The 114,700-nt window shown below is 73.9% G+C and carries 97 protein-coding genes and 1 riboswitch (1 of these 98 cut by a window edge); of the genes, 40 read left to right on the forward strand and 57 right to left on the reverse strand.

The window, feature by feature from the left end:
- A partial coding sequence (locus IEW03_RS14275) for an RHS repeat domain-containing protein (RefSeq protein WP_188524378.1) occupies positions 1-4,534 on the reverse strand: 4,534 nt, incomplete at its 3' end.
- 46 nt (positions 4,535-4,580) lie between these two features.
- Positions 4,581-7,712, reverse strand: coding sequence for a LamG domain-containing protein (locus IEW03_RS14280; RefSeq protein ID WP_229738131.1), 3,132 nt, complete (start codon positions 7,710-7,712; stop codon positions 4,581-4,583).
- Here IEW03_RS14280 and purU point away from each other — a divergent pair.
- On the forward strand, positions 7,702-8,550 hold the full coding sequence (gene purU / locus IEW03_RS14285) for a formyltetrahydrofolate deformylase (RefSeq protein WP_229738133.1): 849 nt from the start codon (positions 7,702-7,704) through the stop codon (positions 8,548-8,550). The two genes, IEW03_RS14280 and purU, sit on opposite strands and share 11 nt — an antisense overlap.
- 37 nt (positions 8,551-8,587) lie before the next feature.
- Here the strand turns inward: purU and IEW03_RS14290 are convergent, their stop codons facing one another.
- Together IEW03_RS14290 and IEW03_RS14295 are read right to left on the reverse strand one after the other, a co-directional pair.
- Positions 8,588-9,457 (reverse strand): VOC family protein, encoded by an 870-nt coding sequence (locus IEW03_RS14290; RefSeq protein WP_229738147.1) that lies wholly within the window; start codon positions 9,455-9,457, stop codon positions 8,588-8,590.
- 71 nt (positions 9,458-9,528) lie between these two features.
- Positions 9,529-10,143 (reverse strand): NAD(P)-binding domain-containing protein, encoded by a 615-nt coding sequence (locus IEW03_RS14295; protein ID WP_188524381.1) that lies wholly within the window; start codon positions 10,141-10,143, stop codon positions 9,529-9,531.
- Between the two features lie 103 nt (positions 10,144-10,246).
- Between IEW03_RS14295 and IEW03_RS14300 the strand changes: the two genes are divergently transcribed.
- Entirely contained in the window at positions 10,247-10,786 is a 540-nt protein-coding gene (locus tag IEW03_RS14300) for a MarR family winged helix-turn-helix transcriptional regulator (protein WP_229738148.1), read from the forward strand.
- A gap of 85 nt (positions 10,787-10,871) precedes the next feature.
- On the opposite strand, the gene IEW03_RS14305 is transcribed toward IEW03_RS14300, so the two are convergent.
- The 11 genes from IEW03_RS14305 to IEW03_RS14355 all read right to left on the reverse strand — a co-directional run bounded on the left by IEW03_RS14305 (position 10,872) and on the right by IEW03_RS14355 (position 29,264).
- Entirely contained in the window at positions 10,872-11,978 is a 1,107-nt protein-coding gene (locus IEW03_RS14305) for a substrate-binding domain-containing protein (RefSeq protein WP_188524382.1), read from the reverse strand.
- 79 nt (positions 11,979-12,057) lie between these two features.
- Positions 12,058-13,344, reverse strand: a complete 1,287-nt coding sequence (mmsB, locus tag IEW03_RS14310; RefSeq protein WP_188524383.1) for a multiple monosaccharide ABC transporter permease — start codon at positions 13,342-13,344, stop codon at positions 12,058-12,060.
- 76 nt (positions 13,345-13,420) lie between these two features.
- Positions 13,421-14,965 carry a multiple monosaccharide ABC transporter ATP-binding protein gene (gene mmsA / locus IEW03_RS14315; RefSeq protein WP_188524384.1) on the reverse strand — a complete coding sequence of 515 codons (1,545 nt, stop codon included), beginning with the start codon at positions 14,963-14,965 and terminating at the stop codon, positions 13,421-13,423.
- A 214-nt stretch (positions 14,966-15,179) separates the two neighbouring features.
- Positions 15,180-15,914: an ATP-binding cassette domain-containing protein gene (locus IEW03_RS14320; RefSeq protein WP_188524385.1), complete on the reverse strand. Its 735-nt coding sequence runs from the start codon at positions 15,912-15,914 to the stop codon at positions 15,180-15,182.
- A complete protein-coding gene (locus IEW03_RS14325) occupies positions 15,911-17,092 on the reverse strand; it encodes an ROK family transcriptional regulator (protein WP_188524561.1) in 1,182 nt (393 codons plus the stop codon). Before IEW03_RS14325 ends, IEW03_RS14320 begins: the two co-directional genes overlap by 4 nt.
- A 118-nt stretch (positions 17,093-17,210) precedes the next feature.
- Entirely contained in the window at positions 17,211-18,389 is a 1,179-nt protein-coding gene (gene mmsB / locus IEW03_RS14330) for a multiple monosaccharide ABC transporter permease (RefSeq protein ID WP_188524386.1), read from the reverse strand.
- Positions 18,386-19,945 (reverse strand): multiple monosaccharide ABC transporter ATP-binding protein, encoded by a 1,560-nt coding sequence (gene mmsA / locus IEW03_RS14335; protein WP_188524387.1) that lies wholly within the window; start codon positions 19,943-19,945, stop codon positions 18,386-18,388. The genes mmsB (IEW03_RS14330) and mmsA (IEW03_RS14335) overlap by 4 nt, the downstream gene beginning before the upstream one ends.
- 165 nt (positions 19,946-20,110) lie before the next feature.
- Entirely contained in the window at positions 20,111-21,265 is a 1,155-nt protein-coding gene (gene chvE, locus IEW03_RS14340) for a multiple monosaccharide ABC transporter substrate-binding protein (protein WP_188524388.1), read from the reverse strand.
- 338 nt (positions 21,266-21,603) lie between these two features.
- A complete protein-coding gene (pulA, locus tag IEW03_RS14345) occupies positions 21,604-24,489 on the reverse strand; it encodes a pullulanase-type alpha-1,6-glucosidase (protein WP_188524389.1) in 2,886 nt (961 codons plus the stop codon).
- 100 nt (positions 24,490-24,589) lie between these two features.
- Positions 24,590-28,177, reverse strand: a complete 3,588-nt coding sequence (locus tag IEW03_RS14350; RefSeq protein WP_188524390.1) for an ATP-binding cassette domain-containing protein — start codon at positions 28,175-28,177, stop codon at positions 24,590-24,592.
- A 100-nt stretch (positions 28,178-28,277) separates the two neighbouring features.
- Positions 28,278-29,264: a malate dehydrogenase gene (locus tag IEW03_RS14355; RefSeq protein ID WP_188524391.1), complete on the reverse strand. Its 987-nt coding sequence runs from the start codon at positions 29,262-29,264 to the stop codon at positions 28,278-28,280.
- Between the two features lie 253 nt (positions 29,265-29,517).
- Between IEW03_RS14355 and IEW03_RS14360 the strand changes: the two genes are divergently transcribed.
- Positions 29,518-30,549: an MIP/aquaporin family protein gene (locus IEW03_RS14360; protein ID WP_229738150.1), complete on the forward strand. Its 1,032-nt coding sequence runs from the start codon at positions 29,518-29,520 to the stop codon at positions 30,547-30,549.
- A gap of 91 nt (positions 30,550-30,640) precedes the next feature.
- Here IEW03_RS14360 and IEW03_RS20450 read toward each other — a convergent pair whose 3' ends face one another.
- Positions 30,641-31,006, reverse strand: a complete 366-nt coding sequence (locus IEW03_RS20450; protein ID WP_229738152.1) for a DUF3017 domain-containing protein — start codon at positions 31,004-31,006, stop codon at positions 30,641-30,643.
- A gap of 24 nt (positions 31,007-31,030) precedes the next feature.
- Here IEW03_RS20450 and IEW03_RS14370 point away from each other — a divergent pair, with 24 nt between their 5' ends.
- A complete protein-coding gene (locus IEW03_RS14370) occupies positions 31,031-32,413 on the forward strand; it encodes an NAD(P)/FAD-dependent oxidoreductase (protein WP_229738154.1) in 1,383 nt (460 codons plus the stop codon).
- A 37-nt stretch (positions 32,414-32,450) separates the two neighbouring features.
- Here IEW03_RS14370 and purH read toward each other — a convergent pair whose 3' ends face one another.
- Positions 32,451-34,073, reverse strand: coding sequence for a bifunctional phosphoribosylaminoimidazolecarboxamide formyltransferase/IMP cyclohydrolase (gene purH / locus IEW03_RS14375; RefSeq protein ID WP_188524393.1), 1,623 nt, complete (start codon positions 34,071-34,073; stop codon positions 32,451-32,453).
- A gap of 32 nt (positions 34,074-34,105) precedes the next feature.
- A riboswitch (ZMP/ZTP riboswitch) is annotated at positions 34,106-34,198 on the reverse strand.
- Positions 34,199-34,288: 90 nt separating this feature from the next.
- On the opposite strand from purH, the gene IEW03_RS14380 reads away from it, so the two are divergent.
- Positions 34,289-34,663, forward strand: a complete 375-nt coding sequence (locus tag IEW03_RS14380) for a nuclear transport factor 2 family protein (protein WP_188524394.1) — start codon at positions 34,289-34,291, stop codon at positions 34,661-34,663.
- 102 nt (positions 34,664-34,765) lie between these two features.
- On the opposite strand, the gene IEW03_RS20580 is transcribed toward IEW03_RS14380, so the two are convergent.
- Positions 34,766-35,305 (reverse strand): TetR family transcriptional regulator, encoded by a 540-nt coding sequence (locus IEW03_RS20580; RefSeq protein ID WP_268236095.1) that lies wholly within the window; start codon positions 35,303-35,305, stop codon positions 34,766-34,768.
- Between the two features lie 70 nt (positions 35,306-35,375).
- On the opposite strand from IEW03_RS20580, the gene IEW03_RS14390 reads away from it, so the two are divergent.
- Positions 35,376-36,392 carry an SDR family NAD(P)-dependent oxidoreductase gene (locus IEW03_RS14390; RefSeq protein WP_188524395.1) on the forward strand — a complete coding sequence of 339 codons (1,017 nt, stop codon included), beginning with the start codon at positions 35,376-35,378 and terminating at the stop codon, positions 36,390-36,392.
- Between the two features lie 55 nt (positions 36,393-36,447).
- On the opposite strand, the gene IEW03_RS14395 is transcribed toward IEW03_RS14390, so the two are convergent.
- Entirely contained in the window at positions 36,448-37,719 is a 1,272-nt protein-coding gene (locus IEW03_RS14395; protein WP_188524396.1) for an MFS transporter, read from the reverse strand.
- 81 nt (positions 37,720-37,800) lie between these two features.
- On the opposite strand from IEW03_RS14395, the gene IEW03_RS20460 reads away from it, so the two are divergent.
- Positions 37,801-38,475: a winged helix-turn-helix domain-containing protein gene (locus tag IEW03_RS20460; RefSeq protein ID WP_229738159.1), complete on the forward strand. Its 675-nt coding sequence runs from the start codon at positions 37,801-37,803 to the stop codon at positions 38,473-38,475.
- A 488-nt stretch (positions 38,476-38,963) separates the two neighbouring features.
- Positions 38,964-39,413, forward strand: coding sequence for a hypothetical protein (locus tag IEW03_RS14405; RefSeq protein ID WP_188524397.1), 450 nt, complete (start codon positions 38,964-38,966; stop codon positions 39,411-39,413).
- A 36-nt stretch (positions 39,414-39,449) separates the two neighbouring features.
- On the opposite strand, the gene purN is transcribed toward IEW03_RS14405, so the two are convergent.
- The 4 genes from purN to sucC form a co-directional block, all read right to left on the reverse strand.
- Positions 39,450-40,106: a phosphoribosylglycinamide formyltransferase gene (purN, locus tag IEW03_RS14410; RefSeq protein WP_188524398.1), complete on the reverse strand. Its 657-nt coding sequence runs from the start codon at positions 40,104-40,106 to the stop codon at positions 39,450-39,452.
- Positions 40,107-40,115: 9 nt separating this feature from the next.
- On the reverse strand, positions 40,116-41,348 hold the full coding sequence (locus tag IEW03_RS14415) for a cell division protein PerM (protein ID WP_188524399.1): 1,233 nt from the start codon (positions 41,346-41,348) through the stop codon (positions 40,116-40,118).
- Positions 41,349-41,480: 132 nt separating this feature from the next.
- Positions 41,481-42,377, reverse strand: coding sequence for a succinate--CoA ligase subunit alpha (gene sucD, locus IEW03_RS14420; protein ID WP_188524400.1), 897 nt, complete (start codon positions 42,375-42,377; stop codon positions 41,481-41,483).
- Between the two features lie 36 nt (positions 42,378-42,413).
- Entirely contained in the window at positions 42,414-43,583 is a 1,170-nt protein-coding gene (sucC, locus tag IEW03_RS14425) for an ADP-forming succinate--CoA ligase subunit beta (protein ID WP_188524401.1), read from the reverse strand.
- Positions 43,584-43,847: 264 nt separating this feature from the next.
- Here sucC and IEW03_RS14430 point away from each other — a divergent pair, with 264 nt between their 5' ends.
- The 7 genes from IEW03_RS14430 (at position 43,848) to IEW03_RS14460 (ending at position 52,750) form a co-directional block, all read left to right on the forward strand.
- Positions 43,848-44,057: a helix-turn-helix domain-containing protein gene (locus IEW03_RS14430; protein ID WP_188524402.1), complete on the forward strand. Its 210-nt coding sequence runs from the start codon at positions 43,848-43,850 to the stop codon at positions 44,055-44,057.
- Entirely contained in the window at positions 44,057-44,608 is a 552-nt protein-coding gene (locus IEW03_RS14435) for a Clp protease N-terminal domain-containing protein (RefSeq protein ID WP_188524403.1), read from the forward strand. The genes IEW03_RS14430 and IEW03_RS14435 overlap by 1 nt, the downstream gene beginning before the upstream one ends.
- 286 nt (positions 44,609-44,894) lie before the next feature.
- Positions 44,895-46,571, forward strand: coding sequence for a potassium-transporting ATPase subunit KdpA (gene kdpA, locus IEW03_RS14440; protein ID WP_188524404.1), 1,677 nt, complete (start codon positions 44,895-44,897; stop codon positions 46,569-46,571).
- Positions 46,568-48,802, forward strand: a complete 2,235-nt coding sequence (gene kdpB, locus IEW03_RS14445) for a potassium-transporting ATPase subunit KdpB (RefSeq protein WP_188524405.1) — start codon at positions 46,568-46,570, stop codon at positions 48,800-48,802. Before kdpA ends, kdpB begins: the two co-directional genes overlap by 4 nt.
- 122 nt (positions 48,803-48,924) lie before the next feature.
- Entirely contained in the window at positions 48,925-49,518 is a 594-nt protein-coding gene (gene kdpC, locus IEW03_RS14450) for a potassium-transporting ATPase subunit KdpC (protein ID WP_229738191.1), read from the forward strand.
- 14 nt (positions 49,519-49,532) lie between these two features.
- Positions 49,533-52,049, forward strand: coding sequence for a sensor histidine kinase (locus IEW03_RS14455; RefSeq protein ID WP_188524407.1), 2,517 nt, complete (start codon positions 49,533-49,535; stop codon positions 52,047-52,049).
- Entirely contained in the window at positions 52,046-52,750 is a 705-nt protein-coding gene (locus IEW03_RS14460; RefSeq protein WP_188524408.1) for a response regulator, read from the forward strand. The genes IEW03_RS14455 and IEW03_RS14460 overlap by 4 nt, the downstream gene beginning before the upstream one ends.
- 25 nt (positions 52,751-52,775) lie before the next feature.
- Here the strand turns inward: IEW03_RS14460 and IEW03_RS14465 are convergent, their stop codons facing one another.
- Together IEW03_RS14465 and IEW03_RS14470 are read right to left on the reverse strand one after the other, a co-directional pair.
- Positions 52,776-55,484, reverse strand: a complete 2,709-nt coding sequence (locus IEW03_RS14465) for a UvrD-helicase domain-containing protein (protein WP_188524409.1) — start codon at positions 55,482-55,484, stop codon at positions 52,776-52,778.
- A 57-nt stretch (positions 55,485-55,541) separates the two neighbouring features.
- Complete coding sequence (locus IEW03_RS14470) at positions 55,542-56,168, reverse strand: NAD(P)-dependent oxidoreductase (RefSeq protein WP_188524410.1); 627 nt, start codon at positions 56,166-56,168, stop codon at positions 55,542-55,544.
- Positions 56,169-56,300: 132 nt separating this feature from the next.
- Here IEW03_RS14470 and IEW03_RS14475 point away from each other — a divergent pair, with 132 nt between their 5' ends.
- Positions 56,301-56,864: a TetR/AcrR family transcriptional regulator gene (locus IEW03_RS14475; RefSeq protein WP_188524411.1), complete on the forward strand. Its 564-nt coding sequence runs from the start codon at positions 56,301-56,303 to the stop codon at positions 56,862-56,864.
- A gap of 4 nt (positions 56,865-56,868) precedes the next feature.
- Here IEW03_RS14475 and IEW03_RS14480 read toward each other — a convergent pair whose 3' ends face one another.
- Positions 56,869-57,681, reverse strand: a complete 813-nt coding sequence (locus IEW03_RS14480) for a class I SAM-dependent DNA methyltransferase (protein ID WP_188524412.1) — start codon at positions 57,679-57,681, stop codon at positions 56,869-56,871.
- A 74-nt stretch (positions 57,682-57,755) separates the two neighbouring features.
- Between IEW03_RS14480 and IEW03_RS14485 the strand changes: the two genes are divergently transcribed.
- Positions 57,756-58,451: a haloacid dehalogenase type II gene (locus IEW03_RS14485; RefSeq protein WP_188524413.1), complete on the forward strand. Its 696-nt coding sequence runs from the start codon at positions 57,756-57,758 to the stop codon at positions 58,449-58,451.
- Positions 58,452-58,466: 15 nt separating this feature from the next.
- Here IEW03_RS14485 and IEW03_RS14490 read toward each other — a convergent pair whose 3' ends face one another.
- From IEW03_RS14490 to IEW03_RS14500, 3 genes are all read right to left on the reverse strand, one after another.
- Complete coding sequence (locus tag IEW03_RS14490; protein ID WP_188524414.1) at positions 58,467-58,958, reverse strand: GNAT family N-acetyltransferase; 492 nt, start codon at positions 58,956-58,958, stop codon at positions 58,467-58,469.
- Between the two features lie 73 nt (positions 58,959-59,031).
- Positions 59,032-59,514 (reverse strand): DUF456 domain-containing protein, encoded by a 483-nt coding sequence (locus tag IEW03_RS14495; RefSeq protein ID WP_188524415.1) that lies wholly within the window; start codon positions 59,512-59,514, stop codon positions 59,032-59,034.
- Between the two features lie 37 nt (positions 59,515-59,551).
- Positions 59,552-59,926: a hypothetical protein gene (locus IEW03_RS14500; protein ID WP_188524416.1), complete on the reverse strand. Its 375-nt coding sequence runs from the start codon at positions 59,924-59,926 to the stop codon at positions 59,552-59,554.
- Between the two features lie 407 nt (positions 59,927-60,333).
- On the opposite strand from IEW03_RS14500, the gene IEW03_RS14505 reads away from it, so the two are divergent.
- From IEW03_RS14505 to IEW03_RS14520, 4 genes are read left to right on the forward strand one after another with little or no spacing between them, the layout of a single operon-like run.
- The gene (locus IEW03_RS14505) at positions 60,334-62,067 is read left to right on the forward strand and encodes a nitrite/sulfite reductase (RefSeq protein WP_188524417.1); all 1,734 of its coding nucleotides are present in this window, start codon (positions 60,334-60,336) and stop codon (positions 62,065-62,067) included.
- Entirely contained in the window at positions 62,064-62,918 is an 855-nt protein-coding gene (locus IEW03_RS14510; RefSeq protein WP_188524418.1) for a phosphoadenylyl-sulfate reductase, read from the forward strand. The genes IEW03_RS14505 and IEW03_RS14510 overlap by 4 nt, the downstream gene beginning before the upstream one ends.
- Positions 62,919-62,935: 17 nt before the next feature.
- Entirely contained in the window at positions 62,936-64,234 is a 1,299-nt protein-coding gene (gene cobA / locus IEW03_RS14515) for a uroporphyrinogen-III C-methyltransferase (RefSeq protein ID WP_188524419.1), read from the forward strand.
- Positions 64,235-64,290: 56 nt separating this feature from the next.
- A complete protein-coding gene (locus tag IEW03_RS14520) occupies positions 64,291-65,082 on the forward strand; it encodes a sirohydrochlorin chelatase (protein WP_188524420.1) in 792 nt (263 codons plus the stop codon).
- Between the two features lie 27 nt (positions 65,083-65,109).
- Here the strand turns inward: IEW03_RS14520 and IEW03_RS14525 are convergent, their stop codons facing one another.
- The 4 genes from IEW03_RS14525 to IEW03_RS14540 form a co-directional block, all read right to left on the reverse strand.
- Positions 65,110-66,309, reverse strand: a complete 1,200-nt coding sequence (locus tag IEW03_RS14525; protein WP_188524421.1) for an RNA polymerase sigma factor — start codon at positions 66,307-66,309, stop codon at positions 65,110-65,112.
- A 7-nt stretch (positions 66,310-66,316) separates the two neighbouring features.
- Positions 66,317-66,724, reverse strand: a complete 408-nt coding sequence (locus IEW03_RS14530) for a YciI family protein (protein WP_188524422.1) — start codon at positions 66,722-66,724, stop codon at positions 66,317-66,319.
- A gap of 123 nt (positions 66,725-66,847) precedes the next feature.
- A complete protein-coding gene (locus tag IEW03_RS14535; protein WP_229738193.1) occupies positions 66,848-67,462 on the reverse strand; it encodes a LuxR C-terminal-related transcriptional regulator in 615 nt (204 codons plus the stop codon).
- Between the two features lie 101 nt (positions 67,463-67,563).
- Positions 67,564-68,886, reverse strand: a complete 1,323-nt coding sequence (locus IEW03_RS14540) for an ATP-binding protein (protein ID WP_268236096.1) — start codon at positions 68,884-68,886, stop codon at positions 67,564-67,566.
- 137 nt (positions 68,887-69,023) lie between these two features.
- Here IEW03_RS14540 and IEW03_RS14545 point away from each other — a divergent pair, with 137 nt between their 5' ends.
- Both IEW03_RS14545 and IEW03_RS14550 read left to right on the forward strand, forming a co-directional pair.
- Positions 69,024-70,580, forward strand: coding sequence for a PspC domain-containing protein (locus IEW03_RS14545; RefSeq protein ID WP_188524424.1), 1,557 nt, complete (start codon positions 69,024-69,026; stop codon positions 70,578-70,580).
- Entirely contained in the window at positions 70,577-71,098 is a 522-nt protein-coding gene (locus IEW03_RS14550) for a hypothetical protein (protein WP_188524425.1), read from the forward strand. The genes IEW03_RS14545 and IEW03_RS14550 overlap by 4 nt, the downstream gene beginning before the upstream one ends.
- 74 nt (positions 71,099-71,172) lie before the next feature.
- On the opposite strand, the gene IEW03_RS14555 is transcribed toward IEW03_RS14550, so the two are convergent.
- Positions 71,173-71,892, reverse strand: coding sequence for a hypothetical protein (locus IEW03_RS14555; RefSeq protein WP_188524426.1), 720 nt, complete (start codon positions 71,890-71,892; stop codon positions 71,173-71,175).
- 146 nt (positions 71,893-72,038) lie between these two features.
- Between IEW03_RS14555 and IEW03_RS14560 the strand changes: the two genes are divergently transcribed.
- Together IEW03_RS14560 and IEW03_RS14565 are read left to right on the forward strand one after the other, a co-directional pair.
- Positions 72,039-73,211 (forward strand): glycosyltransferase family 4 protein, encoded by a 1,173-nt coding sequence (locus tag IEW03_RS14560; RefSeq protein ID WP_188524427.1) that lies wholly within the window; start codon positions 72,039-72,041, stop codon positions 73,209-73,211.
- Positions 73,212-73,352: 141 nt separating this feature from the next.
- Positions 73,353-73,910, forward strand: a complete 558-nt coding sequence (locus tag IEW03_RS14565) for a hypothetical protein (RefSeq protein ID WP_188524428.1) — start codon at positions 73,353-73,355, stop codon at positions 73,908-73,910.
- A gap of 96 nt (positions 73,911-74,006) precedes the next feature.
- Here the strand turns inward: IEW03_RS14565 and guaA are convergent, their stop codons facing one another.
- On the reverse strand, positions 74,007-75,614 hold the full coding sequence (gene guaA / locus IEW03_RS14570; protein ID WP_188524429.1) for a glutamine-hydrolyzing GMP synthase: 1,608 nt from the start codon (positions 75,612-75,614) through the stop codon (positions 74,007-74,009).
- Positions 75,615-75,701: 87 nt separating this feature from the next.
- Here guaA and IEW03_RS14575 point away from each other — a divergent pair, with 87 nt between their 5' ends.
- On the forward strand, positions 75,702-76,286 hold the full coding sequence (locus IEW03_RS14575; protein ID WP_188524430.1) for a GNAT family N-acetyltransferase: 585 nt from the start codon (positions 75,702-75,704) through the stop codon (positions 76,284-76,286).
- A 56-nt stretch (positions 76,287-76,342) separates the two neighbouring features.
- On the opposite strand, the gene IEW03_RS14580 is transcribed toward IEW03_RS14575, so the two are convergent.
- From IEW03_RS14580 to IEW03_RS14590, 3 genes are all read right to left on the reverse strand, one after another.
- Positions 76,343-77,014, reverse strand: coding sequence for an OmpA family protein (locus IEW03_RS14580; RefSeq protein WP_188524431.1), 672 nt, complete (start codon positions 77,012-77,014; stop codon positions 76,343-76,345).
- Entirely contained in the window at positions 77,011-77,682 is a 672-nt protein-coding gene (locus tag IEW03_RS14585) for a hypothetical protein (protein WP_188524432.1), read from the reverse strand. The genes IEW03_RS14580 and IEW03_RS14585 overlap by 4 nt, the downstream gene beginning before the upstream one ends.
- A gap of 123 nt (positions 77,683-77,805) precedes the next feature.
- Positions 77,806-78,231 carry a DUF3817 domain-containing protein gene (locus IEW03_RS14590; protein ID WP_371870631.1) on the reverse strand — a complete coding sequence of 142 codons (426 nt, stop codon included), beginning with the start codon at positions 78,229-78,231 and terminating at the stop codon, positions 77,806-77,808.
- Between the two features lie 89 nt (positions 78,232-78,320).
- On the opposite strand from IEW03_RS14590, the gene IEW03_RS14595 reads away from it, so the two are divergent.
- A complete protein-coding gene (locus IEW03_RS14595; protein ID WP_188524433.1) occupies positions 78,321-80,162 on the forward strand; it encodes an ABC transporter ATP-binding protein in 1,842 nt (613 codons plus the stop codon).
- The gene (locus IEW03_RS14600) at positions 80,159-81,901 is read left to right on the forward strand and encodes an ABC transporter ATP-binding protein (protein WP_188524434.1); all 1,743 of its coding nucleotides are present in this window, start codon (positions 80,159-80,161) and stop codon (positions 81,899-81,901) included. Before IEW03_RS14595 ends, IEW03_RS14600 begins: the two co-directional genes overlap by 4 nt.
- Positions 81,902-81,953: 52 nt before the next feature.
- Here IEW03_RS14600 and IEW03_RS14605 read toward each other — a convergent pair whose 3' ends face one another.
- From IEW03_RS14605 to IEW03_RS14615, 3 genes are all read right to left on the reverse strand, one after another.
- Entirely contained in the window at positions 81,954-82,844 is an 891-nt protein-coding gene (locus IEW03_RS14605) for a putative endonuclease domain-containing protein (protein ID WP_188524435.1), read from the reverse strand.
- Between the two features lie 260 nt (positions 82,845-83,104).
- Complete coding sequence (locus IEW03_RS14610) at positions 83,105-83,716, reverse strand: GyrI-like domain-containing protein (protein WP_188524436.1); 612 nt, start codon at positions 83,714-83,716, stop codon at positions 83,105-83,107.
- Positions 83,717-83,845: 129 nt separating this feature from the next.
- Positions 83,846-84,775, reverse strand: a complete 930-nt coding sequence (locus IEW03_RS14615) for an SURF1 family protein (protein WP_188524437.1) — start codon at positions 84,773-84,775, stop codon at positions 83,846-83,848.
- A 204-nt stretch (positions 84,776-84,979) separates the two neighbouring features.
- Here IEW03_RS14615 and IEW03_RS14620 point away from each other — a divergent pair, with 204 nt between their 5' ends.
- The 3 genes from IEW03_RS14620 to IEW03_RS14630 are packed head-to-tail and all read left to right on the forward strand — an operon-like array spanning position 84,980 to position 90,963.
- A complete protein-coding gene (locus tag IEW03_RS14620) occupies positions 84,980-87,475 on the forward strand; it encodes a phosphoketolase family protein (protein WP_188524438.1) in 2,496 nt (831 codons plus the stop codon).
- Positions 87,476-87,529: 54 nt separating this feature from the next.
- The gene (pta, locus tag IEW03_RS14625) at positions 87,530-89,692 is read left to right on the forward strand and encodes a phosphate acetyltransferase (protein WP_188524439.1); all 2,163 of its coding nucleotides are present in this window, start codon (positions 87,530-87,532) and stop codon (positions 89,690-89,692) included.
- The gene (locus IEW03_RS14630) at positions 89,689-90,963 is read left to right on the forward strand and encodes an acetate/propionate family kinase (protein WP_188524440.1); all 1,275 of its coding nucleotides are present in this window, start codon (positions 89,689-89,691) and stop codon (positions 90,961-90,963) included. The genes pta and IEW03_RS14630 overlap by 4 nt, the downstream gene beginning before the upstream one ends.
- Positions 90,964-91,066: 103 nt before the next feature.
- On the opposite strand, the gene IEW03_RS14635 is transcribed toward IEW03_RS14630, so the two are convergent.
- Together IEW03_RS14635 and IEW03_RS14640 are read right to left on the reverse strand one after the other, a co-directional pair.
- On the reverse strand, positions 91,067-92,446 hold the full coding sequence (locus IEW03_RS14635) for a GntP family permease (protein WP_188524441.1): 1,380 nt from the start codon (positions 92,444-92,446) through the stop codon (positions 91,067-91,069).
- Positions 92,447-92,495: 49 nt separating this feature from the next.
- Positions 92,496-93,062 carry a gluconokinase gene (locus IEW03_RS14640; protein ID WP_188524442.1) on the reverse strand — a complete coding sequence of 189 codons (567 nt, stop codon included), beginning with the start codon at positions 93,060-93,062 and terminating at the stop codon, positions 92,496-92,498.
- A gap of 171 nt (positions 93,063-93,233) precedes the next feature.
- Here IEW03_RS14640 and IEW03_RS14645 point away from each other — a divergent pair, with 171 nt between their 5' ends.
- The 3 genes from IEW03_RS14645 to IEW03_RS14655 are packed head-to-tail and all read left to right on the forward strand — an operon-like array spanning position 93,234 to position 95,706.
- Complete coding sequence (locus IEW03_RS14645; protein ID WP_188524443.1) at positions 93,234-93,944, forward strand: FadR/GntR family transcriptional regulator; 711 nt, start codon at positions 93,234-93,236, stop codon at positions 93,942-93,944.
- The gene (locus IEW03_RS14650; protein ID WP_188524444.1) at positions 93,941-94,900 is read left to right on the forward strand and encodes a DUF4031 domain-containing protein; all 960 of its coding nucleotides are present in this window, start codon (positions 93,941-93,943) and stop codon (positions 94,898-94,900) included. Before IEW03_RS14645 ends, IEW03_RS14650 begins: the two co-directional genes overlap by 4 nt.
- Positions 94,897-95,706: an enoyl-CoA hydratase gene (locus IEW03_RS14655; RefSeq protein ID WP_188524445.1), complete on the forward strand. Its 810-nt coding sequence runs from the start codon at positions 94,897-94,899 to the stop codon at positions 95,704-95,706. The genes IEW03_RS14650 and IEW03_RS14655 overlap by 4 nt, the downstream gene beginning before the upstream one ends.
- Here IEW03_RS14655 and IEW03_RS14660 read toward each other — a convergent pair.
- The 3 genes from IEW03_RS14660 to IEW03_RS14670 all read right to left on the reverse strand — a co-directional run bounded on the left by IEW03_RS14660 (position 95,663) and on the right by IEW03_RS14670 (position 99,002).
- A complete protein-coding gene (locus IEW03_RS14660) occupies positions 95,663-97,285 on the reverse strand; it encodes a succinic semialdehyde dehydrogenase (RefSeq protein ID WP_188524446.1) in 1,623 nt (540 codons plus the stop codon). The genes IEW03_RS14655 and IEW03_RS14660 overlap by 44 nt on opposite strands.
- A 122-nt stretch (positions 97,286-97,407) precedes the next feature.
- Positions 97,408-97,881, reverse strand: coding sequence for a GNAT family acetyltransferase (locus tag IEW03_RS14665; RefSeq protein ID WP_188524447.1), 474 nt, complete (start codon positions 97,879-97,881; stop codon positions 97,408-97,410).
- Complete coding sequence (locus tag IEW03_RS14670) at positions 97,878-99,002, reverse strand: GuaB3 family IMP dehydrogenase-related protein (protein WP_188524448.1); 1,125 nt, start codon at positions 99,000-99,002, stop codon at positions 97,878-97,880. Before IEW03_RS14670 ends, IEW03_RS14665 begins: the two co-directional genes overlap by 4 nt.
- A 149-nt stretch (positions 99,003-99,151) precedes the next feature.
- Between IEW03_RS14670 and IEW03_RS14675 the strand changes: the two genes are divergently transcribed.
- On the forward strand, positions 99,152-99,922 hold the full coding sequence (locus tag IEW03_RS14675; RefSeq protein WP_188524449.1) for an exonuclease domain-containing protein: 771 nt from the start codon (positions 99,152-99,154) through the stop codon (positions 99,920-99,922).
- A 21-nt stretch (positions 99,923-99,943) separates the two neighbouring features.
- Here IEW03_RS14675 and IEW03_RS14680 read toward each other — a convergent pair whose 3' ends face one another.
- A complete protein-coding gene (locus tag IEW03_RS14680) occupies positions 99,944-100,582 on the reverse strand; it encodes a Rid family hydrolase (protein WP_188524450.1) in 639 nt (212 codons plus the stop codon).
- Positions 100,583-100,819: 237 nt separating this feature from the next.
- Between IEW03_RS14680 and IEW03_RS14685 the strand changes: the two genes are divergently transcribed.
- On the forward strand, positions 100,820-102,448 hold the full coding sequence (locus IEW03_RS14685) for a flavin monoamine oxidase family protein (protein WP_188524451.1): 1,629 nt from the start codon (positions 100,820-100,822) through the stop codon (positions 102,446-102,448).
- Between the two features lie 93 nt (positions 102,449-102,541).
- Here IEW03_RS14685 and guaB read toward each other — a convergent pair whose 3' ends face one another.
- Positions 102,542-104,059 (reverse strand): IMP dehydrogenase, encoded by a 1,518-nt coding sequence (gene guaB / locus IEW03_RS14690; RefSeq protein WP_188524452.1) that lies wholly within the window; start codon positions 104,057-104,059, stop codon positions 102,542-102,544.
- 72 nt (positions 104,060-104,131) lie between these two features.
- Positions 104,132-105,256 (reverse strand): MerR family transcriptional regulator, encoded by a 1,125-nt coding sequence (locus tag IEW03_RS14695; protein WP_188524453.1) that lies wholly within the window; start codon positions 105,254-105,256, stop codon positions 104,132-104,134.
- 202 nt (positions 105,257-105,458) lie between these two features.
- On the opposite strand from IEW03_RS14695, the gene IEW03_RS14700 reads away from it, so the two are divergent.
- Positions 105,459-105,749: a WhiB family transcriptional regulator gene (locus IEW03_RS14700; RefSeq protein WP_188524454.1), complete on the forward strand. Its 291-nt coding sequence runs from the start codon at positions 105,459-105,461 to the stop codon at positions 105,747-105,749.
- 169 nt (positions 105,750-105,918) lie between these two features.
- On the opposite strand, the gene groES is transcribed toward IEW03_RS14700, so the two are convergent.
- On the reverse strand, positions 105,919-106,215 hold the full coding sequence (gene groES / locus IEW03_RS14705) for a co-chaperone GroES (RefSeq protein WP_188524455.1): 297 nt from the start codon (positions 106,213-106,215) through the stop codon (positions 105,919-105,921).
- A 234-nt stretch (positions 106,216-106,449) separates the two neighbouring features.
- On the opposite strand from groES, the gene IEW03_RS14710 reads away from it, so the two are divergent.
- Positions 106,450-107,688 (forward strand): class I SAM-dependent methyltransferase, encoded by a 1,239-nt coding sequence (locus IEW03_RS14710; protein ID WP_188524456.1) that lies wholly within the window; start codon positions 106,450-106,452, stop codon positions 107,686-107,688.
- Between the two features lie 69 nt (positions 107,689-107,757).
- Entirely contained in the window at positions 107,758-108,909 is a 1,152-nt protein-coding gene (locus IEW03_RS14715) for a glutamate--cysteine ligase (protein WP_188524457.1), read from the forward strand.
- On the opposite strand, the gene IEW03_RS14720 is transcribed toward IEW03_RS14715, so the two are convergent.
- Together IEW03_RS14720 and tsaD are read right to left on the reverse strand one after the other, a co-directional pair.
- A complete protein-coding gene (locus IEW03_RS14720) occupies positions 108,910-109,869 on the reverse strand; it encodes a class I SAM-dependent methyltransferase (RefSeq protein ID WP_229738160.1) in 960 nt (319 codons plus the stop codon).
- A 76-nt stretch (positions 109,870-109,945) separates the two neighbouring features.
- A complete protein-coding gene (gene tsaD, locus IEW03_RS14725; RefSeq protein ID WP_188524458.1) occupies positions 109,946-111,019 on the reverse strand; it encodes a tRNA (adenosine(37)-N6)-threonylcarbamoyltransferase complex transferase subunit TsaD in 1,074 nt (357 codons plus the stop codon).
- Between the two features lie 124 nt (positions 111,020-111,143).
- Between tsaD and IEW03_RS14730 the strand changes: the two genes are divergently transcribed.
- Complete coding sequence (locus tag IEW03_RS14730; protein WP_188524459.1) at positions 111,144-111,764, forward strand: malonic semialdehyde reductase; 621 nt, start codon at positions 111,144-111,146, stop codon at positions 111,762-111,764.
- Between the two features lie 111 nt (positions 111,765-111,875).
- Here the strand turns inward: IEW03_RS14730 and IEW03_RS14735 are convergent, their stop codons facing one another.
- The 5 genes in view from IEW03_RS14735 to tsaE are tightly spaced (at most 28 nt apart) and all read right to left on the reverse strand, a layout consistent with a single transcriptional unit that may run on beyond the window.
- Complete coding sequence (locus tag IEW03_RS14735) at positions 111,876-112,265, reverse strand: MmcQ/YjbR family DNA-binding protein (RefSeq protein WP_188524460.1); 390 nt, start codon at positions 112,263-112,265, stop codon at positions 111,876-111,878.
- Between the two features lie 20 nt (positions 112,266-112,285).
- Positions 112,286-113,167, reverse strand: coding sequence for a sulfurtransferase (locus IEW03_RS14740; RefSeq protein WP_188524461.1), 882 nt, complete (start codon positions 113,165-113,167; stop codon positions 112,286-112,288).
- Positions 113,164-113,721, reverse strand: a complete 558-nt coding sequence (rimI, locus tag IEW03_RS14745) for a ribosomal protein S18-alanine N-acetyltransferase (protein ID WP_188524462.1) — start codon at positions 113,719-113,721, stop codon at positions 113,164-113,166. Before rimI ends, IEW03_RS14740 begins: the two co-directional genes overlap by 4 nt.
- Complete coding sequence (tsaB, locus tag IEW03_RS14750) at positions 113,718-114,455, reverse strand: tRNA (adenosine(37)-N6)-threonylcarbamoyltransferase complex dimerization subunit type 1 TsaB (protein WP_188524463.1); 738 nt, start codon at positions 114,453-114,455, stop codon at positions 113,718-113,720. Before tsaB ends, rimI begins: the two co-directional genes overlap by 4 nt.
- A 28-nt stretch (positions 114,456-114,483) precedes the next feature.
- Positions 114,484-114,700: the end of a tRNA (adenosine(37)-N6)-threonylcarbamoyltransferase complex ATPase subunit type 1 TsaE gene (tsaE, locus tag IEW03_RS14755; RefSeq protein WP_188524464.1), read on the reverse strand. Its footprint extends 323 nt past the window's final position; the window shows 217 of its 540 coding nt (coding positions 324-540); its start codon lies off the right edge, out of view; it ends in the stop codon at positions 114,484-114,486.

The raw sequence follows: 114,700 nt of genomic DNA on the forward strand, positions 1-114,700 counted from the left end.
CCATGATCAGCTCACCGTACGGCGAGTGGTTCGACCCGGCGACGACGGCACCCCACGGGACGCCCAGGGCCTGGTTCACCGTGCCGACGGCCTCAGCCTGGTTCGCGTCGTCGAAGTACGTCGTGACCTTCTCCGCACCCAGGTTGCCGGCCTTCGGGTGCTCCACCGACCGCACCCGACCATCCACGGTGTAGGTGTACTTCGTGGTGTACGAACCGGCAAGCTCCCCCGCAGAGGCCGGCACCGTCACCTTCTGGCCCAGCGGACGGTAGTGGTCGTCGTACCCCGTCACCGCGAGCGTGTACGCACCCGAAGCGTCGTCGCGCACCGACTTGCTCAGCTGACCCTTGGCCAGCGTGTCGTACACCCACCGCGCCCGTGCCGCGCCGGTGGCCGTGTCGTCACGCATCGACGTCTTGCGGCCCAGCGCGTCGTAGGTGTACGCGAGGACCTCGCCGCGGGCGTCCGTCGTGGAGGCGACCTGCCCCGCCTTGTCGTAGGTCGTGGTCGTGGTGCCCTTGTCCGGGTCCTTCGCCGTGACCTGGCGGCCGCGCAGGTCGTAGGAATACGTCCAGTCGTTCCCGGCCGGGTCGCTCACGCCGATCAACCGGTCCGCTCCGTCATACCGATACGTGGTGTCCTGGGACGTCCCGGACGGGTCGTCGCCGAGGAACTGGCGCACCACCTTGGTGCGACCGCGCGCGTCCGTGATCGTGGTCGTCGCCGTCCCGCCCGTGGGCGGGTCGACGGTCACCCGATCGCCGCCGTAGCTCGTCGTCGTGGACCACCTCGGGGTCCCGGCGATCCGGAACTCCTCCTTCGTGGCTCGGCCTGCGCCGTCATAGGTGACCACGGTGGAACCGGGCTTGGCGTCCGTGGACGTCACGATTGTGGTCGAGACGGTCCCGGTGGTGAACCACGGCTCGTTGCGCATCGACACCAGGCCACGGGAGTCGTAGAACGTGTCCGTGATCAGCCTGCCCGGGTTGTCCTCGTCGGCCGACGGCGCCTGGGTCTGGCGTTGGCGCAGCAACCCGTCGTACAGCACCGTGCTGGTGACGTACGCCGACCCGTCGTGGTTCAACGTCCGGGTTCTCACCGCGTTCGTGCCCGAGCCGCGCACCGTGTACGCAAACTTCGTCGTCGGCGAGTCCGTGCCCTGCACGCGGCCAGGCTCCCACACCCGAGTCAGTCGTCCCAGTGCGTCGTAGGTGCCCGTGGTGACTTGCCCGTTCGCATCGGTCGTCTTCGTCGGCACACCCCAGGCCGGATCGAGATCGGTCACCGTCTTGTGCGCGGTCAACGAGCCGTCCCCGTCCGGATCCGGGCTCGTGACCGTCGTGCGTGTCACCAGGCCGGCCGTGTTCGTGTACGCCGTGGTGGTCGTGCGGCCCAGCGCATCGGTCACCGAGGTGGGACGCCCGAACCCGTCGTAGCTGGTGCGCTCCACGGTCACGTACTTCGGCGCCCCGGACGCGTAGGCGTCGACCTCCTGGCGGGCCGTGACCCGACCGGCGGCCGGGGCGGCCCCGACCGCTTTGCCGTCATAGGCGAACCGCTGGTCGGAGACCACGTCCTTCGGCCGCGTCGGGTCCTTGCCGCACCCGGTCGCGACCGTCTCGACACGCCGCACCGTGTCGAGGATGTTCTTGCTCGCGTTCCTCGAATAGGTCGTGCGCGTGCACCGATCATCGCCCGCGACCGCGACATCGCCCAGGTCGTCAACCCGCACCGGCGCCCCGTAGGAGTCGAACGCCGTCACCTGCCGCGTCGTGCGCGTGCCTCCCGCGGCCAACGTCGTCGTGGTGTCCGACTGCTTCACCCCCGTGCGGAAGGCCTTGTCGCCGTCAGCGTCCGTTGCCGTCGCCGACGAACGCCACGGCACGTGCGTCGTCGAGGTCACGCGCGCCGACCCGTCGTAGGCGATCTCCTCGCGCGCCATCCCGGCGAACTCGTCACGATCGGTGATGCCGTCCACCTCGACCGTCCTCGTGCCCCCGGACGGCGCCGACCGGTCGCCGTGCATCCCCCGGAAGTACCGGGTGCGCGTGCGCACCTGGGGCTCGTCGCTGCGCCCCGGGGCACCGACCTCGACATCCACCGCGCCGTACCCGCGCCACTGCGACCAGGTGCGGTACTTGGGCCGCACGAGCTCGTCGTCGTCATAGTGCCAGGCAGGGTTGCCGACATACGAGTAGTGCGTCTCGGTCGCTTCGGAGATCCCGTCGCGTGCGTTCTCGACCACCGAGGTCACGAGGTACTTGTGGAAGTACTCCAGCACCTGCTCCGTCGCACCCTCCGGCGTCCAGAACACCGGCATGCACCGCCTGGTGTTCGACTGCGGCTTGCCCGGCAGCGAGCTCGTCGTGCAGTCGGTGCCGGAATAGTTCACGCTCGTGACCCCGCCCGACTCCGATCTGATGCTCGAGATCCGGTACCGGTTCATCGGAAAGCGGCCGTCCAGCTGCGTGTTGACACGGTTGGGCATCTGCTGCCCGACGAACGTCGTGGACGGCAGCGTGACGTCCGACGACGCGCCGACGCCGACATGCGTCACCTTCGCCAGCCACAGTGCGGGGTCCGTGCCGTCCCCCGGGTCCGGGAACTGCTGTGCCAGGTCCCACCGGTCCACGGCCCGGTACCTTCCTGCAGAGGTCAGCACCTGCGTCGTCACCCTCGTGGTGCGGTGCCGGGAGAAGAACGTCGGCACCGTACGGCCCGCGCACGACGTGGACGACGTGCAGATCCGGTCGAACGGGACGTCCGGCCAGTGCGCCTTGTTCGCCGACGTCAGCTTCCCCGCCGCGCAGTCGAAGCCCGAGGACTTCACGCACCGCTGGGCCGCGGTGAGCACCACCCTCGCCGCCGCGTCCGCACCCTGCTCGTCACCGGCGCGGGTGCCGTACTCGATCGACAGCAGCGAACCACCCCGCACGTAGGATGCCGTCCCCGAATTGTTGTCGTACCCGTACCGGTTCGTCTCCCGCCTGTACGTGTACGTCATCGAGTTCCCGGACACGTCGACCACATAGTCCAGGTTCCATCGCCATGCCTGGTCACAGCGCGAGTCCGCAAAAGATGAGTCGTAGCACGGTTCGCCCGCATGATTGCCGTACACCGGCACCGTCCACGCGGAGTTCAACGCCTTGGTGTCCGATGCCGACCTCTTGTCACGGCCGAAGAAGTACCGGGTCCCGTCGCTCGTCGTGACCTTCCAGTACTCCTTGTCGTCGTCACCGTTCCACCCGCCGGTCAGCCGCTCGACCTTCGAGTTGTCATCGCTCTTCAGCCGCCACGTACCGGTCGACTCGTCCTTGACCAGCTCGGACGACCTGCCGCCGAGCATGAGAGTGGCGTTGTCGTCGCGCCAGCACAGGTCGCCGGTCTTGTGTCCCTTGTTGTTCGCCGGCTTGCCGTCTACCGCCGCGGTGTCATCGGCGCACGGGACGAACCTCCGCTCGACGTACCCGGCCGCGTTCAGGCTCCACCCGTCACCGACCTGCCCTGCCTGGTTGTTCGTCGATGCCACACGTCCGTCGATCGACCCCGAGTCATAGGTCAACGAGACTTCCGGCTCGAGCCCGCCCGGTGTCGTCGGCGTGCGCATCGGGTACGACCAGGCGAAACTGCCCGACTGCTGCGAGACCTGCCACGACGCCGACGGCGACAACGGCGTCGCCGACCAGTCGCCGCTCGCGCCGGCAGCGCCAGCCTCGACCGCGAGCACGGTGGCGGAACCACTGCCGAGGCTGACCACCCCGCTCACCGTCCCGGAGCCGACGTCGACGACGCTGCCCTTCACGGGCACCCGGGCCTGGCACTCCGCCGCATCGGGCCGGTCGGCCGCACAAGCGGGCAGCTCCACGAGGGACGCGCGCGCGAGCCAGTCGGTGGACCGGGCAGCCGGCAGGTCCGAGACGTCGATCTCGACCTCGACACGCTGGTCAGCGGCGCCACGAGCTTGCGACGCCATCGTGTCGTCCGGCACGCCTGCAGGCTCGAGAACAACCACGGCCCCCTCGACACCCAGCGCGCCGGCCGCTCGCCGGCCCTCGCCACGAACTCGCACCCGACGATCGTCGGCCCGCGGTGACTTCGCCGCCGTACCGGTCATCACCTGCTGCACAGTGACCGCAAGCCCACCGACCGTGGCATCCGCCGCACCTTCCGTCAGGTCGACGACAGCCTCGGAAGGCGCCTCATCGGCCTGCGCGAAGACCTCGGGGGCCGCATGGGCGAGCGCCCAGCTCGTCGTCCCCTCGACCTTCGCCAGGTCGCGGACCGGCGCGAGGGGGACGGGATCGGCCGCCAGCGGATCGACGTCGTCCTCCCGGTCCCCCCAGACCTCCTGCCCGTAGGCCGCACGCTCCTCCATCGTCCACGACTCCCGCTCGGCGAGCGACGGGCCGGTACCACCGTCATCGGCCACGGCGGGAATCCCCGTTCCGACCACGACGACGGCTGTCACGGCCGCCACCAGCTTCACCCGCGGTCGGAACTGCCCCACCATCGCCGGCCCTCGCGCCCGTCGCATGATCGCCCTCGTCCTCCAGCCCGTCGACACCGTCGTCCCGCCCATCTCAGAACTCGACCTGCGATCCCCAGCACACCCGCCGGATCTGGTCCTCTCCGAGTGCGACGTCGTACGCGCGCACGTCGTCGATCTGACCGGCCCAGCCCTGGGTCGCCTTCGCGCTGTACTGCGCCCGCCCGGCCTGCAGATCGCCACCCGCCGACCACCCCAGACCGTCCGGGTTCAGCGACACCATCGTCGCCAGCCGCGGCTCCCAGTCGGTCGCACCTCCGCAGACGTAGAGCTTCAACGTCGCGGAGGCCGAGTTGCTGCTCGTCGACGCCCCCGCGTCGTAGACACCGGTCAGATGTACCCACGTGTCCGTTACCGCGGGAACAGGCGATGTCGCCGCGAGACCACCGCCTCCGTCGCGGGCGTAGGCAAGGAACGCCCAGCAGCCTGCCGCACCGCCATCGCACCGCGACGAGTCACGCAGATACCCCAGCTTGAACGCGCTCGAGAACTGGCCGTCCTGACTCACCGCAAACCGATGCGTGTCCGTGGCCGCGAGGTCGACGAACGCGCTCACCGTGTACGACTTGCTCGTATCAAGGACCGGCCCGTCGGTGTGCGCTGCTTCACCCGCCCCGAAGGTCAGGGCAGAGCCTCCACCGTCCCAGCCGGCAGGCGCCCACATGGAGGCGTCCGAGAGCGTCAGGGGATGGGACGCCTCTTGCCCCGCGACCTCGGCCGGCGCAGCGTCCGATGCCTGCGTGCCGCTGCCCTCATCGAGGTGCCACAGCCCCGAGACCGTCGGGAACGCCACGCTGAAGCGGTAGACGTTGACCGGTGAGCCGCGACCGGCCTTGTCGAACGACTGCACGTACAGCACCTGCGAGCCGCCGGACTCCGGTGTGAACGACACCGAGGCCGAGCTGCCGGGCTTGTGCCGGTTCAGGGCGTCCGAGTTGAACGAGTACTTGTACTTCACGACGTCCTTCGACCCGTTCGGGCCGAACTTGAACGTGCCCGACGTCCCGACCTCCCCGTTCACCCGATTCTCGGGGTAGGCGTTCGACGTCACGGTCGGCTTGTTCGGCGGGGTCATGTCCGGACGGATGTAACACATGTCGTCCGACCAGCCCGACTTGCGGCCGCCCGGATCCTGGGACTCGGCCCGCCACCGGTACACGCGCTCGTCCTTCAACACCCCGGACGGCACCTTGACCGTGTGCTGCTGACCACTCGCCCGTGCCGTCGTCAACGACGACTGCCACACCTTGTCACCGGTCGCGACATCCGTAGCCTTGAACCGCAGCCGGACCTTCTGCCCGTCCGGGTCCACGCCATGTGCCCGCAACGTCGGCCTGGTCGTGCGAATACTGTCCGTACCGCTCTTCGAGGTCGAGCACGCAAGGTTCGACCCGCTCGCGGTGGTCTTCATCGACTTCGTCGTCGGCATCACCGGCGCCCGGTTGTACGACACCGACAGCTTCGCGGTGTTCTTGTACCGCTTCCACTTCGCCATCGTGGACTCGTCCGCGGCCCGCAACCCGATCGTGATGTACGCGTGGTTGTACGAGGCCGCCTCCTGCGCGGCCTGCTTGATGTCCCACGCGATGCGGCGCGGCTCGCCGTCACAGCCCGGCCGGTGGGCGACCGACCGCGTCGACTGCCGGTTACCCGCCGTCCAGCCCGAGTTCGAGCCCCACGTCGTTCCCGACACGATGCTCTCCACGTTGAACGCCTGGACCGCATACGCCGTGCAGTTGAACGAGTGCGTCCCGTACGCGGAGAACGTCGCCGACGTGATGTCCCCCGCAGCCACGTTCGACACCTTCGACAGCCCGTGGAACTCCCACACCAGACGGCTCGTGAAATCCCGCCCGCACGCCGACGTCACCGACACATCACAGAACCCCAGGCCCTGGTCGCCGGAGAACTTGTAGTCCGACGACATCCCCGAACGCAGCGCCGTCCACTCGTGCCGCGACCCGGACACCCCCGGATCGATGAACACCGGCCAGCTCGTGCCCGGATCCGCCAGCATGCCCGCGTCCGGCGTCAACGTCACCGACCCGCCGGATACCTCTACCGGCATCGGCATGACCGCACTGTCCAGCCCCGGGGCCACCACCAGATCGTCCGCCACCGGTTCCCCGGAGGTCTCGTCCACCCCGGCGACCAGCGCAGCACCCGTCGATGCCGACGTCCCGGACACGCCCGACCCACCATCGGGCGCCGACGCCGGTGCCGGTGCCGGGGCCGGTGCCGTCGCGGAGCCCGAGTCCCACATCAACGGCGTCGGGCTCGTGAACACCCGCACGCCCGCCGCGTCCGAGGCGACGAAGCCACCGTCAGCCTCCGAGACCGTCAACCCCTCAGAGACCTCGACCGGGAACCCCAGCTCGGCCAACGCAGGGTTCGCCGCCGCCTGCGCGGAGGCCACACGCAGCACCTCGGAGAACCCTGTCCCGTCCGGATCGATCGACGCGATCAGGTCCACCCCCGGCAGCACGTCCGGATACGTCACCCGGTCGCCGGACACCGACGGCGCCGTCAGCTCGAACGGCGCATGAAACTCCAGCACGTGCCCGCCCGACTCGATCCTCGCCAACGGCATCCCCGCCGACCCGTCCGAGAACACGATCGGCAACGCCGCAGCCGCCGCCTCGACCCCCGCCGCCCCCAACGCCAACGTGGTGTCGATCTCCTGCCACGACCCGTTCACCTCGGTACGCACCGCCGCAGCCGACGTCTCCACCCGCATGCCACCGGCAGGCGTCGCGAACACCGTGTCCCACGGCGAACGCTCCGAACGGATCTCGACCTCGCTGCCGCACTCCGCCGCCACCTGCGCAGCGGCCACCGCGTCGTCCACCACCGGCACGCACTCCACCGCCACCTCGTCCGCCCCAGCGGAAACCGGAACGATGCCCGACATGGCCAACGCCAGAAGACCACTTGACGCGACAACCCGCCCGAAACGCACCTGAAGGACCATCCCCATCATTCGACTTTGAACGAACCACAACCTAATGGCGACCATTGCTCCGGACACCCCGGACAGCGGGTGGAAAATGGTCACAAAACGATCACGACCGCGCGGTTGCCACATGCAGCGCACGACATGGCGCACCGTGCGGACACGCCACACGGGTCGTCCCGCGACGAGCCACAATGGGCAGGTGGCGACCACCGAATGGATCCTGACGCTCTCCTGCCCCGACCGGCCGGGCATCGTGCACGCCGTCGCGGGCGTGCTGGCCGACCTCGACGGCAACATCACCGAGTCGCAGCAGTTCGGTGACCCTGCCTCCGGGCTGTTCTTCATGCGCGTCCAGGTGGAGGCGGCCGCCGACCGGGCGCAGCTCGTGTCGGCGCTGGAGCCGGTGACGCAGCGGTTCGGCATGTCGTGGGGTCTCGACGTCGTCGGGCGCCGCCAGCGCACGCTCGTGCTGGTCAGCAAGGCCCCGCACTGCCTGGTGGACCTGCTCTACCGCGAGCGATACCAGGACATGCCCGTCGACGTCGTCGGCGTCGTGGGCAACCACCGCGACCTGGAGGAGATCGCCGAGTTCTACGGCAAGCCGTTCCACCACGTGCCGGTCACCCAGGACACGAAGGCGCAGGCGGAGGCCCGGCTGCGGGAGCTGGTGGCGGAGCTCGACGTCGAGCTCGTCGTCCTCGCCCGGTACATGCAGATCCTGTCGGACGAGCTGTGCCGCGACCTGTCCGGGCAGGTCATCAACATCCACCACTCCTTCCTGCCCTCGTTCAAGGGCGCACGCCCGTACGCCCAGGCGTACGACCGCGGGGTCAAGCTCATCGGCGCCACGTCGCACTACGTGACCGGCGACCTCGACGAAGGGCCGATCATCGAGCAGGACGTCGAGCGGGTCGACCACTCCCGCGCGGTCGCGGACCTGGTGGCCCTGGGCGAGGACGTCGAGCGGCGCACCCTGGCGCGCGCCGTGCGGTGGCACGCCGAGCACCGGGTGCTGCTCGACGACCACCGCACCGTCGTCTTCCACTGAGCGGCGCGGCCCTGCAGCCGGCCGTGCGGGCCCGCGCTCAGGCCACGGACACCTCGACGAGGGTGCGCCAGGGGTCCTCGAACCGCAGGGTCCGCCCGTCGTCGCGCGCCTCGACGCCGGCGTGCCGCAGCCGGTCGGCGAGCGCGCCGACCTCGTCGCGCGTGGGCACCGTGAGCGCCACCTGGCCGAGGCCGAGCGTGGCGGCGCGCGGCCCGGCCCCCGCGCTGTTCCAGGTGTTCATCGCCATGTGGTGGTGGTACCCGCCCGCGGCGACGAACAGCGCGCCGTGGAAGGTGGCCATGATCTCGAACCCGAGGGTGTCCACGTAGAACTTCTGCGCCGTCGGCACGTCGCCCACCTGCAGGTGGACGTGGCCCACCTGGGCGGCCTGGGCGGCGGTGCCGGCCAGCGCGTCCTCGGTGAGGTGGCGGCGCAGGAACTCCTGCGGGTCGAACCAGTCGGAGCCCATGGCGACGCGGCCGCCGTCGCGCTGCCAGGCGTCCCGCGGCCGGTCCCAGTAGAGCTCGATCCCGTTGTCCTCGGGGTCGGTGAAGTAGAACGCGCGCGAGACCCAGTGGTCGGAGTTGCCGGCGAACCGCGAGAGCGGGTGCTGCGCGGCGTGCGCGACGGCGGCCGCCAGCGCCTCCTCGGTGTCGAACAGAACGGCCGTGTGGAACAGGCCCGCCTGGTTGCGGGCCGTCGCGGGCAGGCCCGGCGTGTGCCGGAGCACGACGACCGCCTGCCCGCCGCGGCCGAGCACCACCCGGTCGGGACCGCCGAGCCCCGGGAGCTCCTCCAGCGCGATCGCCTCGCGGTAGTAGGCGCTCATCGCGCCGAGGTCCCCCACGTGCAGGGTGACGGCGCCCATCGCGGTCTCGGCCGCGAGCAGGTCGGCGGTTCGGGTCATGGTCGGCTCCTGGGCTGGTGATCGGACGGTGTTCTCGGACGGACGGGCGCCACGCGCCGGCGGGGTCCGGCTCAGAGCAGCGCGAACCCGGTGGTCCACTGCGTCTTGTCGCCGGCGGCCAGCGTGAGCTGCAGGAAGCCGAGGGCCTCGAGCTCGCGGGCGCGCTTGAGCGCTCCCGCGTCCACGACCCGCACCGCGGAGCCGTCGAACGCGGCGGCGAAGGCTGCCTTGGCGTCGGCGTCGTCGCCCGCGACGAGCACCGTGGTCGGCACGTCGCCGACGGTGCCGCTCGCGAGGGTCGCGGCGAAGGTGGTGTTGAAGGCCTTGAGCACCGTCGCGCCCGGGAGCGCGGCGGCGAGCCCGGCGGCGGCCGACGAGTCGGCGGGCACCACGAGCGAGTCGAAGGTGGCGAAGTCCAGCGGGTTGGTGATGTCGACGACGGTGCGCCCGTCCAGCTGGGCGCCGTAGGTGGCGACGACGTCATCGAGGGCGGGGTACGGGAGCGCGAGCACGACGACGTCGCCCACCAGCGGCTCGCCGAAGGTGGTCGCGGTGACGGCGGCGTCGACCGCCGCGGCCTTGGCCCGGTCGCGTGCGACGACCTGGACGTCGTTGCCCGCCGCGAGCGCGAGCCCGGCGATCGCGGTGCCCATGTTCCCTGCGCCGATGATGCTGATGGTGGCCATGGTGTCCTCCTCGGTCCGCGTCGACCTGATTGGTTGACGCTACAACCAACATAGGTCGCTATAGTTGTCACGTCAACCATGCAGGCGAAGAGAGGGGGCCACCGTGACGACGGACGCGGCGTCAGGCACGACGAGCGGACGGGCGGACGCACCGCGCTGGCTCGACGACGAGCAGATGCGCAGCTGGCTGCGGCTGCAGGCGGTCATCGAGCTGCTGCCCGCGGCGCTCGACCAGCAGCTGCGCCGGGAGGCCGACCTGACCCACTACGAGTACATGGTGCTCGCGATGCTGTCCGAGGCGCCCGACCGCGAGCTGCGCATGAGCGAGCTCGCCCAGCTCACCAGCGCCACGCTCCCCCGGCTGTCACACGTCGCCCGGCGCCTGGAGGCGCGCGGCTACATCGACCGCGCGGCGGCGCCCGACGACAGGCGCGCCACCGTCGCGAGGCTCACCGACGACGGCTGGCAGAAGGTCGTCGCGAGCGCCCCCGGCCACGCCCGCACCGTGCTGGAGAACGTCTACGACGACCTGGACGCCGACGAGGTCCGCACCCTGTCGACCACGCTCGGCAAGGTCCTCGCCCACCTCGACCCGCACGACAGGTTCTCGCTCGATCGCGGACGAGGCCCCCGCGGCCGGTAGCAGGGCGAAAGAACGGCGGTGGGCCGCGGCCCGCAGACCACGACCCACCGCCGACCGGTGCCCGGACGGGCGCCGGGTCAGACCCTCACTTGGTGAGCTCCTCCAGGTTCGGGTCGCCCGCGTACACCTCGGCCGCGTTGTCCTCGGTCACGATGACGGGCTCGAGCAGGTTGGCCGGGACGACCTTGACGCCGTTGTCGTACGACTCGGTGTCGGTCACCTCGGGCTCCTCGCCCGCCTTGTAGGCGTCGACCGCACCGATCGTGGCCTCCACGAGCTCGCGCGTGTCCTTGTAGATCGTGGAGTACTGCACGCCCGCCATGATCGACTTCACCGACTCGACCTCGGAGTCCTGGCCGGTGATGACCGGGACGTCCTTGCCGGCCTGCTTGGCCGACGTCAGCGCCGCCCGCGCCAGCGTGTCGTTCGGCGACAGCACGCCGTGCAGCTCCGCGTCCTTGTAGCTGCCGGACAGGATCGTGTCCATGCGGTTCTGGGCGTTCTCCGCCTCCCAGCCCTGCGTCGACGCCTGCTGCTGGGAGGTCTGGCCCGACTTCACCACGAGGGTGCCGTCGTCGATCTTCGGCTGCAGCACGTCCATCGCGCCCTCGAAGAACGGCGTCGAGTTCGCGTCGTCCGGCGAGCCGGCGATGAGCTCGACGTTGTACGGCCCCTCGCCCTTGCGGTCGGCGAGGCCCTCGAGCAGCGCCTGGCCCTGCAGCTGCCCGACCTTGAAGTTGTCGAACGCCTCGTACACGTCGACGGCGTCCGTGTTCTCCAGCAGCCGGTCGTAGGCGATGACCGGGATGCCCTGGTCCTTCGCCGCCTTGAGCTGCGACCCGAGCTGCGAGCCGTCGATGGCGCCCACCACGAGCACCTCGACGCCCTGCTGGATCATCGCCTGGATCTGGTTCTGCTGCTCGGAGACGCCGCCGTTGGCGAACTGCACGATCGGCTCGTAGCCGGCCTCGGTGAGCCCGTCGTTGAACAGGCTCTCGGCGAGCACCCAGTTCTCGGACGTCTTCTGCGGCAGCGCGACGCCGATCTTGGCGCCGTCCTCGAACCCGGCCGCCGCGGACTCACCGCCCTCGCCGCCGGCCTCGGCCCCGCGCTCGGAGGAGCCGCAGCCCGACAGCGCCAACGCGCTCGCCGCCGCCAGGGCGACGAGACCTGTGGAGAACTTCGTCTTCATGGGTCCAACTTTCTGCTCGAGATACCCCTCGTCGGGTACCGGGTGGGAAGGGGGGCCGACAGGAGTCGGCCGGTCTGGTTCAGCCGCGCGAGCTGGCTCCGTCCGCGACGGGGACCTCGGGCTTCGGCTCGTCGGCGCCCGGGGTGCCCCCGTCGCCCTTCCTCCCGAGCCACGGGAAGACCAGCCCGATGATCGACGGGCGCCCGGTGACCTTGCTGTGCACGTCGAACGCGACGGCCACCAGGAGCACGAGACCCTTGATGATCTGCGTGGTGTCCGAGCCGACGCCCATGAGCTGGAGCCCGTTGTTCAGCACCGCCATGACGAGGCCGCCGATGACGGAACCCACCACGGTGCCGACCCCTCCGGAGACGGCGGCGCCGCCGATGAAGACGGCCGCGATCGCGTCGAGCTCCCACATGTTGCCGTCGGCGGGCCCGGACGCGGTCGCCCGGCCGACGAAGACCATGCCCGCCACCGCCGCGAGGACGGACATGTTCATCATCACGAAGAAGTTGGTGCGGCGGATGTTCACGCCCGACAGGGCGGCGGCGGCGCGGTTGCCGCCCACCGCGTAGACGTGGCGCCCGCCGATCGTCCGCGACGCGACGAAGTTGTAGAGGATCACCAGCGCGGCCAGCACGACGCCCGGGATCGGGAACGACGTGCCGTAGCGCCCGGTGCCGAACAGGTAGGTGACGTACGCGATCACCGCGGCGACGACCACGACGCGGACGACGGCGACCCACGCCGGCGGGGCGTCCAGCCCCAGCCGGCCGGCGCGCGCCCGGCGGCGCAGCTCCGACCAGACCACCGCGGCGATCGCCACGACGCCGAGCACGAGGGTGGAGTTGTTCAGCCCGGTGTTCGGCCCCCACTCCGGCAGGTAACCCGCGCCGAGCTGCTGCAGCTCGGCCGGCACCGGCACCGTCGACGAGTGGCCGATGCGCTGGTTGAGGCCGCGGAACAGCATCATGCCGGCGAGCGTGGTGATGAAGCCGGGGATGCCGACGTAGGCGACCCAGAACCCCTGCCACGCCCCGATCGCCGCCCCCACGGCCAGGCCGAGCAGGATGCCTGCCCACCACGGGATGCCCCAGTCGCGCAGCGCGATGGCGACGATGATCCCGGTCACCGCGGCCACCGAGCCCACCGACAGGTCGATGTGCCCCGCGATGATCACCAGCACCATCCCGATCGCGAGGATCAGGATGTAGGAGTTGCCGATGATGATGTTCTGGGCGTTGGACGGCGTGAGGACCAGGCCGCCCGTGCCGATCTGGAAGAAGGCGATGAGCGCGAGGAGCGCGATCACCATGCCGTACTGGCGGACGCCTCCGCCGAACAGCTGCTTGAGTGACGTCATCGTCGTGGGTTCCTTCACCTAGTTCTGGTGGGCCGGTCTGGTCTGCTGGCCTCTGCTGCCCCGTCGGCCGGTCCGGTCAGCGCGCGGCCGCCGGAGCGCCCGTCATGAGGCGCATGAGCACCTCCTGGGTGGCGTCCGCGCGCGCCACCTCGCCGGTCACCCGGCCCTCGAAGACCGTGTAGATCCGGTCGCAGAGGCCGAGCAGCTCGGGCAGCTCGGAGGAGATGACGACGACGCCCTTGCCCTCGTCGGCGAGACGCTGCACGAGTCCGTAGATCTCGTACTTGGCGCCGACGTCGATGCCGCGGGTGGGCTCGTCGAGGATGAGGAGCTCGGGCTCGGTGAACATCCACTTGGCGAGCAGCACCTTCTGCTGGTTGCCGCCCGAGAGGGTGGACACGCCGTCGCGCACGCTCGGGGACTTCACCCCGAAGGACCGGCGGTAGTCGTCGGCCGCGAGGAACGCCTTGTCGTGGTCGATGACGGGGCCGCTGGACACGCGAGGCAGGTTCGCGGAGACGACCGTCTGCTGGATGGTGTCGAGGAGATTGAGCCCGAGCGCCTTGCGGTCCTCCGACACGTACGCGATCCGGTGCCGGACGGCCGAGCGCACGTCGGGCACGGAGATCTCCCTGCCGTCCATACGGATGGTGCCGGACAGGTAGCGACCGTAGCTGCGGCCGAAGATCGACCGGGCGAGCTCGGTGCGCCCGGCCCCCATGATGCCCGCGAACCCGACGATCTCCCCGCGGCGCACGTGGAAGGCGGACTGCTTGCACACCAGCCTCCCGGGCACCTCCGGGTGCTCCACCGTCCACCCGTCGACCTCGAAGAAGACCTCCCCGATCCGGGGCGCGTGGTCGGGGAACCGCGAGGCCAGGGAACGGCCGACCATGCCCCGGATGATCCGGTCCTCGTCGATGCCGCCCGCGCGCACGTCGAGGGTCTCGACCGTCTGCCCGTCCCTGATGATCGTGATCGTGTCCGCGATCTCCTCGATCTCGCCCAGCTTGTGGGAGATCATGATGCAGGTCAGGCCCTTGGCGCGCAGCCCTCGCAGCAGGTCCAGCAGGTGCTCGGAGTCGTCCTCGTTGAGCGCCGCGGTGGGCTCGTCGAGGATCAGCAGGCGCACGTCCTTCGCGAGCGCCCGAGCGATCTCGACCAGCTGCTGCTGCCCGACGCCGAGGTTCTTGATGAGGGTGTCCGGCGACGCGCGCAGCCCCACGCGGGCGAGCAGCTCCGTCGCCCGGCGGCGCGCGGCGTCCCAGTCGATGCCCACCCGGGCCCGCACCTCGTTGCCGAGGAAGATGTTCTCCGTGATCGACAGCTCGGGGATGAGGGCGAGCTCCTGGTGGATGATGACGATCCCGGCCTGCTCGCTGGAGCGGATGTCCTTGAACTCCACGGGCTCGCCCTGGTACCGGATCTCGCCGGCGTAGGTGCCGTGCGGGTACACGCCCGAGAGCACCTTCATCAGGGTCGACTTCCCGGCGCCGTTCTCCCCGCAGATGGCGTGGATCTGACCCGCCTCGACCGCCAGCGAGACGTCGTCGAGGGCGCGCACCCCGGGGAACTCCTTGGTGATCGAGCGCATCTCGAGGACGGCGTGGCGATCCGGCATCGCATCTCCTTCGCGTGGCGAGCGGCGCGACGGCGCACCGGCTCCTGGCCCGACGGCTCCGTGCGGGCAGGGGCGACGCTAGACCTGCCCGTTTCTTGTCGTCAACCTGTGAACGCAATCTGGTCGACGCCCGTGATCCCGCCGTTGACAGCGCTGCCAGCCACGTTGCCGGCCAAGGTCCCCGGAACGCGGCCGATCGCCGGGTCCGCCCGGGTCAGGAAGCGCCGGTGATCGCGGCGAGGATCTCCTCGTGCGCGGCGGACGCGGGGAACGAGCCGTTGTTGCGCCCGTGGCGCAGCACCTCGATGCGGTCGGACACGGCACGCACGTCGTTGAGGTTGTGGCTGATGAGGATCACGCCCAGACCCAGGTCGCGCAGCCGCTCGATGTGCGTGAGCACCTCGGCGGTCTGCGCCACCGACAGCGCGGCCGTGGGCTCGTCGAGCACGACGATGCGCGGGGAGCCGATCAGGGTGCGCGCGATCGCGACCGCCTGACGCTGCCCGGCCGACAGGTGACGCAACGGCGTGCGCACCGACGGGATCCGCACGGTGAGGTGGTCCAGCAGCTTGCGCGTCTCGGTCTCCATCTCGCCGTCGTGCAGGAGACCGATCCTCGAGCGCAGCTCCTGGCCGAGGAAGACGTTCGCCGTGACGTCGAGGTTCTCCGCCACGGCGAGGTCCTGGAAGACGCTCGCGACCCCGAGCCGGTTGGCGGCCGACGGCGAGCCGATCGTGACCTGCTCACCCTCGATCTCGACCAGGCCCGAGTCGGGGCTCAGCACCCCGGACACCACCTTGGCCAGCGTCGACTTGCCGGCGCCGTTGTCGCCCACGAGAGCCACGACCTCGTGGGCGTGCACGTCGAGGTCGACATCGACCAGCGCCTCCACGGCACCGAAGTACTTGCTGACCTGCCGCAGCGCGAGCAACGGCGTGCGTGGCGTCACGAGGTCCCTCCCTGCGTCGTCTCGTCGGGCCGGTCGAACACGTCGGTGTGCGCCAGCGCGAGGGCCACCGCCCCCTCGAGCTCGGCGCGCGTGCCGAGCTGCGCGGGCACCACCTCGAGCGGCACCACCTGCTGCAGGAGCGTGCGCCGTCGCAGCGCCTCCCGGAACGGGCCGAGGAACGCCTCGCCGGTGCCGGCGAGCACGCCCCCGACGACCACGCGCTGCGGGTTGAGCGAGGTCGCCAGTCCCGCGACCACGCCGCCGATCACCGTACCCGCGTCGGCGACGATCTCCCGGCAGCCCGGGTCGTCGTCGTTCGCGAGCCGGACGACGTCGCGCAGGGTGAGGCGCCCGTGGCTGCTGCGCAGCGGCTCGAGCAGCGCCCGGTCCCCCACGACCGTGTCGAGGCAGCCGCGGCTGCCGCACGAGCAGATGTTGCCCGCCGGGTCGACCTGGACGTGCCCGATCTCGCCGGCGGTCCCCGCCGCGCCCCGGTGCACCCGGCCGCCGAGGACGATCCCCGCACCCACGCCGTGCCCGGCACGCACGTACAAGGAGTCGTGGACGTCGCGCGCCGCCCCCACGGTGCTCTCGGCGAGCGCGCCCAGGTTCGCGTCGTTGTCGACGAACACCGGCCGCGCGAGCCGTTTGGACAGCACCTGCGCCACCGGGACGCCGTCCCACCCGCGCAGGATGCCCCGCACGGTGACCTGTCCCGTCGAGGAGTCGACCGGGGCGGGCAGCCCCACGCCGATGCCGAGCACCTCGCCGAGGTCGGCGCCGACCCGCTCGACCAGGTCGACCACGAGCAGGGCGGCGCGGTCGAGACTCGTGTCGGCGCGGTGGTCGGCCGGCAGCGGCAGCACCTGCTCGGCAAGCACCTCGTGCGACACGTCCGAGACGGCGACGCTCAGGTGGCGGCTTCCGACGAGCACTCCGGCGACCAGGCCGACGCGGTGCGCGAGCGTCACGAGCTGCGCGCGCCGGCCCGAGCGGACGGTGCTGCGCACCTCGACCAGCTCGGCGGCCACGAGCTCCTTGACGATCGTCGACACCGTCGCCGGCGAGAGCCCCGTCGCTCCCGTCAGCTCGACCTGCGTCAGGCCGCCGTGCCGCTTGACCGCGTCGACGACCCTCGCGCGGTTGGCCTCGCGCAACGAGGACTGCGACCCCACCATCGGCAGCCGTCCTCTCACGCGGGGAAGTCTATGGTGCGACGACGCGCGGGACGGCGGTGTCTCGCCGTCCCGCGCGTCGCAGCGTGGGTGGTCCGGCCGGGGGCCCGGCCGGGTCCGGTCAGCGCAGCGCGGCCGCGCGGCGCCGGTTGTAGATGTCGAAGGCGACGGCCAGCAGCAGCACGAGGCCCTTGACGATGGGCTGCACCGAGGTCGGGACGCCCATGAGCTGCATGCCGTTCGACATGACGGCCATGATCAGACCACCGATGAGGGCGCCGCCCACGCGGCCGACGCCGCCGGACGTCGACGCGCCACCGATGAAGCACGCGGCGATGGCGTCGAGCTCGAACATGTTCCCCGCCGCCGGCTGGGCGCCGTTGACGCGCGACGAGTACACGATGCCGGCGACGGAGGCGAGCAGCCCCATGTTGACGAAGACCCAGAAGTTGATCTTCTTGACCTTCACGCCGGACAGCTCGGCGGCGTGCTGGTTGCCGCCGATGGCGTACACGTGCCGGCCGAAGACCGACTTCTGCGTGACGAGGGCGTACACGATGGTCAGCGCAGCGAGGATGATCAGCACGACCGGCAGCCCGCGGCTCGAGGCGAGCTGGTAGGCGAACCACATCACGACGGCCGCGAGGACGACGAGCTTGACGACGAACAGCGGCAGCGACTCGACCGTCTGCTGGTAGGCGATCTTGCCCTGGCGGGTGCGCCACTGGCTGACCCCGAAGCCCACCACCGCGATCGCGAAGATCACCAGCGTGAAGGTGTCGACCCCGTAGCCGCCGAGCAGCCCGTTGACGAACCCGTTCGCGATGCCGTAGTAGGTGCCGCCGAAGGGCGACAGCGAGACGTTGTCGAGCACCACGTACGTCAGGCCGCGGAACAGCAGCATGCCCGCCAGGGTGACGATGAAGCCGGGGATGCCCACGTAGGCGACCCAGAAGCCCTGCCACGCGCCGACCAGCAGGCCGACGACGAGCGCGGCGAGCACGCCCATCCACCAGGGCATGCCCATCTTGATGACCACCACGGCCGAGACGGCGCCCGTGAGCGCCACCACCGACCCGACCGACAGGTCGATCTGCCCGGCGACGATGACCATCACCATCCCGATCGCCAGGATGAGGATGTAGGTGTACTGCAGGACGATGTTCGTCAGGTTCGTCGGCGACAGGAACATCGGGTTGAGCAGGGCGAAGATCGCGACGATCACGACGAACGCGACGAGGATCCCGCTCTGGCGCATGTTCCGGGTGATGACGTCCCGGATCGAGGCGATGGCGTTCATGAGGCGTTTTCCTTCGTGGGCAGGGGCTGGTCGCGCTCGATGGTCATGAGCTCCATGAGGCCCTCCTGCGTCGCCTCGGCGACGGGGACCTCACCGGTGATACGGCCGAACGCGAGCGTGTACACGCGGTCGCAGATGCCGAGCAGCTCGGGCAGCTCGGAGGAGATGACCACCACGGCCTTGCCGGCCGCGACCATCTTGTTGATGATCGTGTAGATCTCGTACTTGGCCCCGACGTCGATGCCGCGCGTGGGCTCGTCGACGATGAGGACGTCCGGGTCGGTGTACAGCCACTTGGACAGCACGACCTTCTGCTGGTTGCCGCCGGACAGCTTGCCGACGGACGCCAGGACGTTCGGGGTCTTGATGTTGAGGCTGGAGCGGTACTCCTCGGCGACCCGCAGCTCCTCGTTCCCGTTCACCCAGCCGCGCGGGGCGAGCTGGCCGAGACCGGCCGAGGACACGTTGTGCCGGATGTCGTCGATGAGGTTGAGGCCGTAGACCTTGCGGTCCTCCGTGGCGTAGGCGATGTGGTGCCCGATCGCCTCCGACACGTTGCGCGCCTGGATCTCCTTGCCGTCCTTGTACAGCCGGCCGGAGATGTTGCGCCCGTACGAGCGTCCGAAGATGCTCATCGCCAGCTCCGTGCGCCCGGCGCCCATGAGGCCGGCGATGCCGACGACCTCCCCGGCGCGGACGTTGAAGGACGCGCCGTCGACCACCTTGCGGCCCGGCTGGGTCGGGTGGAAGACGGTCCAGTCCTCCACGCGCAGCACCTCGTCACCCACGACCGACGCGCGCTCGGGGTACCGGTGCTCCAGGTCGCGGCCGACCATGCCGCGGATGATCCGGTCCTGGGTGGACGTGGGCTCGGACATGTCGATGGTCTCGATGGTCCGGCCGTCGCGGATGATCGTGGTGCGGTCGGCGATCTCGGCGATCTCGTTGAGCTTGTGCGAGATGATGATCGACGTGATGCCCTGCCCCTTGAGGTGGCGCAGCAGGTCGAGCAGGTGCTCGGAGTCGGTGTCGTTGAGCGCGGCCGTCGGCTCGTCGAGGATGAGCAGCCGGACCTCCTTCGAGAGCGCCTTGGCGATCTCGATGAGCTGCTGCTTGCCGACGCCGAGGGTGCCGACCGGGGTGAGCGGGTTCTCGTCGAGCCCGACGCGGGCCAGCAGCTTCGCGGCCTCGGCGTTCGACTGGTTCCAGTCGATCAGCCCGGCGCGGCCACGGCGCTCGTTGCCGAGGAAGATGTTCTCGGCCACCGACAGGTACGGCACCAGGGCGAGCTCCTGGTGGATGATGACGACGCCTCGTGCCTCGGAGTCGTTGATCGAGCCGAACTCGGCCGCCGAGCCGTCGAAGACGATCTCCCCGTCGTAGGTGCCGTGCGGGTACACGCCCGAGAGCACCTTCATCAGGGTGGACTTGCCGGCCCCGTTCTCGCCGCAGATCGCGTGGATCTCTCCGCGGGTGACGTCGAGGTCGACGCCGTCCAGCGCCTTGACGCCGGGGAACTCCTTGACGATCGAGCGCATCTCGAGAATGGTGCTCATCGCGAGGCCCTCCCTGGTGTGCGCGCGTCGACGTGGGGTGCGTTCATGCGCCCTCGTCCTTTCCTGTGAGGCTGTGGGCCCGCTCCCTGGCGGGCGGCCCGGGACGGACCCGCCCGGCCGCGCCGCGTGAGCGGGCGACGGGACGGGTCCGTCCGCACGGGGGGGTCAGTCGGTCTGGCCCTTCTTGACCTCGTCCGCCGTGTAGTACTCGGAGTCGATGAGCACCGGCTTGATGTCGTCCTTGAACACGGGCTGGATGTCCAGCAGGTGCGCGGGCACGACCTTCTCGCCGTTGTCGTAGGTCTCCGTGTCGTTCGCGTCGGGCTCCTCGCCCTCCACGAACGCGGCGGCGGCGTTCACGGCCTCGTCCGCGAGGTCACGCGTGTCCTTGAAGATGGTCGAGGACTGCACGCCGTCGTCGATCAGCTTGATCGACGCGATCTCCGCGTCCTGGCCCGTGACCGCGGGCAGCCCGTCCTCGAGGGTCGGGCCCATGCCCGCACCGCGCAGCGCGGTGATGATGCCGCGCGACAGCGGGTCGGCCGGCGAGAGGACGCCGTCGAGCTTCGTGCCACCGTTGTAGGTGGACGTCAGCAGGTCCTCCATGCGCTTCTGCGCGGTCTCCTGCTGCCAGCGCTGCGTGGCCACCGTGTCGAAGTCGGTCTGCCCCGACGGCACGGTCAGCGTGCCGTCGTCGAGGTACGGCTTGAGCGTGTCCATCGCGCCGTCGTAGAAGAAGCGCGAGTTGTTGTCGTCGGCCGAGCCGGCGAAGATCTCGACGTTGAACGGCCCCTTCTCGCCCGTCTTCTCGCCGTCCTTGTCCAGCACGCCGAGGCCGCGCAGCAGCGAGTTCGCCTGCGCCACGCCCACCTCGTAGTTGTCGAACGTCACGTAGAAGTCGACGTTCGGGCTGTTGTTGATCAGGCGGTCGTAGGCGATGACCGGGATGTTCGCCGCGGCGGCCGCGTCGAGCTGGCTGGACAGCGCCGTGCCGTCGATCGAGGCGATGATCAGGGCGTCGACACCCTCGGTGATCATCGAGTCGATCTGCTGCGTCTGGGTGGGGATGTCGTCGTTCGCGAACTGCAGGTCGACGGTGTACCCGTGCTCCTCCAGCCCCTTCTTGACGTTGTTGCCGTCCTGGATCCAGCGCTCGTAGGTCTGGGTCGGCATCGCGACGCCGACCTTGACCTCCTCGTCGCCGTTCCCCGCGGCGCCGTCCGCGCCGCCACCACCGGCGCCCGAGCCACCGCAGGCGGCCAGGGCCAGCGTCAGCGCAGCGCCGCCGGCCACGGCGCTCATCGTCTTGGCGAGTCGCATCCTCGCGCTCCTTCTCGTCCTCGAGGTCCACCGGTGGCGACCATCGCCGCCGGCGCCCGGTCCGGACCGGGCGAGCCCGGTCGGCCGAGCCGATCCGCGTCCCAGACTGCTGTCTTCGAGTCTCGAAGTCAAAGTGGGGTCGGGAGCGAGGCGATAACGATCCGGTCACGGCTCGTCGGGTGGCGCGGCGCGGCACGCACGCGATCGGCATGATCGTGGCATCGCCCCGATGTGAGCCCTCACATCGGGGCGCGGGGTGCCCGGCGGTCGGCCGTCGCACGGGAGTCTCCCTTGCTTCGGGCCCCGAAGGCAACGTTCGGGGCCCGAAGCGTCGGGGGTCAGCGCTGGGGGTCGACCAGCACGGACACGGTGCGGCCCGGCACGGTGACCGTCCCGGAGCCCTCGTCCCACGACGTCGTGCGCACGACGTCGTCGCTCCCTCGCGCCTGCACGCGCGAGAGCCGGTAGTCGCGCCCGGCCAGCTCGGGCAGGTCCAGCGTCACCGGCTCGGGCGACGCATTGAGCACCGTGAGCACGCCGTCCAGCCGCCGGTCGACGTCGCGGCCGACCGTGTCGTCGACCGACATCGCCACGACGCCGGGCACGGCATCCGGCCCCGCCGCCGGGAACGAGACCTTCTGCTCGATCAGCCGGGCGCTGCCGAGGCGGAACAGGTCCGTCGACGACCGCAGCTGCAGCAGCTCGCGCGCCGCGCGGGACGCCGTCGCGATGTCCGACGGCGCGGGCTTGAGGTCCGGGTTCGCCAGCAGCGGTGCCATGTCCGGCCAGGCGTCCTCGTTGTCCGCCGCGGGAGGCAGTCCGCGGCCGAAGCCGTTGTCCTGCCCCGACCAGTCGATCGCGTTGAACCAGTCGCCCGAGTCGTAGGAGTTGCGGTCGAGCGACTTCGAACGCAGCAGGTCCGTGCCCGCGTGCCAGAACGACGGGGTCTGGGCGAGCGCCGTCGTCGCGAGCGACACGGTGTTCATCCGCACCCGGTCGTCCATCGACGTGTCCTGCGGCAGCTTGAGCGTCAGCAGGTCGAAGAGCGTCTCGTTGTCGTGCGCGTCGACGTACGTGACGACCTCCTCCGGCGAGTCCGCGTACCCCGCCGGCGCGCCGTTGTAGTCGAGGTCCGCGCCCCTCGTGACCTCACCGACGCCGTCGTCGGACGCCCGGAACGCGAAGTCCCGCAGGTTGCCGGCGAGGCCGAGCCGCACGAGGTCGCTCTGGTGGGCCAGGTCCGCGGCCTCGTCTCCGGAGCCGTCGTTGACGCTGCCCGGCTCCCCCTCGGTGGCCTCCCGCCCGTTCGGGTCGGTGAACAGGCCCGTGCCGAAGCCCTGCGTGAAGCGCGAGGCGGCGTCCACCGGCGACCCGCCGTGCACCGCGTCCCGCAGCCGGTCGCTGAAGGTACCGATGCCGGTCCCGCCGAGCTGCCCCTGCGTGGCCTGCGTGAACAGGGCGTTGTCCGCGACCTCGCCGAAGTTCCAGCCCTCGCCGTACAGGTAGACGGCGGACCCGTCGACGCCGTCCTCGCGGACGGTCAGGTCGTCGAGCGCCTCGCGCACGGCCAGCATGGTCGAGCGGCTGTGGTGGCCCATGAGGTCGAAGCGGAAGCCGTCCACCTTGTAGTCGCGGGCCCACGTGACCACCGAGTCGACCATCAGCTTCTCGGCCATCGCGTGCTCCGTGGCGACGTTCTGGCAGCACGTGCTGGTCTCGACCGCCCCCGTGGTGGGGTTCAGGCGCTGGTAGTAGCCCGGCACGACCCGGTCGAGCACGCTCGTCGCGTCCTGCCCGCTCGCGGCGGTGTGGTTGAACACCTGGTCGAGCACCACCTGCAGGCCCGCGTCGTGCAGCGAGCCCACCATCGTGCGGAACTCGGCCACGCGCGCGCCGCCGTCCGCGTCCGTGGCGTACGAGCCCTCGGGGACGCTGAAGTGGTACGGGTCGTAGCCCCAGTTGAAGCCGTCGCTCGCCGCGACGTCGGCCACCGCCGCCTGCTGCTCCTCGCCGTCGGGCGCGAACCCGGACAGGTCGCCCGCGGTCGCCTGGTCCGCGCGGTCCTCGGGGATCGTCGCGATGTCGAACGTGGGCAGCAGGTGCACGGTCGTCATGCCGGCGTCGGCGAGCCGACGCAGGTGCGTCATGCCGTCCGAGCGCTTCTCGCCGAACGCGAGGTACGTGCCGCGCTCCTCGGTCGGCACCGTCTCGTCCGAGATCGAGAAGTCGCGCACGTGCAGCTCGTAGATCGTCTGGTCCACGGCCCGCTCCACGACGGGCTGCCGCGCTTGCCGCCAGACCTTCGGCTGCCAGCGCTCGTCGTCGAGGTCGACGACGACGGAGTGCGTCGAGTCCAGCGTGAGCGCATGCGAGTACGGGTCGGTGACGACGTTGGTCTCGACCTTCCCGGTGCTCGGCACGTAGACCGTCACCGCGTACCGGTACCGCGCGCCGTCCCAGGCGAGCCGCTTCGCCGCCCGCTTGCCGTCGAGCGTCCAGGAGCCGTCACGCTGGCGCACGGTGTCGAAGCGCTCGGGGTCGTCACCCAGGCCACGGCCCGCGGGCCAGACCAGCAGGTCGACGTCCTGCGCCGTCGGCGCCCACAGCGCGAACGACGCCCACCTGCCGCTCGGGTGCCTCTGCGCGCCGAACGTACGCTGTGACGCCTGCTCGCTGTACAGGTCGTCGAGCACGCCCGGCACCTGCATCCCCGTCGCCGCGGTGACCCGGTCGCCAGAGGAACGGGTGACGAGGAGCTGACCCGTCAGGAGCTCCGCGACCTCAGCGCGGCCGAGGCGGTCACCGGCACGGGCCGTTCCTGCCGACCCCACGGGCGCGAGCGCCGTGTGGCCCGCGAGCGCCGGGAAGTCGTGCGCGACGTCGTCCGGCACGTCTCCGGCGGGCTCCAGGTCGTACGACGCGGCGCCGTCCGGCAGCTCGCCGCCGCCGGGCCCGCGCACCTGTCCGTCCCTGACGGCGAGGCCGCCCTCCGGCGTCGTCCACAGCGTCCAGTCGTCCCCCTTCCCGAGGTCACCCGGAACGAGGACGACGTCCTCACGCACCCAGTGCGCGGCCTGCTGCGCCGCGTCCACCGGGTCGCCGGGGTCCGCGGCCGACGTCAGTGCGCCGCCCAGACCGGTGGCTCCGGCCAGGAGGGCCGTCACGGCGGCCGTCAGCGCCGCGACACGGCGCCCCGGCGTGGGCGGACTGCTGCTTCGGGGCATGGAGGACTCCTTCGTCGTCCGGGCGCGGCGGTCGCGACCTCGGGCGACTGTACCCATTGCTGCAATCTTGCAGCAATGGGTACAGCGAGGTGTCGGGTCGTCAGCCCGCCAGGTGCCCCCACCGCGGCGCCAGGTCGCGCCACGGCGCGACGTCCGCGATCTCGCCGTCCACCAGCACGACCACCCGGTCCGCGCGGGCGAGCGCGGCCCGCTTGGAGGTCGAGCCGACCACCGTGGTCCCCCGCGCCCGCAACGACTCCCAGAGCTCGATCTCCGTGGCCGCGTCCAGGGCGCTGGAGACGTCGTCGGCCAGCAGCAGCTCGGTGTCCGTCGCGAGCGCACGGGCGAGCGCCAGCCGCTGCACCTGGCCGCCCGACAGGCGCACGCCCCGGTGCCCGACCAGCGAGTCCGGGCCGCCCGCCTCCGCCACGTCCTGCTCCAGACGGGCCGCCGCCACCGGCCCGCTCACCGCGCGGTCGTGGTCCAGCCGCACGTTGTCGGTGAACGTCCCGGACAGCACGCGGGGCACCTGTGCGACGTGGGCCACCTGCCCGGGGCGCAGGAACGTCTGGGCGTCGCCGACGTCCGTCCCGTTCCACCGGATCCGGCCCGTGTGCTCCATGAGGCCCGCGAGCGCCGACAGCAGGCTCGACTTGCCCGAGCCCACCTGGCCGAGCAGCAGCACCAGCTCCCCGCGCCCCACGGACAGGTCCACCCCGGAGACGCCGATCGTGCCGTCGTCGTGCACCGCGGTCATGCCGGCCAGGTCGAGGCGCTCCAGCGGGCGGTGCTCTCCGGGCTGCGGGTCCGGGGCGGCGCCGCTGAGCAGGTCCACGCCGGGCGGGAGGTCCATCAGGTCCGTCCCGGCCGCGTACCGGCTGGTCGCCTGCTGCCAGGTGCGCGTGCCCGGCGCCTCCGTCACGACCGCGCCCGCGACCACGCCGAACCAGCCGAAGCCGGTCACGGCGTTGGCGACGAGCAGCGCGGTCGCCAGCCCCCAGGTGTCCGTGAGGTAGCCGGCCCAGGCGGCGACGAGGCCGAGCTGGATCATGATCAGCGGCACCCCGTCGAGGGCGGCCTGCACCCGGTGCTCGAAGATCGCCGCCCGCACCCGGCCGGCGTCGACCCAGCGCAGGTGCGCGTGCACCTGCGGCGTGCGCGCGGCCAGCTTGACGGTGCGGGCGGAGTCGAGCGCCGAGACCAGGGCACGACCGAAACCGGCCCGCGCGATCGACGAACGCGTGGCCGAGCGTCCGGCGATCGGCCGGCCGATCGCCGACGCCGCGGCGGACACGACCATCACCGCGAGCAGCACCGCCCCCGCCAGCCACGAGCCGCTCAGCAGCGCGGTCGCGCCCGCGATCACGAGGCCGTTGGCGAAGTCCACCCAGCGGTCCGCGTACCGCACGAACCGGTCCGAGTCCATGGCGCGGGCCACGATCTCGCCGGGCGGGTCGGCCGTGAGCCGGTGCTGCCGCGTCTGGCCCGCCATGACCGCCATGCGCACGCGCAGCAGGACCTCGACCCACCAGCGCGGGTAGACGTACAGCGCGCGGGCGAGGCACAGGGGCGCGGCGAGCAGCAGCACGCTCAGCAGCACGAGCAGCAGCGTCGGGAAGCCGTCGGTCGGCAGCCCCTCGACCGCATGCCCCCACAGGAACCCGGTGATCGCGCCCTGCGCGGAGACCAGGCTCGTGACCAGGAACAGCACAGCACCCATCACGCCCCACGCCGGCCGCACGACCAGCGCGTGCAGCACCCCGCGGGCCAGGCTCGGGCCGTCCCCGGGATCGGCCAGCTCCGGCGCCTCGCCGCGCCGGCGCCGGCCGCCGACGGCATCACCGCCGGGCACCGCGGCAGCGACGTCGGCCCCCGCGGTGGCGACGTCGTCGAACGGTCCGGCCGGAGCGGCGTCCGCCGGGTCGACCGACGGCGCCCCGGACTCGCTGCTGCTCGCCTCCAGGAGGGCCCGGTACGGCCCCGGCTCGTGGGCCAGCCGCTCGCGCGGCCCCTGCTGCACCACGCGCCCGTGGTCGAGCACGGCGACGAGGTCGGCCCGCTCGATGGTCGTGAGCCGGTGGGCGACGAGCACGCCGGTACGCCCGGTGAGCAGCCGCTCGGACGCCGACACGACGCGGGCCTCCGTGAGCGGGTCCATGCGCGCGGTCGCCTCGTCGAGCACGACCACCTGCACGTCCCGGACCAGCAGCCGCGCGAACGCGACGAGCTGCTCCTCACCCGCCGAGAGCGTCGTGCCGCCCGGGCCGAGCAGCGTGTCCAGCCCGTCCGGGAGCCCGGCGACCCAGTCGTCGAGCCGGAGCTCGCGGACCGCCGCCTCGACGTCGGCCCGCGGCACGTCCGAGAAGAGCGCGATGTTCTCCGCGAGCGTGCCCGCGAGGACCTCCGTCCGCTGCGTCACGACGCCCACCGCCGCGCGCAGCTTCTGCAGGTCCATCCCGACGACGTCGCGTCCCCCGAGGAACACGGAACCGGGCTCGGGCTCCACGGCCCGCGACAGCAGCGACGCGAGCGTCGACTTGCCCGAGCCGGTACGGCCCACCAGAGCCACCGTCTCGCCCGCGGGCACCCGGAGGTTCACGCCCTGCAGGGCGAAGGTGCCCTCGGCGTACGAGAAGTGCAGGTCGCGCAGCTCGATGCCGACGGGGCCCTCCGGCAGGTCGTCGCCGCCGGTCGGCTCCGGCTCCACGGACAGCATCTGCCGGATGCGGGTGATGGCCCCGAGGCCCTCCTGGATGTCCGGGAGGTGGTGGACGAGGTTGTCCACCTGCCCCACGAACATGGCGGTGACGAGGAAGAGGGTGACGAGGTCCTGGACCCGCATCCCGCCGCCCGAGGCGATCGCGGCGCCCGCGACGGCGACGGCCGCGAGCAGCGCGGCCAGCACCAGCCCTGCCCGGCGCAGCATCCGCGACTCCACGCGCACCACGTCGGCGAACTTGCGGTGCACCTGGGACGAGCGCTGGGCCAGGCGGCGGATCGCGAACGGCTGCCCCAGGCTGGTGCGCAGGTCGTTGCGGGCCGCGACGGCCTCCTCGAAGGCCGCGGCGTGGTCGGTCCAGGCGGCCTCCTCGATCACCTTGCGCCGAGAGATCTCGCCCAGCATCGGGCGCACGAGCAGCCACGCGAGCGCACCGAGCACCGGGAACAGGACCCACGCCGGCCACCACGTCACGCCCGCCACGACCCACATCGGTACGACGCCCACGACCGTGCGCCCGGCGCCCCACAGCTGCCGGCGCACGAGCGTGCCCACGGCGTGCGTGTCGTCGTCGACGCGGTCCAGCACCTCGCCCACGGCCTGCTCCGTGAGGGTCTCCAGCGGCTGGTGCAGCGCCGCCGTGAGCAGGTCGCCGCGCAGCTTCCCCTCGGCGCGGTCGACGACGCCCGCCCACACGACCTGCCCGGCGGTGTCGAACAGGGCCGCGCCCACGACGCAGATCCCCAGGAGCGCGAGCAGCGCGCCGGTCGGGTCCTCGGCGAGGCGTCCCGCGACGACCGTGCCGAGTGCGGTCCCGACGGCGCCGAGCGTCAGCGCGAGCAGCGCGACGACAGCCACCGGCCCGCGCAGACGTCGCCAGTCCAGCCGGCGGGACGGGTCGGTGGGGCGGTCGGCGGTTGCCGCCGACGTCAGGTGTTCCGGGCGCGTGCCGGCGGGGGCTTCGATCATGGCCTGACGACCCTATGCGGCGCGTCCGACAGCGGGCACGCTTTTTCACGGCGTCGCGACGGCGGCGGACCCGGGCGGCGGCCCGCCGCCCGGGTCGGCGTCAGATCAGGCCGAGCGCGCGCACGGCCTCCCGCTCTTCGACCAGCTCCGCGACGCTGGCGTCGATGCGTGCCCGGGAGAAGTCGTCGACCTCGAGCCCGTCGACCACGTCCCACGCCCCGCCCGACGACGTCACCGGGAACGACGACACCAGCCCCTCCGGGACGCCGTAGGCGCCCGTCGACCACAGGCCGGCGCTGGTCCAGTCGCCCTCCGGCGTGCCCAGCACCCAGTCGCGCACGTGGTCGATGGCCGCGTTCGCCGCCGACGCCGCCGACGACGCCCCGCGCGCGTCGATGATCGCCGCACCGCGCTTGGCCACCGTCGGGACGAAGTCCTCCGTGAGCCAGGCCCGGTCGACCGCCAGCGCGGCCCCCGGGCGGCCGCCCACCTCGGCGTGGAACAGGTCCGGGTACTGGGAGGCGGAGTGGTTGCCCCAGATCGTCAGCCGCTTGACCTGCGACACCGGCACCCCCGCGCGGGCCGCGGCCTGCGACAGCGCCCGGTTGTGGTCGAGCCGCGTCATCGCCGTGAAGCGGTCCTTGCCGACGTCCGGGGCGTGCGAGGCGGCGATGAGGGCGTTCGTGTTCGCGGGGTTCCCGACGACGAGCACCCGCACGTCGTCGGCGGCGTGGTCGTTGATGGCCCGGCCCTGCGGGCCGAAGATCCCGCCGTTGGCCTCCAGCAGGTCCGCACGCTCCATGCCCGGCCCGCGCGGCCGGGCACCCACGAGCAGCGCGACGTTGGTGCCCTCGAACCCGCGCGCCGGGTCGTCGTGGATGTCCACGCCGTCCAGCAGCGGGAAGGCGCAGTCGTCGAGCTCCATCGCGGTGCCCTCCGCGGCCTTGACGGCCTGCGGGATCTCGAGCAGTCGCAGCCGCACGGGGGTGTCAGGGCCGAGCATCGCGCCCGACGCGATCCGGAAGAGCAGCGCGTACCCGATCTGGCCCGCAGCTCCGGTGACCGTGACGTTCACTGGTGTCGTCATGCCCCCTACTGTGGCCTACCCGCCCGCCCGGGTCGAGCCGTCCCGGCCACCCGGACGTGCGCCACGCGCACGCAACCCCCGGCGAGGCCCGGCGCCGCGCGATACGGTGCGACCAGGGACAACGCCCGTCGAGGCTCCCAGGAACCGTTCAGAGCCCGGTGGCAGCATGCCCGCGCGGCCCCAGGGTCGCCGACAGTACGGCCCCGAGAGGGGCACACCGAGACGCCCGTCTCCCGAGCAGAGAAGGACCCTCATGTCCCAGGACCTCGCCGCATCCCGCGGCACGCCTGCGGTCGCCGTCGAGGAGACGCCGACCGTCGAGCACGGACTGTTCCCCCGGCTCGCCGCCGAAGCCTTCGGCACCTTCGTACTGGTGCTCGGCATCGTCGGAACCGCCACCTTCAACGCCGTCAACGGCGGCCAGATCCTCCCGGTCGCCCTCGCCGGCGGCATCCTCGTCATGGGGGCCATCGCCGCCGTCGGCGGCGTCTCCGGCGGCCACTTCAACCCGGCCGTGACGTTCGGGATGGCGCTCGCGGGCCGCACCCCGTGGCGCGACCTCGTGCCGTACTGGCTCTCCCAGATCGTCGGCGGCACCGCCGCGGCGGCCGTGATGTTCTCGATCATCCCGGAGTCGTTCCTGCCCCTGACCGGCTCGCAGACCAAGGCCGAGCTGTTCCAGGGCACCGCCAACGGCTTCGGCTCGCACTCCCCGCTCGCGGGCCTCACGGCCCAGGCGGCGCAGCAGGGTGGCTCCCCCGCCGAGTTCACGATGTGGGCGGCGCTCCTCGTCGAGGTGATCGTCACGGCGATCTTCGTCGGCGTCATCCTGGGCGTGACCAGCAAGCGGTCCGCCGTGACCTACGCGCCCGTCGTCATCGGCCTCACGCTCGGCGCGATGCTCATCGTCGCCTGGCCGGTCACGAACGCGTCGCTCAACCCGGCCCGCTCGTTCGCGTCCGCCGTCTTCGGCGGCGGCTGGACGTGGGGCCAGCTGTGGCTGTTCGTCGTGGCCCCGCTGCTGGGCGGCGCGCTCGCCGCGCTGTTCTACCGGGCGTTCGCGCCCGTCCCCGCCGTCGAACAGGTCGCCGTCGGCTCGGCCGCCGGTGACACGCTCGGCGACCGCTACCCCGAGCACGACGTCGTCGACGACGGCGCCGTGGCGGCCGACGAGCCGGCCGCCGGCACCACGTCGGCCGACGAGGCCGGCGCCGACAAGGCCGGCGACGACCGTGGCGACGAGGACGCGCCGGGCCGCACCGAGGGCGAGAGCCCCAAGGCCTGACCTGGTCGTGACCCACGAAGGGGCCGGTCCCGCACGGGACCGGCCCCTTCGTCGTGCGTGCGCGTCGTGCGTGCGCCTCGGCCGGCTCCGGTCAGCCGACGCCGGGGGCGGTCAGCGCCAGCACGCCGATCACGACGGCCGCGCCCCAGCAGGTGAGGACGTCGAAGCCGCGGCTGCGGACCACGAGCCCGGCCGGGCCCGACGCCGCCGTCGCGCGCCACGTGCCGGCCACGGCGAGGGTGAGCGCGATGACGAGCGTGCCCAGCCGCGCCCCCACGAGCAGCCCGAGCGCCACGGACAGCAGCACGCCGCACAGCATGGTGACGATGGCCCGCTCCGGGCCGGGCGACCGGCGCGCGCTCCCCGGGTCGGCCGCGGCCGCGCCGTCGACCGAGTGCCACACGGGCGTGGGGCGGGGCCGACCACCGGCCGGGTCGGGCTGCGCTCGGGGATCCACGGCAGCCGAGCCTACCCTCGGAGAGTGAACGTCAGGACCGACCGCATCCCCGGCGACCCCGCGACCGCCCCCACGACCTCCCCGGGAGCCGACGCCGCACCGCGCCCGGCGCCCGGGCCCGAGGACGCTCACCCGCGCTCCGTGGTGGTGGTCGGGGCAGGCCTCGCCGGCGCCCAGACCGTCGCGGCGCTGCGCGCGCACGGCTTCGCCGGCCACGTCACGCTCCTCGGCGCGGAGGGCGTGCCGCCCTACGACCGGCCGCCGCTGTCCAAGGAGCTGCTGACGCGGCCCGCACCCGTGTGGCTCCGCGACGACATCGGGGTCGACGTCGAGAAGCTCGCCGACGACGTCCGCCTCGCGGATCCGGCGACCCACCTCGCCTCCCCCGGCTCCCCCGGCCCCGGTGCGAGCCACGGCCCCGTCGCGGTGACCACCGCCTCCGGCGCGCGGCTGGAGACGGACGCGGTCGTCGTCGCCGCCGGTTCCGAGCCGGTGCGGCCCGCCGGCTGGGAGTCGGCGGCCGTGCTGCACACGGTCGACGACGCGGAGCGGCTCCGCGGCGCCCTCCGGGAGCGGCCGGGGCTGCGGCTGGTCGTCGTCGGCGCGGGCTGGATCGGCGCGGAGCTCGCCGGCGTGGCCGCCGGCGCGGGGGCCGACGTCACCGTCGTGGAGGCCGCGGCGAGCCCGTTGACCCGTCAGCTCGGTGCCGAGGTCGGCGCGCACCTCGCCCCGTGGTACGCCGCCGCCGGGGTGCGGCTGCTCACGGGCGTCCCGGTGGCCGGGGTCCGGTCGGACGGCGTGGCGCTCGCGTCCGGCCAGGACCTGCCCGCCGACCTCGTGCTCGCCGCCGTCGGCGCCCGGCCCGCGACGCGGTGGCTGGCGGGGTCGCTCCCGCTGGACGCCCGTGGGTCGATCCTCGTCGACGGGCACGGCGCCGTCCCCGGGCACCCTGGCGTGTGGGCGCTGGGCGACGTCGCGTCGCGGGCGCACCCGGTGTTCGGCACCGTGCCGGGCGGGCACTGGTCCGCCGCGCTGCACGACCCCGACACGACCGTGCGGGCCATGCTGGGCGTCGAGCCGGCACCGGCCCACGCCCCGTACGTCTTCTCCCAGCAGCTGGGGCACGACCTGGCACTCCTCGGCGTCCCGGCCGACGACGGCGCGGCGCACAGCCCCGTCGTCTGGCGCGGCCGCCCCGGCGACGGGCCGTGGGCCGCGTTCTACCTCGACGACGGCGCGGGCGTCCCGGCCGACGGCGTCGCGACGGTCCGCGCGGTCCTGCTCGTCGACTCCCCTCGCGACGTCGGCGGGGTGCGGCGGCTGATGAACCGGGTCGAGCCCCTGCGGCTCGACCTCGCCCGCGCCGCCGACCCAGCCGTCCGGATCAAGGACGCCGTCGCCGGCTGACCCGGCAGCGGGCGGAGCCGGCAGTAGTCGCCGCCGGTCAGTGGGCGAAGTGCCGCGTCCCCGTGAAGTACATGGTGACGCCCGCAGCCTGCGCGGCCTCGACCACCTCGGCGTCGCGGATGGACCCGCCCGGCTGCACGACGGCGCGCACGCCGGCGCCCGTCAGCACCTGCAGGCCGTCGGCGAAGGGGAAGAACGCGTCCGACGCCGCGACCGCGCCGCGCGCCCGCTCCGCGCCGTCGGCCAGCGTGTTCGCCCGCTCCACCGACAGGCGGCACGAGTCGACGCGGTTGACCTGGCCCATGCCGATGCCGACGGCGGCGCCGTCCGCCGCGAGCAGGATCGCGTTGGACTTCGCCGCGCGCACGGCCTTCCACGCGAAGGCGAGGTCGGCGAGCGTCGCGTCGTCGGCGGCGTCGCCGGCCGCGAGGGTCCATGACGCGGGGTCGTCACCCTCGGCCTGGTAGCGGTCGGCCTCCTGCACGAGCATCCCGCCGGAGATGGGCCGCGTCTCGGTGGGCGCGACGGGCGGGTTGTCGACGACGAGCAGGCGCACGTTCTTCTTCTTCTGCAGGATCTCCAGCGCCTCGGGCTCGAAGCCCGGCGCCACGACGACCTCGGTGAAGATCGGCGCGATGCTCTCCGCCGCCGCCTTGGTGATCACGCGGTTGGCCGCGATGACGCCGCCGTACGCGGAGACCGGGTCGGTGGCGTGCGCGCGGGCGTGCGCCTGCGCGATGTCCTCGCCGACGGCGATGCCGCACGGGTTGGCGTGCTTGATGACGGCGACGGCGGGCTCGGCGTGGTCGTGCGCGGCGCGCCAGGCGGCGTCGGCGTCGACGTAGTTGTTGTAGCTCATCGCCTTGCCGTGCAGCTGCGTGGCCTGCGCGAGGCCGGTCGCGCCGTCCGTCCGCGTGTAGAGCGCGGCCTTCTGGTGCGGGTTCTCGCCGTACCGCAGCACCTCGGAGCGCTCGAACGCGGCGCCCGTGACGTCCGGCATCCCGGACTCCTGCGCGCCGGCGTCGGGCGCGTAGACGCTCGCGAACCAGGACGAGACGGCGACGTCGTACTCGGCCGTGTGCGCGAACGCCGCCGCGGCGAGCCGCTTGCGCTCGGCGAACGTGAACCCGTCCGCGCGGACGGCCGCCACGACGTCGTCGTAGCCCGCGGGGTCGACGACGACCGCGACGCTCGGGTGGTTCTTCGCCGCCGCGCGGACCATCGACGGCCCACCGATGTCGATCTGCTCGACGACCTCGTCGGGACCGGCGCCCGACGCCACCGTGGCCGCGAACGGGTACAGGTTCACCACGACCAGCTCGAACGTCTCGATCTCCAGGTCGGCGAGCTGGGCGAGGTGGTCGGCCTTGCGGGTGTCGGCCAGGATGCCGGCGTGCACGCGCGGGTGCAGCGTCTTGACCCGGCCCTCGAGGCACTCGGGGAAGCCGGTGAGCTCCTCCACGCGGGTGACGGGGACGCCGGCCTCGGCGATGCGGGCGGCCGTGGAGCCGGTGGACACGAGCTCGACGCCCGTCGCGTGCAGGGCGGTGGCGAGCTCGGTCAGGCCGGTCTTGTCGTAGACGCTGAGCAGCGCGCGCCGCACGGGGCGGCGCGAGTCGTCGGCGAGCTGGGCATCGGGGGCGGTGGGGGCGCCGGACATGAGGTCTCCTCGAAGAGTCGGTCTCTCGAAGACCCTGGCACCCAGGCGGGCGGCGCGCATCGCGGGTCGAACGGGGCCGGCTGCTCCCCGGTGGTGCCCCACCCTCGCCAGTCACAGCCGTGCACACCCTACCGTCCGCCCGGCCGGGTGACCCCCGCCCCCTGGCACGACGACCCGCCGCGGCCGTGTCGGCCCCCGGCCCTAGGATGCCCGTCATGCACCCCCGACACGACACCGTCGCCGGCCTCTGGCGCGCCGCCGAGGACCGCGACTGGAGCACCTACGCCGACTTCTTCGCCCCCGACGTCGTCTGCGACATGCGGCAGACGCGCGAACGGGTGCGCGGCCGGGAGGACTGGGTCCGGTTCAACAGCGAGTACCCGGGCGACTGGCACGTGACCGTGCAGCGGGTCGTGGCGGACGACGACGGCGCGGTGTCCTGGGTCGAGGTGCGCATCGGCGAGCACGTCGAGACGGGGGTGTCGTTCTTCCGGTTCGACGACCACGGCCGGGTCTCGTCGATCGTCGACTTCTGGCCGGAGCCCTACGAGCCGCCGGCCGGGCGCGAGCACCTCGTCGAGAGGTACTGACCCGCCCTGGTCGGGCCCGATACCGGCCCGTCGTCAGGCCCGACCGTGGCCGGCCAAGCGGTCAGGCCAAGCGGTCAGGCCAAGCGGGTCAGGCCAAGCGGGTCAGGCCTCGAAGCCGAGCAGCCGCCACGCGCGTGCTGCGACGGCGGGCCGCTCGGCCGCGGGGCGGCGGGTGAGGGCGCCCGCGACGAGCTCGACACCCAGCATGAGGTCGGCCGCGGTGGTGGACGGCGGGACCTGACCGGCCGCGCGCGCCTCCTCGAGATGCACGGCGAGGACGGTCGCGACCCGGTCGCGCAGCTCCAGCATGCGTCCGGGACGGTCGTCGACGAGGAGGTCGACGACGCCGACCGACTCGACGGCGTGCCGCGTGACGAGCCGGAGGATGTCGGGCAGCCCTGCCCCGTCGGCCGAGGCGCGCTCGAGCTCGGCCACGTTCTCCTCGACCACGGCCGCGACGAGCGCGAGCCGGTCGGGGAAGTGCCGGTAGAGGCTGCCCTGGCCGACCCCGGCCCGCCGGGCGACCGCGCTGAGGGGCGCCACGGTGCCGGCCTCGGCGAAGACCTCGTGCGCGGCCGCGAGCAGGGCCGCCCGGTTGCGCGGGCCGGCCGACGGTCCGGGGTTGCGGCGGGAGGGGGGCACCGGAATAGGCTACAACCGGACACCGTTGTCCGGTATAGCCCGCGAGGGACCACCCAGCAAGGAGAGCACCATGGCCCTGTCCGCATCCTCGACCGTCGGCGAGTGGCTCGACCACCCCGTCGGCGGCCGCATCCTCGCCACCCTCCTCGAGCAGGCCGGGGCGTCCGCCGAGTCGCTGGCACCCGCCCGGTCGCTCCCGCTCGAGCAGCTCGTCACGCTGTCGGACGGCAAGGTCCCCGCCGAGCTGGTGGACGGCCTCGTCGCCGCGTACCGTGCCGAGGTCCCCGAGGGCTCCGAGGACGACGCCGCCCCGGCGGCCGGCCCCGCCCGGTGGACGGAGCAGATCACCCCGGGGCGCTTCACGGGGCAGACGGTGATCGTCACCGGGGCGGCGTCGGGCATCGGCCGCGCCGTCGCGTCCCGCGTGGCGCGCGAGGGCGGCCGCGTCGTCGCCGTCGACCTGGCGAAGGAGAAGCTCGACGAGCTGGCCGCGTCCCTCCCGGACGCCGAGGTCGTCGCCGTCGCGGGCGACATCACCTCCGAGCAGTCCGTCGCCGAGATCGTGGCCGCCGCGGGCGCCCGTGTCGACGCCCTGGCGAACGTCGCCGGGATCATGGACGACATGAGCGCGGTGCACGAGGTGACCGACGCCACCTGGGAGCGCGTGCTGCGCGTGAACGTCGACGGCACCATGCGCCTGATGCGTGCCGTCGTGCCCGGGATGCTCGCGGCGAAGGACGGGCGCATCGTCAACATCGCCTCCGAGGCCGGCCTGCGCGGCTCCGCCGCCGGCGCGGCCTACACGGCGTCCAAGCACGCGGTGATCGGCCTGACGAAGTCGTCGGCGGTCATGTACTCCGGCACGGGCGTCTCCGTGAACGCCGTCGCGCCGGGCGGCGTCGCGACCGGCATCCAGCCGGGCCAGGCCGAGTACGGCGCGCCGCGCCTGGGCCGGTACATGGGCAACCTCCCCGGCGTCGCCCTGGCCGAGCACCTGGCGGCCTCGATCACGTTCCTGCTGTCCCGGGACGCGGTGAACCTCAACGGCGCGATCCTCGCCTCGGACGGCGGCTGGTCCGCCGTCTGACCCGGAGCCGCCGGGCCCGGCGCACGGCCTCCGGGCCGCCGGGCCCGGCGGCGCGCTACCCCGGCATCGACAAAGCGTCGTCGGCCCAGGTGTCCGGGGTGCCGACCCGCCAGAGCGACCGCACGAGGCACAGCGCGCCGACCGTCACGGCCAGCAGGCCGACCAGCGACCCGAGCACGACGCCGATGCCGCCCGCGTCGAGCACGCTGCCCCCGACCAGCGGCGCGAGGGGCGCGGCCGCGACCCCGCTGAGGCCGAGCACCGACGCCAGCCGCCCCTGCATCTGCGCCGGCGTGATCGCCGCGACGTAGCCCGCCATGGCGGAGTTCACGGCCGGGACCAGCAGCACCCCGACACCGATGAGGACGACGTAGGCCGTGTAGGTCTGCAGGGCCGCCATCGCCGCGAACGCGGCGACGAGCAGCCCGAGCGCCAGCACGGTCACCGCCCCGAGCCGCAGCCGCCGCACCAGGGGCGGCGCCAGGACCGCGCCGACGAGCATCGACGCCGCGGCGACCATGTCGAAGACGCCGATGAGCACCGGGGCGGTGCCGTTGCCCGCGAGCTCGAGGTTGATGCCGATCATCATGCCGCCCAGCGCCACGTTGACCACGACGAAGAGCCCGAGGCACGCGCGGAACAACGGCGTCGACCAGGCGTAGCGCAGGCCGGCGCGCAGGGCGTCGAGCGGGCGGTCGGCCCGCGCCGCGGTGACGTCGTCGTTCAGCGGGACGCGCACGAAGAACGTGCAGACGGCCGCGGCGGCCTGGCCGACGACGGCGCCCAGCACGGGCACCACGTGCCCGACGCCGTACAGCAGGCCGCCGAGCGGCCCGCCGAGCATGCCCGCGACCGCGTCCCGGCCCTGCACGGTGGCGTACGCCGTCGGGAGCTGCGGCGTGGGGACGACGGCGCGGAACGCGCCGCTGATGGCCGGGTCGCTGAACGCCGCGGCCGCCGACGCCCCGAGCAGGACGACGGCGAGGTGCCACGCCGAGAGCGACCCGAGCCAGCCGGCCACCACGACGGTCGCCCACAGCGCCGCGGCGACCCCGGCCGCCACGACGACCAGCCGACGGCGGTCGGCCCGGTCCGCGACCACCCCCGCCGGCAGCGTCGCGACGAGAGCGCCGGCCTGCCCGACGGCGGCGACGACGCCGGCCGCCGTGGCCGACCCGGTGAGCTCCAGCGCGAGCAGCGGGACGGCGAAACGCGCGACCCCGACCCCGAGCGACTGCCCGGTCAGCCCCGACATGAGCAGCACGTACGGCCGGTTGCGGCGCAGCGGCGCGAGGGCCACGGGCGCCTCGGCGATGGATTCGGTCATGGGGCGAACGTAGACCCGCACCATCTATTGCGCAATAGTCATTGCGCATCTTTCGTTGCGCGTGCTTGTTACCCTCGTGGCGTGGCTGAGTCGACGACACCGGCGCGCACCGCGTCCCGACCCGCGTCCGACACGATGGTCGTCCGCGACCCCGAGGCGCTGCGGGCGATCGCGCACCCGGTCCGGCAGTCGATCCTCGTGCAGCTCGCCGCCATGGGACACGCCCGCGCGGCCGACCTCGCGAAGGCCATCGACCAGCCGGCGAACTCCGTGAGCTTCCACCTGCGGGTCCTCGCCAAGGCCGGGATGATCGCGGAGGCCCCCGAGCGCGCGCGCGACAAGCGCGACCGCGTCTGGACCAACGTCGCGAAGAGCTACAGCGTGAAGCCGACCGGCGACGAGGCCGCCGACCTCATCCTGCGCCCGACCCTCGCCTGGCTCTCGGACGTGTTCGCCCACGACAGCTGCGATGACGAGGCCACCGACGACAGGAGCGACGAGACCCGCGACCAGGCCGACGACGGTGCCGCCGGCGACGGACCACGGGACCCGGGCCGCACCTTCATGCTCAGCACGATCCTGCTGGCCCCCGACGAGGCGGCCGAGCTGGTGCGCGAGCTCGGCGAGCTCCTGAACCGCTGGGGCGAACGGAGCCTCGCCGCCGCCCGCGACGACTCCGCCGCCCCGCGCGAGCTGTACCAGGTGCTCGCCGCCGCGGCCCCGCGCGACGACCCCGCCGGCAACGCCGGGGCCTGACGGTGGCGGACGGTTCGCCGGGCTGTCCCGGAGGGCTGTCCCGGCGGGCTAAAATGCCGCGATGACCAGGGAGAACGCACGCCGGCGCCCGGCGATCGTGGCCATCGCCGTCGCCGCAGTCCTCGTGGCCGGCACCGTCGTCGCGTACCGCTGGTACGCGTCCCCCGAGCAGGCCCTGCAACGCCACCTGGGCGAGGTCGGGTCCCTGCCCGGCGTCGCCGGGGCGTCCGCGGAGGGCGACACCCGGTCCCCGCAGCTGCGCGTCATGCTCGAGGACGGCGTGACCGCCGACCAGGTCGCCCAGGTGAGCGCCTTCGCCCGGGACGCCGCCTACCGCTCGATGTCCGCCACGCTCGGCACGGCCACGCTGGACCCCCTCCACGGCTGGCCGGACGAGGAGTCGATCGACAACCTGCTGTACGCGGCCGGCCTGGACCTGCCCGCGGCCACACCGGGCACGCGCGTGACCGACAGCCGCCAGATCGAGCTTGCACTACCCGGCGGACGGCGACGCCCTGGGGGCCGCGACCGAGGCCGCGACGTTCCTGGCAGGGCTGCCGGACGATGCCCCGCCGGCGGTCACGAGCTTCGAGGTGCGCCCGGACCGGCTCTCCCACCACCGGATCAGCCTGGCGCGCGACCTGGTCCACCAGGCGCCCGAGATCGCGCACGGCGTCCTGACCGCCGTCGAGCCGTTGCGGGAGGACCTCGTCTCGCTGCGGCTCGGCCCGGACGACGTGCTCCTCGAGCTCGGGCCCGCCCACGAGCCGTCCGACGACGAGGTGCTCGCCTACCGCGCACAGGTGCGCGACGCCGTGGCCGCGCTCCCCGACCACGTCGACCTGCCCGCCGACTACCGGGTCCGGGCCGCGGTCACGTTCGCCGAGCAGGTGGCCGACGACTCCTTCGAGGCCTACCCCGGCACGCCGGCCTCCTGACCCGCCCCCACCCAGCCAGTCCGAGCCCGTCCGGGCTCAGCCGAGGACGGCGCGGCGGCCGTCGACCCGCAGGCCCTCGCGGGCGACGCGCCCCACGGTCTCGACCAGCAGCGCACGCTCGGCGACCTTGATGCGCTCGTGCAGGCTCGCCTCGTCGTCGCCGTCGGCCACGGGCACCGCCACCTGCGCGATGATCGGCCCGGTGTCGACGCCGGCGTCGACGACGTGCACCGTGCAGCCCGTCACCCGCACGCCGTACGCGAGGGCGTCCCGCACCCCGTGCGCCCCCGGGAACGCCGGGAGCAGCGCGGGGTGGGTGTTGAGGATCCGGCCGTCGAAACGCTCCACGAACGAGGGCGCCAGGATGCGCATGAACCCCGCGAGGACCACGTAGTCGGGGCGGAACACGGCCACGGCCTCGGCCACCCCCACGTTCCACGCCGCCCGGTCGTCGAAGTCGGCGGGCGCGACGACCACCGACGCGACCCCGGCGTCGCGCGCGAGGTCCAGGGCGCCGGCACCCGGCTTGTCCGACACGACGCCCACGACCCGTGCGCCGTAGCCCCCGTCGTCGTGGGCGGCGAGCAGCGCCGCCAGGTTCGACCCCCCGCCGGAGGCGAGCACGACGATCCGCGCCTGGGCGGTCGCCTGCGCGGACGTGGACACGACGGGGTGGCCGGAGGGGGTCTGCACCCGCTCACCCTACCGGCGTCGGACCCGGTCCCCGAGGCCGAGGTGGGCCCACGCGAGGGCCGCCGCGGCACCCGCGCCGACCTCGCCGGCGACGACCCCGGCCACCACCAGCGGAGCCGCGCCGACCTCCGACAGGCGGCCCGCCCCCACGGCACCTCCGGCCCACCACTGCAGGAGTCCCGTCACGACGGCGGCGACCAGGACCAGGCCGGCCAGCACCCAGGCGAGGTCGGCCCAGCGCACGCGGTCCGGGTCGAGCCGGCGCCACGCGAACACGCCGGCGACGACGCCGCACCCGACCACCAGCAGCGGGCCCCACACGACGGCGCCGGAGCCCGCCCAGTCCGGGCCCGGGAGCGCACCGAGCAGGGGCACGGCAGGCAGCGGGCCGGCTACGGTCCCGCTCGCGGCGAACGCCGTGCCCTGGCCCACGGCGAAGCCGGGGCCGGCCAGCCACGCCGTCGCCCAGAGGACGAGGTTGGGCAGCAGCGCGACCTGCGCGACGGCGAGCACGACGCCGCCCACCCAGCCCGGGGCGAGCGCGCCCACGATGTCCTCCGACGTCGCACGGCCGGCGACCACCCACACCACGGTGAGCAGACCGCCCGCGGCCACGAGCAGCGCGAGCGCGACGGCGGCGGCCTGCATGCCGAGGCGCATCACGTCGGGCACCCACCGGTCGAGGCGGCCGCCGGGGGCGACGACGGCGGGGCGGTCCGGCGGGACGAGGATGCCGAGCGCGGCGCCGAGACCGCCCACGACCGCGCCCCCGAGCGCGCCGAGCAGCACCCGGCCCACGCCGAGCGCCCCGAGCCCGGTGACGGCCGTGAGGACCGCGGTGACGACGGCGTACCCGACGGTCGCCCCCACCCAGGCAGCGAGCGTCGGCAGGGCGGACCGCTTCACGGAGACGTAGGCGGTGAAGGTCGCGAGCGCGCCGATGCCGATCGGCACCAGCGTGATCGTCGCCGCGCCGGCGGCCAGGGGGATCCCGTGACCGAGCAGCCAGATCCCGGTCGCCACCCCGAAGGCCGACGTCCACGCACCTTCCGCCCCCTGAGCGACCCCCAGGACGCCGACCACGGCGAGCAGCACGACGACGGCGTACGACAGCACCACGCCCTGCAGGACCGCCCAGACGCCCGAGGTCGCCGCCGCGAACCGCTCACCGCGGCCGAGCAGCCGACCGGTCCTGGCGTCCTCGACGGTGCGGGCGGTACGGGCCCCGGTTGTCGCGCTCACGCGCCCATCGTCCCCCGGCGGCCGGGCAGATCGGCGCAGACACACAGCGCGCGGGCGCACGCCGGTCCGCAGACGACGACGGCGCCCGCCCCCGGCGAGGGGACGGGCGCCGTCGTGCTGCGGCTCGTCAGGTCAGAGCGACTGCAGGATGCCGCGCATGAGCTCGGCGGTCTCGGACGGCGTCTTGCCGACCTTGACGCCGACGGCCTCGAGAGCCTCCTTCTTCGCCTGCGCGGTCCCCGCGGACCCGGACACGATGGCGCCGGCGTGGCCCATCGTCTTGCCCTCGGGGGCGGTGAATCCCGCGACGTAGCCCACGACCGGCTTGGTCACGTGCTCGGCGATGTACGCGGCCGCACGCTCCTCGGCGTCGCCGCCGATCTCGCCGATCATGACGATCGCCTTGGTCTCCGGGTCGTTCTCGAAGGCCTCGAGCGCGTCGATGTGCGTGGTGCCGACGACCGGGTCGCCGCCGATGCCGATGGCGGTGGAGAACCCGAGGTCCTTCAGCTCGTACATCATCTGGTAGGTCAGCGTGCCCGACTTCGACACGAGCCCGATCGGGCCCTTGCCGGTGATGGTGTGCGGGGTGATGCCGGCGAGCGACTCGCCCGGCGTGATGATGCCCGGGCAGTTGGGCCCGATCATCCGCGTGGACTTGCCCTGCAGGTAGGCCCAGACCTCGGCCGAGTCCTGCACCGGGACGCCCTCGGTGATGACGACGATGAGCGGCATCTCGGCGTCGACGGCCTCGATCGCCGCGTCCTTGGTGAACGCCGGGGGGACGAACAGGACCGACACGTTCGCGCCCGTGGCCGCCATCGCCTCCTTGACGGTGCCGAAGACGGGGAGGGTGACGTCGTTGCCCTCGTGGTCCTTGTGGCTCACGGTGGTGCCGGCCTTGCGGGCGTTCACGCCGCCCACGATCTGCGCGCCGGAGTCCAGCATCAGGGCGGTGTGCTTGGCACCCATCCCGCCGGTGATGCCCTGGACGATGATCTTCGAGTCGGAGTTGAGGTAGATCGACATGGTGTTCTCGTCAGCTTTCGAAGTCGTCGCGGGCGATCAGAGGTGGGCCAGCTCGGCAGCCTTGGCTGCGCCGCCGTCCATGGTCTCGGCGAGGGTCACGAGCGGGTGGTTCGCCTCGCGCAGGATGGCGCGGCCGAGCTCCACGTTGTTGCCGTCGAGGCGCACGACCAGCGGCTTGGTGGCCTCGTCGCCGAGGATCTCCAGCGCGCCGACGATGCCCTTGGCGACCTCGTCGCACGCGGTGATGCCGCCGAAGACGTTGACGAACACGCTCTTGACCTGCGGGTCGTTCAGGATGACGTCGAGCCCGTTGGCCATCACCGTCGCGTTGGCGCCGCCGCCGATGTCGAGGAAGTTGGCGGGCTTCACGCCGCCGTGCTCCTCGCCGGCGTAGGCGACGACGTCGAGGGTGCTCATCACGAGGCCCGCGCCGTTGCCGATGATGCCGACCTCGCCGTCGAGCTTGACGTAGTTGAGGCCGTTCTCCTTGGCCTTGGCCTCCAGCGGGTCGGCCGAGTCCTTGTCCTCGAGCGCCTCGTGGTCCGGGTGACGGACCTCGGAGGCGTTGTCGTCGAGGGAGACCTTGCCGTCGAGGGCGATGATCGCGCCGTCCTCGGTGCGGACCAACGGGTTCACCTCGACGAGGGTGGCGTCCTCGGCCGTGAAGACCGTCCAGAGCTTGCGGATGACGTCGGCGACCGGGGCCTTGAGGTCGTCGGCGAAGTTCGCGGTGTCGACGATCTCGCGCGCCTTGGCCTCGTCGATGCCGACGATCGGGTCGACGGCGACCTTGGCGAGCGCCTCGGGGCGCTCGACGGCGAGCTGCTCGATCTCCATGCCGCCCTCGACGGAGCACATGGCGAGGTAGTTGCGGTTCGAGCGGTCCAGCAGCACCGAGAAGTAGAACTCCTCCGCGATCTTCGCGCCCTGCGCGACCATCACGCGGTGGACCGTGTGGCCCTTGATGTCCATGCCGAGGATCTCGGACGCCTTCTCGGCGGCCTCCTCGGGCGAGTGCGCCAGCTTCACGCCGCCGGCCTTGCCGCGGCCGCCGGTCTTCACCTGGGCCTTGACGACGACGGTCCCGCCGCCGAGCTCCTCTGCACCTGCGCGAGCCTCTTCGGGCGTCGTCGCGACGACGCCGCCGAGCACGGGAACGCCGTGCTTCTCGAAGATGTCGCGAGCCTGGTATTCGAACAGGTCCACCCTGCTGCGTCCTTCCATCGGTGGTGCCCCTGGGTCGGCAGAGGCCGGCACGAACGATGTCTCGACGTCAAGACATCCTCGAACAGGGTAGTCCGACCCGCGTCCGGTCGGGGACGCCGGGCCTGGAATCCTCCCGCGACCGTGAGCGATCCCACATCCTCGGCCGGGCGGCCGGCCCCGGGGAGGTGTGTCCGCCGCGGTCCGGACGGCTCCACGCGTCAATCGGGGTTGACAGGCCGGCGAGTCGTCAACCATGGTTGACACATGAGCGAGAACACTCTCGTCGGCTCCGCGGCCGGCGACGACCCCGCAGCAGGCCTGCGCGCCGTCCGCGCGCTGCGCGACCTCGCCGACCGTCTCGAGACGCTGCAGGTCGGGCGCGCCCGCGACCTGGGCTGGTCGTGGCAGGAGGTCGCCGACGCGCTGGGCGTCAGCAGGCAGGCGGTCCACAAGAAGCACGGCAGGAGGATCTGATGTTCGAGAGGTTCACCAAGGACGCACGGTCCGTGGTCGTCGACGCGCAGCAGGTGGCGCGCGAGCTGCGGTCCGCGACCATCGACACCCGGCACCTGCTGGCCTCGCTGGCCGGCTCGGCCGACGGCGCCGCGGCGCTGCGGGCCGCCGGGCTGGACCCGGCCGACGTCGCCGCACGGGCCCGGCGGGACGTCGCCGCCGGCGAGCCGCTCGACGCCGACGCGCTGGCCGCGGTGGGCGTCGACCTCGACGAGGTCCGGCGGCGCACCGACGAGGTCTTCGGCACCGGGGCGCTGGACCGGGCGGGCTCGGCGCACGCGCGACGCGGCAAGCACGTCCCGTTCACCACGGACGCGAAGAAGGCGCTGGAGCTCGCGCTGCGCGAGGCCGTCCGCCTGAAGGACTCCGGGATCGGCAGCCGCCACCTGCTGCTCGGCATCCTGCGCGCGGACTGCCCCGGCGGCCGTGTGCTGGCGGCCACGGCCTCGGACGCCGGAACGGACGTCGCCGCCCTGCGCGCCGCCGTCGAGCGGGACCGCCCCGCAGCCTGACCAGCGGGCCGCGTGGCGTCAGCGGGGCGTCAACGTTCACGCCCGGGGCGTCAAGGGTCCGTCAGGGACCGGCCGGAGCCCTGCCCGGCGGGACTAGACCAGGCCGTATGAGCGATCTCGCCTACGTCCTGCTCACCGTCGCGTTCTTCGCGGCGGTGGCCTTCGTCGCCCGCCGGAGGTCCGCATGACCCTCGTCGACGCCGTCTTCCTCGGGCTCATGGTGGCCACCCTCGCCTACCTCCTCGTCGCGATGCTGCGCGACGGCCGGGAGCGCTGAGGCATCCCGATGAGCCCCACGACCCTCACGATCCTCGCGGCCGGCGGGCAGCTGATCCTGCTCCTGGCCCTGCTCGGCGCCGCGCACGCCCCGCTCGGCGCGTACATGGCCCGCGTCTACTCCTCGTCGCACCACACCCGGCTCGAACGGGGGTGGTACCGCGTCGTGCGGGTCGACCCCGACGCGCAGCAGCACTGGCGCTCCTACCTCATGTCGGTGCTCGGGTTCTCGCTCGCCTCCGTGCTGGCCCTCTACGGGCTCGGCCGGCTGCAGGACCACCTGCCCTGGGACCTCGGGTTCACCGGGCTCGACCCGGCCGGCGCCTGGAACACCGCCGTCAGCTTCACGACCAACACCAACTGGCAGTGGTACTCCGGCGAGGCCGCGGCCGGGCACCTGCTGCAGATGGCGGGGCTCGCGGTGCAGAACTTCGTCTCGGCGGCCGTCGGCATGTCCGTGGCGATCGCCCTGGTGCGCGGCTTCGCCCGGTCCGGCACCGACGCCCGGATCGGGAACTTCTGGGCCGACCTGACCCGGTCCGTCGTGCGGGTCCTGCTGCCGATCTCGGTCGTCGCCGCGCTCGTGCTCGTCGCGAACGGCGTGATCCAGAACCTCGACCCGCACACGGCCGTCACCACGATGACCGGCGGCGCCCAGCACGTGCCCGGCGGGCCGGTCGCCTCCCAGGAGGCCATCAAGGAGCTCGGCACCAACGGGGGCGGGTTCTTCAACGCCAACTCGGCCCACCCGTTCGAGAACCCGAACCCGGTGACCAACCTGCTGGAGATCTTCCTCATCCTGCTCATCCCGACCGCCCTGCCGCGGACCTTCGGGATCCTGGTCGGCGACCGCCGGCAGGGCTGGGCGATCCTCGGCGCGATGACGGGGCTGCTGCTCGTCGCGATCGCCCTGACCACGTGGGCCGAGCTCGCCGGTCCCGGTGCCGCCCCGCAGGCCGCGGGCGCCGCGACGGAGGGCAAGGAGACCCGGTTCGGCCTCGCCGCGAGCGCGCTGTTCGCCGTCGCGACGACCGGGACGTCCACCGGCGCGGTCAACGCCATGCACGACTCGTTCACCGCACCCGGCGGCGGCGTGGTGCTGTTCGACATGCTGCTCGGCGAGGTCGCCCCGGGCGGCGTCGGCGCCGGGCTCTACGGGATGCTGATCCTGGCGATCCTGGCCGTCTTCGTCGCGGGCCTCATGGTGGGCCGCACACCCGAGTACCTCGGCAAGAAGATCGGTCGCGGCGAGATGACCATCGTCGCCCTCTCCGTGCTCACGACGCCGGCGATCGTGCTGGTCGGCACCGCGGTCGCCGTGTCCGTGGAGCCGGGCCTGGCCGGCGTCCAGGAGCCCGGGCCGCACGGCCTGACCGAGGTGCTGTACGCCTTCGCGTCGGCCGGGAACAACAACGGCTCGGCCTTCGCCGGGCTCACCAGCGGCACGCCGTTCTACAACACGATGCTCGGCCTGGCGATGCTCGCGGGCCGCTTCGTGCCCATCGCGCTCGTCCTCGCGCTCGCCGGCCGCCTGGCGTCGCAGCGCAGCGTCCCGGCGTCGGCCGGCACCCTGCCGACGCACCAGCCGCTCTTCGTGGGCCTGGTCGCGACGGTCGCGCTCGTCGTCGTCGGCCTCACCTTCGTCCCCGTCCTGTCCCTCGGCCCTGTCGCGGAGTCCCTGTCATGACCCACACCACCCTCACCCAGGCCCCGGCCCCCGCCGGCGACGCCGGCTCCCCCCGCCCGCCGCGGCGCCGCCCCGGCCGCGCCCTCACGTGGGCACAGGTGTGCTCCGCCCTGCCGGGCGCCCTGCGCGGCCTCGACCCGCGCGCCCTGTGGCGCACCCCCGTGCTGCTCGTCGTCGAGGTCGGAGCGGCGGCGACCACGGTCCTCGCCGTCACCGACCCCGACGTCTTCGCCTGGTCGGTCACCCTCTGGCTGTGGGCGACGGCGCTGTTCGCCGCCCTCGCGGAGTCGATCGCCGAGGCGCGCGGCCGCGCGCAGGCGTCCTCGCTGCGCGCCACCCAGCAGCAGACGACGGCGCGCAAGGTGCTGGCGCCCCTGGACACGATCGGGGCCGCGACCGGGCTCGGCGACCTGCCCACCACCGACGTCCCCTCGGGGAGCCTGCGGGTGGGGGACGTCGTCGTGGTCGTCGCCGGCGAGACGATCCCCGGCGACGGCGACGTCGTCGAGGGGGTCGCGTCGGTCGACGAGTCCGCCATCACCGGCGAGTCGGCGCCCGTGATCCGCGAGTCCGGCGGCGACCGGTGCGCGGTGACGGGCGGCACCGTGCTGCTCTCGGACCGGATCGTCGTGCGGGTCACGACACCCCCGGGCCAGAGCTTCGTGGACCGGATGATCGCCCTCGTCGAGGGCAGCGAGCGCCGCCGCACCCCGAACGAGGTGGCGCTGAACCTGCTGCTGACGTCGCTGACGGCGGTCTTCGTCCTCGCGGTCGCGACGCTGCAGCCCTTCGCCGTCTACAGCGGGTCGCGCCAGGACGTGCTGGTGCTGGTCGCGCTGCTGGTCTGCCTCATCCCGACGACGATCGGGGCCCTGCTGTCGGCGATCGGCATCGCGGGCATGGACCGGCTGGTGCAGCGCAACGTGCTCGCCGTGTCGGGGCGCGCGGTCGAGGCGGCCGGCGACGTCGACGTCCTGCTGCTCGACAAGACCGGCACGATCACGTACGGCAACCGGCGGGCGTCCGCGCTGCTGCCCGTCGGCCGGGTCCGCGAGGCGGAGCTCGCGGCGGCGGCACGCCTCGCGTCCCTCGCCGACGACACCCCCGAGGGGCGCAGCGTCGTGGACCTGGTGGACGCCCGGTTCGGCGTGCCCGACGTGGTCGACGGCGGGTGGCACCTCGAGGGGGGCGGGCTCCCCCAGGGCAGCGAGCTCGTCGCGTTCAGCGCGCAGACCCGCATGTCGGGCGTCGACCTGCCGCTCCACCCGCACGTCGACCCGCTGGTCGACCCGCGCGTGGGCCCCGACGGCACCGCCCCCGGCCCGCGCCGGATCCGCAAGGGCGCCGCGTCCGCGGTCCGGCGCTGGGTGGGCAGTACCGGCGCGCGGGTGCCCCAGGACGTGGCCGCGCAGCTCGCCGCGCACGTCGACGCGGTCTCGCGCGCCGGTGGCACGCCGCTGGTCGTCGCCGAGCAGGTCGGCGACGCGCCCGCGCGCGTGCTCGGCGTCGTGCACCTCAAGGACGTGGTCAAGGACGGCATGCGCGAGCGGTTCGACGAGCTGCGCGCCATGGGCATCCGCACCGTCATGGTCACGGGCGACAACGCCGTGACGGCGCAGGCGATCGCCGACGAGGCGGGCGTGGACGACGTGCTCGCCGAGGCCACGCCGGAGGACAAGCTCGCGCTGATCCGGCGCGAGCAGGAGGGCGGTCGGCTGGTCGCGATGGCCGGCGACGGCACCAACGACGCTCCCGCCCTCGCACAGTCCGACGTGGGCGTCGCGATGGCGTCGGGCACGTCGGCCGCGAAGGAGGCCGGCAACATGGTCGACCTCGACTCCGACCCGACGAAGCTGATCGAGATCGTGGAGATCGGCAAGCAGCTGCTCATCACCCGCGGGGCGCTGACCACGTTCTCCGTGGCGAACGACGTCGCGAAGTACTTCGCGATCCTGCCGGCGATGTTCTCCGGGCTGTTCCCGCAGCTCGCCGTGCTGAACGTCATGCAGCTGGGCTCGCCCCGGTCCGCGATCCTCTCGGCGGTGATCTTCAACGCCCTGATCATCCTCGTGCTGGTGCCGCTGGCGCTGCGCGGCGTGCGCTACCGGCCGTCGTCGGCGTCCGCGCTGCTGCGCCGCAACCTGTGGGTCTTCGGCGTCGGCGGGCTCGTCGCGCCGTTCGCCGGCATCAAGCTCATCGACCTCGTCGTCTCCCTGATCCCCGGCCTGTGACGCCGGCCCGCGCTGGAGGAACCCTCATGACCGACATCGACACCCCCGCCGTCCCCGACCACGCACCCCGCACCCCCGCCGCGGGAGGCTCCCTGACCCGGCAGACGCTCGCCGGCGTGCGGATGCTGCTCGCGTTCACGATCCTCCTGGGGCTGGCGTACCCGCTGGCGGTGACCGGGGCCGGGCAGGCGCTGTTCGGCTGGCGGGCCGACGGGTCGCTTGTCACGGCCGACGGCGCACCCACCCGGGACCGGGCCGAGGCGGCGGGCTCCGCGCTGCTCGGCCAGCCGTTCGACGGGCCGGAGTGGTTCCACCCGCGACCCTCGGCGGCGGGCGACGGCTACGACGGGCTCGCGTCCGGGGGCTCCAACCTCGGGCCGGAGAGCCCCGAGCTGGTCGCCTCGATCGAGGCGAGGAGGGCCGAGGTGGCGTCCACCGAGGGCGTGGACCCCGCCGACGTCCCGCCGGACGCCGTCACCGCGTCGGGGTCGGGTCTCGACCCTCACGTCAGCCCCGCGTACGCCGCGATCCAGGTCGACCGGGTCGCCGCGGCGCGCGGCCTGCCGGCCGACGACGTCCGCGCGCTGGTGGCCGACCACACCCACGGGCGCACCCTCCGGGTCCTCGGCGACCCCCGCGTCGACGTGCTGGCGCTCAACCAGGCGCTCGACCAGGCGCCCGACCAGGCACTCGACCGGGCGCCCGCGAGCAGGTGACGGACAATGCCCGCATGACCACTCCCGCTCGCCGGGGCCGGCTCACGGTCTACCTCGGCGCCGCGCCCGGCGTCGGCAAGACGTTCGCCATGCTCGACGAGGCCGAGCGGCGCCGCGCCCGCGGCACCGACGTCGTCGTCGGCCTCGTCGAGACGCACGGCCGCGCGGCGACGGCCGCCAAGACGGGCGACCTGGAGGTGGTCCCCCGCCGCCGCGTCGCGCACGGGGGCACCACGCTCACCGAGCTCGACGTCGACGCGGTCCTCGAGCGCGCCCCGCAGGTGGTGCTGGTCGACGAGCTGGCGCACACCAACGCCCCCGGCTCGCGCCACCCCAAGCGCTGGCAGGACGTCCGCGACCTGCTCGACGCCGGCCTGGACGTCGTGACGACGGTCAACGTGCAGCACCTCGTGTCCCTCACCGACGACGTCGAGGCGATCACGGGCGTGCGGCAGCGCGAGACCGTCCCCGACCAGGTGGTGCGGGACGCGGACCAGATCCAGCTCGTCGACCTGTCGCCCCAGCAGCTGCGGCGGCGGCTCGCGCACGGGAACGTGTACCGGCCGGAGCAGGTCGACGCGTCGCTGCGGCAGTTCTTCCGCGAGGGCAACCTCACCGCGCTGCGCGAGCTCGCGCTGCTGTGGCTCGCCGACCGGGTCGACGACGCCCTGACCCGGTACCGCACCGACAACGACATCGCGAGCACCTGGCCCGCCCGGGAGCGGATCGTCGTGGCGGTCACCGGCGGCGAGGAGAGCGAGACCCTGCTGCGGCGCGGGGCGCGGATCGCGCAGCGCGCCGCCGGGGCCGAGCTGCTGGCGGTGCACGTGCTGACGACGGACGGGCTCCCGCCCGCGCCGCCGGCGGCGATCGCCGCCCAGCGTGCCCTGGTCGAGTCGCTCGACGGCACGTTCCACACCGTCGTCGGCGAGGACGTGCCGTCCGCGGTCGTCGACTTCGCCCGCGGCGTGAACGCGACGATGGTCGTCGTGGGCGTGTCCCGGCACTCGCGCTGGCGCCAGGCGCTGCTCGGGTCGTCGAGCGCCGAGATCGCCCGGCTCTCCGGAGCGATCGACGTGCACCTGGTCACCCACGAGCGGGCCCGCTCGGGCGCCGGCCTCCCCTCGCGGCTGTCGTCGCTGTCCCGCACGCGGCTCGTCGCGGGCTGGGTGGCGGCAGTCGTGGTGCCCGCCGCCTGGACGGCGGTCTTCGCGGCGCTCGGCCGGGGCGCCGTCTCGCTGCCGACGGAGCTCATGATGTTCCTCGCCGGCGTGGTCGGTGTCGCCCTGGTCGGCGGGCTGTGGCCCGCGGTGGCGGCGGCGGTCGTCTCGTTCTTCTGCCTCAACTGGTTCTTCACGCCGCCCACGGGGCTGCTCACGGTCGCCGACCCGGAGAACCTGCTGGCGCTCGTCGTGTTCGTGCTGGTCGCGGCCGCGGTGGCGTCCGTGGTCGACCTCGCGGCGCGCCGCACCGTGCAGGCGTACCGGTCGCGGGCAGAGGCCTCGGCGCTCGCCGCACTCTCCCGGTCGGTGCTGCGGGGCGAGGACACCGCCGACGCGATCGTGCAGCGCCTGGCCCTCACCTTCGGGCTGGACGAGGTGCGGCTCGACGAGCGCGACGACCCCCGGTCCCCCTGGTCCGCCGCCGCGCACGCCGACCGGGGCACCGGCGCGGCCACGCCCGCGCCCGAGGACACGACGACCGAGGTGCTGATCGACGACACGCACCGGCTGGTGCTCACCGGCCGGGTGCTGCCCGCCAGCGACCGGCAGGCCGTCGAGGCCTTCGGCAACCAGGCCGGCATCGTCCTCGAGCACCGCCGGCTGCGGGAGCAGGCCGCCGCGGCCCGCGACCTCGAGCACGCCGAGGCCACCCGCACCGCCCTGCTCGCCGCAGTGTCGCACGACCTGCGCACGCCGCTGACCGCGATCCGCACCGCCGTCGACGGGCTCGCCATGCCGGACGTCGAGCTCGACGACGAGGACACCGCCGCCCTCACGACCACCATCCAGGACCAGGCCCTGCGGCTCGAGCGGCTCATCGACAACCTGCTCGACCTCTCCCGCCTGCAGACGGGGTCGGTGCGGCCCGTGCTGCGCGCGACGTCGCTCGACGAGGTCGTCCCGCCGGCGATCGAGCCGTGGCTCGGCTCCCTGGACCTCGACCTCGGTGAGGACGTCCCGCTGGTGCGCACCGACGGCGGGCTGCTCGAGCGGGTCGTGGCGAACGTGGTGGCCAACGCCGTGCGACACTCCCCACCGGGCGTGCCGGTGCGGGTCGCGGCGTCGGCCGGCGCCGACGACGTCGAGATCCGGGTGGTCGACACCGGCCCGGGGGTCCCCGACGACCGGAAGGACAGCATGTTCCAGCCGTTCCAGCGCCTCGGCGACACCGGCACGGGCCTCGGGCTCGGCCTCGCGGTCGCCGACGGGCTCGCGCAGGCGGTCGGCGCCACGGTCGTCGCCGAGGACACCCCCGGTGGTGGGCTCACGATGGTCGTCACGGTGCCTCGCGCGGGCGGCCCGCGATGACCGCGACCGGCGGGTCCCCCGGCAACCGCGTGCTCGTGGTCGACGACGACGCCGGGCTGGCGCGGGCGCTGGCGATCAACCTGCGCGCGCACCACTGGGACGTCACCGTCGCCACCACGGGAGCGGCGGCCCTCGACGAGGCCGCCGCGTCGCACCCCGACGTCATCGTGCTGGACCTCGGCCTGCCCGACGTGTCCGGCCTGGACGTGCTCGCCGGGATCCGCGGCTGGAGCACGGTGCCCGTCGTCGTGCTCTCCGCGCGCCAGCTCGGCGAGGACAAGGTGGACGCGCTCGACGCCGGGGCCGACGACTACGTGACCAAGCCCTTCGCGATGAACGAGCTGCTGGCGCGGCTGCGGGCCGCCGTCCGGCGCTCCCAGCCCGCCGAGGTGACGTCCGACCCGGTGGTGACCGCCGGCCGCCTGCGGATCGACCTGGCCCGGCGGGTGGTCGAGCGCGACGGCGCGGAGGTGCGGCTCACGCCCACCGAGTGGTCGCTGCTGGAGGTGCTCGTGCGCCACCGCGGGCGGATGGTCGGGCGCAAGCAGCTGCTGCAGGACGTCTGGGGTCCGGGCTACGACACCGAGACGAACTACCTGCGCGTCTACACGGCGCAGCTGCGTCGCAAGCTCGAGGACGACCCCGGCGACCCGCGTCACCTGATCACCCACCCGGGCGCGGGCTACCGGTTCGAGGTCTGAGCCCTCCGCGACGCCCGGGCCCTGCTCAGAGCTTGGTGACCGGCGAGTAGCGCAGCAGCAGGCGCTTGGTGCCGTCGGCGCCGAAGTCGATCCTCGCCACCGCGTTGGTGCCGGCGCCCTCGAGCGACGTGACGGTCCCGACCCCGTACGCGTCGTGGGTGACCTTGTCCCCGACGGCCAGGGACGGGATGTCCCCGTCCTTGCGCGGGGTGGCCGAGCCGAACGTCGCACCGGTGCCCGATCCTGCACCCGGCCCCGTGCCCGCCTCGTTCTTCGGCCGCCCGATCCTGCCGCCGACCCCGGACGACGGCGGGCGCCGCTCGGCCCCGCGCTCCGCGGTGCGGCCCGCACGGCGCTCCGAGCCCCAGGTGCGCCGGTCGCCCCAGGCGGAGCCGCCGCGGCGCAGCACCTGCGTCGACGACTCGCGCCGGCGCCAGTCCCACAGCTCCTCGGGGATCTCCTCGAGGAACCGGCTGGGCGGGAACTCGTTGGCCATGCCCCACGCCGAACGGGTGGCCGAGCGCGTGATGTACAGCCGCTCGCGCGCTCGGGTGATGCCCACGTACGCGAGCCGGCGCTCCTCGGCGAGCTCCGAGTCGTCGTGCAACGAGCGCATGTGCGGGAACGTGCCGTCCTCCATGCCCGTGAGGAAGACGACGGGGAACTCGAGCCCCTTGGCCGTGTGCAGGGTCATCAGCGTGACGACGCCCTGGTCCTCCTTGGGCTCCGCCTCCGCCTCCCCGTCGGCCACGTCCTCGTCGGGGATCTGGTCGGCGTCGGCCACGAGGGACACCCGCTCGAGGAAGTCCGCCAGGTCACCCTCCGGGTCGAGCTCGGTGAACTCGGCCGCGACGGCGTGCAGCTCGGCGAGGTTCTCGACGCGGGAGGCGTCCTGCGGGTCGTCGGACGCGCGCAGCTCCGCCAGGTATCCGGTGCGGTCCAGGACGGCGCCGAGGATGGTCGCGGGCGTCTCGCCGGCCTCCACCAGGGCGCGCAGCTCGCGCATCAGGTCGCGGTACGCCAGCAGCGGCTTGGTGGTGCGGGTGGTGAGCCCGGGGATCTCGTCGGCGCGCTCCAGCGCGCCGCCGAACGAGATGCGCTCCCGCTCGGCGAAGCCCGCGACCATCGACTCCGCCTTGTCGCCCAGCCCGCGCTTGGGCACGTTGAGGACGCGGCGGAGGTTGACGTCGTCGTCCGGGTTGGCGAGCGCACGCAGGTAGGCGACGGCGTCCTTGATCTCGCGGCGCTCGTAGAAGCGCGTGCCGCCCACCACCTTGTACGGCAGCCCGACGCGGATGAGCACCTCCTCCAGCGCCCGCGACTGGGCGTTGGTGCGGTAGAACACCGCGACGTCGCCCGGTCGCACGCCGTCCGAGTCGCCGAGCCGGTCGATCTCCTCGGCGACGAACCGCGCCTCCGCGTGCTCGTCGTCGGCGACGTAGCCCACGACCTTCGCCCCCGCGCCCGCGTCGGTCCACAGCCGCTTGGGCTTGCGGTCGGCGTTGCGGGAGATGACGGCGTTGGCCGCCGACAGGATGGTCTGCGTGGAGCGGTAGTTCTGCTCGAGCAGGATGGTCGTGGCGTCGGGGTAGTCGGCCTCGAACTCCACGATGTTGCGGATCGTGGCGCCACGGAAGGCGTAGATCGACTGGTCCGCGTCGCCGACGACGGTCAGCTCGGCGGGGTCGAGCACGCCGGCGGCGTCGTCGACCGGCTCGTCCGTCGAGGCGCCCGCGAGCTCGCGCACCAGCACGTACTGCGCGTGGTTGGTGTCCTGGTACTCGTCGACGAGGATGTGCCGGAAGCGGCGGCGGTAGTGCTCGGCGACGTTCGGGAACGCCTGCAGCAGGTTGACCGTGGTCATGATGATGTCGTCGAAGTCGAGGGCGTTGGCCTGCGCCAGCCGCGCCTGGTAGCGCCGGTAGACGTCGGCGAGCACCGTGTCGAACGCCGGCCCCTGCGTCGGCAGCGACCCGGACCCGGCGCGGGCCGCCCGCTCCCGCCACCCCTCCTCGGTCGCGTCGGCGCCGGAGCTCTGGGCGTACGTGTCGGGGTCGATCAGCTCGTTCTTGAGGTCGCTGATCTTGTGCGCGAGACCTCGGGCCGGGTACTTCTTCGGGTCCAGGTCCAGCTCGCGGACCACCAGCGAGACGAGCCGCTGGGAGTCGGCGGCGTCGTAGATCGAGAAGCTGCTGCGCAGCCCGAGCGTCTTGTGCTCCTTGCGCAGGATGCGCACGCACGCGGAGTGGAACGTCGAGACCCACATCCGCCCGCCGGCCGGCCCGACGAGGCTCACGACCCGCTCGCGCATCTCGGCCGCCGCCTTGTTGGTGAAGGTGATCGCGAGGATCTCCCCCGCGCGCGCCCGCCCCGTCGCCAGCAGGTGCGCGATGCGGTGGGTCAGCACGCGCGTCTTGCCCGACCCGGCGCCGGCCACGATGAGCAGCGGCGACCCGTGGTGCACGACCGCGGCCCGCTGCTGCGGGTTCAGACCGTCCAGCAGCGCGTCCGGGTCGAGGTGGGAGAACGCGCCCCCGGCCCGCGGCGCGGGCGCCGCGGCGCCCTGCCCCTCGTGCGCCGTCGACGCGGCATCGCGCACCCAGTCGGGCGCGCCCGCCGACGGGTCGGCGGCGTCGTCGTCCCAGCGCGGGGCGAGGGACGGCAGGCGCGCGGTGTCGTCATTCACGGCGTGGTCGAACCCGGGCAGGGAGAGGCTGTCGAACAGGGAGGTCATCGTGGACCAAGCCTAGGCTCTGCGACCGACAACCCGTGCCCCGCCGACCGGAGCCGTTCAGCCCGCGACGGACACCGTCGCGCCCACCGCCTTCGGGTCGGCCAGCAGGTCGCAGACCGCCGCGGCGAGGTCGGCGCGGCGCATCGACCAGCGCCAGCGCACGTTGCCGTCGCGGCGTTCGCGGTAGCCGCCGGCAGCGGCGCCGTCGCGCAGCATGGGCGGCCGCACGATCGTCCAGTCGAGGCCCGAGTCCCGCACCGCCGGCTCGGCCCGCGCAAAGCCCGCGTTCGCGTCCCGCAGGACGCGCGACAGGATCGGCTTGGCGAGGTAGCGGCTCAGAGGGTCGTCGCCGTCGACCACCCAGCCGCTGGCCGTCACGACCACGGCACGGCGCACGCCCGCGTCCCGTGCGGCGCGCACCAGCACCTCGGTGAGCTCGCCCTGGACGCCCGGGGCGCTGCCGGCCACCGGCCCGAGGGTGGAGACCACGGCGTCGACGCCGGCCAGGGCGGCGGTCACGGCAGCGACGTCGAGACCGTCGGCCGTGGCCACGCCGTCCGGCCGCAGGTCGCCCAGCCTGGCCGGGTCGCGCACGACGGCGACCACGTGGTGCCCTCGGCGGCGGGCCTCGGCCACCACCAGGCGGCCCGTGCGGCCCGTGGCTCCCACGACGGCGATCTTCATCTGTGTCTCCCTGCGTCTGGTGGATCCTGGATGGTGAGTAAGTGTTCACTCACCCCTAGGATGAAGGCGGTGCCGAACCCTGTCAACGGCACCCACGACGCACCACCGGCCACGGCACGACCAGGAGGACGCATGGGCACGCGCGACCGGATCCTCGACGCCGCCGCGTCGGTCCTGCGCGAGCGGGGCATCGCCCGCGCGACGACCAAGGAGATCGCGCGGGCCGCCGGCTGCTCGGAGGCGCTGCTGTACAAGTATTTCGCCGACAAGCAGGCGCTCTTCGTCGGCGTCCTGACGGAGCGGGCGCCCCGGCTCGACCCGCCGGCCGCCCTCGTGGGGCGCGCCACCGTCGTCGAGAACGTCACGACGCTCGTCGGTCAGCTCCTCGCGTTCTACGCGCGCTCGTTCCCGATGGCGGCGTCGATCCTCGGCGCGCCGGAGCTGCTCGCGGCGCACCGTGCCGGGCTGAGCCGGCTCGGCGCCGGCCCGGAGGGGCCGGCTCGCCACGTGCAGTCGTACCTCGAGGCGGAGGTCGAGGCCGGCCGGCTCTCCGACGGCGTCGACCCCTCCGCCGCCTCCCGCGCGCTCGCCGGGGCAGCGCTCTTCGAGGCGTTCCTCGCCGCCTACGCCGGGCTGCCCGAGGTGCCCGACGCCGACGAGCGGGCACGCACGATCGTCGCGGCCGTCCGGCTCTAGCGGGTCACCGCTCCGGCTTGACCCACACCGAGACGTGCGAGGTGCTCTCGGCGGTGAACGGCGACCTGTCCCAGCCCGCCCAGCGGTGCTCCGGCCGCATGCCGGCGAGGCGCGCCATGAGGTCCAGCTCGGCCGGCCACACGTACCGGAACGGGATCGAGCGGAACCTGCCGGCGCCGCCGGCGACCGTGACGTGGTTCGAGGTGAACCGCTGCGTCACCGTGTCGTAGCGGTCGAAGCCGACGTACCCGCCGGCCTGGCCGCCGTCGTCCGTCGTCTCGATGCCGAACGGGACCGTGTCCTGCCCGGGCGGCAGCCGTCGCAGCGCCGGCACGCCCACCTCGACCACGAACCGGCCGCCCGGGCGCAGGTGCGCGGCCGCGTTGACGAAGCACTCGACCTGGGCGTCCTGGCTGGTGAGGTTGTTGATCGTGTTGAACACGAGGTAGGCGAGCGCGAACTCGCCCGGCACACGGGTCGTGGTCATGTCGCCGACGGTCACCCGCACGGCGTCGCCGCCGGGCTTGGAGGCCACGCGGGCGGCCATCGCCCGGCTCAGCTCGATGCCGTGCACGGGCACGCCGCGGGCGGCCAGGGGCGCGGCGATCCGCCCGGTGCCGACGGCGAGCTCCAGCGCCGGGCCGTCGGCGGCCAGGTCGGCGAGCACGTCGACGGTGCGCGCGATCTCGCGCGGGTCGTTCGACGGCCCGCCCTCGTCGTAGGTGGCCGCCACGCTCTCGGGGAACCAGCCGTCGTGCGGGTCGTCGTCCGGCCTTACGTCGCCCGGCCGTGCTCCGTCGCGCGGGAAGGTCGTCATGCCCCCGACGCTAGGTCCGCCGCCCGGGCGAGTCCCGCGTTTTTCCGTGCCGGCACCCGGCTACGGTGGCGCCCGTGCAGCCACTCCCGCAGGACAGCCGGCCCGTCGTCGTCGTCGACGTCCTCGGCACGGTGGTGGACCAGGCCGGGAGCCTGACCCGCCGCGTGGCTGCGGCGACCGGGGACGAACAGGGTGCCCGCGAGGTCGTCCGCCGGTGGCTGGACCACGTCGCCGACTCCGAGCGCGAGATCGTCGCCCGGCGCCGCGAGCTCGCGCCCAGCCACGTCCTGGACGCGGAGGCCCTGGACCTGCTCGTGGCCGACGGGCAGCTGCCCGCCGGGGCCGCCGCCCGGCTCGTGGACGCGTCGGAGCACCTGGAGCCGTGGCCCGACGCCGTCGCCGGGCTCGACCTGCTGGCGGCCGAGGCCACCGTCGTCGGGCTGTCGAACGCGAGCCGCCGCACCCTCGCCGGCCTCGGCGGCCGGGCGGGGCTGCGGTGGCACCAGGTGCTGTCGGCCCAGGACGCGGGCACCTACAAGCCCGCCCCGGCGATCTACGAGCTGGCCCTGTCGAGCGCGCCCGCCGGTGCCGGCACGCCGTTCATGGTCGCGGCGCACGCCTGGGACCTGCGCGCGGCGGCCGCCGCGGGGATGCGCACCGCGTACGTGCCGCGGCCGGACGGCGACCCGCCGCGGCCCGACGACGCGTTCGACCTGTCCGCCCCGACCCTGGCGGACCTGGCCGCACGGCTGCGCGCCGAGCGGGGCTGAGCCGGCGCCGCCCGGTCAGCGACGCAGGCGCATCGGGGTGTGCGGGATCCCGTCCTCGAGGTACCCCGCCCCGTCCGGCTCGAAGCCGAACGACCCGTACCACCCGACCAGGGGCGTCTGCGCGCCGAGGACGACGTCCTGCTCCGGCGCCGACGAGGCCGCCGCGTCGAGCGACGCACGCATGAGCACCCCGGACGCGCCGGTGCCCCGCACGTCGGGGTGGCAGACCACCCGCCCGACGCGCTGCACGTCGCCGTCGTCGAGGACCCGGGCCGTCGCGACGACCCGCCCGCCGTCGTGGGAGTCGGCCAGCACGACGTGCCGCGTGCCCGGCTCCAGGTCGCGCCCGTCGAGGTCCGGGTACGCGCACTCCTGCTCGACGACGAAGACGTCCTGGCGCAGCCGCCACGCCTCGTAGGCGGACCGCGGGTCGAGCTCGTCGACCGTCGCGACGCGCACGTCCCACCGCGCGTCCTGCCCTCCGTCCTGCCCTGCGTCCTGGCTCATGTCCCGCCCCGCCATCGTTCCTCCGTCGTGTCGATCGAACCGCCGCGACACCCTACGCCGGAGCGGCCGGGCGTCACGTCAGGACGAGCCCCACCACCCAGACGAGGGTCGCCACGAGGCCGCCCGCGAGCTGGACGCCGATGGTGATGGCGGTCGCCTGGAGGGCGGCGACGGTCGCCCGCCAGGCCGCGCGCCCGTCGCGCCGGCGCGACAGCTCGACGAGGTACACCGCGCCCGCGAAGAAGAGGAACAGCCCGACCACGGGCACGACGAAGAACCCGACGATGCCCGCGACCCCGGCGAGCGCCAGGGTCGACCAGGGCACCTCGGCGCGCCGCATGTGCTTGCCCGCGAGGAGCCACTGCCCGAGCTCGGCGAGGCCGATCACCACGGCGGCGACGGCGAAGCAGACCCACGCCGTCGTGCCGCCGGTGACCCACGCCCACACCAGCACCGAGCCGAGCACCAGCACGTTGCCGGGCAGCACCTGCACGACGATGCCGACCAGCCCGACGGCGATCGCCAGGCCGACCAGCACCTCCCCCAGCACGCTCACGACGTGCGCCCGTCGGCCCGGGGGCCGGGTCCCAGGATCACCAGAAGACGGCGACCAGGATGTTGACGAGCGTCAGCCCGCCGATGGCGTGCTTGAGCCCGGGCGCGACGGCTCCGGTGCCGTTGTCGCCCTTGGCGCCCTGGCGCTTGGCCAGGAACGCGAGGACCGCGACGACCAGCGCGACGACCAGCTTGACGCCGATCTTGGCCATGTCGGGCGCGGTGGCCTCGGTCCACACGTCGCCCATCTCGGCGATGCCCACCATGAGGACGCCCGCGACCAGCGCCGTCGCCGCACCGTGGAACACCCCGCGGTACAGGCCCGGGCTCTTGAGCGACGCGACGTAGCCGCCGAGCACGATCGCCCAGCCGACGAAGTGCAGCGCGACGAAGACGTTGTAGAGGATCTCCATGCACGTCAGCCTATCGGCGCAGGGCTGGGGGCCATGACCCGCCGCAGGCCTCGGGGACGAGACCCTGCTCACGACGCCCGCGCCCACCGGTCCCACATTCCGGTCCCACATAGTGGTCCCACCATGTGGACCTCGCCTCGCGTCCGGGGTCGCTCACCGGTTAGGTTCGTCGCCATGACCACGGCAGCGCACCGCCTCCTCGTGACGAACCGTCACGGGATGCCGGCGTGCGCCCGCCGCAGCATGCGCAGCTGTCTGTGCTGCTGTCGCTGATCGCGCCCTACCTCAGCCCCCACCGCGTCCGCGCGGCCCTGAGCACCGGCGCGCGCCGTCGGTCCTCGGCCCCCCGGAGCTGAGTCGTTCGTCGTCGCGCGTCCCGCCCCCCGAGGACCCGAGGAACTCCCCCGATGACGACGCAGACCACGACACCCACCCGCACCTCCGAGCAGGCCTCCGCGCCCACGGTCCGCCCGCCGCGCGCGACCCGGCCGAACGGGCAGTGGAAGGTCGACGGCACCGACCCCCTCAACCACAACGAGGTGTTCAAGCAGGAGGCCGCGCCCCTGGGGGTGCGGGAGCGCATCGAGCAGGTCTACGCCCGCGACGGCTTCGACTCCATCGCCGACGACGACCTGCACGGGCGCTTTCGCTGGTGGGGCCTGTACACCCAGCGCAAGCCCGGGATCGACGGCGGCCGCACGGCCACGCTCGAGCCGCACGAGCTCGAGGACCGCTACTTCATGCTCCGCGTCCGCTCCGACGGCCGGCTGCTGGACCCGGCCGCGCTGCGCGTGCTGGGCGGGATCTCCGCCGACTTCGGCCGCGGCTCGGCCGACATCACGGACCGGCAGAACATCCAGTACCACTGGATCGAGATCGAGAGCATGCCGGAGATCTGGCGCCGCCTCGACACCGTCGGCCTGGAGACCACGACCGCGTGCGGCGACTCGCCCCGCGGGTTCCTCGGCAGCCCCGTCGCGGGCGTCGCGGCCGACGAGATCATCGACCCCACGCCCGTGATCGCCGAGATCAGGCGCCGCTACATCGGCGATCCCGAGCTGGCGAACCTGCCCCGCAAGTTCAAGACCGCGATCACGGGCCACCCCAGCCTCGACGTCGTGCACGAGATCAACGACATCTCGCTCGTCGGCGTCGTGCACCCGGAGCTCGGGCCCGGCTACGACCTGTGGGTGGGCGGCGCGCTGTCCACGACGCCGCGCCTGGGCGAGCGCCTCGGCGTGTTCGTCACCGCCGACCAGGCGCCCGACGTCTGGCACGGCGTCATCCGGATCTTCCGCGACTACGGCTACCGGCGGCTGCGCAACAAGGCCCGCCTGAAGTTCCTGCTCGCGGACTGGGGCACCGAGAAGTTCCGCGAGGTGCTGGAGACCGAGTACCTCGGGTACACGCTGCCCGACGGCCCGCCGCCCGCGCCGGCCACCCGCCCGGGCGACCACGTCGGCGTGCACGAGCAGAAGGACGGGCGGTTCTACGTGGGCGCCGCGCCCGTCGTCGGCCGGGTGGGCGGCGGCACCCTCACCGGGCTCGGCGACCTGGTCGAGCAGGTCGGCGCCGACGGCGCGCGGCTGACGGCGCACCAGAAGGTCGTGATCCTCGGCGTCCCCGCCGACCGGGTCGACGAGCTGGTCGCGGGGCTCGAGCCGCTCGGGCTGACCGCCCGGCCGAGCCTGTTCCGCCGCTCCACCATCGCGTGCACGGGCATCGAGTTCTGCAAGCTCGCGATCGTCGACACCAAGGACACGGCGGCGCGGGTGATCGGCGAGCTGGAGGAGCGACTCGGGGACGTCACGGCGCACCTGGAGCAGCCCATCGAGCTCAACGTCAACGGCTGCCCCAACTCCTGCGCCCGGATCCAGACCGCCGACGTCGGCCTCAAGGGCCAGATCATCACCGTGGACGGCGAGCAGATGCCCGGCTTCCAGGTGCACCTCGGCGGCGGGCTCGTCGGCCAGGGGCGCGACGCCGGCGGCCTGGGGCGCACGGTGCGTGGCCTCAAGGTGCCCGCCACCCAGGTCGCGGACTACGTCGAGCGGGTGGTGCGGCGCTACGACGCCGACCGCGACACGGGCGAGACGTTCGCGCAGTGGGCGCACCGGGCCGACGAGGAGGCGCTGCGATGACCGCGCTCGCCGCGACGCCGGTCGCCGCCACCAGCGCCGTCTCGGCCGGCGGCAGCGGCCGGCTCGCCCGGGTCCGCGAGCGGGCCGCGGCGCGGGAGCGCACGCGGACCGAGCGGCGCGCGGCCCGCGCCTCGCGCCACCGGCGGTCCACCGAGGAGCTGCGCCACGTCGTCGAGCGCGGCCAGGCCCAGCTGCACGCGAGCGCCGACCGGCCGGAGGCGACCGCCGAGGAGGTGATCGCCTGGGCCGTGCGCGAGTTCGGCCCGTGGCTCGCCGTCGCGTCGTCGATGCAGGACACGGTGCTCGCCCACCTCGTCTCCCAGCGGCTCCCGTTCGTCGACGTGCTGTTCGGCGACACCGGGTACCACTTCGCGGAGACGCTGGGCACGCGCGGCGCGGTCGAGATCGAGCTGGACGTCGACGTGGTCGACGTGCGTCCCGAGCTCACCGTGGCCGAGCAGGACGCCGCGCACGGGCCCCGGCTGCACGACCGCGACCCCGAGGCCTGCTGCGCCATGCGGAAGGTCGCGCCCATGAAGCAGGCCCTGCAGGGGTACGAGGCCTGGGCGACGGGCGTGCGCCGCGGCGAGACGGCGGCACGCGCGAACGCGCCGCTCGTCTCGTTCGACGAGCGCAACGGCGTCGTCAAGCTCAACCCGCTGGCGGCCTGGACCGACGCGGAGGTCGAGGCGTACGCGGCCCGGCACGGGGTCGTCGTCAACCCGCTGCTGTCCGACGGCTACCCGTCGGTGGGCTGCGAGCCCTGCACGCAGCGCGTCGCGCCCGGCGAGGACGCGCGCGCCGGGCGCTGGGCCGGGCGGGACAAGACCGAGTGCGGCCTGCACGGATGAGCGGACGGAGCACCCCGATGCACGAGACCTACCCCCTGGGGCTGCGGGTGGCCGGACGGCTGGTGATCGTCGTCGGCGGCGGGCCGGTGGCCCTGCGCCGGGTCGGCGGGCTGCTCGCCGCGGGCGCCCGGGTGCGCGTGATCGCGCCCGACGTCGTGGCTGAGATCGCCGCACTGGTGGCGCGCGGCGCCGTCGAGCACCTCACGCGCGGCTACCTCACCGGCGACCTCGACGGCGCCTGGCTGGTGCACACCGCCACGGGCGACCCCGTGGTGGACGCGCACGTGGCCGCGGACGCCGAGCTGCTGCGCACCTTCTGCGTCACCGCCGGGGACGCCGAGGCGGGCACGGCGTGGGTGCCGGCGGTCGCCCGCACCCGCGTCGACGACGGCCCGGGCGCACCGGCCGGCCGCGAGGTCACCGTCGCGGTCACGGCCGGCCGCGACCCGCGGCGCGCCCAGCGGGTGCGGGACGCGGTGGCCGCAGGGCTCGACGACGGCACCCTCCCCCTGCGCCGGGTGCGCCCCGACGGCGCACCCCGTCCCGGGCGGGTCGCGCTGGTCGGCGGGGGCCCCGGGGCCGCGGGCCTCGTCACGACGCGCGGCCGGCGGCTGCTCGCGACCGCCGACGTGGTGGTCGTCGACCGCCTCGCGCCGCGGTCGCTCCTCGCCGGGCTCGGCGCCGACGTCGAGGTGGTCGACGTCGGCAAGACGCCCGGCCACCACCCCGTGCCGCAGGAGCGGATCTCGGAGCTGCTCGTCGAGCACGCGCTGGCCGGGCGCGACGTGGTGCGCCTCAAGGGCGGCGACCCGTACGTGTTCGGCCGCGGCGGCGAGGAGCTCGAGGCGTGCCGCAGCCACGGCATCGAGGTGGAGGTGGTGCCGGGCGTGACGTCCGCCGTCTCCGTCCCGGCCGCCGCGGGGATCCCGGTCACCCACCGCGGCGTCGCGCACGGCTTCAGCGTCCTCACCGGCCACGAGGACGTGGGACACGTCCCGGGCGGCACCGACCACACCGTCGTCCTGCTCATGGGCGTCACGCGCCTCGCGGACACGGCGCGCGCCCTGGTCGCGGCGGGACGCCCGGCCACGACGCCCGTCGCCGTGGTCGAGGACGGCTTCGGGCCGCGCCAGCGCACGACCGTCGGCACGCTCGCGGACATCGCCGAGCGCGCCGCGCACGTCGGCGTGCGGGCGCCCGCCGTGACCGTCGTGGGGGACGTGGTGCGTCTCGGCCCGGCGTGGACCGGGGACGCCGCGAGCACCACCGCGGGCGGCGCTCACACCCCCGCCGCGCCCGCGGTGAGGGTGTCGTGACGACCGTTCACGCGGCCGCAACGGCGGCGGTCGACGACGCGGCTAGCCTCGCCGGCATGACCGCTCCGGCCACCGCACCCGCCCTGCTCGCGATCTCGCACGGCACGTCGTCGCCCGCCGGTGCAGGCGCCGTCGCGACCCTGGTCGACGCCGTGGCCGCCCGGCTCGGCGGCCCCTCCGGCGACTCATCCGGCGGCCCCTCCGGCGGCCCCTCCGGCGGCCAGGTGCCCGTGCACGCCGGGTTCGTCGACGTGCAGCAGCCGGACGTGCCGACCTGCCTCGGCGGGCTGCGGGACTCCGCGGCGCGCCGGACCGTGGTCGTGCCCCTGCTCCTGTCCGCCGGGTACCACGTGCACGTCGACCTGCGCGAGGACGTCGACGCGGCGGCCGCCGCGGGGCAGGACGTCGTGCTCGCCGGGGCCCTGGGCCCGGACGACCGGCTCGTCGGGCTGCTCGCGCGCCGGCTCGCCGAGGTGGGCCTGGCCGGCGACGACGTCGTGGTCCTGGCCGCGGCCGGCTCGAGCGACCCGCGGGCCGTCGCCGACTGCGAGGAGACGGCGGCGCGGCTGGCCGAGCGCCTGGGCCGCCGCGTGCGGGTCGGGTACGTCGCCAACGCCACCCCGCGGGTGCACGAGGCCCTCGACGCCGCCCGCGCCGAGCGGCCGGGCGGGCGCGTCGTCGTCGCGAGCTACCTCCTGGCGCCCGGCTTCTTCGCCGACCTCGCGGCACGGGCGGGCGGCGACGTCACGAGCGCACCGCTCCTCGTGGCCGGCCAGGACGCCCCGGCCGAGCTGGTCGACGTCGTCCGGGACCGCTTCCGGGCGGCCGCCGGCGCTCCGCGCGGCTGATCGGCGCGGGCCCTCGGCACGGGACCGTCAGCGCCGGCCCGGTACGCCGGCGTTGATCCGGGCGGCCTGGCGCGTCAGGTGGTCGCGCTCGGCCACGTTCGACGCCGCCCGGGCCGCCGCGGCGTAGAGCCGCGCCGCCGTCGCCAGGTCCCCGTCGCGCTCGTGGAGGTACGCCGCGACCGCGTCGTGGCGGGGCAGGGCGCCGTCGAGCTCCGCCAGCGCCGCGAGCCCGGCGCGCGGGCCGTCTGCCTCGCCCACCGCCACCGCCCTGTTGAGCCGCACGACCGGGCTGTCGGTGAGGCGTACGAGCTCGTCGTACCACTCGACGACCTGCACCCAGTCGGTCTCCTCGGCGCGGGGAGCGTCGGCGTGGAGCGCCGCGATCGCGGCCTGCGCCTGGTACTCCCCCAGCCGGTCGCGCGCCAGGGCCGCCTGCAGGATCCGCACCCCCTCGGCGATCGCCGTGGTGTCCCACCGGCCGCGGTCCTGCTCGGCCAGCGGCACCAGCGCGCCGTCGGGCGCCGTGCGGGCGTCCCGCCGGGCGTGGTGGAGCAGCATGAGGGCCAGGAGCCCGGCCACCTCGGGGTGGTCGGACGCCGCGGCCAGCTGCCGGGTGAGGCGGATCGCCTCGGCGGCGAGGTCGACGTCGCCGGAGTAGCCCTCGTTGAACACCAGGTACAGGACGCGCAGCACGGTCGCGACGTCCCCGGGCCGGTCGAACCGGTCCCCGCGCGCCACCTCGGCGGAGACCGTGCGCTTGGCGCGGCTGATGCGCTGCGCCATCGTCGCCTCGGGCACCAGGTAGGCCTGCGCGATCTGGCGGGTCGTGAGCCCGCCGACCGCGCGGAGCGTGAGCGCGACCGCCGACGACGGCGTGAGCGACGGGTGGGCGCACAGGAAGTACAGCCGCAGCGTGTCGTCCGCGGCGGGCACCGGCCCCGGCTCCGGCTCCTCGCCCGCGTGGTCCTCGCGGCGGCGGCGCGCGGCGTCCGAGCGCGTCGCGTCGAGGAACCGGCGCCAGGCCACCGTGACCAGCCAGCCCTTCGGGTCCTGCGGCCGGTCGGCCGCCGGGCCCGGGAGCCAGGTGCGGACGGCCTCCACGAGCGCGTCCTGCACGGCGTCCTCGGCCGCCGCGAAGTCGGCTCCGCGGCGGACGAGGACGCCGATCACCTGGGGCACGAGTCTCCGGAGCAGGACGTCGTCCGGCTCGCTCGCCCGTGGGGTCATCGGAGGGTCAGTCGGTGACCGAGGGGTGGGCGGCGAGGAACGGCCGGACCTCGAGCCACTCGTGGATCGGCTTCCCGCCGGCCCCGGGGGCCGCCGACAGCTCGCCGGCCAGCTCCACCGCGCGGTCGTAGCTGTCGACGTCGATCACCATCCAGCCGGCGATGAGGTCCTTGGTCTCCGCGAACGGCCCGTCAGTGACCGGCGGGCGCCCCTCGCCGTCGTACCGGACCCACGCGCCCTCGGGGGCGAGCGCCTGGCCGTCGACGTACTCCCCCGTCCCCTCGAGCCGCTTGGCGAAGTCGTCCATGTACGCCAGGTGGGCCGAGACCTCCTCGGGCGTCCACTGGTCCATCGGCACGTCGTTGACCGCCGCCGGGTTGCCCCGGTAGTGCTTGAGAAGCAGGTACTTGGCCATCGTGGTTCTCCTCGGTGCTGCGCGACCCCGGTGGTCGCGTTCATCCCTGGGACGGAGCCGGCCGCGGGTTCTCGACATCGGCGGCGAGACGTCCTCGAAATCGATCCTCGTGCGGGCCCGAGGTCACAGCAGGCGGCGCGCCGCCGCCCACCGGGTGAGCTCGTAGCGGCTGGACAGCTGCAGCTTGCGCAGCACCGCCGACACGTGGGTCTCCACCGTCTTGATGGAGATGAACAGCTCGCTCGCGACCTCGCGGTAGGAGTAGCCGCGCGCGATGAGCCGCATGACCTCCTGCTCCCGCTTGGACAGGCGGTCGAGCTCGTCGTCCGCGACCGCGACGTCGCCCGCGGCCGTGCCGAACGCGTCGAGCACGAAGCCCGCCAGCCGCGGCGAGAACACGGCGTCGCCGCCGGCGACCCGCACCACCGCGCCGGACAGGTCCGTCGCCGAGATGTTCTTCGTGACGTAGCCCCGCGCACCCGCACGGATGACCGCGACGACGTCCTCCGCGGCGTCGGACACCGACAGCGCGAGGAAGCGCGTGTCGCCGAGCAGGTCCGCGCAGCGCCGCACGACCTCGGCGCCGCCGCCGCCGTTGCCACCGGGCAGGTGCACGTCGAGCAGCACCACGGGCGGCCGGTGCTCGTGCACCGCGGCGACCGCCTGGTCGACGTCGGCCGCCTCCCCCACGACCTGCACGCGGCCGTCGAGGCTCGCGCGCACGCCGGTGCGGAACATGTGGTGGTCGTCGACGAGGACCACCGGCACCGGCCCGGTCGGGCCGGGGCTGCTCGCCGCGGGGGTGGCGGCCGGGGTCGCGTCGGGGGTGTCGGGCGTGGTCACGGGCGAGCTCCTTCGTCGATGTCGGTGGTCGTCCCGGCCGGGACCCCGCTGGTCGTGACGGGCTCGGCCGGCGCGGCGGGCTCGGTGTCGCGGGGGATCCGCAGCCGCACCTCGGTGCCCCAGCCGGGCCGGCTGGTCACGTCCGCCGTGCCGCCGCGGCGGCGTGTCCGGCCCAGGATGGACTCGCGGACCCCGAACCGGTCGGTGGCGATGTCGTCCATGTCGAAGCCGTCCCCCCGGTCGCGGACGAACATCTCGACCGCGTCGTCGGTCACCTCGAGGTAGACGGTCACCGGGGGGCGGCCGTGCACGACGGCGTTGACGAGCGCCTCGCGGGAGGCCTGCAGGAGCGCCGACGACGCCTCCGTGGGGACGCAGTCGCCCACGACGACCACCTCGACCTCGACCGCGCGGCCGTCCTCCACCTCGGCGACGAGGGCCCGCAGCTCGGCGGCCAACGACGTGCCCGGCTCGGTCCGGTCCGTGTACAGCCACTCGCGCAGCTCGCGCTCCTGGGCGCGCGCCATCCGCGCGACCGCCTCGGGGTCGTCGGCGCGGGAGCGGATCAGCGCGAGCGTCTGCAGCACGGAGTCGTGCAGGTGCGCCGCGATGTCGGCCCGCTCGGCCTCGCGGGCGCGGGCGGCCCGCTCGTCCCCGAGCTCGCGCATCAGGCGCAGCCACCAGGGCGCGAGCATGAGGGCGGCCCCGGCGAGGACGGCGAGCGACGCGGCCGCCGCCTGCAGGAGCACCGGTATCGGTGCGTCCTGGCCGACGAGCATCAGCACCCCGACCATGACGAGGACGACACCGCCGACGAGCCGCAGGACGAGGGTCGAACGGCGCCCGCCCCCGGCGCGGCCCACCCAACGACCCCGCTGGGCGGCGTCGAGCTGGCTCCACGCGAGGGCCAGCCCGCCGACCGCCACGAGCACGGGCAGCACCCACGACGCGCCGGGGTCCCAGCCGGCGCGGATCGCGACCAGCACGAAGGCGCCCGCGATGAGCGTCGCGCCGATCATGATGTCCCGCACCGGGAGCGCGGACACGGGCCCCTGCAGGCGCAGGCGGGGGGCGAGACGCTGCAGCGAGTTGGGCGCCGCCGCGGCCGCCGCCCGCGGGTCGCCGGACGGGAGCGTCACCCACCAGAAGACGTACGCCACCAGGCCCGCACCGCCCGCGAGCACGAGCAGCAGGAACGCCACCCGGACCACGAGGACGGGGATCCCCAGGTGGGCGGCGAGGCCCGCGGCGACCCCGCCGAGCATCCGGCCCTGCGGGGGCCGGCGCAGCGGGAGGCGCGCGGGCAGGTCTGTGGTCACCCTCCTGATCCTGGCACGTCGGGAGGCCCCCGGAACCCCCCACGGCGCGGTTTCAGGGTGGTGCTCCCCCATGATTCAGGGTCGCCTCAGGGCTGCACCCGATGCCGTGCGGGCCGCCGGGTTGCCAGCATGGAGCCATGAGCACCGACGACCTTCCCCAGCCGCCCGGGCCGCAGCCCGGCGCTGGCGCCCCGCCGGCCGGCGACGCCGCGCCCGGCAGCGGCATCCCGCCCCGCCGCGGCGGCGACGGCTTCTTCGACTCCATCCGCCGCATGGGGGTGGCCCGCTCCGACGACCGCTGGGTCGGCGGCGTGGCGGGCGGCATCGCCGAGCGCTTCGGGCTCGACCCCCTGCTCGTGCGCGGTCTGCTGATCCTGAGCTTCTTCCTCACGGGCGCCGGCATCGTCATCTACGCCATCGCGTGGGCGCTGCTGCCGGAGCGCCGGGACGGGCGCATCCACCTGCAGCAGGCGATCCGTGGCGACTTCGACGTCGCGCTCCTGGGCGCGGTCGTGGTGATGGTCATCGGCTTCGCGTGGGGCGACGGCCTGTGGTCGTGGGGCTTCGGGATCTTCAGCTGGATCGGCGGCCTGCTCTGGATCGCCGTGTGGGTGGCGATCATCTGGCTCGTCGTCAAGCTGGTGCGCGACCGCCGTGGCCGCAGGGCCGGCGGTCCCGCCGGTCCTGCGGCGGGTCCCGCGGCCGGTCCTCAGACGGGCCCTGGCGGCGCGCCCGGACAAGGCGGTGGGCCGGTCCCGTCGCCCGCCCCCTGGACGCCGCAGGACCACTTCACCCCGGCGCCGCCGGCGCCGTACGTGGCGACGTCGGCCGCCGCGCCGGCCGACCCGGCGACGACGTCCCCCGTCCCGCCCGCCGGAGGGGCACCCTCCACCGGCGCTGCCTTCACCGGGACGCCCTCCCCAGGAGCCCCCTACGCCGGGGCGGCGCCGACGGCGCCCGCCCGGCCCGCACCGCCCGTCGTCACTGCCCCGGTCCCGCCCCGCCCGGTGCGGCGCGGGCCCGGGGCGGGAGCGGTCGGCATCGTGTTCGGGCTGGTGCTGCTGGCCGGCGCGCTCCTCGTCGGCGCCGACCGCGTGGACGACCTCGGGATGCCCCTCCTCCCGGCCTGGCTGGGCGCCTCGATCGTCATCATCGGGCTCGGGATCGTCGTGACCGGCCTGCGCGGCCGCCGCGGCGGCGTGCTGACCTTCCTCGCGATCCTCGCCCTGGTCGCGGGGGTCGCCACCTGGCCGTTCGCCGGCGACGACGTCTGGGACCGGTGGCAGGAAGACGGCGCCCCGAACGCCGCCGTGATCAGCGACGGGACGCTCACACCGACGTCCACCGAGGAGGCGGAGAACGGCGTGGTCGTGCGCCTCGGCAGCGCCTCGGTGGACCTCACCGAGCTCGACCTGTCCGAGGTGACGCCTGGCGACCCCGTCGTCGTGCCGATCTCGATGGCGGCCGGCATGACACGCGTCCTGATCCCCGAGGGCGAGGCCGTCGAGGCCGAGGTCGACGTCATCGCGGGCAACGTGACCTGGCATGCCGACGACACGACCCGGGCGATCAACACCTACACCGACGGCCCGGTGCGGTTCGCCACCGACGAGGTGGACGAGCACGACGGAGCCCGCCTCCTGCTCGCCGTGGACGTCCGCGCGGGCGACCTGAACATCGAGGAGTCCCGATGACCGACGACACGCCCACGACGCCCGAGGACCGGCGGCCCGACCCGACGGAGCCGGACGAGACCCAGGCCCTGCCCGCGGCGGACCAGACCCAGGCTCTGCCGGCGCCGGAGACGACGCGCGCGCTGCCCACCGTCGGGCCCGACGACCCGCTGTCGGTGTTCGACCAGCCGGAGCCGGCGCCGGACCGCCCCGCACCGGCAGCACCCGAGCCCGTCCCCGCGCCGCCCGCCGTCAGCACGGCGGCCGACATGCCGCCCGACACCACGCCCGATCTGGCGGCCGCACCGGCCGCGTCTGTCGCGCCTGTCGCGCCTGCCAGCACCGGGCCCCGGACCAGCACGGTCGTGTGGGGCTTCCTGGTGGTCGCGTTCGGCGTCGGGCTGGTGGCCAACGGCGCGGGAGCGCAGATCGACGTCGAGCTGGCGGCGATCGTCCTGCTGGCTGCGGCCGGCGCCCTGCTCCTCCTCGGCTCCGTGGTCAGCGCCCTGCGCCGACGCCGCCGGACGACCACCGGCTGACGACGCACGGCCGACGACCGCCGGCCTGCGACACCCGACCACCGACGACGACCCGCCGCCCGCGCGGCGGGTCGTCAGGCTCTCGGGCCCGGCGCGGCGGGCGGCGGGGCGTCGGAGCCGGGGCCGGCGGGCGGCGCGGGCGGGGCCGGCGGCATGACGGACGTCCCGTCCGCCGTCTTCCCGGCCGTGGCGGGCGGGGCCTGCGGCGTCGCCCGCGTGGTCGGCCGGGACGGCGGGGGCCCGGGATGCGGCGCCGGCTGAGGCGCGGGCTGCGGCGGAGCGTCGGCGTGCCGGGGCCCGGCCGAGAGGTCGCCCCGCGACGAGAGGCCGGGGGTCTCCACCGCCACCTGCGGTCCGCCGGCGAGGCCCCGTAGCGCACCGCCGACGAGGACGAACAGGATCCCCAGGCCGATGACCAGGGCGCACACGCCGAACGCGACGACCGACGTGAACAGGGACGCGCGGAGGAACGACGCGTTCATCACGTCCTCGCGCACCGGGTCGTCCTGCGGCAGCTGGGCGTACGTCTGGCCGTCCGCCATCCCGGTGGCGTGCATGGCGATGACGTCGGCCTGCGCATAGGCGGAGAGCGGGCCCGCGACGCGGTCGCCCGCGAACGCCCCGCCCAGGAACGTCGAGTCGTCCGACACGGTGATCTGCTCGTCGGCGAGCGTCTGGGAGACGACGATCCAGACGGCGGCGCCGGCCACGATCAGGAGGATGCCCGCGATGATCGAGATCATCCCGACCCCCCGGACGCCCCTGGTGGGTCGGATGGTGACCGTGCTCGACATGATGGCCCTCCTTCGGGTTCACGCTGCGGCTCGCGGCACTCGCTTCGTCGCCCACGCTAGCCCGGGCCGCGGGCCCCGGCGCGGCGGCGACACGGCGACGGTGCAGGTCGGCCGAGGGAACCGGCCCCTGATGGAAGGATGACCGGGTGCGCATCACCCACGTGTCGGACTCCTACCTCCCCCTGCTCGGGGGCATCGAGACCCAGGTCGCCCGGCTCGCCCGCCGGCAGGCGGAGGCCGGTCACGACGTGGAGGTGATCACGACGACCCCGGCGGCCCGCGGCGCGCACGGCGTCGGCACCGAGCGGGGCACGGACGGGGTGACCGTCCACCGGGTGGCCGCGCGCGTGCCGGGCGGGTACCCCGTGCACCCGCGCTCGACCCGGCACGTGCTCGACCGGCTGCGCGACCTCGAGGCGGCCGGTCGGCGTCCCGACGTCGTGCACCTGCACCTGGGGGTGCTCGCACCCACGGTCGAGCTGGCCCTGCGCGCCGTGACCCGCCGGGGCCTGCCCGCCGTCGCGACCGTGCACTCCGTCTGGGGCGGCTGGGAGCGCGCGTTCGCCGCCCTCGACGCGGTGACCCGCTGGTCCGCGTGGCCGGTGCAGTGGTCGGCGGTGAGCGAGCTGACCGCCGACCCCCTGCGCCGCGTCGTCGGGCGCCGCCTCGGCCCGGAGGCCGCGGCCGACCGCGTCTGCGTGCTCGGCAACGGCATCGACGTCGAGAGCTGGCGGCTGCCGCGCACCGAGCGCGGCGAGCGTGCCGAGGGCTCGGAGGTGCACGTGGTGTCGGCCACGCGGTTCGCCCCGCGCAAGCGCGTGCTGCCGATGCTGGAGGCGGTCGCAGCCGCCGCGGGTCAGGTGCCGGGCGGGCTCGTCGCCACCGTCGGCGGCGACGGCCCCCAGCTCGCCGAGGCCCGGCGCTGGGTGCGGGAGCGCGGCCTGTCCGACGTGGTCCGGCTCGTCGGGCGGCTCAGCCCGACCGAGCTCAAGCGGCTGTACGTGCGCGCCGACGTCTTCGTCGCCCCCGCGGTGCAGGACGCCTTCGGCATCGCCGCGCTCGAGGCGCAGGCCGCCGGCCTCGCGGTCGTCAGCCGGTCGCAGTCCGGGGTCGCGGAGCGCCTCGTGGACGGTCGGGACGCGCTGCTCGTGGACGACGACGAGGCGATGGCCGGCGCGCTGGTGCGCCTCGTGCGCGAGCCGGCGCTGCTGGACGCGATCATCGCGCACAACCGCACCGCCGAGCTCGCGACGTCCTGGCCCCGCGTGCTGGCCGACGTCGAGGACGCGTACGCCCGCGCGGCGGCCCTGGTCGCCTGAGCCGTCCCTCCGTCCCCACCGTCGCGCTGGGCCCGCCCGGGCCCCCTCGTGGGGGCGCCGACGTATCAGGCCGCCGGACGTGTGCCTCATCACACCATGTGACCGGCGACGGGGGTCGTCGGCAGAGGTGAGGAGAACGGTATGCGCACCACCACACGTCACCGCACGATCCGGACGTCCGTCGCCGGGGCCGTCGTCAGCCTCGTCGGGCTGGTCTCGCTCGGGCTGGGCGGCACCTCGGCCGCGGCCGCACCGGACGGCGACGGCACGCCCGTCCAGGTCGAGGCCGTGACCAGCGAGAAGCCGGTCATGGTCGAGGACCTCAAGATCTCCGCCGCGGCCGCGCGGAGCACCTACTACTGCGCCGTCCGGGACGGCACGTTCGGCTGCAAGAACGCCAAGCCGGGCACCGGGCTCGTCGTGGCCCGGCTGTACCAGCACAAGGACTTCGGCGGGTTCCAGGTCGTCGTCTTCAACCCGGCGTACCGCGTCGGCTGCTCCGGGGGCACCGGCGACAACGAGGGCGGGGCCAACCTGGGCTCGGCCCTCTCCAACCGCGTCAGCTCGGTCAAGACGTACAACAGCTGCGACGTGAAGCTCTACAACGGCAACAACAAGACCGGCGCCACGTCCGGCTTCATCCACCGCGACAACCTGCTCGCGTTCAACGACCGGGCCAACTCGTTCCGCATCTCCTGACCCGACCCGCGAACCGGACCGACGGTCCGGACCGACGAAGGGACCTGCTTCCGCAGCGGCGGAGGCAGGTCCCTTCGTGTCACGGCGTCGCGCCGCTCACTCCCACTCGATGGTGCCCGGCGGCTTGCTCGTCACGTCGAGGACCACGCGGTTGACCTCGCTCACCTCGTTGGTGATGCGGGTGGAGATGACGGACAGCACGTCGTAGGGCAGGCGCGTCCAGTCGGCCGTCATGGCGTCCTCGGACGACACGGGCCGCAGCACGATCGGGTGCCCGTAGGTGCGTCCGTCGCCCTGCACCCCCACGGAGCGCACGTCGGCGAGCAGCACGACCGGGCACTGCCAGATCTCGCCGTCGAGGCCCGCCCTGGTGAGCTCCTCGCGGGCGATGGCGTCCGCCTTGCGCAGCGTCTCCAGGCGCTCGGCCGTCACCTCGCCGACGATGCGGATGCCGAGCCCCGGGCCCGGGAACGGCTGACGGGAGACGATCTCCTCCGGCACGCCGAGCTCGCGACCCACGGCGCGGACCTCGTCCTTGAACAGGGTGCGCAGCGGCTCGACCAGCTCGAACTGCAGGTCGTCGGGCAGGCCGCCCACGTTGTGGTGGCTCTTGATGTTGGCCGCGCCCTCGCCGCCGCCCGACTCGACGACGTCGGGGTACAGCGTCCCCTGCACGAGGAACTTGACCTCGGCGCCGTGCTCGCCCGCCGCGGCGACGATGTCCCGCTGCGCGTCCTCGAAGACGCGGATGAACTCGCGGCCGATGATCTTGCGCTTGGTCTCCGGGTCGCGCACGCCGTCGAGGGCGGCCAGGAAGCGCTCCCGCTCGTCGCGGATGACGAGGTTGACGCCGGTGGCCGCGACGAAGTCCCGCTCGATCTGCTCGACCTCGCCCGCCCGCATCAGGCCGTGGTCCACGTGCACGCAGGTGAGCTGGTCGCCCACGGCCTCCTGCACCAGCGCGGCGGCGACCGCGGAGTCCACGCCCCCGGACAGCGCGCAGATGACGCGCGCGTCGCCGATCTGCGCCCGGATCGCCGCGACCTGGTCGGCGACGACGTTGCCGGGCGTCCAGTCGGGCGTCAGGCCCGCACCGGAGTACAGGAACTTCTCCAGCACGGCCTGGCCGTGCGCGGAGTGCTTGACCTCGGGGTGCCACTGCACGCCGTACAGGCGGCGGCCGGTGTCCTCGAACGCCGCGACGGGCGACCCGGACGACGTGGCCAGCACCTCGAAGCCCTCGGGGGCCGCGTGCACGGAGTCGCCGTGGCTCATCCAGGTGGTCTGGTGGTCGGGCGTGCCCGCGAGCAGCACGCCCGCCTCGCACACCTCGACCTCGGTGCCGCCGTACTCGCGCGCCCCGGTCTGGGCGACCGTGCCGCCGAGGGCCTGCGCCATCGCCTGGAAGCCGTAGCAGATGCCGAGCACCGGCACGCCCGCCTCGAACAGCTTCGGGTCCACGAACGGCGCGCCCGTGGCGTACACCGACGAGGGGCCGCCCGACAGGATGATCGCCGCCGGGTCCTTCGCGAGCATCTGCTCGGTGGTGAACGTGTGCGGCACGATCTCCGAGTAGACCTTCGCCTCGCGCACGCGGCGCGCGATGAGCTGGGCGTACTGGGCGCCGAAGTCCACGACGAGGACGGGGCGGGGCGTCGTCGGCGGGCTGGCGGGGCTGTCGGGGGCGGCGGCGGGAGACGTCACCGGACCAGGATAGTCGTCACCCGCGCGGGCACCGCCCTCGCCTAGGGTGACGTGCGCCCCCTCCCTTCGAGCGAGAGACGATGAACCGTGCGACCTGCCACCCCTGCCGACGTGGACCGGGCGAGCGACACGCTCGCCGCCGCCTTCGCCGACTACCCCTTCACCCGCCACACGGTGTCGGCGGACCACCACGCCGACCGCCTGCGCGCCTTCCAGCGGATCTTCGTCGCCGAGGTGGGCCTGCCGCACGGCGTGGTGCACGTGTCGGACGACGTGGACGCCGTGGCCGTGTGGACCACGCCGCGCACGGACCTCGCGGTGCTCGCCGCCCTCGGCCCGCGGCTCACCGAGCTCGCGGGCGACCGGGCGGCGGCGCAGGCATCGGCCGAGGAGGCCATGGGCGTGCACCGCCCGCAGGAGCCCGCCTGGTTCCTCGGCACGGTGGGCGTGCACCCCGGCTCGCAGGGCCGCGGGCTCGGCGGCGCGGTCGTGGCCGAGGGCCTGCGCGCCGCCGACGCCGAGGGCGTGCCCGCGTTCCTCGAGACGTCCCTCGAGCGCAACGTCCGGCTCTACGAGCGGCTCGGCTTCGTCACCGTGGCCGAGTACGACCTGCCCGACGGCGGACCGCGCACCTGGTCGATGCGCCGCCCCGCCGGCGGCGGGTCCCGCTGACGGGGCAGCACATCCGGGCAGCACATCCGGGCAGCACGGCCGGGTGACCGGGCAGGTCACGACGCGGGGTACGTCACCTCGACCCGGCGGTTGAGCGCCCGGCCGGCCGGGTTGTCCTCGCCGTCGACCTCGTTCTCGGCGACGGGGTCGTCCTCGCCGTGCCCGGCGACGTCGACCTCGAGGTCCGGTCGCTCGGCGCCGAGGACGTCCGCGACCGCGTCCGCCCGCTTCGTCGAGAGCTTCTGGTTGAACGCGTCCTCGCCCACGGAGTCGGTGTACCCGTCGACGTGGACGGTCGCGCCGTCGGGGATCTCGCCCGTCAGGTCCGCGACGGCGGCCTCCGCCTGCGCGGAGAGCTTCGCCTCGCCGAAGTCGAACAGCAGGTCCGAGGTGAGCGTGACGACCTTCGCGTCGGCCTCCTCGCGCTCGCGCCGCAGGCTCGTGGTCGAGTCCTCGGGGCGCAGGGCGAACGTCGAGTCGTCGGCCCGCAGGTCGAACGTCGCGTCGGCGACCATCTCTGGGGTCGTCGTCGCGGCACCGATGCGCTCGCCGTCCTCCACGACGGCGGCGTCCGCCTCCTCCACCAGCTCCGGGTCGGGCTCGCCGGCGCCAGCCGACGACGTGGCGGTCGGGTCCTGGGTCGACGCCGTGGCGACGGTGGCCGGGGCGCCGGTCACCACGAGCGCGACGGCGGTGACGAGCGGGACGACGCGGCGGACCGTGCTCACTCCGCCGCCCCGTCGGCGTACGTGACGGTGGCGTCGGTGAACATCGGCAGGCCCTCGACGGGCGCGACGTCGACCTGCCCCGGCTTCCCTTCGGGCGCGGGCAGCACCGCCCACGACTCGACGGTGCCGTGGTTCGGGAACTTGAACTCGATGTTCTCGAGCGGCGAGACGAGCATGGAGTCCCGGCACTTCATCTGCTCGAGCTGCGCGTCGCCGGCGGACACGGTCTCGGCCTGCCACGAGCCCTCGGTGCAGAAGGGCCGGTAGAGCTTGAGGTTCTCCCGGTCGGTGACCGCGGTGCTCGGCTCGAGCCCCATGTCGTAGTAGCTCGCGCCGGCGTCCGCGGGCGCCTCGTCGTCGTCCCACCGCAGCGCCCAGCGCACCGTCATGGTGCCGTCGGCGACCTCGACGGTGCGCAGGGTCATCGTGACCTCGCCGCCCCACTCGTCGCCGCCACCGTGCGGCGTCGCGGTGGTCTTCGTGGCCATCTCGCCGTCGCCGGGGTTCGCGGTGCCGGCAGCGGCCGGCGTCGCGCCGTCAGCCTCAGGGGTGGCCTCGCCCCCGCCGGCGGCGTCCCCGCCTCCGGAGCATCCGGCGGCGAGCGCCACGGTCACGGTCAGCGCCGCGGCGAGTCGGGCAGCGGCGGTGGTAAGGGCGCGCGTGTTCACGGTCCTCCAGGAGTCGTCAGGGTTGCCCCTCGCAAGCGTCGGAGCGCGCTCACAGTGGCACGCGACGACCGTGTCGCGCCAGGTCAGCCCATGGGGAGTGATACCCATCGGGCCCCGCGGGTGTCAGCCGGCGACGTCGTAGCGCTCGGCGAGGGCGACGAGCTTGGCGTCGGCGTCGGCGTGCACGCGCTTCTCGAGCACGAACGACATCACGGGGACCACGCCGGCGAGCACCATGGTCACCAGGCGGCCGAAGCTCCAGCGCATCTTGGCCCACAGGTCGAGGACGGTGACGAGGTAGACGACGTAGATCCAGCCGTGGGCGAACGGCACCCAGCCCATGTAGTCCACGACGACCTCGACCGGGACCACGTACTTGAAGAACATCTCCACGCACAGCACCAGCAGCATCACGCCGGTGAGGATCGCCATGAACCGGTAGCGCGACAGGGCGCCCCGCGCCTTGCGGATGGCGGTCGTGGCCTGCTCGTGGGTGGCCTGCCCCACCGCGGGATCGTCGGGTCCGGGGGTCTGCTGCGGCGTGCTCACCCCAGCATCGTAGGCGTCGGCGCGGGCCCGCCAGGACCGCCGGTTAATCCGTGGCCCGGTGTCGGGGGCCCTCCGTAGGCTGGACGATCGTGCGACCCCTCCCCCAGCCCGACGTGGGCACCCCTCCCCTGGCGTCCCCCGCCCGGCTCCTGGCCTGGCAGGGCTGGCGCCAGCGCGACGTGCTCGCGAAGTCGCTGGTCGCCGGGGTCGTCGCGATGCTGGCGTCGGCGGCGGCGCCGCTGCTCATCGGGCGCGCGATCGACGAGGGCCTGAGCCAGGGGTTCTCCGGCCCGCTGTTCGCCTGGTGCGGCGCGATGCTGCTCGCCGCCGGCGTGATCGTCGTCGCCGGCATCTACAACCACATCTGGGACGTCGAGAACTGGGTGCGCGCGTCGCTGTCGTTCTCCCAGCTCGTCGGCTACAAGGCCTCGCGCAGCGGGCACGCGATCACGCGCAAGCTGCCCACCGGCGAGGTCGTGGCCGCCGTCGCCAACGACGCCCTGCGCGTCGGCGACATGTACTCGATGGTCGGCAGGTTCGCCGGCGGGGCCATGGCGTACGCGGTCGTCGTGGCGATCATGCTCTCGGCGCACCTGCAGCTCGGTCTCGTGCTCGCGCTGGGCGTCCCCGTCGTCGCCGCGGTGCTCGGCCTGCTGGTCAAGCCCCTGCAGTCCCGCCAGACGACGCAGCGCGAGGCCACGGGCCGCCTCACGTCGCTGGGTTCGGACACCGTCTCCGGGCTGCGCATCCTGCGCGGCATCGGCGGCGAGGACGTCTTCGCCGGGCGCTACGCCCGCCAGTCGCAGGAGGTGCGCCGCCAGGGCGTGCGGGTGGCCGTGCTGCAGTCGGTGCTCGACGGGCTGCAGGTGCTGCTGCCGGGTCTCCTCGCCGTCGCCGTGCTGTGGCTGGGTGCCCGTGCCGCCGTGCGCGGCGAGATCACCGGCGGCCAGCTCGTCACGTTCTACGGGTACGCGGCGTTCCTCGCGTGGCCCGTGCAGATGGCGACCCAGATGCTGCAGATGGTCATCCGGGCCGTGATCTCGTCGCGCAAGATCCTCGACGTGCTGCGGGTCACGGAGGCCACGCCGGTCGCGACCGACCCGGCCGAGGCGCCGTCCGCCGGGGCCGAGCTCGTCGACGAGACGAGCGGGCTGCGGCTGCGCCCCGGCCGCGTGGTCGGTCTGGTCGGCGCCGACCCGGACGCCTCGGCCGCCGTGGCGACCCGCCTGGGCCGGTTCGACGACGAGGCCGAGGCCGCCACCCCGGTCCGGCTCGGCGGCGTGCTCCTCGCCGACCTCGACAAGGAGGCGCTGCGCCGGCGCGTCGTCGTCTCGGAGGCCACCCCGCACCTCTTCTCGGGCGTGCTCGGCACCGAGCTCGACGCCCGCGGGCGCGCGACGGAGGCCGACCTGCTCGCGGCGATGTTCACGGCCGACGCCCACGACGTGCTCGACAGCGTGCCGGGCGGCCTCGCGGGCGAGCTGCCCGAGAAGGGACGGTCCCTCTCGGGCGGCCAGCGTCAGCGCGTGGCCCTGGCGCGGGCGCTGCTCACCGACCCGGAGATCCTCGTGCTGGTCGAGCCGACCAGCGCCGTGGACGCCCACACCGAGGCGCGGATCGCCGAGCGGGTCGCGCAGGTGCGGCGCGGCCGCACCACGCTGGTGGTCACGGCGAGCCCGCTGGTCCTCGACCGCCTGGACGAGGTCCTGCTGCTCGACGACGACGGCCGCGTGACCGCGAGCGGGACGCACGACGAGCTGCTGCGCCGGCCGGACCCCGACGGCGCCGCCTACCGCGCTGTCGTCGGGCGCAGCATGGCCGACCCGGGCCCCGACGAGCAGGACGAGCGGCCGGAGGAGGGCGACCGGCACGACGAGCAGACCGACGGACAGCCCGACCGGAGCAGCATGGAAGGAGCGGCACGACGATGAACCCGAACCAGCTGCCCATCGCCGACCGCGCCGAGGTCAACCGGACCGTGGGCCGGCTCTTCCGCCGCCACCGCGGCCAGCTGAGCGGCGTGGCGGTGCTGCACACGCTCGCCGCGCTCGCCGGCCTCGTCGGCCCGTTCCTGCTGGGCCGCATCATCGACGAGGTCGCCGGCGGCACGACGATCGGCGCCGTCGACCAGCTCGCCCTCGTCCTGCTGGGGGCCGTGGTGGCGCAGGCCGTCATCACCCGGTACGCGCAGCGGCTGTCGATGATCTTCGGCGAGGAGGTCTTCGCCGACCTCCGCGAGGAGTTCATGGACGCCGTCACCCGCCTGCCGCTGTCCACGGTGGAGAAGGCCGGCACCGGCGACCTCGTGGCCCGCACCACGAACGACGTCAACAAGCTGCAGCACGCGGTGCGGTTCGGCGTGCCCCGCGTGCTGGTGTGCGTCGTGACGATCGTGCTCACGCTGGTCGCGTCGTTCCTCACCTCCCCGCTCGTCGCCCTCGGACTGCTGACGGGAGTGCCGCTCATCGCCGTCGCGACCCGCTGGTACCTCAAGCGGGCCACGCCGGGCTACCTGCGCGAGTCGGCCGCGTACGCGACGATCAACGGCTCCATCACCGAGTCCGTCGAGGGCGCGCGCACCACCGACGCCCTGCACCTGGGCGAGCGGATCCGGCGCCGGATCGACCGCGACATCCGGGAGGCGTTCGACGCCGAGTCGTACACCCTCGGGCTGCGGCTGCGGCTCATCCCGTCCCTCGACGCGGCCGTCGCGATCGCGCCGATCGTCGTCGTCCTGTGGGGCGGCTGGCTCGTCTCGCAGGACCTGGTGTCCGTCGGGACAGTGGCGACGATCGCCATGTACGGCCACCAGATGGGCGGCCCCGTCTTCGACCTGGTGTTCTGGCTCGACGAGCTGCAGGTGGCGGCCGTCGCGCTCGCGCGCGTGGTCGGCGTCGGGCTCGTCGGCCCGGACCGCGAGGCGGGCACGGCCGTGCCGACGTCGGAGGAGGTGCGCGCGCACGCCGTGCGCTACGCCTACCGCGAGGGCCACGACGTGCTGCACGGCATCGACCTGGACCTCGCGCCGGGCGAGCGGCTCGCCGTCGTCGGGCCGTCCGGCGCCGGCAAGTCGACGCTCGGGCGCATGCTCGCCGGCATCCACCCGCCCACGGGCGGCACGGTGACCGTGGGCGACGTGCCGCTCGTCGAGCTGCCGCTGGAGGACCTGCGCCAGCACGTCGCGCTGGTCACCCAGGAGCACCACGTCTTCGTCGGGTCGTTGGCCGAGAACCTGCGGCTCGCGGACACCACGGCGAGCGACGACGCGCTGTGGGAGGCGCTCGGCGCCGTCGACGCCGGCGGCTGGGCCGCGGCGCTGCCGGACGGTCTCACGACCGAGGTCGGCTCGGGCGGGCACACGCTCAGCCCGGCGCAGGCGCAGCAGGTCGCGCTCGCCCGGCTGGTGCTGCTCGACCCGCACACGCTGGTGCTCGACGAGGCGACGTCGCTGCTCGACCCGCGCGCGGCCCGGCACCTGGAGCGCTCGCTCAACGCGGTGCTGACCGGGCGCACCGTCGTCGCCATCGCGCACCGCCTGCACACGGCGCACGACGCCGACCGGGTGGCCGTCGTCGACGGCGGGCGCATCACCGAGATCGGCCCGCACGAGGAGCTCGTCGCCGCCGGCGGCGACTACGCGCGGCTCTGGCACAGCTGGCAGCACGAGTAGCCCCGGCCCGGCATCGAGCCCCGGCTCGGCAACGTGCGTGCTGACTTGATCCTCAAACCCACGGAATGGGGATCAAGCCAGCACGCTCGATGTCGTAGACGGCTCCCTCCGGGATCGGACGGGGTCGCCAGCCCGCCGCCGTCAGGAGCGCCCGGACCTCGGACGCCAGTCGCCCGCTCCGCGCGTCGCCGCCGCTGTACCGCCGCACGACGGTGTGCCGGGTCGCGATGCGGTTCTGCCGCCGCCGGTCCTCGAACAGCGCGTCCGGCCGCGAGTGCACGTCTGCCCCGTCGACCTCGACGACCAGCAGACGCCCGCCCGGAAGCAACCACGCGAGATCGACCCGGGCGCGCCAGCCCGGCCCCACGACCCACAGCTGGACGGCGTCGGGCGCACACCCGTGGTCCAGGCACGTGATCCGGGCCCACGTCTCGGCCGGCGACTCCGATCGAGGGTCGGAGTCCTCCCACCATGGCCAGCTCGCGCGTGTGCCTCGACGCCCGGTCGTCATCCCTCGTGCCACCACGAGCCCGGGCTGGTCGATCAGCCCGAGATGCCACGCCGAGTCGATCATCGCGACGGCGTCGAGCCGGCCCGACGCCGGTACCGCGAGCGCCAGGGACTCCCCCACCGGTGCACAAGAGATCCCGTCCACGGTCACCGGTGCGGGGACGAGGATCCTGCGGACCCGGACCGGCCCGTCGCCGGGCCGTGGTCGGGCCTTGGGGAGCGCGACCTCCGCGGCGACGTCGATCGGCGCACCCTGGACGCCGTGCAGCACCAGGGCGCAGACACCGACGGCGACACCTCCCGGGTGCGCCAACGGCCCGAGCAACGACGTGCGCCGACGGCGCAGGTCGTACGACTCCGAGAGCGTCGCTGCCTGAACCGTTCCGGTGTCGAGGACTCCGCGCGCGACCCGGTGCCAGTCCTTGCGATCCACGCGACGCGCTACCTGCCCGCGCGTCATCCCCACGGCCAGGCACTGCCGGAGGGCGACCAGACCGGCTTGGACCCGGGCGATCTCCAGGAGTTCCGGCGGCACGGGGTCTGCGGCTCGAGGCACCGCGCCAGCAGACCAGACCCGTACGGCCCCATCGGATGTTCATCCACAGTCTCAGCAACGTGCGTGCTGACTTGATCCTCAAACCGCTGCTTTGAGGATCAAGTCAGCACGCACGTTCTGGAAGCAGAGGGGCAGGGCTACCTGGGGGCGACGGGCTGGCGGATGATCGTGCGCCAGCGCTCCGGGTCACCCTTGCGCATGTCCGACAGGTAGATCTCGTGGTGGCGGCCGGCCAGGGCGAGCCCCTGCTCCTCGACGAAGTCGTGCAGGCCGGCGATGGTGGCGGGTTCCGTCGTCATGGGCCCGACGTGCAGCACCTGCGCCGCGTCGCCGTCGCCGAACTGCTCGAGCCGCACGCGGTCGCCCGCGGGCAGGCCCTTCTCGCTGCTCGTCCGAGCCAGGACGGCCGCGGCGTCCACCTGCGCGACGGCGTCCGGCAGGCTGATCATCAGGGTCCAGCGCCACTCGTCCTTCGCGTCCACGCTGAACCGGCTCATGTCGTCGGCCCACCACAGCCCCTCGAGCGGCATCACCGTGTACGCGTCACCGGTCGCGTCCTTGATCGCCGCCCGCAGCGCGTACGCGAGCGGGTAGAGGCTCTCGACGCACTCGCGGTAGACGGGCGCTGTGTTGGGGTCGCCCTGTCCGTCCACCAGCAGGTACGGCCGGGGCGGGACGGACACGAGCGCAGGCGTCTGCGTCGCGCGGTAGTGGAGCCGTTGCTCACGCTTGAGGTCGATGGTCGCCATCCCGGCACCCTGGCAGCCGACACCGACACCGACACGGACAGACGCAGGACGAGCGTGCTGACACGATCCTCAAACCGGCGCTGTGGGGATCAAGTCAGCACGCTCGTTGTCGAGGTTCCGCGACGTGGCTCAGCCGGGCAGGCCCGCGATACCCGTGCCCACGGGGTCGTCGGTCCCGGCGCCGCCCTTGCCGTCGCCGCGGGTGCCACGGTGCGACCGCTCCCGGCGCCCGCCGGCCATCTCGTCGCGCACCAGGCGCAGCCACAGCGCGACCGCGAAGAGCCCGAAGACCCACCACTGCAGCGCGTAGAAGAAGTTCTGCAGGTTGACGCCGGTGCCGCCCTCGATGACCGGACGGGGCAGCGCGGCCGGCCCGCCGTCGGCCTCCGCGGTCTGCGCCGGGTCGGACGCGGTGAGGACCACGTAGCCCGAGTAGATCGGACCGCCCCAGTCGTTGACGAGCGCGGCGGTGGAGACGGAGTCGACCAGCGGCGGCCCGCCCGGGTTCTCGGGAGGGGTCGGCGCACCGTCCTGCGTCGCCTCGGAGGCCTGGAGCCAGCCGGTGACCTGCACCTCGCCGGCCGGGACGCCGAGCGCCGGCTCGCCCGGGTCCGGGGAGCCCACCCAGCCCCGCACGACCGGCACGACCGGCGGCCCGGACAGCTCCGACCAGGACGCGCCGCCCGTGCCGTCGTCCGTCACCCGCAGCGGCGTGAGCACCAGGTAGCCGGAGCGGCCGTCGAGCGCGCGGCCGGTCACCAGCCGCTGGCCGTCGGGCTCGTACGTGCCGGTGACCTGCACCTCGCGCCCCACGAGCTCGCCGGGGAACGACGTCTGCGGCGGCAGCACCTCCCCGAGACCCACGGGCGCCGCGGCGGCGGCCTCCGCGGCCTCCTGCTCGGCGGCGAGCTCGGCCCGCTCGTAGGCGCGGTCCAGCTGCCACACCCCGAGGCGTCCGCACACCCCCGCGGCGAGCAGGAAGAGCAGCAGGATGCCGATCAGGCGGGGCTGGGTGGCCACCGCCCAGAAGGACCGGCGGGCGGGCGGGCGGCTGGGCACGGGACCACCGTAGACGGCGCCGGGCCGACGACAGAATCGCGCCGGCACCGTCGTCCTGACGGCGCGCCAGATCGACGTCACGCCCGCGGCCCGCCCGTGTCGGGCTGCACCGGGCGGTCCGGTGCGGTGGAATGAAGGCGCAGGCCCCGGGGGCCGCGAGGCCGGCTCCCCGAGGACCCGACCCCGAGCCGCAGGGAGCGTGTGATGAGCACCACGACCGTCTCGACCAGCACCGGCACCTCATGGCGCGCCGCCGGGGGCGCCGACCTGTCCGACGGGCAGGTGGAGCAGATCGACCGATGGTGGCGAGCCGCCAACTACCTGTCGATCGGGCAGATCTACCTGCTCGACAACCCGCTGCTGCGCGAGCCGCTCACCCGGGACCACGTCAAGCCGCGCCTGCTGGGCCACTGGGGCACCACGCCGGGCCTCAACTTCCTGTACGCGCACCTCAACCGGGCCATCAAGGCCCGCGAGCAGTCCACGATCTACGTCGCCGGCCCCGGGCACGGCGGTCCGGGGCTCGTGGCGAACACCTACCTCGAGGGCACCTACTCCGAGACGTACTCCGACATCACGCAGGACGACGAGGGACTGCGGCGCCTGTTCCGGCAGTTCTCGTTCCCGGGCGGCATCCCGTCGCACGTGGCACCGGAGACGCCCGGGTCGATCCACGAGGGCGGTGAGCTCGGCTACGCGCTCTCCCACGCGTACGGCGCCGCGTTCGACAACCCGGACCTGCTGGTGGCGGCCGTCGTCGGCGACGGGGAGGCGGAGACGGGGCCGCTGGCCACGAGCTGGCACTCGAACAAGTTCGTCAACGCGCGCAACGACGGCGTGGTCCTGCCGATCCTGCACCTCAACGGCTACAAGATCGCGAACCCGACGGTGCTGGGGCGCATCAGCGACGACGAGCTGCGCGACCTCATGATCGGCTACGGCCACACCCCGTACTTCTTCACCGGCGGGTTCGACGGCGAGGACCACGCGGCGGTGCACCGCCGCTTCGCGACCCTGCTCGACGAGGTGCTCGACCACATCGCCCGGATCAAGGCCGACGCCGCCGCGGGGAACGACGCCCGCCCCGCGTGGCCGATGATCGTCTTCCGCACCCCGAAGGGCTGGACGTGCCCGCCCGTCATCGACGGCAAGAAGACGGAGGACTCGTGGCGCGCCCACCAGGTGCCGCTCGCGAGCGCCCGGGACACGCCCGAGCACCTCGAGGTGCTCAAGGACTGGCTCGAGTCCTACCGCGCCGACGAGCTCTTCGACGCCGGCGGCCGGCTGGTCGACGACGTCGCGGACCTCGCCCCCGCGGGCGCGCTGCGGATGAGCGCCAACCCGCACGCCAACGGTGGTCTGCTGCTCAAGGACCTGCGGCTGCCGGACTTCCGCGACTACGCGGTGGACGTCTCCGCCCCCGGCGGGACCGTCGCCGAGGCGACGCGCGTGCTGGGCACCTGGCTCACCGACGTGGTGCGCCTCAACCCGGACAACTTCCGGATCTTCGGCCCGGACGAGACCGCGTCCAACCGGCTGCAGGCGGTCTACGAGGTCACCGACAAGCAGTGGAACGCCGACTTCTTCGGTCCCGACGTCGACGAGCACCTCGCCCGCGCCGGGCGCGTCATGGAGATGCTCAGCGAGCACCAGTGCCAGGGCTGGCTCGAGGGGTACCTGCTGACGGGGCGGCACGGCCTGTTCACCAGCTACGAGGCCTTCATCCACATCGTCGACTCGATGTTCAACCAGCACGCGAAGTGGCTGAAGGTCACCAACCACATCCCGTGGCGGCGGCCGGTCGCGAGCCTCAACTACCTGCTGTCCAGCCACGTGTGGCGGCAGGACCACAACGGCTTCAGCCACCAGGACCCGGGCTTCATCGACCACGTGGTCAACAAGAAGGCCGAGATCGTGCGCGTGTACCTGCCGCCGGACGCGAACACGCTGCTCAGCACGTACGACCACTGCCTGCGCGGGCGCCAGTACGTCAACGTGGTCGTCGCGGGCAAGCAGCCGTCGCCGCAGTTCCTGTCGATGGACGAGGCGATCGCGCACTGCACGCGGGGCCTGGGCATCTGGGACTGGGCCGGCACGGAGACACCGGGCACCGACCCCGATGTCGTGCTGGGCTGCGCCGGGGACGTCCCGACGCTCGAGGTGCTGGCCGCGGCCGACATCCTGCGCCACGAGCTGCCCGACCTCAAGGTCCGCGTCGTGAACGTCGTCGACCTCATGCGGCTGCAGGACGAGCACGAGCACCCGCACGGCCTGTCGGACAAGGACTTCGACGGCCTGTTCACGCCCGACCGCCCGGTGATCTTCAACTACCACGGCTACCCGTGGCTCATCCACCGCCTCACCTACCGGCGCCGCAACCACGCGAACATCCACGTGCGCGGCTACAAGGAGGAGGGCACCACCACCACGCCGTTCGACATGGCGATGCTCAACGACATCGACCGGTACCACCTGGTGATCGACGTGATCGACCGGGTGCCCGGCCTCGGGTCGAAGGTCGCGAGCCTGCGGCAGCGGATGGTGGACGCCCGGCTCGCCGCCCGGCAGTACACGCGCGAGCACGGCGAGGACATCCCCGAGGTGCGCGACTGGGTGTGGCCGGACGCCGGGGACACTGCGACCGCGAAGGGCGGTCCCGAGTACGACGCGGCGGCCGCGACCGGCGGCGACAACGAGTAGGCGGCGCACCGGGCGACGACCGGCCCGCCGCATCCGCACGACGACAGGACATCCGTGAGCGCAGCACGCACCACCAGGAGCATCTACATCGCGTCCCCGGAGGGGGACACCGGCAAGTCGACGGTCGCGCTGGGCGTGCTGGACCTGCTGGTCCGGCAGGTCCGGCGGGTCGGGGTCTACCGGGCGGTGTCCCGCGTGCCGGACCCTCCGTCGTCGGACGCCGGCGCGGGCGCCCCGCGCGACCACGTGCTGGAGATGCTCCTGTCGCACGACGGCGTCGACGTCACCTACGAGCAGGCGGTGGGCGTCACGTACGACGAGGTGCACGCCGACCCGGAGGCCGCCCTGTCCCGGATCGTCGACCGGTACCACGCGGTCGCCGAGCGCTGCGACGCCGTCGTGGTGGTGGGCACGGACTACACGGACGTGGCGGGCGCGACCGAGCTGTCGTTCAACGCCCGCGTGGCGGCCAACCTCGCGGCGCCGGTGCTGCTGGTCGTGTCCGGGCACGAGCGCACGACCGACGACGTGCGCGCCCTGGTCCGCCTGAGCCTGGCCGAGCTGCGCGCCAACCACGCCCAGCCGGTGGGCGTGGTGGTCAACCGGTCCGGACCGTCGGTCGTCGGCACGCCGGCGGCACGCTCGCTGGCCGACGACGAGCTCCCCGTCTGGACGATCCCCGAGGAGCCGTTCCTGCAGGCGCCGACGGTGGGCCGTCTCGCCGAGGCGGTCGGCGGGCGGCTCATGCTCGGCGACCCGGACCTGCTGCAGCGCGAGGCGCTCGACCTCATCGTCGGCGCCATGTCGTTCGAGCACGTGCTGGACCACCTGTCCGACGGCGCCGTCGTCATCACGCCCGGCGACCGCTCCGACGTGCTGCTCGGGCTGCTGTCCGCGCACGCCGCGGCATCGTTCCCGTCGCTCGCCGGCATCATCCTCACGGGCGGCTACGTGCCGCACGGGATGATCGCGCAGCTGCTGTCGGCGCTCGGGCCGCGCGTGCCCGTGGTGTCGACGCCGATGGGGACGTACCAGTCGGCGCGGGCGGCCGCCGAGACGCGCGGGCACGTCACGGTGACCTCGAGCCGCAAGATCGACGTCGCGCGGGCCCTCTTCGAGCAGCACGTGGACGGCGGCGCGCTGCTGGCCCGGCTCGACCTGCCGCGCGCGCCGGTCGTGACGCCGCTGATGTTCGAGTACGGGCTGATCGAGCGGGCGCGGGCCGACCGCAAGCGGGTCGTGCTGCCCGAGGGGGACGACGACCGCGTGCTGCGCGCGGCCTCGACCGTGCTGGCCCGCGGGATCGCGGACCTGGTGATCCTCGGCGACGAACCGGAGATCCGCGCGCGGGCGGCCGAGCTCGGCCTCGACATCTCCGCGGCGGAGGTGCTCTCCCCCACCGACCCCGAGCACGTGGAACGCTTCGCCGCGGAGTACGCCCGGCTGCGCGCGCACAAGGGCATGACGGCGGAGCGGGCGCGGGAGATCGTCACCGACGTGTCGTACTTCGGCACGATGATGGTGCACCTCGGCCTGGCGGACGGCATGGTCTCCGGCGCGGCGCACACGACGGCGCACACGATCCGGCCGTCGTTCGAGATCGTCAAGACGGCCCCGGGCACGTCCGTGGTGTCGTCCGTCTTCCTCATGTGCCTGCCGGACCGGGTGCTCGTGTACGGCGACTGCGCCGTCATCCCCGACCCGACCGCGGAGCAGCTCGCCGACATCGCGATCTCGTCGTCGGCCACGGCGGCGCAGTTCGGCGTGGACCCGCGGGTCGCGATGCTCTCGTACTCGACCGGGACGTCGGGCACGGGCGCCGACGTCGACAAGGTGCGCTCCGCGACCGAGCTGGTCCGCGAGCGCCGGCCGGACCTGTCCGTGGAGGGCCCGATCCAGTACGACGCCGCCGTGGACGCGTCGGTCGCGGCGTCCAAGCTGCCCGAGTCGTCGGTGGCCGGGCGCGCCACCGTCTTCGTCTTCCCCGACCTCAACACGGGCAACAACACGTACAAGGCCGTGCAGCGCTCGGCGGGGGCGGTCGCCGTCGGGCCCGTGCTGCAGGGCCTGAACAAGCCGGTGAACGACCTGTCCCGCGGCGCGCTCGTGGCCGACATCGTCAGCACCGTCACCATCACCGCGATCCAGGCGCAGGGGCCGGCCCCCGCGCCGCCGGCGTCGCGGACCGAGTCGAAGTCGCAGGAGGCCAGCGCATGAGCATCGTCCCGGAGTCCGAACGGGCGAACCCGTACAGCGCGTACGGGGCGCACGGCTCGGTGCTGGTGCTCAACTCGGGCTCGTCGTCGCTGAAGTACCAGCTCGTCAACCCGGTGGGCGGCGAGGCGATCGCGGCCGGGACGGTCGAGCGCATCGGCGAGCCGTCCGGCATCGTCACGCACACGTTCGCGGGCAACCGCACGCGCCGCGAGCTCGAGGTCCCCGACCACGGCGAGGCCCTGCGCCTCGCGCTCGGGATGTTCGACGAGATCGGGCCGCGGCTCGCGGACGCCGGGATCTACGCCGTCGGGCACCGGGTGGTGCACGGCGGCGCGGAGTTCTCGGGGCCGGTCGTGGTGGACGACGGAGTGGTGGACCGCATCGAGGCGCTGGTGCCGCTCGCGCCGCTGCACAACCCGGCCAACGTGCAGGGCATCCGGGTGGCGCGAGAGCTGCTGGGCGACGTGCCGCACGTCGCCGTGTTCGACACCGCGTTCTTCTCCTCGCTCCCCGCCGAGGCGTACACGTACGCCATCGACCGCGAGGTCGCGGCCACCTACGACGTGCGCCGCTACGGCTTCCACGGCACGAGCCACCAGTACGTGGCGGGCAAGGTCGCACGCGTGCTGGGGCGCCGGGTGCAGGACCTGCACACGATCGTGCTGCACCTCGGCAACGGGGCCTCCGCCTCGGCCGTCAAGGGCGGCGTGCCGATCGACACGTCGATGGGCCTGACGCCCCTGGAGGGGCTCGTCATGGGCACGCGGTCCGGCGACATCGACCCGGCCGTCGTCTTCCACCTCGCCCGCAACGCCGGCATGGACATCGACGAGCTCGACACCCTGCTCAACAAGCGGTCCGGCATGCTCGGCCTGTCGGGCGTGAACGACTTCCGCGAGCTGCGCCGGCTCATCGACGACGGCGACGAGGCGGCCGCGCTCGCGTTCGACGTGTACATCCACCGGCTGAAGAAGTACGTCGGCGCGTACGCGGCCCTGCTCGGGCGGGTGGACGTCGTCGCGTTCACGGCGGGCGTGGGCGAGAACGACGCCGTGGTGCGCGCCGCCGTCTGCGAAGGGCTGGAGGGCATGGGCATCGCCGTGGACCCGGAGCGCAACACGGCGTCCGCCGGCGGCGAGCGGATCGTCTCCCCCGACTGGACGTCGACGCTGGTGATGGTGATCCCCACGATGGAGGAGCTCGCCATCGCCCGGCAATGCGTCGAGGCCGTGGAGCACCTGCGCCCCGACTCCGCGGTCACCACCGGCTGACCCACCGGAGCAACAGCAACGAGCGTGCTGACTTGATCCTCACACCGCGCGTTTGAGGATCAAGTCAGCACGCTCGTTGCTCCACCGGGTGGCGGGCGCCGGCTCAGGCGATGGCGAAGGCGAGGCAGGCGATCCCGAAGCCCATCAGGCCGATCGTCGTCTCCATGACGGTCCAGGTCTTCAGCGTGGTCTTCACGTCCATGTCGAAGAACCGGCCCACGAGCCAGAAGCCGGAGTCGTTGACGTGGCTCAGCACGACTGAGCCGGCGGCGACGGCGATCACGATCGCGGCGGTCTCGACCGGGTTGAACCCGCCCGCGGCGACGGCCGGCGCGACGAGCCCGGCCGCCGTGGTGAGCGCCACCGTCGCCGAGCCCTGCGCGACGCGCAGCACCGCGGCGATGACGAACCCGGCCACGATGACCGGCAGCCCCAGGTCGCCCAGCACGTCGGCGAGCGCGTCGCCGATGCCCGACGAGCGCAGCACGCCGCCGAACATGCCGCCGGCGCCCGTGATGAGGATGACGGAGCACACCGGGCCCAGCGCGGAGTCGAGCGTCTTCTCCAGCGCGGTGCCCTCCACGCCCCGGCGACGGCCGAGCGCCCAGGCGGCGACCAGCACCGAGATCAGCAGCGCGATCGGTGTCGAGCCGATCACGGCGGCCCACGTGACGACCGGGCTCTCGCCGTCGACCCAGCCCGCCGAGGCCGCCGTCTCCAGGCCGGTGTTGGCGAAGATCAGCACGAGCGGCAGCAGCAGGATGCCCACGACCGTGCCGAAGCGCGGCGGGTTCGCGACCTGCGCGTCGTCGGCGCGGCCGAGGATCTCCGGCACGGGCAGCACGAAGCGGCGCCCGGCGAGCTTGCCGAAGAGGTAGGCGGTCACGTACCACGTCGGCACGGCAGCGACGAGGCCGAGGATCAGCACCGTGCCGACGTTCGCGCCGAGGAACTCCGACGCCGCGACGGGGCCCGGGTGCGGCGGCACGAACACGTGCATCACCGAGAACGCGCCGGCCACGGGCAGCCCGTACAGCAGCAGCGACCCGCCGAGGCGCCGGGCCACGGCGAACACGATGGGCAGCATCACGACGAGCCCGGCGTCGAAGAAGATCGGGAAGCCGAAGATGAGCGAGGCGACGCCGAGGGCGAGCGGCGCCCGCTGCTCGCCGAAGCGGGCGATGAGGACGTCGGTCATGACCTTCGTCCCGCCGCTGGTCTCGATGAGGCGCCCGAGCATCGCCCCGAGCCCGACCAGCAGCGCCACGGAGGCGAGCGTGGAGCCGAAGCCGTCCAGCAGCACGTCGACGACGCCGCCGGAGGGCAGGCCCGCGGCCACGGCCGTCAGCGCGCTGACCAGCACGAGCGCGAGGAACGCGTGCAGGCGCACCTTGATGATGAGGAAGAGCAGGAGGGCGACGGCCGCCGCGGCGATGGCGAGCAGCGGGCCGGCCGTGAGGGTCTGGGTCCAGTCGTCGGTCATGTGAGGTCCTCGTTGACGGGTGCGGGTGCGGGTGCGGGTGCGGGTGCGGTCAGCGTGCGGCGAGCCAGGCGACGACGGACGCGACGATCTCGTCCGGGGAGTCGGCGATGTCGACGGTCGTCCCGTCCTCGTCCGCGTCCAGCGGCTCGAGGGTCGCGAGCTGCGACGGCAGCAGCGTGGGCGGCATGAAGTGGCCGGAGCGGTGGGTGATGCGCTCCGCGAGCAGGTCCGGGTCCCCGTCCAGGTGGACGAAGCGGACCCGTCCGCGGGCTCGGCGCAGCTCGTCGCGGTAGCTGCGCTTGAGCGCCGAGCAGGTGACGACGGCCGCCCGTCCGGCGTCCGACTCGTGGTCGAGCCACTCGCGGATGGCGGCGAGCCACGGCGCCCGGTCGGCGTCCGTCAGGGGCGTGCCGGCGCTCATCTTCTCGATGTTCGCGGGCGGGTGGAACTCGTCCGCCTCGGCCAGGTCGTGGCCGAGCCGCTCGGCGAGGAGCCCCGCGATCGTGGTCTTGCCCGATCCCGACACGCCCATGACGACGAGGTGCTCGGTGACCGGCAGCCGCGACGTGCTGGCGACGCCCGCGTCCTGGGGCGCATTCGTGACGACGGTGTCCATGTCGACTTCCCTGTCTGTGTCCCGGTCCCGCCGGGGGCGGGTCCCTGCTGCGTACGACCGCGCCGACGACCTCGTCGTGACGCGGTCCGAGCATGCCTCATTGGTGGCACCTTTGCCAACATTGGTCACACCAAACCGCCGCGCCGGGCCGGGGCCGGATAGGCTCCCGGTATGGCCCGGCCCTCCCTGCACACCGCCGTGCTCGACTCCGTCGGGCGCGCGATCACCAGCGGCGACGCCCCGCCGGGCACCCCGCTGACCCTCGACGGGATCGGTGCGCAGCACGGCGTCTCGCGCACCGTCGCGCGCGAGGTGATGCGGATGCTCGAGGGCCTCGGGATGGTGCGCTCCCGTCGTCGGGTCGGCCTGGTCGTCCTCGGCATCGAGGACTGGAACGTCCTCGACCCTCGCATCATCCGGTGGCGTCTGCAGGGTCCCGGGCGCGACGCCCAGCTGCGCAGCCTCACCGAGCTGCGGCACGCCGTCGAGCCGCTCGCGGCCGCAGGCGCCGCGCGGCACGCCGGACCGCAGGTGCGTGGCGAGCTGCTCGACCTCGCGCGGCGGATGCGTTCCACCGGCGAGGCCGGCGACCTCACCGAGTTCCTGGCCCTGGACGTGCGGATGCACGAGCTCCTGCTGCGCTCCAGCGGCAACGAGATGTTCGGCCCCCTCGCCGACGTCGTCGCCGAGGTCCTGGCCGGGCGCACGCACCTGGGCCTGATGCCCGCGTCGCCGGTGCCCGAGGCCCTCGACCAGCACGAGGCCGTCGCGCGCGCCGTCGCCGACGGCGACCCCGACGCCGCCGAGGCCGCGATGGCCGCGATCGTGGGCGAGGTGCGGCACGCCCTCGCGCGCCGCGACGGCGAGCGGGTCGGGTCGTGACGCTCCTCATCGACCCGCCCGCGTGGCCCGCGCACGGCACGCTGTGGTCGCACCTGGTCTCCGACACGTCGCTGCACGAGCTGCGCACGTTCGCCCGGGCCCAGGGCCTCGGCGACCGGGGATTCGACCTCGACCACTACGACGTGCCCGCCGAGCGCCACGACGCGCTCGTGGCCGCCGGTGCGGTCGCCCTCGACGGGCGGGCGCTCGCCCGCCGGCTCGGCGCGTCGGTGCTGCGCGTGCCGGGCCGCGAGCGGCGGCGCGCCTCGCGCGCGGAGCTGCTCGACCGCTGGTCGGGCCTGTGGGCTCCGGACGCGCGTCGGCACGCCCGTGCCGTCGGCGCCGAGCTGGTGGACCGGTGGCGCGAGCCGCACCGGGTGTACCACTCGCGCCTGCACCTGGCCGACGCCCTCGACGCGCTCGACGTGCTGGTGGCGGACGGCGCACCCGGGTCGGCGCGGCTCGCGGCCCTCGCGCTGTGGTTCCACGACGCCGTGCACGACGGCGAGGCGGGCCGGGACGAGGAGCGCTCCGCGGCGCTGGCCGGCACGATGCTGGGCCCCCTCGTCGGCGGCGCAGCACTCGCGGGCGAGGCGGCTGCGGTGTCGCCGCACGACGTCGACGAGATCGCGCGGCTGGTCCTGGTCACCACCGACCACGACCCCGCGGCCGGCGACCTCACCGGAGCGCTGGTCAGCGACGCCGACCTCGCCGTCCTCGGCTCCGGGCCGCCGCGCTACGCCCGCTACGCGGCACAGGTCCGCGCCGAGTACGGCCACGTGCCCGACGACGCGTTCCGCGCCGGGCGCGCCGCGGTCCTGGACCAGCTGCTGGCGGCCGGGAGCCTGTTCCGCACCGAGGCGGGCCGCCGCCGGTGGGGCGGCCCCGCCGGCACCAACCTGCGTGCCGAGCGCGACGGCCTCGCCGGCGGGCCACCCGATATCGTCCGGTCATGACCGACACAGTCCGCACGCACGTCACCGGCGGTGTCGCCACGGTGACGCTGAACCGCCCCGCGAAGAAGAACGCGCTCACGACCACGATGTACGCCGCCCTGGCGGACGCCCTGCAGGCCGCGGAGCTCGACGCGGACGTGCGGGCCGTGGTGCTGCGGGGAGACGAGACCGTGTTCTGCGCCGGCAACGACGTCGCCGACTTCCTCGACCACCCGCAGGCGGGGCCGGAGGCTCCGGCGTACCGGTTCCTGCGGGCGATCGCGCGGTTCCCGAAGCCGGTCGTCGCGGCGGTGTGCGGTCCGGCCGTCGGCATCGGCGCCACCATGCTGCTGCACTGCGACCTCGTGTACGCCGGCGAGAGCGCGACGCTGCTGTTCCCGTTCGTGGACCTCGGCCTGGTCCCCGAGGCGGGCTCCAGCCTCCTGCTGCCGGAGCTCGTCGGCCGGCACCGGGCGGCCGAGGCCCTGCTGCTCGGCGACCCGATCCCCGCCGCGGCGGCGCTCGACGCAGGCCTGGTCAACCAGGTGCTCCCGGACGCGGAGGTCCTCGACCTCGCGCACGCGCAGGCGGCCCGCCTGGCCGCGAAGCCCGTCGCGTCCGTCATCGAGACGAAGCGGCTGATGCGGGCGGGCGACCAGGACGCCGTCCTGGCCCGCATCGAGGCCGAGGGAGCCGTCTTCGCGCGCCTCCTGGACGGCCCCGAGGCCCGGAGCGCCCTGACCTCGTTCCTGCGCCGCGACCGGTCCGGGCCCGCGGCGGGCCCTACGGCAGGCGCAGCCTCCGCAGGGCGCCCAGGGCCACGGTGAGCGCCCGGCTCGGGGCCTCGCCGCCCAGCGTGTAGAGCGAGTCGAGCGAGACGCCGAGCCGGGCACCGCGCTGGGCGGCGACCGCCTGCACCTCGGTGAGCGCCTCGACGGCCTCGCGCCCGTGCCGGCGGCCGAGCCCGGAGGCCTTGAACCCGCCCATCGGTGCCGCCGGGGACGCCCACGCGGAGGCGTACCCGTCGTTGATCACCACGGTGCCGGACTCGACGCGCGCCGCCAGCGCACGGGCGCGCGCGACGTCGGCCGACCAGATGCTCGCGTTGAGCCCGAACTCGGTGTCGTTCATGACGCGCACGGCCTCGTCGTCGGACGCCACCCGCGTGACCGACACGACGGGCCCGAACGTCTCCTCGGTCGCGCACCGCGCGTCGGCGGGGACGTCGTCGAGCACGGTCGGGGCGTAGAAGTAGGGGCCGACGTCCGAGCGGTGCACGCCGCCGACCAGCGCACGCGCGCCCTTCGCCAGCGCGTCGTCCACGTGCGCGGTGACGCGCTCCAGCTGCGCGGCCGAGACCAGCGAGCCCACGTCGGCCGTGTAGTCGAGCTCCGACCCGAGACGCAGGTCGCGCACCGCCTCGACGAACCGCTCCAGGAAGGCGTCCGCGATCCGCTCGTGCAGCACGAGCCGCTCGATGGACATGCACAGCTGCCCCGTGTTGGAGAAGCACGCCCGCACGACGCCGGGCACCGCGGTGTCCAGGTCGGCGTCCGCGGCGACGTAGAGGGGGTTCTTCCCGCCGAGCTCCAGCGTGGCGCCGATGAGACGCTCCCCCGCGCGCCCGGCCACCTTGCGGCCCGTCGCCGTCGACCCGGTGAAGGCGATGTGGTCCACGTGCTCGACGAGCTCCGCGCCGATGTCACCGCCGCCGGTGACGACGAGGAACAGGTCGTCGGGCAGCCCCGCGTCCTGCAGCACCTCGGCCACCCACAGCGCCGACAGCGTGGTCTGCGGGTCGGGCTTGATCACGACGGCGTTCCCCGCGAGGAGGGCCGGCACCGCCTCGGACAGCACCAGCGACAGCGGGTAGTTCCACGGCGCGATCGCGCCGACCACGCCCACGGGCCGCCGGTGCACGCGCACGCCCGTCAGCACGGGGAGCATGCCCGGCACCCGCCGGTCGGCCAGGTAGCGCGGGCCGCGCACGGCGTAGTGCCGGCACACGATCGCGACGTCCGCGACCTCCTCGAACGCGCTGCGCCGCGCCTTGCCCGACTCCATCTGGATCAGGTCCAGGATCTCGGACTGCCGCTGGAGCACGAGGGCCCCGAGCCGGTCGAGCACCGTCGTGCGCTCGCGCAGCGGGGTCCGCGCCCAGCCGGCCTGCACCGCGCGCGCCCGCTCGACGGCGGTCGCCACGTCGGCGGGCGACGAGACGGGGTACGCCGCGAGCGGGGCGCCCGTGAAAGGTGAGGTCGAGCGGTGCGTCCCGGCAGCGTGCGAGGTCACGATCCGCCTGGTCAGCGGCTCGACGACGTCGGGTTCGAGGACGTAGGTGGCAGCCGGCAGCTCGGGGTCGATGAGATCCCCCAGAGCTCCGTCGCTCTCGTGCGCGGTGGACATGGCCGCCACCCTACGCGCCCCGGGCGACACTCCCGCGCGCTCGCCGTCGCCGTTCGCTCTCAGCGCGAGATGTCGGGGCCGTCGTCCCTCGGGGGCCTCCCCGAGGCCGCCCGGGCGGCCGGCTACAGGTCGCGCCCGAGGACGACGCACTCCGCGTCCGTGTACCCGAGCGCCGCGTAGAAGCCCAGCACGCTCTCGTTGCCGTGGCGCACCATCAGGCGCACCTTGCGCACGCCCGCGCGACGCAACCAGTCCTCGGCCGCCGCCGTCGTGGCCCGGCCCAGCCCGCTGCCCTGCGCCCCAGGGTCGACGGCGAGGTAGTAGAGCCACCCGCGGTGACCGTCGTAGCCGACCACGGCGGAGGACATCACCACCCCGCCACGCACGCCGACGAGCACGGTCGACGTCGGCGTCGCCCGCGCGTCCGCGACGTCCCGGTGGGGGTCGTTCCACGGCCGCGTCAGCCCGCACGCGCGCCACAGCGCCACGACCTGCTCGACGTCGGCGTCCTCGATCTCCCGGAAGGCGACGTCGGGTGCCGGGCCGGGCTCGGTGGCCGAGCCGGCCGAGACCGTCGAGGACCCCGCCCTGCTCACCGCGGCTGGTACGGGGAGACGACGACCTCGACCCGCTGGAACTCCTTGAGGTCCGAGTAGCCGGTCGTGGCCATCGCCCGGCGCAGCGCGCCGACGAGGTTGAGCGTGCCGTCGGCCGCGCTGCTCGGGCCGAAGAGGATCTCCTCGAGGGTGCCCGCGGTGCCGACCGACACGCGCTCGCCCCGCGGCAGCTCCGAGTGGTGCGCCTCGGCGCCCCAGTGCCAGCCCCGGCCCGGAGCCTCGGAGGCGCGGGCGAGCGCGGCGCCGAGCATCACGGCGTCGGCGCCGCACGCGACGGCGCGCACGACGTCGCCCGACCGGCCGACTCCGCCGTCGGCGATGACGTGCACGTACCGGCCCCCGGACTCGTCGAGGTAGTCCCGCCGTGCGGCCGCGACGTCCGAGACGGCCGTCGCCATCGGCGCGTGGATGCCGAGGCCGACGCGCGTGGTGTGCGCGGCGCCGCCCCCGAAGCCGACGAGGACGCCCGCGGCGCCGGTGCGCATGAGGTGCAGCGCCGCGGTGTAGGTGGACGCCCCGCCCACGACGACGGGCACGTCGAGCTCGTAGATGAACCTCTTGAGGTTCAGCGGCTCGGCGTTGCCGGAGACGTGCTCGGCGGAGACGGTCGTGCCACGGATGACGAACAGGTCGACGCCCGCGTCGACCACCGTCTGGTAGTGCTCCTGCGTGCGCTGCGGCGACAGCGCGCCGGCGACCGTCACGCCGGCGGCCCGGATCTCCTTGAGCCGCTGCGTGATGAGCTCGGCCTTGATCGGCTCGGCGTAGATCTCCTGCATGCGCCGGGTGGCCTCGCCCGCCGGCAGCTCGCGGATCTCCGCGAGCAGCGGCTCCGGCGACTCGTACCGCGTCCAGAGGCCCTCGAGGTCGAGGACGCCGAGCCCGCCGTGGTTGCCCAGCGCGACGGCGGTGTCCGGGCTCATCACGGAGTCCATCGGGGCCGCCAGGATCGGCAGCTCGAAGTGGTAGGCGTCGATCTGCCACTCGACCGAGACGTCCTTCGGGTCGCGCGTGCGCCGCGAGGGCACCACCGCGATGTCGTCGAAGGAGTACGCGCGGCGGCCGCGCTTTCCACGCCCGATCTCGATCTCGTTGCTCACCGGGCCAGCCTACCGGCGCCCCGCCGGTGGGACCGAGGCGGGCCACGGCGGGGCGGTCGTGACGACCTGTCGGTGGCGGGTGGCACAGTCCGTGCCAGGCACGGCGGGGCAGCCCGCGAGGACGGCGGAGCGGGAACGGAGGGGCGGCGATGGGCCGGCTCGGGCACGACGACACGGGGTGGGCGCGCGGCCCCCTGCTCGGTTTCGACACCGAGACCACCGGGATCGACGTCGCGCACGACCGCATCGTGTCGGCCGCCGTCGTGCGGCGCGTGCCGGGCGAGCACACCGACGTGCGCACCTGGTTGATCGACCCGGGGGTCGCCATCCCCGCCGAGGCCACCGCCATCCACGGCATCACGACCGCCCACGCCCGGGCGCACGGACGCGCCCCGGAGGCCGCGCTCGAGGAGATCGCCGCGACGCTCGCCGACCAGCTGCGCGCCGACGCCCCCGTCGTCGCGTACAACGCCGCGTACGACCTCTCGCTCCTCGACGTGGAGCTGGGACGGCACGGCCTCGCGACGCTGCCCGAGCGCCTCGGGCGACCGGCGGCGCCGGTCGTCGACCCGCTCGTCCTCGACCGCTGGCTGGACGGCGCCCGGGAGGGCAAGCGCCGCCTCGGCGACCTGTGCGCGCTCTACGACGTGCACGGGGCGGGCGAACTGCACACCGCGGACGTCGACGTGCTGGCCACGCTGGACGTGCTCGACGCGCAGCTCGTGCGTCATCCGCACCTGCGGAGCGTGGCGCTCGACGCGCTGCACGCCGCCCAGGCGGGCGCCCACCGCGCGTGGGCGGAGCGCGTCAACGCCGAGCGGGCCGCCAGCCCCGAGGGCCGCCCACCCACGTCGACCGCCTGGCCCGCCGAGCCCCGGCCCGCCGAGCCCCGGGCCGTGCACCGAGCCCGGTCGGCCTAGACCCCGGCCTCACGGCGGCCGTCACCGCCCGTAGACCGCGTCGACCTCCACCTCGACGAGCCAGCCGTCCACCGGCAGGTTCTCGATCTCCAGCGCGAACCGGGAGGGGCGCCCGGCGTTGACGATCATGGGCTCGGTGGTCGCCGACCCGAGCTGGACCTCCAGGGGCTCCCCCGTGGACCGGTCGGTGTTCGCGAAGAACTGCCGGTACGCGCGGTTCCAGCCGGCGAAGTCCATCGCCGGCTCGCCGTCGGGGTTCTGCAGGAACACCCGCATCGACACGACGTCCTCGTACGACAGCCCGGCCGCCTCGAGGTTGGCGCCGATGCGTCGCAGGGCGTTGATCCCCTGCGCCTCGGTGAGCGTCACGCCGTCGGGCAGCTCGCCGTCGGGGAAGACGTCCGTGGGGATGTACCGCTCCTCGGCGGAGGCTCCCGGCGCGGTGTGCATCGCGGCGGGCCCGAGGCCGGACGACTTGTACAGCGCGACGTTCTTGCCGATGGCGACGCCGTCGGCGATCGACGCCGTGTCGCCCGTGACGAAGGACCGGACCTCGGTGGGCCGCGGCTCGAAGAGCCGGCTGCCGGCGTAGGCGGTGCCGGGGACGGCGACGGCCGCGGTGACGACGACGGCGAGAGCGACCTTGGTGGTGTTCTTCATGCGGGGAACGTAGGCCCGCGACGTTTCGCCCGGATGACGACCGCGCGTCGGACACAAGTTCCTGACCTGCGACGACATCACGAAACCGGATCGTTACCGCGGGCGACGGACCCGTCACGTCCCCGACACGCCCCCGTGACGACCGGCTCCTAGCGTCACCAGCGAGCTGACGGCGACCCCCGGCACACGGCCGGCCCTGGTCGGCCGCCAGAGATGTCGACAGAGAGGTTGTGCCGCATGGTCACAGACGAGCTGGTCACGGACGCGTCCACGTCCGGCGTCTCCCGCCGCGGGTTGCTCCAGGCCGTCGGCGTGGGCTCCGGTGCGGGGGTCATGTTCGCCACGATGGGCGCGCTGGGGCTCGCCCCGACCGCTGCTGCACAGCCCCGGGCCGACGCCTGGACCCCACCGCGCGGCAGCGACTTCACCCTGACCGGCCGTTCTGCCAAGAAGGTCGTGGTCGTCGGCGCCGGCCCAGCCGGCCTCGCCACGGCCTACGAGCTGCAGAAGGCGGGGTACCGGGTGACGGTGCTCGAGGCCCGGCACCGTCCCGGCGGTCGCACGCTCACGATCCGGGGCGGGGACTCCGAGACCGACGTCGACGGCGTCACCCAGACCGCGCGCTTCGCCGACGGCATCTACATGAACGCCGGTGCCGGGCGTATCGCGCAGTGGATGGTGACCATGGACTACCTCCGCGAGCTGGGCGTGCCGTACGAGGTCTTCACCAACGCGAACGCCGACGCCTACCTGTACAACGAGAGGTCGGGTGCCACGCCCGGCCGCCCGGTGCGCTACCGCACCGCGAAGGCCGACGTCTTCGGCTACACGTCGGAGCTGCTGCACCACGCGACGGACCAGGGCGCCCTGGACGCGAGGCTCACCGCGGACGACAAGGAGAACCTGCGGGAGTTCCTGCGCGGCTGGGGCTCTCTCAAGGCGGACGGCACCTACGCCGGCGGCGCCAACCGCGGTTACGAGGTCTACCCGTCGGCGTGGAACGCCCACGGCACGCCGCTGCCCGGCCCGGGCTCCGTGTCGGAGGTGCTGGCGTCACGGGTGGGCCAGTACTTCCCGTTCGAGATCAACTGGGAGCAGTCGATGCTCATGTTCCAGCCGAAGGGCGGCATGGACACGACGTACGAGTACTTCGTGCGCGCCATCGGCCGGCAGCACGTGCACTTCAGCTCGCCGGTGACGGGCGTGGAGAACACCGGCGGCGGTGTCCGCGTCACGTACACGCCCCCGCACGGCCGGGCACGGCAGGTCGAGGCGGACTTCGCTGTCGTCACCGCGCCGGCCGGGCTCATGCGGCGGTGGGACACCAACTGGGGCCCCGAGACCGACGCCGCGCTGGGCGAGTTCGCCGTCGGCTCCCCCGCGGGCAAGATCGGCCTGCAGTACCGGTCGCGTTTCTGGGAGGACGACCACCGCATCTACGGCGGCATCACCGAGACCGACATGGACCTTGCGCACGTCTGGTACCCCTCCTCCGGGTACGGCGAGCGCAAGGGGCTCGTCGTCGGCTACTACAACACCGGGGCGAACGCCCGCGCGTACGCGGACCTCACCCCACGGGAGCGCGAGCGGCGCGCCGTCGCGCAGGGCGTGAAGATCCACGGCGAGAAGTACCGCACCGAGCTGGAGAGCTCGTTCTCGATCGCGTGGCACAAGGTCCCGTACGTCGAGGGGGCGTGGGCGTACCCCGACACGACGTCGTCGGGCTTCAAGCACCTGCAGCAGGGCTCCGGCAACGTCTACTTCGCGGGCGACTGGATGTCGGAGGTCTCCGCCTGGCAGCACGGGGCGTTCTGGTCGGCCCGGTACGCGGTCCAGGCCCTGCATGCTCGGGTCATGGCGGGCTGACGCCCGCCCCACGCGCGACGACGATGCGACGAGGGCCCGGAGGTCACCCGCGCGGGGTGGCCTCCGGGCCCTCGTCGTCGTCCGGCGCCGGGCTCAGAAACCGGAGTAGTTCGGCGACTCGACCGTCATCTGCACGTCGTGGGGGTGGCTCTCCTTGAGGGAGGCCGACGTGATCCGCACGAACCGGCCCTTGCTCTGCAGCTCCGGGATGGTCCGGGCGCCCACGTAGAACATCGACTGGTGCAGCCCGCCGACGAGCTGGTGCGCCACCGCGTTGAGCGTTCCCTTGTACGGGACCTGCCCCTCGATGCCCTCGGGCACGATCTTGTCGTCGCTGGTGACCTCGGCCTGGAAGTACCGGTCCTTGGAGAACGACTTCTTGCCGCGCGACGACATGGCGCCCATCGAGCCCATGCCGCGGTACGCCTTGTACTGCTTGCCGTTGACGAGGATCGTGTCGCCGGGCGCCTCCTCGGTGCCCGCGAGCATCGAGCCGAGCATGACGGCCTCGGCGCCCGCGACGATCGCCTTGCCGATCTCGCCGGAGTGCCGCATGCCGCCGTCGGCGATCACCGGGATGCCGGCCGCCCGCGCCGCGAGCGACGCCTCGTAGACGGCGGTGATCTGCGGGACCCCGACACCCGTGACGATGCGCGTGGTGCAGATGGAGCCCGGACCCACGCCCACCTTGATGCCGTCGGCGCCCGTGTCGACGAACGACTGGGCGCCCTCCTTGGTGGCCACGTTGCCGCCGATCACCTGCACGTGGCGGGTGGCCGGGTCGGTCTTCAGCCGGCGGACCATGTCGATGAGCATCCCGACGTTGCCGTGCGCGGTGTCCGCGACCAGCACGTCGACGCCGGCGTCGATGAGCGTCGTCGCCCGCTCCCACGCGTCGCCGAAGTAGCCGATCGCCGCGCCGACGAGCAGCCGACCCTGGCTGTCCTTCGACGCGTCCGGGAACTGCTCGGACTTCACGAAGTCCTTCACCGTGATGAGCCCGGCCAGCCGGCCCTCGTCGTCCACCAGCGGCAGGCGCTCGAGCTTGTGCTTGCGCAGCAGCAGCGTCGCGTCGTCGCGCGCGATGCCCGCCGGGCCGGTGATGAGCGGCGCGGGGGTCATGACCTCGGAGACCTTGGTCGTGGCCCACTCGGCCACGGGGGTGAAGCGCAGGTCGCGGTTGGTGACGATGCCGATGAGGCGGCCGCCCGCGTCCACCACGGGGAAGCCGGAGATGCGGTACTCGCCGGCCCGCTTGTCGAGCTCCTCCAGCGTCGCGTCCGGGCCGATCGTCACCGGGTTGGAGATGATGCCGGTCTGCGTGCGCTTCACGAGGTCGACCTGGTACGCCTGGTCCTCGATGGACAGGTTGCGGTGCAGCACGCCGATGCCGCCCTGACGGGCCATCGCGATCGCCATCCGGGACTCGGTGACGGTGTCCATCGCCGCGGACACGAGCGGCACGCGCAGCGAGATCTCGCGCGTCAGGCGCGAGGTGGTGTCGATGTCCGACGGCGCCAGGTCCGAGTACCCCGGCAGCAGCAGCACGTCGTCGTAGGTCAGGCCGAGGAATCCGAACGGGTCGTGCGCAGGCGAGGTCGAGTCCGTCATGACAAGAGTCTACGTTCCCGGGCGCGCCGTTATTCCGGCCCGTCCGGGCGCGTGACGACGCTCACCCCCACCTCAGCCGACGACGGCGAGCACCTCGTGCAGCATGCCCGTGAAGGAGCGCACGCGCTGGACGGTGGCGGCGAGCGGCAGCTCGCCCGCGGCGTCGTCCCGGCTCAGCCCGACCACGATCGGGAGCTCGGGGAAGCCCTCGTGCACCGCGTGCACGACGTCGAGGTCCGGCCGGCGCTGCGACGTGGCGAGGACGAGCGCCGCCGGGCGCACCATCGTCACCAGCTCCAGCGACCGGTGCGTGCTGGCGGGGCCGGTGACGATCCGCACCGTGGCACCCTTCGCCGTCAGCGCCGCGGCGAGCGCGTGCGCCGACAGCGGCACCACCTCGTCCGGCGCGGCGAAGATCAGCACGATCTTGCGCATGCGGCTGGGGTGGTTGGCGGGCGGTGACCCGCCGGCGACCATCGCCTGCTCGAACGCCTCCGTGAAGTCCCGCAGCGCGTGCAGCACCGCGGTGGCCAGCACGACCTCGGGCACCGCGCCCGGCCCGGCCAGCACGGTGCGCTGCGCGACGCGCTGCCACGCCGGCTCGACCACCTGCGTCCACCACGCCGCCGGGTCCCCGTGGGCGGGGATGCGCAGCAGGTCGTCGCACGCCGCCTGGTCGTAGGCCAGGGTCGCGTCGACGACGGCGGAGACCCGCCCGGAAGCGCTCCCACCCGCGCCGACGCCGTTGGGCTGCTGCGGCTGCTGCCGGCCCTCGCCGCCGCCCGGGATCGCCCGCAGGTGCGCACGCGCCGGGCGCGGGCCGCTGTCCGCGGGCCGGGCGTCCTCCGCGTCGTCCTGGTCGGGCTCGTCCTCGACGTCCTGCTGCGCCTCGGCGGACGCCTCCTCAGCCGCCTCGAGCTCCTCGACCCCCGCCTCCAGGGCCGCCTGCGCGGCGTCCACGGGCGCGACGCCCTCGAGGGTGAGCCGGCGCATCACGAGCAGCCGCGCCACGTCCTCCGGCGTGTAGCGACGGTGGGAGCCCGCGGTCCGGGCCGACGGACCGAGCCCGTAGCGACGGTCCCAGGTGCGGAGGGTCGCGGGGGCGACCCCCAGGCGCCGGGCGACCGCAGCGACGGCGAGGCCGGGGCTCGACGCGCGAGACCCGCCCCGCTCGGGGACGGGTCGGGAAGAGGTCATGACCTCGATTCTGCCGAGTGGGACACCCCGTCGCCACCGCGCGGACGGGCGCGCCTCGAACCCGGCACGATGCATCGATCAAAGCCGTTCAGATGCCGCTCGAAATCATTCAGGGCTCTCGCGAAAGTTGAACACTAAACTGTTCATTTCCGCAGGACACCGGGTATTGAACAACTTCTGCACAACTTGTAGGTTGTTCGCCATGACGGAGATCTCGAGGCTGCCTGGACCGGTCATGGAGCTGTGGGAGTGGCAGTACCAGGGCTCGTGCCGCGACGCGGACGACACCCTGTTCTTCCACCCCGAGGGTGAGCGGGGGTCCACCCGACGACGGCGGGCCGAGGCCGCCAAGGCGATCTGCCGCAGCTGCCCCGTCATGCTGCAGTGCCGGGAGCAGTCGCTGCGCGTGCGCGAGCCGTACGGCGTCTGGGGCGGGCTGAGCGAGGACGAGCGGTCGTCCATCCTCGCCGGCGCCGCACGCAAGACCGGCTGAGCACGACCGGCCGAGCACGACCTGCCGGGCACCGCACCACGCACCGACGACGTGCACCTGGGCACGCCGACCGACACCGTCACGCGCCGCGGGCCCACCCCGGACGCGCGAGAGCCCCGCACCGGACCGGTGCGGGGCTCTCGCGTCTGCAGCGTGTCGTGCGGCTGTGTCAGCCGACGACGACGGCGAGGATGTCGCGCGCCGAGAGGACCAGGTAGTCCTCGCCGGCGTACTTGACCTCGGTGCCGCCGTACTTGCTGTAGATGACCTTGTCGCCGACCTTGACGTCGACCGGGACACGGTTGCCCTTGTCGTCGAAGCGGCCGTCGCCCACTGCCAGGACCTCGCCCTCCTGGGGCTTCTCCTTGGCGGTGTCCGGGATGACCAGGCCGGAAGCGGTCGTGGTCTCGGCCTCGATGGCCTTGACGACGATCCGGTCCTCGAGCGGCTTGATGGGGACCGACACGTCGGACCTCCTTGTTTCGCGGTGCGTGATGGACTGATCTCGCGCCCGGCGGCTGGCCGTCGTCGCGGGTGCCGGTGACAGCCTGCGGTCGCTGACGACAAATCTAGGCAGCCGTTAGCACTCTGACAAGTCGAGTGCCAGAAGTTCACCGAGAGCGTCGCGCCCGGCACGCCCCGTCACCGGCGTCACCGGCCCGTCGACCGACAGCCCCGCGACACCTGCGACGATGGACGGATGGACACCCCCTCCCTGGCCAGGCTGCTCAGTCCCGAGGGGTGGGCCCTGCTCAACGCCCTGCCGCCGTACGACGAGAAGCAGGCGATGGCGCTGGCCACGCGGCTGCGGGCGGACGGCGTCGACCCGGAGCTGGCTGCCGCCGCGCTCACCCAGTCGCGGCTGCGCGCCAAGGCCCGGGCGAAGCTCGGCGACTTCGCGGACGGCATGCTCTTCACCCCCGACGGCCTCGAGCAGGCCACCCGGCTCGTCGTGGCGGCACTGCACGCCCGTCGCTACCTCGCGGCCGGCGTCACCAAGGTCGCCGACCTCACCAGCGGGATCGGCGCCGACGCGCTCGCGTTCGCCGGCGTCGGCCTCCAGGTGCTCGCCACCGACGTCGACGAGGTCACCGCCGCCGCGGCCACCGTCAACCTGCGCCACTTCCCCGAGGCGGAGGTGCGGCACACCGACGGCCTCACGCTCGACCTCGCGGCCGAGGGCGTCGACGGCGTGTACGCCGACCCGGCGCGGCGTACCCGCGGGGGGCGGCGCGTGTTCGACCCCGCCGCCTACGCTCCCCCGCTGGACGCGGTGTGGGCCCTGCGCACGCAGGTGCCCGCCCTGGGCATCAAGGTCGGCCCCGGCATCCCCCACCAGGGCCTGCCCGACGACGCCGAGACGCAGTGGGTGTCCGTCGACGGCGACGTCGTGGAGGCCGGGCTCTGGTTCGGCCCCCTCGCCCCGGACGGTCCGGGACGCTCGGCCCTCGTCCTGGCCGCGGTGCCGGACGGCGCCGGGGGCAGCCGGACGGCGACGCGCGTGCTGCGGACGGGCCCGGGCGACGAGCTCGTCCCCGACGTCGGCGCCGTCGGCGGGTACCTCTACGAGCCCGACGGCGCGGTCATCCGCGCCGGGCTGGTGGCGCACGCGGCGGCCGAGCTGGGCGGGCGGCTCCTGGACCGCACCATCGCCTACGTCACGACCGACCAGCCCGCGCCGGCCCCCGCGGACGGCGCGCCGCCGGTCGCCACCGGCTACCGCGTGCTCGACGTCATGGGGTTCAGCCTCAAGCGCCTCAAGGCCTACCTCCGCGAGCGGGGCGTCGGGCGGGTGACGATCAAGAAGCGCGGCACCGCCGTGACGCCCGAGCAGCTGCGCTCCCAGCTCTCCCTCCGGGGCGATGCCGAGGCCACGCTCGTCCTCACGCGGATCGACGGCGCGCAGCACGTGCTCGTCGTCGAACCGCTCGCCGGCTGAGGCGCTCGTCACTGCCGTGAGGCGGTCTCGACGGGCTCGATCGTCGGTGCGCGTGGAAGCATTGCCCACATGGTGCTGGACTTCGCCCCCTCGGAGCGGTCGAGCGTCGGCCTGGAGTGGGAGCTCGCCCTGGTCGACGCCGACTCGGGCAACCTCCGGCAGGTGGCGCCCGCGGTCATCGACGCGCTGACCGACGACGCCCGGCACCGGTTCGTCAAGCCCGAGTTCCTGCGCAACACGCTCGAGGTGATCAGCGACGTGCGGCGCACGGTGCCCGACGCCGTCGCCGACCTCGAGCAGGGCATCGAGGCGATCCGCGAGATCACCGCCCCCATGCGGGTCGAGCTCATGGGCGCCGGCACCCACCCGTTCGCGCAGTGGGCGCAGCAGAAGGTGACCGACAAGGAGCGGTACGCCACCGTCGTCGACCGGGCACAGGTGCTGGGCCGCCAGCAGATCGTCTACGGCGTGCACGCCCACGTGGGCATCGAGGACCGCGCCAAGGTGCTGCCCATCGTGAACTCCCTGCTGGTGCACCTGCCGTACCTGCAGGTGCTGTCGGCTTCCTCCCCGTTCTTCGGTGCGGACGACACCGGCTATGCGTCGATGCGGACGATGATCTTCCAGCAGCTGCCCACGGCGGGGCTGCCGTACCAGTTCGCCGCGTGGTCCGAGCTCGAGCGGTACGTCGACGACATGCTGCACACGGGCGTCATCGACGACTTCACGGAGGTGCGCTGGGACGTCCGCCCGGCGCCGCACTTCGGCACCGTCGAGGTGCGCATCTGCGACGGCACGTCCAACGCGGGCGAGCTGGCCACCATCGGCGCGCTGGTGCACTGCCTGGTCGAGCGGATGTCCACCCTGCTCGACGAGGGGTGCACGCTGCCGACCATGCCGCCGTGGTTCGTGCACGAGAACAAGTGGCGGGCGGCCCGGTACGGGCTCGACGCGATCATCATCCTCGACGACGCGGGCAACGAGGAGCTCGTCACGGACGCCCTCCCGCGCCTGCTGGACGACCTCGCCCCGGTCGCCGAGCGGCTGGGCTGCGCGGCCGAGCTCGACGGCGTGCACGAGATCCTGCGGGCCGGCGCGTCGTACCAGCGCCAGCGCGCCGTCGCCGCGGCGCACGGCGGCGGCGCGGACGGCCTGGAGGCCGTCGTGAGCTCGCTGGTGGCGGAGCTGCGCGCCGGCCGCCCTCTCCCCGCGACCGGGTAGCTACTCCCGCTCGAAGTCCCACACGATGAGCACCGGCGCACCGGCGTAGGCCGAGCGTGCGGCGGCCTCGACCCACGGCATCATCTCCCAGACGTTCGGGGGCCTGGACGGGTCCGCGAGCTCCAGGTCCGAGGCGGGGTCGAAGCCGCCCGTCCCGTCGTGGGCGGCGGCGGTGAAGTCGCGACCGCCGTCGGCGTCGTCGGCCCCTCCCCCGGCGTACTCCCTGCAGAACCGGGGAGCCAGGCCCACGGGCAGCGCCGCCTGCAGGTACTCGCTGGTCGCGTGCCGCCAGTTCGGGATGTAGCCGAACTCGCCGTCCGCGCCCTCGACGAGCGGGTACAGCGGCGACCCGATGTAATAACCGCGCGTGTCGGAGACGACGAGGTGGCCTCCCGGCCGCAGCACGCGCGCGACCTCGGCGAACACGGGGCCGAGGTCCCGCACGTGGCTCAGGGCGAGCGTGACGACCACCAGGTCGGCGGAGGCGTCCGGCACCGGCAGGTCGTGCAGGTCCGCCTCGGCGAACCGGGCGCCGGGGACCTTCGCGCGGGCGATCTCGAGCATGTCGCGAGAGGTGTCGAAGGCGAGCACCTCGTGCCCCTGCTCGACCAGCCACCCGGTGTGCCGGCCGGTGCCGCACGCGGCGTCGATCACGACGCCGGGCTCGGCCCGCTCCAGAAGCGGGCGGACCAGCGGCTCCTCCATCCCCCAGAACCCGTTCGGCCCGGCGTCGTACCGGGGAGCCCAGTGGCGGTAACCCTCCCGGGTATCGATCGGCGGCACGTCGTGACCAGGGCCGAGGCCCTCGGCCGCGTCGAGCAGGGCGCGGACGTCGGCGAGCCGCGCCTCGACGAACGCGCGGTCGTGCTCGCCGGCGAAGGCGCGCATCAGCGCCACGCCCTCCAGGCCGACGAGGTACGCGAGCGGGTGCTGGTGGATCGTCGGGAGATCGGTGTGCACGGCCGCGACGCTACCGACGCCCTCCCTCGGCGACGAAGGCCTTTTCCGCAGGGCGAGAGCCGGTGCCGACGGTCGGTCAGACCGTGATGGTCGCCATCGGCATGGAGGAGTCGACGGGGACGTCGAGGTCCGACGGCGCGACACCGGCCCGGACCACGGCGGAGCCGAGCGCCGCGATCATCGCCCCGTTGTCCGTGCAGTAGCGGATCGGCGGGATGTGCAGCTCGATGCCCGCCTCGGCGCACCGGCTCGCGGCGAGCTCGCGCAGCTGGCTGTTCGCGGAGAACCCGCCGCCGATGACGAGGGAGTCGACGTCGTGCCGGCGGCAGGCCGCGATGGTCTTGGCGGTGAGCACGTCGGCCACGGCGGCCGCGAACGACGCCGCGACGTCGGCGAGGGGCACCTCGCGGCCGGCGTCCACGCACGCCTCGATCCACCGGGCCACCGCCGTCTTCAGCCCGGAGAAGGAGAAGTCGTCCGCGTGCTTCGCCTGGAACTTGGCCGCGGTGAGGCCCCGCGGGAACCGGATCGCCTCGGGGTCGCCCTCGCGGGCGAGGCGGTCGACGTGCGGGCCGCCCGGGTAGGGCAGGCCCAGCAGGCGCCCGACCTTGTCGAACGCCTCCCCCGCCGCGTCGTCCAGGGTGGAGCCGAGCTCGGTGACGTCGGTCGCGACGTCGTCGATCATCAGGAGCGAGCTGTGCCCGCCCGAGACGACGAGGGCCATCGTGCGCCCGCTGAACGGGCCGTCGACGAGCTGGTTCACGGCCGCGTGCCCGATGACGTGGTTGACGCCGTACAGCGGCTTGCCGAGCCCGATCGACAGGGCCTTGGCCGCCGACGCGCCGATCGTCAGCGGCCCGACGAGGCCGGGGCCGGCGGTGACGGCGATCGCGTCGACCTCGGACAGGTCGACGTCGGCCTCCCCCAGCGCGCGGCGGATGGTGGGGACCATCGCCTCGAGGTGGGCGCGGCTGGCCACCTCCGGGATGATGCCGCCGTACCGGGCGTGCTCGTCCATCGAGCTGGCGACCGCGTCGACCAGCAGCGTGTCACCGCGGACGAGGGCGACGCCCGTCTCGTCGCAGGACGTCTCGATGCCGAGGACGAGGGGGTCACCGGCGTGCGTCGTTCCAGGAGTCGGTGCGGCCATGACGACCATGATCGCACCACGGCCGGTCCGCCCCGCCCGTCACGGCCCGGTCCCGCCACCCGGCGTGACGGGCGTCACCGCTCGATCAGGAATCATGCGTCTGCATCTATCCGTTCAGGCAATCATGACCGAGACCCTGACGCACCCGACCGCGCTCGCCGTCGGCGACGACGTGGCCGACCTCCTGTTCCGCACCGCCCGCACCACCTCGCTGTGGACCGACGCCGAAGTGAGCGACGACGAGCTCCGCGCCGCCTGGGACCTGGCCAAGTTCGGCCCCACGGCGATGAACATCCTCCCGCTGCGCGTGCTGGCCGTGCGCTCCGACGAGGCGAAGGCCCGCCTGGTCCCCCACATGGCGGACGGCAACAAGGCGAAGGTCGAGGCCGCCCCGGTCTCCCTCGTCCTCGCGGCCGACCCGGCCTTCCACGAGCACCTCGACACGCTCTTCCCGATCTACCCGGGCATGAAGGACCAGCTCGCCCCCGCTGTCGAGGCGCGCGAGGCGATGGCCCGCAAGAACGCCCTCATCCAGGCCGGCTACCTCATGGTCGGCATCCGGGCCGCCGGCCTCGCCGCCGGCCCGATGGACGGCATGGACAACGACGGCGTGGACGCCGAGTTCTTCGCCTCCTCCGGCTGGAAGTCGTTCATGGTGATCAACGTCGGCCACGCCGACGGCGAGGGCTCCCCGTACCCGCGCGGCCCGCGCCTGGCGTTCGAGCAGGTCGCCGAGATCCTCTGATCGGGTCCCCTCCCCCCGTTCGTCCCCGCGCCCCCGGGCCGTCCCTTCCGGACGGCCCGGGGGCGCGGTGCGTCCGGCACCGGGCCGGGCGTCGGGCGTCGGGCCGAAGGCTCAGGCGCGGACCTGCCCGAACGTGTCGGGGTCGACGGGGCGCTGCGCCCGGGGCAGGTTCTTCTCGATCACCAGCAGGTACGACTCCGTGACGAGGTCCTCGACCAGCTGCGGGTCGATCCCGGCGCCCTCGTTCAGCGTGATCCAGTGCCGCTTGTTCATGTGATAGCCCGGGGTGATCTCCGGGAAGGCCTCGCGCAGCGCCGCACCGTCGGCGGGCCGCGCCTTGACGATCACGATCGGCTCGCCGGTCACGCGGGTCTGGAGCATGAACACCCGGCCCCGCACCGTGAACACGTCCCAGTCGGGCCCGAACGGGTGCTCGAGGTCGGCACCCGGCAGCTCCGCGGTCCGCGCGGCGGCCCGCTCCTGGATGGCTCGTCCGTCCATGTCGCGGCTCCGGCGCGTGCCTAGGGGCGCGGCCCGGTGGCGACGGGCCGGCTCTCGTCGTTCGACCACTGCGACCACGAGCCGGGGTACAGCGCCGCCGGCACGCCGGCGCAGGCGAGCGCCGCGACCTCGTGGGACGCCGTCACCCCGGACCCGCAGTACACGCCCACCCCGGCCGAGCCCGGGTCGGCCGTGAGGCCCAGGTCGGCGAAGCGCTCCCGCAGCGCCGCGTCGGGCAGGAAGGTCCCGTCGTCGGCGAGGTTCTCGGCCGTCGGCGCCGACACGGCGCCGGGGACGTGCCCCGCCCGCGGGTCCACAGGCTCGACCTCTCCGCGGTACCGCTCGCCCGCGCGGGCGTCGAGCAGCGTGCCGTCCTCCGCCAGGTCGGCCGCCTCGTCGGCGTCCAGCACCGGCAGGTGCCCGGGGCGCACGACGACGTCTCCCGGCCCGCGCACGACCTCCCCGACCTCCAGCGCCTGGCCCGCGCGCACCCACGCCGGCAGGCCGCCGTCGAGGATCCGCACGTCGTCGAGCCCGAAGTAGCGCAGCACCCACCAGGCGCGGGCGGCGGACGTGCCGCCCACCGTGTCGTACACGACGACGCGCGAGCCCTGCCGCAGCCCCCAGCGCCGGGCGGACGCCTGGAGCTCGGAGGCCGACGGCAGCGGGTGCCGGCCGTGCTCGGGCGACGGCGTGGACGCCAGCTCGGTCTCCAGGTCGACGTACACGGCCCCCGGCAGGTGTCCGGAGAGGTAGCGCTCGTGGCCGTCCGTCATCCCGAGCGCCCAGCGCACGTCGAGCAGCACCGGCGCGCCGGTGGCCGGGTCGGGGCCGGTGCCGAGCTGCAGGTCGGCGACCAGCTCGTCGACACCGACGAGGACCTGCTCGCGGGCCGCCGTCACGACGCGCCTCCCGCCGGCCCGCCGGGCGCCGCGGGGGACGACAGGTCGAGCCGCATGGTGAAGGCGTCCTTGTCCTCCGGCTGGTAGTAGCGGCGGCGCAGCCCGATGCGCTCGAACCCAGCCTTGGCGTACAGCGAGAGCGCCGCGTCGTTGTCGACGCGGACCTCGAGCAGCACGGCACCCGCCTTGAGCTGCCGGGCGCGCTCGACGAGCGCGTCCAGCAGCGCGCGGCCGACGCCGTGGCGCTGGTAGGCGGGGTCGACGCCGATGGTCATGACCTGGGCGACGTCGCCGTCGAACCACAGGCCGGCGTACCCCACGACGGGCTTGGGGCCCGGCCCGTACACCGCGACGGCGTCCGGACCGGCGGGCTCCGCCACGACGTACCAGCGCCCGAGGGCGCCGAGCTCGTCCGCGAGCATGCCGTACGTCCAGGCGCCTGCGCCGAACAGGGCGCGCTCGAGCTGCAGCACGCGGTCGAAGTCCACGCTGCGCAGCGGCCGCAGCCGGCAGGTGGGGGTGTAGCCCTCCTCGGGCCGCGCGGTCGCGGTCATGCCGGCCTCCCCGTGGCGGGCACCAGCCGGGACGTGCCCGCCGGGGCCTGCACGTCGGGGCGGCGCAGGTAGAGCGGCTCGGTGGGCAGGTCCTCCCCGGCGGCCCGGCGCGCGAGGGCGACCCGCGCGAGCACGGTGGCGTCACAGACCAGCGGCGCGTCGTCGTCCGGCGGGAGCACGTCCGCGTACAGCTGGGCGCCCTCGCCGACGACCACGAGCCGCCCGTCCGCCGCGGGGACCGCGAGCTGGGTGTCCGCCACGCCGGCGGCCTTCGCGACGTCCGGCCCGGCCAGCGTGCGCACCACGGGGACGCCGTGCGGCCCCTCGTGGGCGACGACGGCGTACCGCGCCCAGTAGACCTCCTTGCGGCGGGCGTCGGACGCGACCAGCACCTCGTCGCCGGGGGCGAGGCCGAGGTCCGCGACGGCCTGCACGGCCAGGGCGTCCACGCTCGGGACGCCGAGGACGTCGATCCCGAGGCTCAGCGCCAGGGTGCGCGCGGTGACCAGACCGACGCGCAGGCCCGTGAACGGCGCGGGACCGGTGCCGACGGCGATCGCGGTGAGCGCGGAGCGGTCGAGACCGGCGTCGTCGAGGACGGCGGCGACGAGCGGGGCGAGCGACTCGGCGTGCCGCCGGCGCTCGGACGAGGTGCGGGCCGCGAGCCGGCTCCCGTCGGTGTCCACGAGGGCGACGGCGACGGCTGCGGAGGTGTCGAGAGCGAGGACTGCCACGCCCCCAGCCTACGTTTCCCGCGGCCGGCTATCGCGCGACGAGGGCCGCGAGGTCGACGTCCGCCCACCGCGGCCCGACGCCCCGCAGGGTGGCGTGCCGCGTCCCCGCCTCGGGGTCGGCGTCCGGGTCGTCGACCCCGCCCCGCGGGCGCTCGAGGTCGAGCTCCAGCCGGTCCTCCGTCAGCGCCTCCGCCAGCCCGCGCCCCCACTCGACGACGGTCACCGACTCGTCGAGCGACGTGTCG

It is taken from the genome of Isoptericola cucumis, assembly GCF_014635665.1.
In the GTDB taxonomy this organism is placed as follows: Bacteria; Actinomycetota; Actinomycetes; order Actinomycetales; family Cellulomonadaceae; genus Isoptericola; species Isoptericola cucumis.

What these genes read in the sequence shown, in the direction of transcription:
- IEW03_RS14290 (WP_229738147.1), bottom strand. Translation starts at nt 9,457, where the DNA reads ATGACCCGAACCGCCGACCTGCTCGCGGCCGAGACCGCGATGGGCGCC.
- IEW03_RS14295 (WP_188524381.1), bottom strand. Translation starts at nt 10,143, where the DNA reads ATGGCCACCATCAGCATCATCGGCGCAGGGAACATGGGCACCGCGATC.
- IEW03_RS14305 (WP_188524382.1), bottom strand. Translation starts at nt 11,978, where the DNA reads ATGAAGACGAAGTTCTCCACAGGTCTCGTCGCCCTGGCGGCGGCGAGC.
- mmsB (WP_188524383.1), bottom strand. Translation starts at nt 13,344, where the DNA reads ATGACGTCACTCAAGCAGCTGTTCGGCGGAGGCGTCCGCCAGTACGGC.
- mmsA (WP_188524384.1), bottom strand. Translation starts at nt 14,965, where the DNA reads ATGCCGGATCGCCACGCCGTCCTCGAGATGCGCTCGATCACCAAGGAG.
- IEW03_RS14325 (WP_188524561.1), bottom strand. Translation starts at nt 17,092, where the DNA reads ATGGTGGGGTCGCAGTCCTCGTTGCGCGAGGCCAACCGCGCGAGGGTC.
- mmsB (WP_188524386.1), bottom strand. Translation starts at nt 18,389, where the DNA reads ATGAACGCCATCGCCTCGATCCGGGACGTCATCACCCGGAACATGCGC.
- mmsA (WP_188524387.1), bottom strand. Translation starts at nt 19,945, where the DNA reads ATGAGCACCATTCTCGAGATGCGCTCGATCGTCAAGGAGTTCCCCGGC.
- chvE (WP_188524388.1), bottom strand. Translation starts at nt 21,265, where the DNA reads ATGCGACTCGCCAAGACGATGAGCGCCGTGGCCGGCGGCGCTGCGCTG.
- pulA (WP_188524389.1), bottom strand. Translation starts at nt 24,489, where the DNA reads ATGCCCCGAAGCAGCAGTCCGCCCACGCCGGGGCGCCGTGTCGCGGCG.
- IEW03_RS14350 (WP_188524390.1), bottom strand. Translation starts at nt 28,177, where the DNA reads ATGATCGAAGCCCCCGCCGGCACGCGCCCGGAACACCTGACGTCGGCG.
- IEW03_RS14355 (WP_188524391.1), bottom strand. Translation starts at nt 29,264, where the DNA reads ATGACGACACCAGTGAACGTCACGGTCACCGGAGCTGCGGGCCAGATC.
- IEW03_RS14360 (WP_229738150.1), top strand. Translation starts at nt 29,518, where the DNA reads ATGTCCCAGGACCTCGCCGCATCCCGCGGCACGCCTGCGGTCGCCGTC.
- purH (WP_188524393.1), bottom strand. Translation starts at nt 34,073, where the DNA reads ATGTCCGGCGCCCCCACCGCCCCCGATGCCCAGCTCGCCGACGACTCG.
- IEW03_RS14380 (WP_188524394.1), top strand. Translation starts at nt 34,289, where the DNA reads ATGCACCCCCGACACGACACCGTCGCCGGCCTCTGGCGCGCCGCCGAG.
- IEW03_RS14390 (WP_188524395.1), top strand. Translation starts at nt 35,376, where the DNA reads ATGGCCCTGTCCGCATCCTCGACCGTCGGCGAGTGGCTCGACCACCCC.
- IEW03_RS14395 (WP_188524396.1), bottom strand. Translation starts at nt 37,719, where the DNA reads ATGACCGAATCCATCGCCGAGGCGCCCGTGGCCCTCGCGCCGCTGCGC.
- sucD (WP_188524400.1), bottom strand. Translation starts at nt 42,377, where the DNA reads ATGTCGATCTACCTCAACTCCGACTCGAAGATCATCGTCCAGGGCATC.
- IEW03_RS14430 (WP_188524402.1), top strand. Translation starts at nt 43,848, where the DNA reads ATGAGCGAGAACACTCTCGTCGGCTCCGCGGCCGGCGACGACCCCGCA.
- IEW03_RS14435 (WP_188524403.1), top strand. Translation starts at nt 44,057, where the DNA reads ATGTTCGAGAGGTTCACCAAGGACGCACGGTCCGTGGTCGTCGACGCG.
- kdpA (WP_188524404.1), top strand. Translation starts at nt 44,895, where the DNA reads ATGAGCCCCACGACCCTCACGATCCTCGCGGCCGGCGGGCAGCTGATC.
- kdpB (WP_188524405.1), top strand. Translation starts at nt 46,568, where the DNA reads ATGACCCACACCACCCTCACCCAGGCCCCGGCCCCCGCCGGCGACGCC.
- kdpC (WP_229738191.1), top strand. Translation starts at nt 48,925, where the DNA reads ATGCTGCTCGCGTTCACGATCCTCCTGGGGCTGGCGTACCCGCTGGCG.
- IEW03_RS14455 (WP_188524407.1), top strand. Translation starts at nt 49,533, where the DNA reads ATGACCACTCCCGCTCGCCGGGGCCGGCTCACGGTCTACCTCGGCGCC.
- IEW03_RS14460 (WP_188524408.1), top strand. Translation starts at nt 52,046, where the DNA reads ATGACCGCGACCGGCGGGTCCCCCGGCAACCGCGTGCTCGTGGTCGAC.
- IEW03_RS14465 (WP_188524409.1), bottom strand. Translation starts at nt 55,484, where the DNA reads ATGACCTCCCTGTTCGACAGCCTCTCCCTGCCCGGGTTCGACCACGCC.
- IEW03_RS14470 (WP_188524410.1), bottom strand. Translation starts at nt 56,168, where the DNA reads ATGAAGATCGCCGTCGTGGGAGCCACGGGCCGCACGGGCCGCCTGGTG.
- IEW03_RS14475 (WP_188524411.1), top strand. Translation starts at nt 56,301, where the DNA reads ATGGGCACGCGCGACCGGATCCTCGACGCCGCCGCGTCGGTCCTGCGC.
- IEW03_RS14480 (WP_188524412.1), bottom strand. Translation starts at nt 57,681, where the DNA reads ATGACGACCTTCCCGCGCGACGGAGCACGGCCGGGCGACGTAAGGCCG.
- IEW03_RS14490 (WP_188524414.1), bottom strand. Translation starts at nt 58,958, where the DNA reads ATGAGCCAGGACGCAGGGCAGGACGGAGGGCAGGACGCGCGGTGGGAC.
- IEW03_RS14500 (WP_188524416.1), bottom strand. Translation starts at nt 59,926, where the DNA reads ATGGAGATCCTCTACAACGTCTTCGTCGCGCTGCACTTCGTCGGCTGG.
- IEW03_RS14505 (WP_188524417.1), top strand. Translation starts at nt 60,334, where the DNA reads ATGACGACGCAGACCACGACACCCACCCGCACCTCCGAGCAGGCCTCC.
- IEW03_RS14510 (WP_188524418.1), top strand. Translation starts at nt 62,064, where the DNA reads ATGACCGCGCTCGCCGCGACGCCGGTCGCCGCCACCAGCGCCGTCTCG.
- cobA (WP_188524419.1), top strand. Translation starts at nt 62,936, where the DNA reads ATGCACGAGACCTACCCCCTGGGGCTGCGGGTGGCCGGACGGCTGGTG.
- IEW03_RS14520 (WP_188524420.1), top strand. Translation starts at nt 64,291, where the DNA reads ATGACCGCTCCGGCCACCGCACCCGCCCTGCTCGCGATCTCGCACGGC.
- IEW03_RS14525 (WP_188524421.1), bottom strand. Translation starts at nt 66,309, where the DNA reads ATGACCCCACGGGCGAGCGAGCCGGACGACGTCCTGCTCCGGAGACTC.
- IEW03_RS14530 (WP_188524422.1), bottom strand. Translation starts at nt 66,724, where the DNA reads ATGGCCAAGTACCTGCTTCTCAAGCACTACCGGGGCAACCCGGCGGCG.
- IEW03_RS14535 (WP_229738193.1), bottom strand. Translation starts at nt 67,462, where the DNA reads ATGTTCCGCACCGGCGTGCGCGCGAGCCTCGACGGCCGCGTGCAGGTC.
- IEW03_RS14545 (WP_188524424.1), top strand. Translation starts at nt 69,024, where the DNA reads ATGAGCACCGACGACCTTCCCCAGCCGCCCGGGCCGCAGCCCGGCGCT.
- IEW03_RS14550 (WP_188524425.1), top strand. Translation starts at nt 70,577, where the DNA reads ATGACCGACGACACGCCCACGACGCCCGAGGACCGGCGGCCCGACCCG.
- IEW03_RS14555 (WP_188524426.1), bottom strand. Translation starts at nt 71,892, where the DNA reads ATGTCGAGCACGGTCACCATCCGACCCACCAGGGGCGTCCGGGGGGTC.
- IEW03_RS14565 (WP_188524428.1), top strand. Translation starts at nt 73,353, where the DNA reads ATGCGCACCACCACACGTCACCGCACGATCCGGACGTCCGTCGCCGGG.
- IEW03_RS14600 (WP_188524434.1), top strand. Translation starts at nt 80,159, where the DNA reads ATGAACCCGAACCAGCTGCCCATCGCCGACCGCGCCGAGGTCAACCGG.
- IEW03_RS14610 (WP_188524436.1), bottom strand. Translation starts at nt 83,716, where the DNA reads ATGGCGACCATCGACCTCAAGCGTGAGCAACGGCTCCACTACCGCGCG.
- IEW03_RS14620 (WP_188524438.1), top strand. Translation starts at nt 84,980, where the DNA reads ATGAGCACCACGACCGTCTCGACCAGCACCGGCACCTCATGGCGCGCC.
- IEW03_RS14630 (WP_188524440.1), top strand. Translation starts at nt 89,689, where the DNA reads ATGAGCATCGTCCCGGAGTCCGAACGGGCGAACCCGTACAGCGCGTAC.
- IEW03_RS14635 (WP_188524441.1), bottom strand. Translation starts at nt 92,446, where the DNA reads ATGACCGACGACTGGACCCAGACCCTCACGGCCGGCCCGCTGCTCGCC.
- IEW03_RS14640 (WP_188524442.1), bottom strand. Translation starts at nt 93,062, where the DNA reads ATGGACACCGTCGTCACGAATGCGCCCCAGGACGCGGGCGTCGCCAGC.
- IEW03_RS14645 (WP_188524443.1), top strand. Translation starts at nt 93,234, where the DNA reads ATGGCCCGGCCCTCCCTGCACACCGCCGTGCTCGACTCCGTCGGGCGC.
- IEW03_RS14655 (WP_188524445.1), top strand. Translation starts at nt 94,897, where the DNA reads ATGACCGACACAGTCCGCACGCACGTCACCGGCGGTGTCGCCACGGTG.
- IEW03_RS14660 (WP_188524446.1), bottom strand. Translation starts at nt 97,285, where the DNA reads ATGTCCACCGCGCACGAGAGCGACGGAGCTCTGGGGGATCTCATCGAC.
- IEW03_RS14675 (WP_188524449.1), top strand. Translation starts at nt 99,152, where the DNA reads ATGGGCCGGCTCGGGCACGACGACACGGGGTGGGCGCGCGGCCCCCTG.
- IEW03_RS14680 (WP_188524450.1), bottom strand. Translation starts at nt 100,582, where the DNA reads ATGAAGAACACCACCAAGGTCGCTCTCGCCGTCGTCGTCACCGCGGCC.
- IEW03_RS14685 (WP_188524451.1), top strand. Translation starts at nt 100,820, where the DNA reads ATGGTCACAGACGAGCTGGTCACGGACGCGTCCACGTCCGGCGTCTCC.
- guaB (WP_188524452.1), bottom strand. Translation starts at nt 104,059, where the DNA reads ATGACGGACTCGACCTCGCCTGCGCACGACCCGTTCGGATTCCTCGGC.
- IEW03_RS14695 (WP_188524453.1), bottom strand. Translation starts at nt 105,256, where the DNA reads ATGACCTCTTCCCGACCCGTCCCCGAGCGGGGCGGGTCTCGCGCGTCG.
- IEW03_RS14700 (WP_188524454.1), top strand. Translation starts at nt 105,459, where the DNA reads ATGACGGAGATCTCGAGGCTGCCTGGACCGGTCATGGAGCTGTGGGAG.
- IEW03_RS14710 (WP_188524456.1), top strand. Translation starts at nt 106,450, where the DNA reads ATGGACACCCCCTCCCTGGCCAGGCTGCTCAGTCCCGAGGGGTGGGCC.
- IEW03_RS14715 (WP_188524457.1), top strand. Translation starts at nt 107,758, where the DNA reads ATGGTGCTGGACTTCGCCCCCTCGGAGCGGTCGAGCGTCGGCCTGGAG.
- tsaD (WP_188524458.1), bottom strand. Translation starts at nt 111,019, where the DNA reads ATGGCCGCACCGACTCCTGGAACGACGCACGCCGGTGACCCCCTCGTC.
- IEW03_RS14730 (WP_188524459.1), top strand. Translation starts at nt 111,144, where the DNA reads ATGACCGAGACCCTGACGCACCCGACCGCGCTCGCCGTCGGCGACGAC.
- IEW03_RS14735 (WP_188524460.1), bottom strand. Translation starts at nt 112,265, where the DNA reads ATGGACGGACGAGCCATCCAGGAGCGGGCCGCCGCGCGGACCGCGGAG.
- rimI (WP_188524462.1), bottom strand. Translation starts at nt 113,721, where the DNA reads ATGACCGCGACCGCGCGGCCCGAGGAGGGCTACACCCCCACCTGCCGG.